The 115,194-nt window shown below is 69.4% G+C and carries 84 protein-coding genes and 2 pseudogenes; 45 read left to right on the top strand and 41 right to left on the bottom strand.

Features of this window, described 5'->3' with window-relative positions; translation table 11 throughout:
• Both GXY15_12210 and GXY15_12205 read left to right on the top strand, forming a co-directional pair.
• Nucleotides 1-721, top strand: a 721-nt coding sequence (locus GXY15_12210) for a hypothetical protein (GenBank protein ID NLV41975.1), incomplete at its 5' end; no start/stop codon positions are given.
• A 28-nt stretch (nucleotides 722-749) separates the two neighbouring features.
• Complete coding sequence (locus GXY15_12205; GenBank protein ID NLV41974.1) at nucleotides 750-4,091, top strand: PQQ-binding-like beta-propeller repeat protein; 3,342 nt, start codon at nucleotides 750-752, stop codon at nucleotides 4,089-4,091.
• Between the two features lie 107 nt (nucleotides 4,092-4,198).
• On the opposite strand, the gene GXY15_12200 is transcribed toward GXY15_12205, so the two are convergent.
• Nucleotides 4,199-5,587 carry an MATE family efflux transporter gene (locus GXY15_12200; protein ID NLV41973.1) on the bottom strand — a complete coding sequence of 463 codons (1,389 nt, stop codon included), beginning with the start codon at nucleotides 5,585-5,587 and terminating at the stop codon, nucleotides 4,199-4,201.
• Between the two features lie 152 nt (nucleotides 5,588-5,739).
• Here GXY15_12200 and GXY15_12195 point away from each other — a divergent pair, with 152 nt between their 5' ends.
• The 3 genes from GXY15_12195 to GXY15_12185 are packed head-to-tail and all read left to right on the top strand — an operon-like array spanning nucleotide 5,740 to nucleotide 8,608.
• The gene (locus GXY15_12195; protein NLV41972.1) at nucleotides 5,740-6,669 is read left to right on the top strand and encodes a glycosyltransferase; all 930 of its coding nucleotides are present in this window, start codon (nucleotides 5,740-5,742) and stop codon (nucleotides 6,667-6,669) included.
• Nucleotides 6,666-7,733 (top strand): ATP-grasp domain-containing protein, encoded by a 1,068-nt coding sequence (locus tag GXY15_12190; GenBank protein NLV41971.1) that lies wholly within the window; start codon nucleotides 6,666-6,668, stop codon nucleotides 7,731-7,733. The genes GXY15_12195 and GXY15_12190 overlap by 4 nt, the downstream gene beginning before the upstream one ends.
• Complete coding sequence (locus GXY15_12185) at nucleotides 7,730-8,608, top strand: NAD(P)-dependent oxidoreductase (protein ID NLV41970.1); 879 nt, start codon at nucleotides 7,730-7,732, stop codon at nucleotides 8,606-8,608. Before GXY15_12190 ends, GXY15_12185 begins: the two co-directional genes overlap by 4 nt.
• 105 nt (nucleotides 8,609-8,713) lie before the next feature.
• Here the strand turns inward: GXY15_12185 and GXY15_12180 are convergent, their stop codons facing one another.
• The 6 genes from GXY15_12180 to GXY15_12155 all read right to left on the bottom strand — a co-directional run bounded on the left by GXY15_12180 (nucleotide 8,714) and on the right by GXY15_12155 (nucleotide 15,809).
• Nucleotides 8,714-9,382, bottom strand: coding sequence for a DUF4272 domain-containing protein (locus GXY15_12180; GenBank protein NLV41969.1), 669 nt, complete (start codon nucleotides 9,380-9,382; stop codon nucleotides 8,714-8,716).
• A gap of 73 nt (nucleotides 9,383-9,455) precedes the next feature.
• Nucleotides 9,456-10,589 carry a hypothetical protein gene (locus GXY15_12175; protein NLV41968.1) on the bottom strand — a complete coding sequence of 378 codons (1,134 nt, stop codon included), beginning with the start codon at nucleotides 10,587-10,589 and terminating at the stop codon, nucleotides 9,456-9,458.
• A 139-nt stretch (nucleotides 10,590-10,728) separates the two neighbouring features.
• On the bottom strand, nucleotides 10,729-12,129 hold the full coding sequence (locus GXY15_12170) for an MBOAT family protein (protein NLV41967.1): 1,401 nt from the start codon (nucleotides 12,127-12,129) through the stop codon (nucleotides 10,729-10,731).
• A gap of 3 nt (nucleotides 12,130-12,132) precedes the next feature.
• Nucleotides 12,133-12,609, bottom strand: coding sequence for a hypothetical protein (locus tag GXY15_12165; protein ID NLV41966.1), 477 nt, complete (start codon nucleotides 12,607-12,609; stop codon nucleotides 12,133-12,135).
• 2 nt (nucleotides 12,610-12,611) lie between these two features.
• The gene (locus tag GXY15_12160) at nucleotides 12,612-13,685 is read right to left on the bottom strand and encodes a hypothetical protein (GenBank protein NLV41965.1); all 1,074 of its coding nucleotides are present in this window, start codon (nucleotides 13,683-13,685) and stop codon (nucleotides 12,612-12,614) included.
• 174 nt (nucleotides 13,686-13,859) lie between these two features.
• A complete protein-coding gene (locus GXY15_12155; protein ID NLV41964.1) occupies nucleotides 13,860-15,809 on the bottom strand; it encodes a hypothetical protein in 1,950 nt (649 codons plus the stop codon).
• 228 nt (nucleotides 15,810-16,037) lie between these two features.
• Here GXY15_12155 and GXY15_12150 point away from each other — a divergent pair, with 228 nt between their 5' ends.
• The 4 genes from GXY15_12150 to GXY15_12135 all read left to right on the top strand — a co-directional run bounded on the left by GXY15_12150 (nucleotide 16,038) and on the right by GXY15_12135 (nucleotide 23,021).
• On the top strand, nucleotides 16,038-17,561 hold the full coding sequence (locus tag GXY15_12150) for a Gfo/Idh/MocA family oxidoreductase (GenBank protein ID NLV41963.1): 1,524 nt from the start codon (nucleotides 16,038-16,040) through the stop codon (nucleotides 17,559-17,561).
• Nucleotides 17,562-17,644: 83 nt separating this feature from the next.
• Nucleotides 17,645-18,688 carry a Gfo/Idh/MocA family oxidoreductase gene (locus tag GXY15_12145; GenBank protein ID NLV41962.1) on the top strand — a complete coding sequence of 348 codons (1,044 nt, stop codon included), beginning with the start codon at nucleotides 17,645-17,647 and terminating at the stop codon, nucleotides 18,686-18,688.
• Nucleotides 18,689-18,963: 275 nt separating this feature from the next.
• On the top strand, nucleotides 18,964-21,381 hold the full coding sequence (locus GXY15_12140; protein ID NLV41961.1) for a hypothetical protein: 2,418 nt from the start codon (nucleotides 18,964-18,966) through the stop codon (nucleotides 21,379-21,381).
• Nucleotides 21,382-21,611: 230 nt separating this feature from the next.
• Nucleotides 21,612-23,021 (top strand): hypothetical protein, encoded by a 1,410-nt coding sequence (locus GXY15_12135; GenBank protein ID NLV41960.1) that lies wholly within the window; start codon nucleotides 21,612-21,614, stop codon nucleotides 23,019-23,021.
• 375 nt (nucleotides 23,022-23,396) lie between these two features.
• Here GXY15_12135 and GXY15_12130 read toward each other — a convergent pair whose 3' ends face one another.
• The 7 genes from GXY15_12130 to GXY15_12100 all read right to left on the bottom strand — a co-directional run bounded on the left by GXY15_12130 (nucleotide 23,397) and on the right by GXY15_12100 (nucleotide 34,561).
• Nucleotides 23,397-24,692 (bottom strand): hypothetical protein, encoded by a 1,296-nt coding sequence (locus tag GXY15_12130; protein NLV41959.1) that lies wholly within the window; start codon nucleotides 24,690-24,692, stop codon nucleotides 23,397-23,399.
• 59 nt (nucleotides 24,693-24,751) lie between these two features.
• A complete protein-coding gene (locus GXY15_12125) occupies nucleotides 24,752-25,162 on the bottom strand; it encodes a hypothetical protein (GenBank protein NLV41958.1) in 411 nt (136 codons plus the stop codon).
• A gap of 452 nt (nucleotides 25,163-25,614) precedes the next feature.
• A complete protein-coding gene (locus GXY15_12120; GenBank protein NLV41957.1) occupies nucleotides 25,615-27,933 on the bottom strand; it encodes a hypothetical protein in 2,319 nt (772 codons plus the stop codon).
• A 268-nt stretch (nucleotides 27,934-28,201) separates the two neighbouring features.
• Entirely contained in the window at nucleotides 28,202-28,903 is a 702-nt protein-coding gene (locus GXY15_12115; GenBank protein NLV41956.1) for a hypothetical protein, read from the bottom strand.
• Between the two features lie 935 nt (nucleotides 28,904-29,838).
• The gene (gene dnaN, locus GXY15_12110; GenBank protein ID NLV41955.1) at nucleotides 29,839-30,951 is read right to left on the bottom strand and encodes a DNA polymerase III subunit beta; all 1,113 of its coding nucleotides are present in this window, start codon (nucleotides 30,949-30,951) and stop codon (nucleotides 29,839-29,841) included.
• A gap of 548 nt (nucleotides 30,952-31,499) precedes the next feature.
• Nucleotides 31,500-32,561: a virulence RhuM family protein gene (locus tag GXY15_12105; protein NLV41954.1), complete on the bottom strand. Its 1,062-nt coding sequence runs from the start codon at nucleotides 32,559-32,561 to the stop codon at nucleotides 31,500-31,502.
• An 80-nt stretch (nucleotides 32,562-32,641) separates the two neighbouring features.
• Nucleotides 32,642-34,561: a type II/IV secretion system protein gene (locus tag GXY15_12100; protein ID NLV41953.1), complete on the bottom strand. Its 1,920-nt coding sequence runs from the start codon at nucleotides 34,559-34,561 to the stop codon at nucleotides 32,642-32,644.
• Between the two features lie 317 nt (nucleotides 34,562-34,878).
• On the opposite strand from GXY15_12100, the gene GXY15_12095 reads away from it, so the two are divergent.
• From GXY15_12095 to GXY15_12080, 4 genes are read left to right on the top strand one after another with little or no spacing between them, the layout of a single operon-like run.
• Entirely contained in the window at nucleotides 34,879-36,621 is a 1,743-nt protein-coding gene (locus GXY15_12095; GenBank protein NLV41952.1) for a TolC family protein, read from the top strand.
• Nucleotides 36,621-37,943 (top strand): efflux RND transporter periplasmic adaptor subunit, encoded by a 1,323-nt coding sequence (locus tag GXY15_12090; GenBank protein ID NLV41951.1) that lies wholly within the window; start codon nucleotides 36,621-36,623, stop codon nucleotides 37,941-37,943. Before GXY15_12095 ends, GXY15_12090 begins: the two co-directional genes overlap by 1 nt.
• Nucleotides 37,944-37,980: 37 nt before the next feature.
• Complete coding sequence (locus GXY15_12085; GenBank protein ID NLV41950.1) at nucleotides 37,981-38,667, top strand: ABC transporter ATP-binding protein; 687 nt, start codon at nucleotides 37,981-37,983, stop codon at nucleotides 38,665-38,667.
• A gap of 4 nt (nucleotides 38,668-38,671) precedes the next feature.
• The gene (locus GXY15_12080) at nucleotides 38,672-39,880 is read left to right on the top strand and encodes an FtsX-like permease family protein (protein NLV41949.1); all 1,209 of its coding nucleotides are present in this window, start codon (nucleotides 38,672-38,674) and stop codon (nucleotides 39,878-39,880) included.
• A gap of 108 nt (nucleotides 39,881-39,988) precedes the next feature.
• Here GXY15_12080 and GXY15_12075 read toward each other — a convergent pair whose 3' ends face one another.
• On the bottom strand, nucleotides 39,989-40,516 hold the full coding sequence (locus GXY15_12075) for a metallophosphoesterase family protein (protein ID NLV41948.1): 528 nt from the start codon (nucleotides 40,514-40,516) through the stop codon (nucleotides 39,989-39,991).
• Nucleotides 40,517-40,761: 245 nt separating this feature from the next.
• On the opposite strand from GXY15_12075, the gene GXY15_12070 reads away from it, so the two are divergent.
• On the top strand, nucleotides 40,762-41,109 hold the full coding sequence (locus GXY15_12070) for a DUF805 domain-containing protein (protein NLV41947.1): 348 nt from the start codon (nucleotides 40,762-40,764) through the stop codon (nucleotides 41,107-41,109).
• A 21-nt stretch (nucleotides 41,110-41,130) separates the two neighbouring features.
• Here the strand turns inward: GXY15_12070 and GXY15_12065 are convergent, their stop codons facing one another.
• The 12 genes and pseudogenes from GXY15_12065 to GXY15_12010 form a co-directional block, all read right to left on the bottom strand.
• Nucleotides 41,131-42,051 (bottom strand): DUF72 domain-containing protein, encoded by a 921-nt coding sequence (locus GXY15_12065; protein ID NLV41946.1) that lies wholly within the window; start codon nucleotides 42,049-42,051, stop codon nucleotides 41,131-41,133.
• A gap of 13 nt (nucleotides 42,052-42,064) precedes the next feature.
• Nucleotides 42,065-42,586: a hypothetical protein gene (locus tag GXY15_12060; protein NLV41945.1), complete on the bottom strand. Its 522-nt coding sequence runs from the start codon at nucleotides 42,584-42,586 to the stop codon at nucleotides 42,065-42,067.
• Nucleotides 42,570-44,033, bottom strand: coding sequence for a pilus assembly protein PilM (locus GXY15_12055; GenBank protein ID NLV41944.1), 1,464 nt, complete (start codon nucleotides 44,031-44,033; stop codon nucleotides 42,570-42,572). Before GXY15_12055 ends, GXY15_12060 begins: the two co-directional genes overlap by 17 nt.
• A gap of 87 nt (nucleotides 44,034-44,120) precedes the next feature.
• A complete protein-coding gene (locus tag GXY15_12050) occupies nucleotides 44,121-45,524 on the bottom strand; it encodes a general secretion pathway protein GspK (protein NLV41943.1) in 1,404 nt (467 codons plus the stop codon).
• Nucleotides 45,508-46,377 carry a prepilin-type N-terminal cleavage/methylation domain-containing protein gene (locus tag GXY15_12045; GenBank protein ID NLV41942.1) on the bottom strand — a complete coding sequence of 290 codons (870 nt, stop codon included), beginning with the start codon at nucleotides 46,375-46,377 and terminating at the stop codon, nucleotides 45,508-45,510. Before GXY15_12045 ends, GXY15_12050 begins: the two co-directional genes overlap by 17 nt.
• Nucleotides 46,374-46,955: a prepilin-type N-terminal cleavage/methylation domain-containing protein gene (locus GXY15_12040; GenBank protein NLV41941.1), complete on the bottom strand. Its 582-nt coding sequence runs from the start codon at nucleotides 46,953-46,955 to the stop codon at nucleotides 46,374-46,376. The genes GXY15_12045 and GXY15_12040 overlap by 4 nt, the downstream gene beginning before the upstream one ends.
• A 734-nt stretch (nucleotides 46,956-47,689) precedes the next feature.
• Nucleotides 47,690-47,842: pseudogene (locus GXY15_12035) on the bottom strand (prepilin-type N-terminal cleavage/methylation domain-containing protein).
• Between the two features lie 22 nt (nucleotides 47,843-47,864).
• Nucleotides 47,865-48,260 (bottom strand): prepilin-type N-terminal cleavage/methylation domain-containing protein, encoded by a 396-nt coding sequence (locus tag GXY15_12030; protein ID NLV41940.1) that lies wholly within the window; start codon nucleotides 48,258-48,260, stop codon nucleotides 47,865-47,867.
• Nucleotides 48,261-48,264: 4 nt separating this feature from the next.
• The gene (gspF, locus tag GXY15_12025; GenBank protein NLV41939.1) at nucleotides 48,265-49,530 is read right to left on the bottom strand and encodes a type II secretion system inner membrane protein GspF; all 1,266 of its coding nucleotides are present in this window, start codon (nucleotides 49,528-49,530) and stop codon (nucleotides 48,265-48,267) included.
• A 3-nt stretch (nucleotides 49,531-49,533) separates the two neighbouring features.
• Nucleotides 49,534-51,267 (bottom strand): type II secretion system ATPase GspE, encoded by a 1,734-nt coding sequence (gene gspE / locus GXY15_12020; protein ID NLV41938.1) that lies wholly within the window; start codon nucleotides 51,265-51,267, stop codon nucleotides 49,534-49,536.
• 3 nt (nucleotides 51,268-51,270) lie between these two features.
• Entirely contained in the window at nucleotides 51,271-53,973 is a 2,703-nt protein-coding gene (gspD, locus tag GXY15_12015) for a type II secretion system secretin GspD (protein NLV41937.1), read from the bottom strand.
• 42 nt (nucleotides 53,974-54,015) lie between these two features.
• A complete protein-coding gene (locus GXY15_12010) occupies nucleotides 54,016-54,951 on the bottom strand; it encodes a hypothetical protein (GenBank protein ID NLV41936.1) in 936 nt (311 codons plus the stop codon).
• A gap of 533 nt (nucleotides 54,952-55,484) precedes the next feature.
• Between GXY15_12010 and GXY15_12005 the strand changes: the two genes are divergently transcribed.
• Together GXY15_12005 and GXY15_12000 are read left to right on the top strand one after the other, a co-directional pair.
• Nucleotides 55,485-56,135: a hypothetical protein gene (locus GXY15_12005; protein ID NLV41935.1), complete on the top strand. Its 651-nt coding sequence runs from the start codon at nucleotides 55,485-55,487 to the stop codon at nucleotides 56,133-56,135.
• Complete coding sequence (locus GXY15_12000) at nucleotides 56,132-56,995, top strand: nucleotidyl transferase AbiEii/AbiGii toxin family protein (GenBank protein ID NLV41934.1); 864 nt, start codon at nucleotides 56,132-56,134, stop codon at nucleotides 56,993-56,995. The genes GXY15_12005 and GXY15_12000 overlap by 4 nt, the downstream gene beginning before the upstream one ends.
• Nucleotides 56,996-57,020: 25 nt before the next feature.
• Here the strand turns inward: GXY15_12000 and GXY15_11995 are convergent, their stop codons facing one another.
• The gene (locus GXY15_11995) at nucleotides 57,021-58,100 is read right to left on the bottom strand and encodes an exo-alpha-sialidase (protein ID NLV41933.1); all 1,080 of its coding nucleotides are present in this window, start codon (nucleotides 58,098-58,100) and stop codon (nucleotides 57,021-57,023) included.
• A gap of 327 nt (nucleotides 58,101-58,427) precedes the next feature.
• Between GXY15_11995 and GXY15_11990 the strand changes: the two genes are divergently transcribed.
• The 3 genes from GXY15_11990 to GXY15_11980 all read left to right on the top strand — a co-directional run bounded on the left by GXY15_11990 (nucleotide 58,428) and on the right by GXY15_11980 (nucleotide 60,494).
• A complete protein-coding gene (locus GXY15_11990) occupies nucleotides 58,428-58,805 on the top strand; it encodes a DUF4405 domain-containing protein (GenBank protein ID NLV41932.1) in 378 nt (125 codons plus the stop codon).
• Nucleotides 58,806-58,874: 69 nt separating this feature from the next.
• Nucleotides 58,875-59,504 carry a hypothetical protein gene (locus GXY15_11985; protein NLV41931.1) on the top strand — a complete coding sequence of 210 codons (630 nt, stop codon included), beginning with the start codon at nucleotides 58,875-58,877 and terminating at the stop codon, nucleotides 59,502-59,504.
• A 33-nt stretch (nucleotides 59,505-59,537) separates the two neighbouring features.
• Nucleotides 59,538-60,494, top strand: coding sequence for a type II secretion system protein (locus GXY15_11980; protein ID NLV41930.1), 957 nt, complete (start codon nucleotides 59,538-59,540; stop codon nucleotides 60,492-60,494).
• A gap of 45 nt (nucleotides 60,495-60,539) precedes the next feature.
• Here GXY15_11980 and GXY15_11975 read toward each other — a convergent pair whose 3' ends face one another.
• The 7 genes from GXY15_11975 to GXY15_11945 all read right to left on the bottom strand — a co-directional run bounded on the left by GXY15_11975 (nucleotide 60,540) and on the right by GXY15_11945 (nucleotide 69,683).
• Nucleotides 60,540-61,670, bottom strand: a complete 1,131-nt coding sequence (locus tag GXY15_11975) for a response regulator (protein NLV41929.1) — start codon at nucleotides 61,668-61,670, stop codon at nucleotides 60,540-60,542.
• A 321-nt stretch (nucleotides 61,671-61,991) separates the two neighbouring features.
• A complete protein-coding gene (gene dmeF / locus GXY15_11970; GenBank protein ID NLV41928.1) occupies nucleotides 61,992-62,921 on the bottom strand; it encodes a CDF family Co(II)/Ni(II) efflux transporter DmeF in 930 nt (309 codons plus the stop codon).
• Nucleotides 62,922-63,066: 145 nt separating this feature from the next.
• Complete coding sequence (locus tag GXY15_11965) at nucleotides 63,067-63,990, bottom strand: sugar phosphate isomerase/epimerase (protein ID NLV41927.1); 924 nt, start codon at nucleotides 63,988-63,990, stop codon at nucleotides 63,067-63,069.
• A complete protein-coding gene (locus tag GXY15_11960; GenBank protein ID NLV41926.1) occupies nucleotides 63,987-65,366 on the bottom strand; it encodes an alpha/beta hydrolase in 1,380 nt (459 codons plus the stop codon). The genes GXY15_11965 and GXY15_11960 overlap by 4 nt, the downstream gene beginning before the upstream one ends.
• Nucleotides 65,363-67,249 carry an excinuclease ABC subunit UvrC gene (uvrC, locus tag GXY15_11955; protein ID NLV41925.1) on the bottom strand — a complete coding sequence of 629 codons (1,887 nt, stop codon included), beginning with the start codon at nucleotides 67,247-67,249 and terminating at the stop codon, nucleotides 65,363-65,365. Before uvrC ends, GXY15_11960 begins: the two co-directional genes overlap by 4 nt.
• 35 nt (nucleotides 67,250-67,284) lie before the next feature.
• Nucleotides 67,285-68,262 (bottom strand): NAD(P)-dependent glycerol-3-phosphate dehydrogenase, encoded by a 978-nt coding sequence (locus GXY15_11950; protein NLV41924.1) that lies wholly within the window; start codon nucleotides 68,260-68,262, stop codon nucleotides 67,285-67,287.
• 248 nt (nucleotides 68,263-68,510) lie between these two features.
• Nucleotides 68,511-69,683, bottom strand: coding sequence for a hypothetical protein (locus GXY15_11945; GenBank protein ID NLV41923.1), 1,173 nt, complete (start codon nucleotides 69,681-69,683; stop codon nucleotides 68,511-68,513).
• Between the two features lie 387 nt (nucleotides 69,684-70,070).
• Between GXY15_11945 and GXY15_11940 the strand changes: the two genes are divergently transcribed.
• Both GXY15_11940 and GXY15_11935 read left to right on the top strand, forming a co-directional pair.
• Nucleotides 70,071-70,388 (top strand): HU family DNA-binding protein, encoded by a 318-nt coding sequence (locus tag GXY15_11940; protein NLV41922.1) that lies wholly within the window; start codon nucleotides 70,071-70,073, stop codon nucleotides 70,386-70,388.
• A 497-nt stretch (nucleotides 70,389-70,885) separates the two neighbouring features.
• Nucleotides 70,886-74,152, top strand: coding sequence for a DNA methyltransferase (locus GXY15_11935; protein NLV41921.1), 3,267 nt, complete (start codon nucleotides 70,886-70,888; stop codon nucleotides 74,150-74,152).
• A gap of 138 nt (nucleotides 74,153-74,290) precedes the next feature.
• Here GXY15_11935 and GXY15_11930 read toward each other — a convergent pair whose 3' ends face one another.
• Nucleotides 74,291-75,454, bottom strand: a complete 1,164-nt coding sequence (locus tag GXY15_11930) for a Gfo/Idh/MocA family oxidoreductase (GenBank protein ID NLV41920.1) — start codon at nucleotides 75,452-75,454, stop codon at nucleotides 74,291-74,293.
• Between the two features lie 100 nt (nucleotides 75,455-75,554).
• Nucleotides 75,555-76,730, bottom strand: a complete 1,176-nt coding sequence (locus GXY15_11925) for a metallophosphoesterase family protein (GenBank protein NLV41919.1) — start codon at nucleotides 76,728-76,730, stop codon at nucleotides 75,555-75,557.
• A gap of 114 nt (nucleotides 76,731-76,844) precedes the next feature.
• Between GXY15_11925 and GXY15_11920 the strand changes: the two genes are divergently transcribed.
• From GXY15_11920 to GXY15_11880, 9 genes are all read left to right on the top strand, one after another.
• Complete coding sequence (locus GXY15_11920) at nucleotides 76,845-76,994, top strand: hypothetical protein (protein NLV41918.1); 150 nt, start codon at nucleotides 76,845-76,847, stop codon at nucleotides 76,992-76,994.
• A gap of 229 nt (nucleotides 76,995-77,223) precedes the next feature.
• Nucleotides 77,224-78,399: an exo-alpha-sialidase gene (locus GXY15_11915; protein ID NLV41917.1), complete on the top strand. Its 1,176-nt coding sequence runs from the start codon at nucleotides 77,224-77,226 to the stop codon at nucleotides 78,397-78,399.
• A 239-nt stretch (nucleotides 78,400-78,638) separates the two neighbouring features.
• Nucleotides 78,639-80,465 (top strand): DUF3592 domain-containing protein, encoded by a 1,827-nt coding sequence (locus GXY15_11910; GenBank protein ID NLV41916.1) that lies wholly within the window; start codon nucleotides 78,639-78,641, stop codon nucleotides 80,463-80,465.
• A gap of 450 nt (nucleotides 80,466-80,915) precedes the next feature.
• Nucleotides 80,916-82,196: a hypothetical protein gene (locus GXY15_11905; GenBank protein ID NLV41915.1), complete on the top strand. Its 1,281-nt coding sequence runs from the start codon at nucleotides 80,916-80,918 to the stop codon at nucleotides 82,194-82,196.
• Between the two features lie 229 nt (nucleotides 82,197-82,425).
• Entirely contained in the window at nucleotides 82,426-83,487 is a 1,062-nt protein-coding gene (trpS, locus tag GXY15_11900; protein ID NLV41914.1) for a tryptophan--tRNA ligase, read from the top strand.
• Between the two features lie 39 nt (nucleotides 83,488-83,526).
• Nucleotides 83,527-84,714, top strand: a complete 1,188-nt coding sequence (locus GXY15_11895) for an MFS transporter (GenBank protein ID NLV41913.1) — start codon at nucleotides 83,527-83,529, stop codon at nucleotides 84,712-84,714.
• Between the two features lie 444 nt (nucleotides 84,715-85,158).
• Entirely contained in the window at nucleotides 85,159-85,629 is a 471-nt protein-coding gene (locus tag GXY15_11890; GenBank protein NLV41912.1) for a hypothetical protein, read from the top strand.
• A 210-nt stretch (nucleotides 85,630-85,839) separates the two neighbouring features.
• On the top strand, nucleotides 85,840-87,240 hold the full coding sequence (locus GXY15_11885) for a sugar porter family MFS transporter (protein ID NLV41911.1): 1,401 nt from the start codon (nucleotides 85,840-85,842) through the stop codon (nucleotides 87,238-87,240).
• A gap of 19 nt (nucleotides 87,241-87,259) precedes the next feature.
• Nucleotides 87,260-88,534, top strand: coding sequence for a methyltransferase (locus tag GXY15_11880; GenBank protein NLV41910.1), 1,275 nt, complete (start codon nucleotides 87,260-87,262; stop codon nucleotides 88,532-88,534).
• A 303-nt stretch (nucleotides 88,535-88,837) separates the two neighbouring features.
• Here GXY15_11880 and GXY15_11875 read toward each other — a convergent pair whose 3' ends face one another.
• Nucleotides 88,838-89,929, bottom strand: coding sequence for a deoxyhypusine synthase family protein (locus tag GXY15_11875; protein NLV41909.1), 1,092 nt, complete (start codon nucleotides 89,927-89,929; stop codon nucleotides 88,838-88,840).
• A 29-nt stretch (nucleotides 89,930-89,958) separates the two neighbouring features.
• Nucleotides 89,959-90,321: an adenosylmethionine decarboxylase gene (speD, locus tag GXY15_11870; GenBank protein ID NLV41908.1), complete on the bottom strand. Its 363-nt coding sequence runs from the start codon at nucleotides 90,319-90,321 to the stop codon at nucleotides 89,959-89,961.
• A gap of 471 nt (nucleotides 90,322-90,792) precedes the next feature.
• On the opposite strand from speD, the gene GXY15_11865 reads away from it, so the two are divergent.
• The 3 genes and pseudogenes from GXY15_11865 to GXY15_11855 all read left to right on the top strand — a co-directional run bounded on the left by GXY15_11865 (nucleotide 90,793) and on the right by GXY15_11855 (nucleotide 93,933).
• The gene (locus GXY15_11865; GenBank protein ID NLV41907.1) at nucleotides 90,793-93,201 is read left to right on the top strand and encodes a hypothetical protein; all 2,409 of its coding nucleotides are present in this window, start codon (nucleotides 90,793-90,795) and stop codon (nucleotides 93,199-93,201) included.
• Between the two features lie 42 nt (nucleotides 93,202-93,243).
• Nucleotides 93,244-93,402, top strand: a pseudogene (locus GXY15_11860) (GxxExxY protein).
• A 363-nt stretch (nucleotides 93,403-93,765) separates the two neighbouring features.
• Nucleotides 93,766-93,933, top strand: coding sequence for a GxxExxY protein (locus tag GXY15_11855; GenBank protein NLV41906.1), 168 nt, complete (start codon nucleotides 93,766-93,768; stop codon nucleotides 93,931-93,933).
• Between the two features lie 365 nt (nucleotides 93,934-94,298).
• Here GXY15_11855 and GXY15_11850 read toward each other — a convergent pair whose 3' ends face one another.
• Nucleotides 94,299-94,967, bottom strand: coding sequence for a DUF1080 domain-containing protein (locus GXY15_11850; GenBank protein ID NLV41905.1), 669 nt, complete (start codon nucleotides 94,965-94,967; stop codon nucleotides 94,299-94,301).
• 235 nt (nucleotides 94,968-95,202) lie between these two features.
• Here GXY15_11850 and GXY15_11845 point away from each other — a divergent pair, with 235 nt between their 5' ends.
• The 7 genes from GXY15_11845 (at nucleotide 95,203) to GXY15_11815 (ending at nucleotide 105,721) form a co-directional block, all read left to right on the top strand.
• Complete coding sequence (locus GXY15_11845; protein NLV41904.1) at nucleotides 95,203-95,616, top strand: MerR family transcriptional regulator; 414 nt, start codon at nucleotides 95,203-95,205, stop codon at nucleotides 95,614-95,616.
• On the top strand, nucleotides 95,603-97,954 hold the full coding sequence (locus GXY15_11840) for a VWA domain-containing protein (GenBank protein ID NLV41903.1): 2,352 nt from the start codon (nucleotides 95,603-95,605) through the stop codon (nucleotides 97,952-97,954). Before GXY15_11845 ends, GXY15_11840 begins: the two co-directional genes overlap by 14 nt.
• A 241-nt stretch (nucleotides 97,955-98,195) precedes the next feature.
• The gene (locus GXY15_11835; GenBank protein ID NLV41902.1) at nucleotides 98,196-101,357 is read left to right on the top strand and encodes an alpha-mannosidase; all 3,162 of its coding nucleotides are present in this window, start codon (nucleotides 98,196-98,198) and stop codon (nucleotides 101,355-101,357) included.
• Nucleotides 101,358-101,474: 117 nt separating this feature from the next.
• Nucleotides 101,475-103,145 (top strand): ribulokinase, encoded by a 1,671-nt coding sequence (locus GXY15_11830; GenBank protein ID NLV41901.1) that lies wholly within the window; start codon nucleotides 101,475-101,477, stop codon nucleotides 103,143-103,145.
• Nucleotides 103,146-103,184: 39 nt separating this feature from the next.
• On the top strand, nucleotides 103,185-104,108 hold the full coding sequence (gene ispH, locus GXY15_11825) for a 4-hydroxy-3-methylbut-2-enyl diphosphate reductase (protein NLV41900.1): 924 nt from the start codon (nucleotides 103,185-103,187) through the stop codon (nucleotides 104,106-104,108).
• Complete coding sequence (locus GXY15_11820) at nucleotides 104,105-105,292, top strand: hypothetical protein (protein NLV41899.1); 1,188 nt, start codon at nucleotides 104,105-104,107, stop codon at nucleotides 105,290-105,292. The genes ispH and GXY15_11820 overlap by 4 nt, the downstream gene beginning before the upstream one ends.
• 48 nt (nucleotides 105,293-105,340) lie before the next feature.
• Nucleotides 105,341-105,721 carry a GxxExxY protein gene (locus tag GXY15_11815; protein NLV41898.1) on the top strand — a complete coding sequence of 127 codons (381 nt, stop codon included), beginning with the start codon at nucleotides 105,341-105,343 and terminating at the stop codon, nucleotides 105,719-105,721.
• Nucleotides 105,722-105,784: 63 nt separating this feature from the next.
• Here the strand turns inward: GXY15_11815 and GXY15_11810 are convergent, their stop codons facing one another.
• Entirely contained in the window at nucleotides 105,785-108,055 is a 2,271-nt protein-coding gene (locus tag GXY15_11810; protein ID NLV41897.1) for a VCBS repeat-containing protein, read from the bottom strand.
• Between the two features lie 239 nt (nucleotides 108,056-108,294).
• Between GXY15_11810 and GXY15_11805 the strand changes: the two genes are divergently transcribed.
• From GXY15_11805 to efp, 5 genes are read left to right on the top strand one after another with little or no spacing between them, the layout of a single operon-like run.
• A complete protein-coding gene (locus tag GXY15_11805) occupies nucleotides 108,295-109,404 on the top strand; it encodes a glycosyltransferase (protein ID NLV41896.1) in 1,110 nt (369 codons plus the stop codon).
• Entirely contained in the window at nucleotides 109,401-110,504 is a 1,104-nt protein-coding gene (locus GXY15_11800; protein NLV41895.1) for an undecaprenyl/decaprenyl-phosphate alpha-N-acetylglucosaminyl 1-phosphate transferase, read from the top strand. The genes GXY15_11805 and GXY15_11800 overlap by 4 nt, the downstream gene beginning before the upstream one ends.
• Nucleotides 110,501-113,302 carry an O-antigen ligase family protein gene (locus GXY15_11795; protein ID NLV41894.1) on the top strand — a complete coding sequence of 934 codons (2,802 nt, stop codon included), beginning with the start codon at nucleotides 110,501-110,503 and terminating at the stop codon, nucleotides 113,300-113,302. The genes GXY15_11800 and GXY15_11795 overlap by 4 nt, the downstream gene beginning before the upstream one ends.
• A gap of 26 nt (nucleotides 113,303-113,328) precedes the next feature.
• A complete protein-coding gene (locus tag GXY15_11790) occupies nucleotides 113,329-114,405 on the top strand; it encodes an aminopeptidase P family protein (GenBank protein ID NLV41893.1) in 1,077 nt (358 codons plus the stop codon).
• Nucleotides 114,402-114,959, top strand: coding sequence for an elongation factor P (gene efp / locus GXY15_11785; protein NLV41892.1), 558 nt, complete (start codon nucleotides 114,402-114,404; stop codon nucleotides 114,957-114,959). The genes GXY15_11790 and efp overlap by 4 nt, the downstream gene beginning before the upstream one ends.
• Nucleotides 114,960-115,194 lie beyond the last annotated feature (235 nt).

The following is a 115,194-nucleotide window of genomic DNA, read 5'->3' as shown; positions in this document are numbered from 1 at the left end:
GGATCTCGCGGCGCTGGCGGCGCGGCTGGAGGCGGCGGCCGCGCCGGGCGCGCGGGCGTTCACGGCGGCCGTGGCGCTGGGCCGCGCCACGGGCGATCCGCGCTGGCCGGTGCTGGCGGACCGGTGGTTTCCCGGCCCCGCGCCGGAGGCGCAGACCGCGCTGATGTGGCATGAGTCCGCGGCGCACCCCCAGGCGATGTTTGCGCTGTCGCAGGAACTGGAGAAGCTGGGCGACGCGCTGCTGCGCCGGGCGGACAACCCCTTCGGCCTCTACGCCACGGTGGAGGACGGCGAGGCCGCCTTCTTCCCGCGCGACGGCGCGGGCAGCACGGCGCGGGTGCTGCTGGCGGCGCAAGCCATGGCGCGGGTCTACCGGCTCGTGCCCAAGCCGGAGTACCAGGAGTTCATCTACGACCAGCTCGGCTGGCTTTTCGGCGTGAACCCCGAGGGGCTGTGCCTCCTGGAGGGCATCGGCGACGCCCCCGCGCCGCTGGTGCTGCCGCCGTCGGGGAAGACGCGGGGGGACTGCGCGGGCCTGTTCCTGAACGGCTTCGCCGCGCGCACGCCGGACGATGACCGGCCCTGGCTGCCGAAGGCGGAGGCTGAGGCCCCCACCGAGGCGACCAACGGCTTCTCCCTGTCCAACTCGGCGCGGTTTGTCTCCACGCTCTCCCTCGTGAAGGCCATCCGCACCGTCATGCCCGACGAGGCGAAGAAATAGGCCGCCCCCCGGCGGCGGGAGCGACCGCATGAAACACCGTTCCGTCCTGATGGCGGGGGCGCTGCTGCTCTCCGCCGCCGCCGCCGCCGCGCCGCGCCTCCTGTGGGAGTTCGCCGCCGAGTCCACCCTCTACGCCCCGCCCCTCACGGCGGACCTGCACCCCGCGCCGGGCCTCGAAACCGTCGTGTCCGACAGCGAGGCGAAGACCCTGCGCTGCGTCGGCGCGGACGGCAAAGAACTGTGGGCCTTCGCGGGCGGCTGGAAAAAGCGGCTGGCCTCCGCCGCCGCCCTGGGCGCGGCCCTCCCCGACGGCGCGCGCCCCCTGGCCGTCGGCAACGGCGACGGTTCGCTGGTCTGCCTCGACGCCGCCACAGGCGCCGAGCGCTGGCGCGCCGACGCGGGCGCCGTGGAGTGGGGCGGCTGCGTGTGGGCGGAGCTCGACGGCGCGCCGCCGCAGGAGCTGGTCGCCGGCACGGCGGACCGCGGCGTGGCCGCCTTCTCCGCCGACGGCGCGCCGCTGTGGCGCTGGAACGGCAATGCGCGCGGGCTGCTGGCCGCCGCCGACACCGACCTCGACGGCAGGGCGGAGGTTTTCGGCGCGACGGCCTGGGGCGTGTTCTGCCTCGGCCCCGACGGCGCCCCCCGCTGGGAGCAGACCACGGGCGACGACTTCACCGGCGCGCCCTGCCTCTTCCAGAGCGGCAAGGATTGGCGCGTGGCCGTGTCCTCCGTGGACGACGACTACCTGTGGTGCCTGAACGCGGCCGACGGCGCGGTGGTCTGGCGCGCGCCGCTGCTCTCCGGCCCCGACACCTACAGCGGCGCGGGCACGGCGGTCGCCGACCTCGACGGCGACGGCGCGCCGGAAATCCTCGCGCCGGGGCTCGGGGGCCACGTCCACGCCGTCGGCGCGGACGGCGCGCTGCGCTGGGTCTTCCAGACTGAGCAGGCGACGCACATCGCCGTGTCCGCCGGGGATGTGGACGGCGACGGGCTGCCGGAGGTGCTGGCGGCGTCGGGCGACCACGCCCTCTACTGCCTCGACGCGCGCGGCCGCGAGCGCTGGCGGTGGACCGCCACCCTGCGCCTCATCGGCCCGCCCACGCTGGCCGACGTGAACGGCGACGGGCTCACGGACCTCCTCTTCGGCGGGTCCGACCGCATCCTGCGCTGCATCACCGCCGGGGGGCGTTTCCTGCCCGGCGCGATGCCCTGGCCGTCGCGCCGGGGCGACGCCGCGCAGACGGGCGTCCTCGCCGCGTCCACGGTTCCCCTGGTCACGGAGGAGCGCCCGCTGTTTTCCTTCGGCGGGTTTGAGCACGGCAAAATCCGCGACGGGCTGGCGCAGTTCGACCCCGCCAACCCGCTGGTGGACCAGGTGCTGGCGCGCCCCCGCGGCTGGCGCCAGGAGGGCACCGGCGCGGAGGCCTTCGCCGTGGTGAACGACCCGCGCGGTGGCGGCAAGAACGGCAAGAGCCTCCTGCTTCCCGTGGGTGCCGCCGCGCTGTCCGAGCATGTCCCCGTCGGGCCGGAGATCCGCGCCGTGACGGCCCGCGTGCGGATGCGCGGCCCCGAGAGCGCGACGGCGGCGCTGGTGTGGACGGGCGCGGCGGGCGCGCTCGCCGAGACGCCCCTCGCGTCCGGCGACCCGGACCTCTTCGGATGGCGCACCCTCGCGCTGGAGGCGGCCCCGCGCCCCGCGACGGCCACCCACGCCGCCCTGCGCCTGCGCGCGGGCGCGCACGCGCAGGCGCTGTGGGACGACGCCGAGCTGACCGGCACGGTCGCCGCCCCCGCGAAGGCGGAGGCGCTCGTGAACCAGGCGGGCTACGACACGGGCGCGCCCAAGGCCTTCGTCGTGCAGGCGGGCTTCGCCGCAAAGAAGGCGCGCTTCGTCGTCGTGGACGCCAACGGCGCGGCGGTGTTCGAGGGCGACCTGCCCGCCCCGGAGCGGATCACCGGCTTCTACGGCCACGACTGGGGCTTCTTCTACCAGCGCGGCGACTTCTCGTCCGTGGACGCGCCGGGGGTTTACCGCGTCCGCGTGACCCTCGACGGCGTGACCGCCGAGTCCCACCCGTTCGAGATCGGCCCGGAGCGTCTCTGGCAGGCCACGGCCCGCCCGGCCTACCGCTTCTTCTGGTACCAGCGCTGCGGCATGGAAATCCCCGGGTTCCACGGCGCGTGCCACCTCGACGACGCCTCGACCCCGGACGGCGCGTGCCCCTCCCTCGCGGGGGGCTGGCACGACGCGGGGGACTACAACAAGTACCACAACGCGCCCTATGTCTACGGGCTGGCGCGGGCCTACGGCCTGCGCGCCGCCGCCTTCGACGCCCTGCGTCCGGCGGACGAGGACGGCTTCTGGGAGGAGCTGCTCTGGGGGGCCGACCACGTGCGGCGCATGGTCGCGCCCGACGGCTCCGCCTTCGGGTCCATCACCACCGGCTACGGCTACTGGGGCCCGCCGGAACTGGAGACCGACAACCTGCCCTGCACGGGCGACGAGCGCCCCGCCGCCGGCCACGCCGGCGCCGCCGTGGACGAGCACCACGCCGCCCTCGCGCGCATGGCCGCCCTCGCCAAAGAGACCGGCCACGGCGGCGGGGAGCCCCTCGCCGAGGCCGCCGTCCGCAGCCTCGACCGCTCGCTGGCGGAGGGCCGCCGCGGCTGGCTGCAATTGTCCACCGCCGCCGACCTCTTCACCGCCACCGGCGACCCGCGCCACGCGGAAACCGCCCGCGCCCTCGCGCGGGAACTCGCCCCCGGCCCCCTCGGCGATGTGAACTCCCTGATGGCCGACACGCTGGAGCGCTGCGACCGCGCCCTCGGCGAGGACCACACCGCCGTGCTGGCGGCGGCCCTCGCGGCGAAGGCCGACAGCCTGGTTGCCCGCGCGCGGAACCCCTTCGGCGTCGTCGCCTTCGGCGACCCCGAAAAGCCCAACTACTTCAACACCCCCGCCGACAAGGGCGGCTGGCGCGTCGGCACCAACTCGCAGCTCCTCGAGGCCGCCGCCCTCGCCGCGCGCGCCCTGCGCTATCAGGAAAACCCCGTCTGGCGGAAACTCGCGCACGACCAGTTCAACTGGGTCCTCGGCGTGAACCCCTTCAACCTCAGCCTCATGGAGGGCGTCGGCAGCGCCTTCCTCCCGACCTACCACCACCGCTACGTTTTCTCCGGCGTGCCCCGGGGCGCCGTGCCCGGCAGCGTCGTCAACGGCGTCACCTGGCGCACCGTCGGCGATGACCGCCCCTACGTGGACCTCAGCGGTGCCGACGTCCCCAACTTCGCCTCCAACGAATGCTGGCTCCCCCACAACACCCACTACCTCGACGCCCTGTCCGCGCTGAGCGCCGGAAAACGCTGAAAGCATAAGACAAGGCAGGCGGGACGCCTGCGCTACGGAAGAGGGGCGACGGCCCGTAGCGCAGGCGTCCCGCCTGCCTTGTCTTCACGCCCGTCTGGGAGGGGCGCTCAGGCGCTTGGGGCGGTGAAAATCTGGATGTTGCGCCATTTCTCGCCGTGGAAGCGGAGGAAGAGGACGCCGCTGAGGGTCATGATGAAGATGGTGGCGCCGATCCAGGCGCCGTAGGTCTCGAGGCCGAGGCCGAAGGCGAAGAAGACGGAGAGGGGCAGGCTGAAGCCATAGGACATGAAGATGGTCATCCACATGATCCAGCGGGTGTCCCCGGCGCCGCGCAGGGCGCCCATGCAGGTGATGTTGACGGCGTCGAAGGCCTGGAAGAGGGCGGCGAGGATGAGGAGGCGGTGGCCGAGCCGGACGATTTCGGCGCTTTCGGGGTCAAAGACCCTGCGGATGAGGAAGCCGCCGAAGACGGCGAAGACGCAGCCCATGACCACCATGTAGCCCATGGCGAGGCGGAGGGCGGTGTAGGTGCGGGCCTTGGCGCGGGCGGGGTCGCCGCGGCCGATCCACTGGCCGACGATGGCGGCGATGCCCTGGTTCAGGCCGATGACGGGCATGAAGCAGATATGGTTGAAACTGAGGGCGACGGTGTTGGCGGCCATCTGCACGGGGCCGAAGCGGCCGATGATGAAGGAGACAAAGATCCAGGCGTTGGCCACGTCGAGGAACATGCTGAGGGCGGAGGGAATGCCGATGCCAATGAGCTCGCGCATGCGGACGATGTCGGGCCGCCAGCTGGCGCGGGTGGCATAGAGGCGGTCCATGCGCGGCGACACAAAGACGCCGAAGAGGATGAGGGTCTGCACGGCCATGCCGATGACCGTGGCGAGGGCCGCCCCCGAAATGCCCATGCGCGGAAACCCGAAATTCCCGTAAATCAACAGATAGTTCAGGCCCAGATTGACCCCGTTTCCGGCGATGGCGGCCCAGGTGGGGATGCCCGGGCGGTTCACCCCCTGGAAGAAGCCCGAAAACCCCGACATGGCGGCGACGAAATAGTACCCCAGCAGGCGAATGCGGAAATAGGAGAGTTCCAGCGCCGTCACCTCGGGGGTGTGCTTCATGAGCCCGAAGAGCGGCCCGGACAACGGGTAGAGCACGGCGCCGAAAAGCACGCCCAGCAGCGAGACATAGAGCCCCTGCCAGCAGTAGAGCGAGCACTGGCGCGGGTCGCCGCGGCCGTAGCACTGGGCGGCGAAGGTGCTGACCACGGCGGTGACGCCCATGAACAGCGTGCTCAGGGAGAACGACGCGATGTCCGCCGAGAGCACGGCGGCCAGGGCATTCTCGCCCAGCCGCCCCACCATGACGCGGTCGGCGAAGCCCATGACGGTGTACGACAGCGACCCCAGAATGATCGGTCCGGACATGCCCATGACCTCGCGGACCCCGGTCCAGCGGGGTTCGTCGGCAAGGGGGGGCAGGGTGTGGCTCATGGGGGGGAGGTCTCCGGAAGGCGGCCGCGCGCGCGGCGCGGCGCGTCAGGCTCCAATGATACCACACGCCGAATCCGGCGGTCACCGCCGACCCGGCTGTTGCACCCCCGCGGCGGCTGGCTTATACTGTGGCGCAACGCGCAGGAGAAGGTATGGACACGCCGGTTCCCGAGATTTCCGTGGTCGTCCCGGTCTACAACGAGGAGCCCTCGCTGCGGGAGCTTCATGAGCGCCTGACGGCGGTGATGGGGGGGCTGGGCCGCCCGTATGAGCTGGTGTTTGTGAACGACGGCAGCCGGGACGGGAGTCTGGCGCTGCTGCGGGAGCTGCGCCGCGGCGACCCGCGCGTCCGCGTGGCGTCGCTCATGCGCAATTTCGGCCAGAGCCCCGCCCTCTATGCGGGCTTTTCCCTCGCCCGGGGCCGCTTTCTGGTCATGCTCGACGCGGACCTCCAGGTGTACCCGGAGGACATCCCCCTGCTGGTGGAACAGTTGGAGGCGGGCGCGGACTGCGTCAGCGGCCGCCGCACCGGGCGGCAGGACCCCTTCTTCCGCCGCCTGTTTTCCCAGGCGCTGAACCGGTACATCGCCTACGAGACGGGCGTGCCCCTCACGGACTACGGCTGCCCGCTCAAGGGCTTCCGCCGCGAGGTGGTGGAGCACATGCTCACCTTCGACCACCGGTGCCGCTACCTGCCCGTGGACATGACAGCGGTCACCACGAACATCGCCGAGATCCCCGTGCGCCACGCGGAGCGCAAGGCGGGCCGCAGCAAGTACGAGCTGGCGGACCTCGTGCGGACGGCGGTGGACCTCATCACCAACATCTCCGTGCGCCCCCTGCGCATGATCGGCCTGCTCGGCATCCTCCTGGCCCTGGGCGGTTTCTTCATGTTTGTGCGCGTGCTGTATTTCCGCGTCGTCTACGGGAACCAGTTCGGCACCGAGAGCGTCATCGCGCTGTTCTTCCTGCTGTGCGGCGTCCAGCTCCTCTCCCTGGGCACCCTCTGCGAGTATGTCGGCCGCATCTACGCCGAGACGCAGAAGAAGCCCTACTTCATCATCCGCGGAGAGGAGGAATGAGCGCAGGCACGGACCGGATTCCCGTGGCCGTGCTGGCCGTCGGCGGCAATGTGAGCCAGGGCATCCTCAAGGCCCTGCGCCGGTCGGCGCTTCCCCTGCGCGTGCTGGGCACGGACGTCAGCGCCGACCAGGCCGGCCTCTACGCCGTGGACGAGGGGCATGTGGTTCCCTGGGCCTCCGACCCCGCCTTCCTCCCCGAACTCGCGCGGGTCTGCCGCGCCGCGGGGGTGCGCGTCCTCATGTCCGGCTGCGAGCCCATCATTGATTTCCTCGTGGCGCACCGGGCCGAAGTGGAGGCGGCGACCGGTGCCCTGTGCCCCGTGAACACGCCGGAGGTCCACGAGACCGGCGAGGACAAGCTGCTCACCTGCCGCTGGCTGGCGGAGCACGGGTTCGACGCGCCCCGCCACGCGCCCTCGGAGGACGCGGAGGCGGCCCGGCGGCTCGCCGGGACGGCGGGCTGGCCCCTGGTGGCCAAGCCGCGCCGGGGCGGCGGCGCGCGCGGGCTGTTCCTGGTGCATGACGCCGACGACCTCGCCTACGCCTGCCGCAAGCCGGGCTACCTGCTCCAGGAGTACCTGCGCCCCGACGACGCGGAGTACACCGTCGGCTGCTTCTGCAAGCGGGACGGCGCCCTTGCGGGGACCATTGTGATGCGGCGCGAGCTGCTGGCGGGCACCACCTACCGCGCGTGGGTGGACAACCATCCGGCGGTGCGCCGCGCCGCCGAGGCGATCACCGCCGCCCTCCGGCCCGTCGGCCCCTGCAACATCCAGCTGCGCCTCACGGAGCGGGGCCCGGTCTGCTTCGAGATCAACGCGCGTTTCTCCGGCACCACGCCGCTGCGCGCCGCCTTCGGCTTCAACGAGGCCGACGCCTTCCTGCGCCATTACCTGCTCGGCGAGGACGTGACCCTGCCGCGCGTGACGGAGGGCGTCGCCCTGCGCTACTGGAACGAACTGTACGTGCCCCCGGCGGCGTTGGATTATGTGCGCGGCCGCGGCACCACCGCCGGATACGACGGCCCCGGCGCGTTCACCGAACCCTTCGGGCCCGCCCGGTGAGGGTGCTCGTCACGGGCGCGTCCGGCCATGTCGGCGGGGCCGTGGTCCTTGCCCTGCACGCCGCCGGGATGGCGGTCCTCGCCGCGTCCCGCTCCCCATTGGCCGGATTTCCCCCCGACGTTCAGCCGGTGCGCGCCGATCTGCGCGGGCCGATTGGGGACACGCTGCGGCCCGTTCTTGCGGAATGTGACGCCGTGGTCCACTGCGCGGCGGCCCTGCCCCCCGCGCCGGACGACGAAATCGCCGCCGTGAACACCGCCGCCACGCGCGGGTTGGTGGCCCTGGCGCGGGAGTGCGGCGTCAGGCAGATGCTCTTCCTCTCCAGCATGAGCCTGCTCCGCCGGCCCCTGGAGCGGCCCATCACGGAGGCCCACCCGGTGGCCCCCGACACCGCCTATGCCCAGTCCAAATACGACGGCGAGGCGGCGGTCCTCGATGCGGACTCCGGCCTGACGGGCACCGTCTTCCGGATCACCTCCCCCGTGGGGCCGGGGCTCCGGCGCGACACCCTCTTTCCCCGCTTCGTCTGCGCCGCCGCCCAGGGCGCCCCGCTGACCCTCAACGGACGGGGCACCCGCCGCCAGGACTACGTGGACGTCCGCGACATCGCCGAAGCCGTGGTCCGGGCCCTGTCCGCCCGCGCCGGGGGCCTGTTCAATATCGCGTCCGGCGTCCCCGTGTCCAACCGGGAACTCGCCGAACGCTGTTGCGCCGTTCTCGACAGCCGTTCCGAAATCCTGTTTAGCGGGATGCCCGATCCCGACGACGAGGTCGTCTGGGAGGTCTGCATCGAGAAAGCCCGCCAGACCCTGGGGTGGACGCCCAGCCAACCCCTGGACGCGTCCATTCGGGATTTCTACAGGAGCCTTGTCTGACGGATTCAGGCGGGGAGGTGTCTGGACGGTGTCACAATGCGGGCGGCAGGGGGACATCCCGCCAGCCCTTGCCTAGCATTGGTCGCTTTCCGCTGTGCATGCCCTTCAGGTGTCAACATCCGCTTCGTCATAGCGCTCGCCGTCTTCGGCGAGGATCCAGTTGATGGCGCGAAAACGCTCCTGGATGCTGCTTTGGGTGGCGTCATACTCCTGTTCCGGCAGGAGCGAAATGCTCTCACCGCACACAGAAAGGTCGTTGTTGATGAGACGCAGTCCTTTCACGGAAAGCTCTACCGTCCGCATGCGTCCGGCGATATCCATAAGGTCGCGGTGCTTGTGTCCCGAAGCGTAGTCCCGAAACCGCCACAGGCAGGTCCTGAGCAGCCGTTGACACTCCAGCAGTTCTTCCTCGTCGCGAAGCACGGTCTTGGCGGCCGTCTCCTCCAGAAAACCCGAGGCTGCGGCGAGTTCGCAGATATCCTCGATGGACTCGTCATATTCCAGCGCGCGATGCAGTGTCAGTGTCCACGCGCACAGATAGGCACCCTCTATTGCCCAGGAGGCATTGATGGCCAGGTCACCGGTCAGGCTTTCTGGATTCTCGTTCAGGATCTCCAGTTCTTCGGCGTCCATTGCGGCGAGCAGTCCCCTGCCCTTTACCCAGGAGAGGAGACGGGCCCTTTCCCGTGTCCGCTCTGTGGCATCCTCGCAGAGGGAGATGTCGTAACAGTACCTAACGGCCAACAGGACGTGAAGACGCTCCAGAATCTCCAAGACGCTTCTCATGACGGCTCCTACATCTTGAGGAAGGCGGGCGGGTTCATCCCCCCGCCCTCTTCCGCTGTGGTCAGCCTGCGGGCGGGAGGGGGACGTCCTGCCAGCCTTCCATGCCGTAGCGGATGTCGCGCTCGGTGAATTCCCAGACGACGACCTTGGTGTTGCGGAGGAGTTCTGGTTTGCGGCTGAGCTCCTGGCGGACGAGGGTGGACGCGCCGCCGTCGTTGATGACGGAGGCCAGGGGGCGGCCGAGGGCGCGGGCGAGGTGGGCGGTGAAGCCGGCCGCGCCGGGGTCGTCGCGCTGGTAGATGCGCAGGAAGCTGTCGCCGAGGACAAGAACCTCGGACGCGGGGTCGTCGGCGTAGGGTTCGCCGGTGTCGCGGCGCATGACGCGCTCGCAGGGCACCGGCTCCGCCGGGCAGGCCGCCTCGACCAGCGGCGCGCGCATCATGCGGGGCACATCGCCCGCGCGCGGGGTGGGCGCGGGCTCCACGGCATATTCCACGCCGCCGGGCGCGGTCCAGCCGAGGGCGGTCAGGCGGTCCGCGACGCCCTGCGCGGCGAGGGCCACGCCCCGGGGCGACCAGTGGGTGTCCTGGGGGAGATACCAGGGCGGGTCGTCGCCCTGGGTCCGCCGCGCGTCGGCGTAGAGCGCTGCGAGGTCCACGGTCTCCACGCCCGCGCGCGCCAGCCGCGCCAGAATCTCCCGGGTGTTGACGTTCACCGCGCCGGACAAACCCTCCGCGCGGCGCGTGAGCCGTTCGGGATAGACCGTCTCCTTGTTGGGCGCGGGCACGACCAGCAGGCGGATGCCGCGTTCGGCGAGGCGGTCGCGGAAGGCCGTGATGGCGTCCACGGGATCGCCGGTGCGGTCAAAGCGCGGCAGGGGCCGCGTCAGGTACTGGACGCCGGGGCGGTAGAAGAACCAGCCGCCGCGGCCGAGGACCGCGTTGTCCCCCGCGTCGCCCAGGGCGAAGAAGAGCGCGGCGGTCATGAGGGGCCGGGCCTGCTGTTCAAACCACGAGCCGTCCTCCAGCCCCTTCTCATAGGCGCGCAGGGCCTGCTCCGTGGGGGGCTGCATGAACAGGTCGAAGGCGCGCGGCCGCCCGCCGCCGCGCAGGTCCAGCGCGGCCTGCACAACCCCGACGCCGAAGATCAGGGTCAGGAAGACGGCGGCGAGAAAGCGGTGTGCCTGATTCTTCACCGGTCGGATCCTCCTATGAACGCCATTGCGTCGGGTTACGACACCCAAGGCCGCCGGGACGGCGGCGCTACGTAGCGCCGGCGTCTCGCCGGCCCTGTCCGCTGTGCCGCGCAAGGAGCCACGGCCAGCGTGATCTTCGTCAGAACTGGAAATACAGGAACGGGTTGAACGACTGCTCGAACATCACCATGACGGACAGGATGAACAGCGGGACGAGGACCAGGGCGCGCGCCCAGGTGACCTTTTCCGCGAGGTCGAAGGCCTGCCGCCGCTGGAGCGCGAGGAAGGCGCAGACGCCCAGGAGCGCGATGTTGCCGGGCGTGTACAGCATCCCGCCGAGGAGCGCGGAGGCGGGGGTGGTTTCGGCGAGGCCGAACAGGGCGGCGAAGTAGTCCGCCGCCCCCGACAGGGTCTCCGACCGGAACAGTATCCAGGAGAACAGCACGAGCACGAAGGTGATCGCCACCTGGACGGCGTGGGGCAGGCGGGCGTAGACGCTCTCCTTCCCGCGCCAGCGCTCGAAGGCGAGCCACGCGCCGTGGTACGCGCCCCAGCAGACAAAGGTCCAGTTCGCGCCGTGCCACAGGCCGCCGAGGAGCATCACGATGGCGAGGTTGATGTAGGTGCGCCGCGCGCCGCGCCGGTTGCCGCCGAGGGGCACGTAGAGGTAGTCGCGCAGGAAGGTCGAGAGGGAGATGTGCCAGCGCCGCCAGAACTCCGTGATGCTGGCGGAGCGGTAGGGGGCGTCGAAGTTGCGGGGGAACTCGAAGCCGATCATGCGGCCGAGGCCGACGGCCATGTCGGAGTAGGCGGAGAAGTCGAAGTAAATCTGGAACGCGTAGGCCGCCGCGCCGAACCACGCGTCGGCGGCGCAGGGGGCGGCGGCGGCGAACACCTCGTCGGCGACGCCCCCGGCGAGGTTGGCGAGGAGTATCTTCTTGGCGAAACCCAGGACGAACAGGGCCACCCCGCTGGAGAACTTCTCCAGCGTGTGGTCGCGGCGGACAAGCTGCTCCGCCACGGTGCCGTAGCGGACGATGGGGCCGGCCACGAGCTGCGGGAACAGGGCAACGAAGCACGCGAAGTCGAAGAAGCTGCGCGCGGGCGGCGCGTCGCCCCGGTACACGTCTATGGCGTAGGTCATGCTCTGGAAGATGTAGAACGAGATGCCCACGGGCAGCGTGATCTGGAGCAGGGGCAGCGCGGACGCGCCGAAAAGGGACAGCAGGGCGTTGACGTTGCCTTCGACGAACATGGCGTACTTGAAGAAGCCGAGGGTGCTCAGGCTCACGGCCACCGAAATGGTCAGGGCGGCCTTGCGCCGTCGTTGGGACGCGCCCTCCGCGGCGATGACAAGCCCGCCCGCATAGTTCACCGCCGTGGCGAAGAGCATCAGCAGGATGAACCACGGGTTCCACCAGCCGTAGAAGACATAGCTCGCCAGCAGCAGGAAGAAGTTGCGTCCCCGGGGCAGCAGGTAATACGCGGCCAGCACTGCCGGGAGGAAGTAGAACAGGAAGATGTGGGAGGTGAAGACCATGGGTCAGGGCCGCGCCGCCGGATTGGTCCAGACGGCCCAGTAGACCGGGCCGGTCTCCTCGCCGAAGTAACGGTTGATGATGCCGCCCATGAAGATGTCGTCAATGGGGACTTCTAGGGCCATGCGGTGGACGTCGCCCGCCTTGAACGCCTGGAGCGTTCCGCCGACATCCTCCACGCGCGCGTCCTTCACGCGGTCGCGCGGCTTCTCGGGGTTGTAGTGGCCGACATAGATCGGCCCCGGCGGCACGGCGCCCCGGTGCGTCTTCAGCACGTTGTACTTCATGATGAAGGCGTAGTCATAGTCCGCCCGGTTGGCGAACTCCCCCCGGATCTCCACAAGCTCCGCCGTCACCTCCACAGTGCCCTTCGTCGTGACGAAGGCGTCCTCGCCGGTGGACGGCTTGCCGCCGCAGCCCGCCAGCAGGCACAGCGCGGCAACCGCCGCCGCGCCTCCCAGAACCAGTCCCTTGTACTGCAAGACTACTCTCCCGTCTTCGTTGCGCCGTCCCGGACAATCTCCGCATAGGTCCAGTGCGGCTCCCACACCTCGCCCAGCCGGAGGACCGGGCCGTCCTTGGTCTCCGGATGCAGCGCGCGGAGGTCGGGGCTGGGCCCGCCGATGGACGGCGCGTCCGCCATCCGCATGACGCAGAGCGCCGCGCCGTTCTTGTCCGAGCTGTTTCCGTCCCGTTTCCCGTTCGTGAAGAGGAGGTAGTTCCCGTCCGGCGACACGGCGCCGCCGTACACATGGAAGCCGTCCTCGCCGTAGAGGAGCCGCTGGTCCGCGCCGTCGCCCGAGACGGCCCAGAGCTGCGTGTAGCCGTAGCCGTTCGCGCCGGGCTGGTTCGCCGGCCGCGACGACAGGAGGATGTGCGCGCTGTCGGGAAACCACTCCGGGGTGCAGTTTTGGAAGGACCGCGCGGGGTTCACCTCCCCCGTCTCGGCGTTCATGCGGACCACGGTCCACGACTCCCCCCCGTGGTTGCCCGTGCCGCAGAACCATTTGCCGTCGGGCGACCAGAAGAGCTGCTGGTAGATGCCCTTGCGCGGGAGCTTCCGGACCACCGCCTTGTCCGCGATGGAGACAATCTCGATGCCCTTCTTGGTGAGGCAGGCGAGCTGCGTGCCGTCGGGCGACCACGACGCCCACGGGTATTCGCCCTCGCCGCCGAAAGGCGCGGCGTTCGCGCCGTCGGCGTCCGCCAGCATCAGCTCGCCCTGGAAGCCCCACTGGTCGTGGTCAATGGCCGTGCCCTTCGCCAGCCGCCGGTAGAGCAGCCGTTTGCCGTCGGGGGAGAAGCGCGGGGCGGCCTCCTCATCATCCGGGGTGTTCGTGATGTTGCGGCGGTCGGCGCCGTCCGGCCGCGCGAGAAACAGGTCCCACGACCCCGATTCGCTCCGCGCGCCGTAGACGACCCAGCCCTTGTCCGCGACCTCGGCGGCCAGCGCGGCCACCCGGGGGTCGGGGTCCGGAGCCTGCGCCCGCGCGCCCGGCGCGGCCATTGCGACGGCGGTCAGAAACAAGACAACAGTACCCAGCACGCGGCGGGACATGGCATCACCCTCCAAGGCCGGTCTTCCGGCCCGGGTAGTATACACGCGCGCGCGGCGGCGCGGCACACGAGGCGGGTGGGCAAAGACCCGGCAGGCGGGACACCTGCGCTACGGGGCGGCGGGCCTCTTCCGTAGCGCAGGCGTCCCGCCTGCCTGGTCTTTTAACCGCCGGGGTCAGGCCCCCGTTTCGCCGCGGAAGACGGCGCGCAGGGCGTCCGCGGCGGGCTTCAGGTTGCCGTCGCAGTCAATGACCGAGTTGTTGGACGGGCAGGGGAAGCAGTCGTGGCCCATCCAGATGATGAAGCCGCCGCAGCGGGGGAAGCGGCCGCGGCAGGCGGCCGCGGCGATGCGGTAGGCCTCGGCCTGGAGGCGCTGGGTGAAGGCGACGTACTTCAGGAAGGCGGCCTCGGGAGACAGGCCCGCCGTCTCCCCCTGCGCCGCCGCGCCCCACAGGGTCCACCACGCGGCCGTGTGCATCCAGTACTCGCCGCGGGGCGGCCAGAAGGCGCAGTCCCCGGCGTAGCGCCAGATCTGCGCCGCGTCCATCGCGCCGGGGTAGCCCACCTCCGAGCGGAACAGCGCGTCGTCGCCGGCCCAGTAGGCGCGCCACTTCTCCAGGTCGGGCCCGCCGCCCTGGCCCCAGGGGCCGTGGATGTCGTGGTGGATGCCCCTGCCGTAGTTCTCCGGCAGGGCGTAGTCCACCGGCCCGCTGGGCGACCCGGTCAGGAAGCGCCGGCCGGGGTCCTCCTCCGTGACGACGCGGGCGAGCATGGCGATGCAGGGGTGCTCCAGGTCCACGGGTTTCTGCGGGCCGGGGTGGTCCGGCGAGGGGCCGTAGTAGAGCTCGTTGCCGCCGCACCACAGCAGGAGCGACGGGTGGTTCGCCCGCCGCCGCGCGTAGGACACGGCGATCTTCTCCAGCCGCGCGACGGCCTCCGGGTCCGACGGCGGCGTGTTCTCGATGCCCGACGACGACAGGGGGAACTCCTGCCACACGAAGATGCCGGCGCGGTCGCAGGCCTCGTAGAACGAGCGGTCGCCGAGCCCCGCGCCGCCCCACACGCGCAGGACCGTGCAGCCCATGTCGCGGTAGCGGCCCACGAGCAGTTCGTGGTCCTCCGCCGTCGCGTCGAGATGGGCGAGGCGGGCGGGCACCCAGTTGGCGCCGCCGAGAAAGACGGGCTCGCCGTTCACCACGCACAGCCACGGCGCGGCGCCGTCGGGCGCGCCCTCGCAGGGTTTCCACTCCACGCGCCGGAAGCCCACGGTGCGTGTCTCGCGCAGGCACTCGTCGCCCGCGGCGTCCCAGGCCGTAATCTCCGCCGTGTAGGTCTTCGGGGTGCCGTGGAGGTTGGGCTGCCACGGGTCCGCCTTCAGCGCCTCCAGGCGCAGCGGGACAGTCTCCGTGGCCGCGATCTCCGTTTCACCGTCGAGCAGCCGCAGGCGCGCGCGCGCGGCGGCCTCCGCGCCGTCCAGCGAGACCTCCACGGTCCCGAGCCCCGTGTGGTGGTCATAGTCCGCGGCGACACGCCGCAGGGAGACGCGGGCCGACCCCCCCGTGAGCAGGCGCAGGGGGCCGCCCACGCCCACGGGCACCAGGCGCGGGCACCAGTCCCAACTGTAGGTGAAGCGCGGCTTGAAAAAGCGCGACTGCGAGGTGTACCCGAACTGCCCCTGCTCGCGCGGCGGCTCCTCGAAGACAATCGCCAGCCGGTGCGGCGCGCCGTCGGCCAGCGCCGCGCCCAGATCAAAGCGGTGCGGGAGCAGGGCGCCCTCGAAGCGCGCGGCCTCCCTGCCGTCCACGAGGATCCAGCCGGAATAGTCGAGGCAGTCCGCCTCCAGGACGGCGTCGAGGCCCGCGGCCACCGGCGGCGGCGTTGTTTCCAGCACCCAGTGGCGGTGCTCCACCCACTCGCAGAGGCGCGAGTTCAAGCCGACGCGCCAGTCGGGGAGGATGCCCGCTTCCAGCAGCGCCTGCTGCACCGAGCCCGGCACCCGCATCGGCACCGGCGCGATGTCCGGCGCGATGCCAAAGCCCGCCTCGCCCAGCTTCGCGGGCCGCCAGGCGTTCGGCCGCCAGCCCTCCAGCGTCCAGGAACCCGCGGAAAGATCCGTCACCGCCATGAGCGTGTCTCCTTGTCCGTTGCGCGTGAACCGTCATTTTGCCACGGCGGGGCGGAAAAAGGAAACGGTCCCCTGTTTCCCGGACCGCCGGAGAAGCGGCCGGCCGCCGCGCCCGCACCCTCTTCTTTTTGAATCGCGGGCGGGTGCGGGGGTACACTTCGGCGTTGAGCAGTCCGGGGCGCGGCCCCGGGGAACCGGTCCCTTAACCCATTGCTGGAGGTTGCAACCATGTCCATTTCCAAGAGCACGGAGCCCCGGGAGGGCGGCGCGGGCCGCGAGCCCCTGAGCCGCCGGGACTTCATCCACAAGGCGGCGGCGGTCGCGGGCGCGACGGCGGCCGTGGGCGCGGCGTCGAAGCGCGCCGACGCGTCGGTGTACAAGTCCATCCTGCCGTCGTCGGTCCTCGGCGCGAACGAGCTCATCCGCACGGGGCACATCGGCCTGGGCGGCATGGGCACGGCGGACCTGAAGTTCACCGTGATGAACGGCGGCTTCCAGCCCATCATGCTGTGCGACCTGCGCATCCCGCACGTCGAGCAGCGGGTGATGAAGATGTTCGCCAATAAGATTCCGGACGCGAAGATCGTGCCGGACTTCCGCGAGGTGATTGACAACCCGGACGTGGACGCGGTGGTCATCGCGACGCCGGACCACTGGCACTGCCTGCCCACGCTGTACGCGGCGGCGGCGAAGAAGTCCATCTACTGCGAGAAGCCCCTGAGCACCACCATCGCCGAGGCGCACGCCATGCTCCAGGCGGTGAAGGAGAGCGGCGTGGTGTTCCAGGGCGGCAACATGCAGCGCTCGGGCCAGCACTTCCGGAAGGCGGTGGAGATTGTGAAGTCCGGCGGCATCGGCAAGGTGGCCCGCGTGGAAACCTTCTCCCTGGACAACGGCCCCATCGAGGGGATCGGCATGGGCGACACGGACGCCGAGAAGTACGCCGCCAAGGGGCTCAACTGGGAGGCGCACCAGGGCTGGGTGGAGCACCGCCCCTTCAACGTGAACCGCTGGGTCTACAACTTCCGGTGGTACCTGGACTATTCGGGCGGCAAGATCACGGACTGGGGCGCCCACCTGATGGACATCGCCCTGATGGCCCTGGGCGACGACCTCCAGCCGAAGTCCGTGTCCACCGTCGGCGGCAAGTACCTGATGAAGGACAGCCGCACGACCCCGGACACCCTCGAGGTGCTCTACCGCTTCGACGACTTCATCCTCTCCTTCAACAACCGGGTGTGGAACCCCCTCACCTTCGACGGGCAGCAGCCGGACCACGGCATCGTGTTCTACGGCGAGCGCGGCGTGGTCCGCGTGGACCGCAACGGCCTGAATGTCTTCGCCTCGCCCCAGAACCAGACGGCGGACGCCAAGACCGCCACCGAGCGGATCGAGCCCGAGACGCCGGACCAGGAGGAGGCGCTGAACAAGCCGCACTGGCAGAACTTCGCCGACAGCATCCGCGGCACGGCCACGCCGAACTCGCCGATTGACGTGCTGTTCAACACCACGCGCGTCTGCCACATCGGTACCTGCGCCTATGTGGCCGGGGCGCAGTTCGCCTCCGGCGCGAAGGTCACCGGCGACAGCATCCCGGACGAGGCCCCGACCCACGGCACCGCCACCCTGGGCTGGGACGCGGAGACGCAGAAGTTCACCGGCGGCGACGCCGAGGCCGTCAAGACCGCCAACGCCTGGGCCTACCGCGAGTACCGCAACGGCTGGAGCCTGAAGCCCCCGTTCAAGGCGTGAGGGGCCCCAGGCACACGAGACAGTAAACACGCGGAGGCGGGCCCGGAAGGGTCCGCCTCCCGCCTTTTCAAGGAGGACACCCCATGAACCGGCGCGCCTTTCTCACCGCCGCCGCCGCGGGCCTGGCCGCCTCGCGGGCGCGCGCGGCGGGCCCCGTCCGCCGTGTCGCCGTCGCCGGATGCGGCGCGCGCGGCGCGGCGCTGCTGGACGCCCTCGACGCCCTGCGGCGCGCGGGGTTCCCCGTGGAGACGGCCCTCGTGTGCGACGCCGACCCCGCCCGCGCCCGCGCCGCGGCCCGCCGCCACGGCGCGCGGATCGCATCGTCCTGGGAGGCGGCCGCCGACCCGTCCCGCGCGGACGCCGTGGTGGTCGCCCTGCCCGACGCGGCGCATGCGCCAACGGCCCTTGCCGCGCTGTCGGCCAGCCTGCCGGTCTACCTCGAAACGCCCCTCTGCGCCGCCCCCGAAGACACGGAACGCCTCGCCGCCTGGGCGGCCCGACCCGGTGCCCCGGCGGTGCAGGTCGGCGCGGCGGCCCTCCTGTCGCCCGGCTGGCGGCTTGCGGCGGAGGTACTTGCCTCCGGCAGGCTCGGGCGCGTGGCCTGGTGCCAGTCCGCCGCCCGCTGCCTCCCCGCCGACGGCTGGCGCGCGCGGCGCGCCGACAGCCTCGGCCCCGCCGCGCAGGCGCACTTCGACCAGCTCGCCCCGTTGCTGGCGCTGCTGGGCCTTGGCGCGCCCGCGCGGGTCTGCTCCGCCAGCGGCATCTGGCACCTGGTCAGCGAAACACCCGACGCCCTCATGACCGCGTTCCACTTCGCCGGCGGCGTGGAAATCCACCTGGCCTCCGGGCCGTGGGTCTCCCGGAACCGGTCCGTCATGCTGCGCGGCGACCGTGCGGCGCTGGAGCTGTTCCCCGACCGGGTCCGCCTCCTCCCCCAAACCGGCGCGGAGGAGGAGCTGTCCGCGCCGCCCGCGGTGCTCTCCCCTGCGGCCCTGCTGCTGGCCGACTGGCTGGACGCCGCGGCCACGGGTCGCGCGCCGCAGTGTCCGCTCTCCACCGGCCTGGCGGCGCAGTACGCCGTGGCGGCCGCCGCCGCACCCGCCGCGCCAAGCGGCTGCGTGGTGTAGCGCGCCGTGGCAAACATCCGCAACAGGCGTCTTGGATCTTTCAACGCGTCTCCATCAGGGACAAGCCCGGGAGCGTTCGCGAACCTGATGCTCACGCGACGTCTTGGTCCCCCCTTGAGGGGGGTGGCCGCGTCTTCGCGGACGGGGGATGTTCTTCTCCTCCGCCGTGGGTGGGGAGTCCGGAACATCCCCCGGTTCGCTCCCGCGAACCACCCCCCTCAAGGGGGGACCAAGAACAGACAGCCGTCTTTACAGGCTGCCAGGGGACTCCCCGCATGACCGAGGAAAACACCTTTCCCGCCCCGGCGGCGGTGCCGCCGCCGCAGGCCGCACCCCGGCCCGATCCGGGCCATGGCCCGTGGATGCTGGTGCTCGTCCTGGCGGCGCATCTTGTCCTCGGCGTGGTCTGGCTGGGGATGGACCACCACGACCTCCGGGGCGACGAGGCGCACCACCTGCGCGTGGCGGCGGACTACTACGCGCTGCTGGGCGCGCCGCCGGAGGAGGGGCGGCTGGCAGCGCTGGCGGCCTTCCGTTCCCCCTATCCGCCCCTGCCGCACCTGCTCGGGGCGGCGGCGGCCCTCGTGTTCGGGTTCAGCCCCGACCGCCTGACCCTCGTGCCGCTGCTCCTGTTTGAAAGCATGATCCTCGGCGTGTACCTGCTGGCGCGGCGGTCGCGGCGCTCCGGCGAGGCGGCCCGCGCCGCCCTCCTGTTCAGCTGCATGCCCCTGGCCTTCGGCATGTCCCGCCTGTTCTCCCCCGACATGGCGGCGGCCGCCCTGGGCCTCTGGGCGCTCTACGCCCTCCTGCGCAGCGGGTTCCTGCTGCGCCCCGGCTGGGCGCGCGCCTTCGGCCTGCTGGCGGGGTGGGCATGGCTCTGCAAGCCCGACGCCCCGGCCTGCCTGCTGGCCCCCGCGCTGGCATGGGCCGCGTGGGGAATCCTGCGCGCGGCCTCCGGCGCGGTCCCCGGCGACCTGGCCCCCTTCGGCCTGCGGCGGCACTGCGCGCGCCTGCTGCTGGTGGCGCTGCTCGCCGCCGGCCCCTTCGCCGGATGGTCCCTCTACCACCGCGCCGACCTGCTCGCCTGGTGGGGCGCCCAGCGGGGCACGGCGGAGGGCCTGGTTCACGGCGACGCCGCCGGATGGCTCGGCCCCTTCGGCGAAACGCCCCAGCCCCCGCACCCGCCCCTCGACGACCCGGACCTCGCGCAGGACCCGCCGCCCCCGGCGCGCCGCATCCCGGAGACGGCCCCCGCCGCCGCCGTGGAACGCTTCTGGCCCGTCTACGCCGCCCACGCGGTGAACGAGGCCCTCTTCCTGCCGCTGGCGCTGCTCGCCGCCCTCGGCGTGCCCGCGCTGCTGCGCCGCCGCAACTGGAACGCGTCCTCCCTGCTCTGCCTCGTGTGGGTCGGGGGCGCGGTGCTGATGCTCGCGGGCGTGTTCACCCTGCGCAACCCCCGCTTCCTCCTGCCCATGCTGCCCGCCCTGGCGCTCCTCGCCGACCGGGGCTTTGACCTGATCCCCGGGCGCCCCCTCCGCGCCGCAGCCACCGTCCTGTTCGGCGCGGCCGCCCTGTTCCAGTGCGCCAACCTGTCCCTCCTCGGACTGGGGCCCGTGGCCGTGCCCCATGACGGCCTCCCCGCCGAAAGCCGCGCCCTGGGCAACACCGGGCTGGTTGTCTTCAAGCCCGTGGTCGCCATGGGGAACTACACGATCCACCCGCCGCAGCGGGAGGCATCGGCGGTGCTGGAGACCTTCCGGGACATCGCCCTCCAAGAGCGCCGCCGCGGCGCGGCGGAAGACCCCGGCCCCGCCACCGTCGCCCTGGTGGCCGAGCGGCCCGCCCGGCTGGGCGCGGCGCTGCACGCCCGCTTCTTCGATCCGGACCCCACCCCCCTGCGCCCCACCTTCCTCCGCGCGGGTGACGCGTCGCTCCGGCCCCTGCGCCCCGGTGCGGTGGGGGAGGCCCCGGCGGAGCTGCTGACCCCGCCCGCCGTGCCGCCGGACCATGTCCTGCTGTGGTCCCCCACCGACGGGGACCATACGGCGCGGCTGGAGACGTGGGCGGCGGAGCTGCACGCCGCCGGGTACGAATCCCTCGCGCACCGGCGGGTGCCCGGGCGGGGCGCGCTGCCGGAGGGCTGGCTGCACGCCCTGTGCCGCCGCACCCCCCGCACCCCGGAGACGGCCTCCACGCTCTTCGACGTGTACGACCTCCTGCGCGACCCCGCCGCCGCGCTGCCGGACCAGGTGCGCATCGCGCTGGAGGGGCGCTTTGCGGACCTGTTGCGGCCCTATCAGGGCACCGCGCCGCTCGGGGACGGACTGCGCCTCCTCGGCATGCACGTGACCCCGCTCTTCCCCGGTTGGGCCGCCGTGCGGATCGTGCTCCTGCCCGAAACGGCGCAGCAGGGCGATCTCGCCCTCACCGTCACCGCCACCCCCCGCCCGGAGGACCTCGGAAAACTCCCGCCCGTGCCCCGCGAACTCGGCATGTACTACTGGGACTTCTTCCCCGACCCGCCCTCCACCGCCTGGCGCGCCGGCGAGACCGTCATCCTGTCCCGGCAGGTGATGGTCGAGTCCCTCACCTACCGCATCGCCGTCACCCTCCGCGACGCCGAAACCGGCGCCCCCCTCGCCGAAACGGTGGAGGCAGGGGCTCTCGATTTCGCGGCCCTGGAGGGGAAGTAGGGGACCGGGGACCGGCAGGGGCGCGGCCCGGAAGGGTTAACATGGAAAAACAGGATGCGCGGGATTTCTTTCCCCCGTCCTGCCCATCCTGTCCATCCATGCGCGCTGTCCCCTCCCGGGCCCGGCTTTCTTCTCCGCGGGCGCGGTGCGCCCCCTTCGGGTATAATGCCCCGGCCCGCGCGGACGGCGGGCGCACCCGCCGGGCCCCGCCCCGGCGCCGAGAGGGCCTGATGGACACCAAGCGGATTCTCCGCGGCGCGGCGCGCCGCACGGCGAAATGGGGCTGCCTTTCCGTCATCGTGCTCATGCTGGTGCTCACGGCGGCGTTCTTCGCCGCCTTCGGCACGCAGCTCTACCACCGCTGGTCGCTCTACCCCCGCCAGGCCGCCGCGTGGCAGGAGCACGCCGCGAACCTCCAGCCCGTCGCCCTCCAGACCGGCTGGAACGAGTACCGCGGCGTCATGCACGCCCACTCCGAGCTGTCCCACGACTCCGAGGTCTCCTTCCCGGAGATCCTCGAGGCCATGCACGCCGCCAAGTGCGACTTCATGTTCCTGTCGGACCATGTGGACCAGGGAAAGGCCGACTACTCCCGCGGCTGGCGCGGCGTCCACGACGGCGTCCTCTTCGTCCAGGGCTACGAGATGCACGACGGCTTCATGCCCTGGGGGCTGCCGCCGGACACGGTGTTGGATAACAGCGCCGACCCGGCGGAGCAGGCGAAACAGATCCGCGCGCTGGGCGGCGTCCTCTGCGTCGGCCACAACGAGGCGCACCGCCCCTGGGAAATCCCCGAGATTGACGGCATGGAAATATACAACATCCACACCGACATGCTGGACGAGATGATTGACCGGCTTGCCCGCGTGGAGACCGTGAAGAACCTCCTGCTCAACGCCCGCGCCTTCCCCGAGCAGACCTTCCGCGGCATGTTCGACTTCGCCGTCCTCTCCATGGTCCAGCAGAAATGGGACGAGCAGAGCCGCCACCGGAAAATCACCGCCATCGCCGCCAACGACTGCCACCAGAACGTCGGCCTCCGCGGGGTCTACACCGCCGACGACACGCTGCTCCTCCTCGACACCGGCCACAGCGACCCGAAAAGGAAGATGGCCGAGTTCCGGCTCAACCTCCTCACCCGCTCCCTCCTGCGCCTGAAGTTCGGCAGCTTCCAGCCCGGCGACCAGCTCTTCCGCCTGGACCTCGACCCCTACAAGCGCTCCTCGCGCTTCGTGAACACCCACCTCCTCGCGAAGGAGCTGACCGAGCCCGCCCTCCTCGACGCCGTCCGGCAGGGCCGCGCCTTCGTCGCCTTCAACCTGCTCGCAGACGCCAAAGGCTTCGCCTTCGTTGCCGAGGGCGGCGGGAAACAGGCCACCATGGGCGACACCATCGCCCTCACCCCCGACCTCAAACTCCGCGCCGAGGCCCCGCTCCCCTGCAAGTTCACCCTCTACCGCGACACCAAACCCCTCGCAACGCAGGACGGGAAAACCTTCGAATACGCCGTGGCCCAGCCCGGCAAATACCGCGTCGAGGCCGCCATCGGCATGCCCGGCGAAATCACCTTCGCCGGCGACGACGTCGCCCGCGACATGGCCCCCTGGATCATCGCCAACCCCATCGAGGTCGTGGAGTAGGGACGGAAAGCGGCCGCAGACAAGGCCGCCGGGACGGCGGCGACGTGGACGCGGCATCCTGCCGCGTTCTTTGGGGTTGGCGAAAGTCCCGGAAGAAAGCGGCTGGAAGCCGCTTCTACGTTTGTTGCCTCCGCTACCGCGCCCCTGCGCCCTTGAACGGCCGCCCCACGCCGAGGGAATCGCGAAGCGGAGCTTCGCTGCCAAGTGCGTTCCCAAGTAGAAAAACTTGGGAACGAGGGGAAAGGGGGCACCCGGCCAATAGCGCCCCATCCGACCGATCCGTCGGATCCGTCCGATCGGTCGGATGGGGCCCTTCTTCCCTGGGAACGACAAGGTCATTTGGCGGTCCGGCGGGGGGGAGCCGCCATGCCCGGCTCAGTCGGCGAGGGCCACCACCCCGGCAACGTAGGACGCGGGGATGCCCAGCACCCGCAGGGTGCGGAACATCTCCTCGGTGATGGTCGTCCCGAGACTCTTGCGGTACTGATTGGGGCCCACGCTCTTCACCATCCCGTTCGGATACCGCTGGATCGTGTCGCGCGCCCCGAAGAGGCTTATGGCCCAAATGGTGCCCCGCTCGCCCGGCCCGTCATAGTCCGTCACCGCCGACACGTCGGACACCACGGAGAGAAAATCGTTCACCGCCTCGTTGTACTCGCCCTGGAGGTCCTGGATCGCCCGCTTCTGCGCGTTCACCGCCGCCGACTTGGCCAGCGCAGGCATCGCCAGCTCCTGGATCTTGCCCAGCGCCTCCTTCGCCTCGGTCAGCTCCGACTTCTTCCCGTCCAGCACCTCCTTCGCCAGATTCACGGCCAAGCCCGCGGGCCCCGAAACCCCGCCCGCCGCCGCAGGCTCCGGGGCGTTCTTCCGCGCCTCGCGGATGACGGAGGTGAGTTCAGCCCGGTCCTCCGGCTTGGGAAGCAGCCGCACCAAGGTCTTGTGAAGCTCCCCAGCCTTGGCGGTAAGAACCTGTTCTTCCTTCTGAAGCGCCTCCAACTTCTTTCGGGTTTCCGGCAATGCCGGGGGAAGATATGTGGTAAACGCCGTCTGAATCTTCGTGTAAAGCTTGTTGAAGGCCGGAGTGCTCTCAATATCCTCGCCGGTTCCGAAGTTCTCCCCCAGAGTTTTCCACTCGGGGGACGTGGTGACTTCCGCACCGATCTTCCCCACCGCGTCGGCGACCTCGGGAAAGCCCCCGTCCCGGGAGTTGCTCTGGATGCCTTCGAGGTTCTTCATGAAGTTTGTCTGGAATGCTGTCCAGGCGTCCTCGGATCCTTTGGCGGTGTTTGACGTCTCCATAATGGTTCTGACCTTCCCTACCACCGCCTGGAGCGTCCCCTCAATCCCTTGGATATCAACGAGCACCTCCGCGAGCCGCGCGCGCTCTGCAAGCACGTCATCTCTTGCCGCCTCGGCGTCTTCCAGCGCGTCATGTGTTCGTGTCAGGGTTGCCGCGCCCTTGTACGTCAGCCCGAAAGACTTCTGGACGTCGTTCACAACGGCGTCATGCATGCTGAACTGGGCGGACACCCGCACATCCCGCTCGGAAATGCGGATTTTCTGCGCCTTGTCCTCGTATGTTGTGTTGTTGTCAAAGCGGACATGCTTGAATGCGCAGCCTGATGCAAGCATGAACGCGATCACAATGGATGCCCCAAGATATGCTTTCATGGAAAACACTCCCTTTGTGTTCTTGCCGGTGTCTGTGTGAACGTCTGAGGTGACGCCTGCTAAACGGGAATAGACAGGTTGCGAGAGGCAATCCTCAGTGCGGCCGTCATGGTGGACCCTGGCGCCCTGACAATCATGAGCGTCCAACAGGTGGTGTTGCCTGCGTCCCACACCAGGAGGTAACGAACAGCCCCCGACGGGGCGAAGACAAGTCCGGCGGTAGCACTCGCGACCGGGTCTGGAATTGTGTGAAAGGCGGTGCTTGCCGCTTGGAACTCGGTTGCTAACCACTGCATCCAGCCTTGCTCCTTGACCGCCCGCCCCAGGGGAGGAGCGGCCACGGGGTTGTAGATGACGGTGTAGTCACCGCTGTGGTCCACGACGACTTCGGTAACATGATTGTTCTGGGTGTCCCATTGGTTCGACAGGTCAAGACAGAACTCGTTGTTTGGGGTACTGATGGTTGGCATGGCTTGCTTCCTCCTCTATTCGATTTCTCTTCGCTCTTTCGGACGCCCGCGCACATTGCGGGCATCCGGGAACGCTCACGGGACAGACCGCCCGGCACGGATGCGGCGGCCGGAAGACGGACAGCGGAACATATGTTGTATAAACAATAGTAAAATGTGACAAAAACCCTTCATGCGTGCCGACACATTTCGTCCCCAAGCACTGCTGGAAAACTCACCCGCGCGGCTGTCTGCCTGATACTGCCCCAAGAGCCGCTGCCTGCGCGTCCCGTCCCCGGAAGGCATCCTGCGTCCCACCAAAAGACAGGATGTTTCGACGTTACTTCCTAAAACGTCGGAAGGGCCGGTAAAGCCCCAAGGCCCCTCCTCACGCCACCATCAGCGCGAGGATAACACAGTTTTCGGAGAAAATCAAGAGCTATTTTTATCCGCAGTATTAGTGGCGGTTGCTGTTACTGGAGCGCCGGCGCGGGAATGGCCTCGCCCCGCCGCTGGGCCAGCCGCTCGGGTTCGGAGTAACTCCCGTAGAAGGCCGCGTTGCCGTCGATCCACAGGTAGAGCGTTCGCCACTCCTCATCGGTCAGACGCGCGCTGTCCGCGTGGTTCGCGTCGTGGAGAATTGCCGTCAGGGGACTCATGTCGGCGGGCATTTCGCCGGGCCGGGTGGTGATCTGGCTGATGCTTTCGTCGCCCCATCCATACCAGCGCACGAAGAGGCCCAGGGACGCATAGGCCTGGGTGAAGGGGCCTTCCTCCCCGCCGCCGAGGCGGGGCTTCGCGGTGCCCGGCCGGTCGTGGCACTGGACACAGTGCTTTTCCAGGATGGGCTGCACCAGGCGGGTGAAGTTCCAGGGGCGGGTGCCGTCGGGGCCGGGGGTGATTTCCGAGGGCGGCCGCGCCGCCGCCAGGGGCCGGGGATTCACGGCCCCCGCAGCGCGGCCGGTGGACTCGTGGCACCCCACGCAGCTCCGGCGCTCGCCGGGCTGGAGGTACACGGCGCTGCGCATGCCCTGCACCGCACGCCCCGCCTCGTCCACCGCCTGAAACGCCAGGGGCTTCAGGGCGGGGGCGCGGAACCGCGCCGAACCGTCAGCCTCCACGGGCACGGTGCCCAGCAGCATCCGGGCGGACTCGGCGTGGGCGAGGCCGATGCGGGGCTCGTCGACCACATGGGTCTCGCTCTTGGGGAGGAGCTGGAAAACACGCAGCTCGCGGATGCGCCGCCCCTCGGGGAAGGCGAGATGGCTCTCGTTCACGTTGGCCAGCAGGAATTCCCCCGTTTCCGCCTGGTCCGCCTCCCGGGCATCCGGGATCACCGGGGGTGCGGGACGCGGGGCCAGGGGGATGGGGTACATGCTGGAAATGCCCGGTTCACGGTACAGCAACTCCAGGTTCCCGAAGCGGTCGAACAGGTAAATCCCCGTTTCCGTGTCCTCCTGGGTCTTTGCGTTCATGCCGGGAAGGGGGTCAAAACTGAAACTGACCAGGAAGAAGTCCTCGGACAGGGGCCACGCGCTGTGATAATACGACTCCGGCCACGTGTCCGGGGCCTCGGGAAAGCAGACCTCCGGAGTCAGGGATTCCAGGGAAGAGAAGTCGTCCTCCCCCGTGGCGGGGTCCAGACGCGCCTTGGCGGGGTCCAGCAGAACCAGGGAACCGCCCACATTGGCGTGGTGCGCCCCGGCGAGGAAGGCCACCCGGGACGAGCCGGGGATGGGGTGGGGCTGATAGCAGGCGTTAATCCGCTGGGTGTAGTTGCCGAAAAGCTGGCGGGTGCCCGTCCCGTCCGGGTTCGTGATCCAAATCCCGTGGAAATGGGCCGCCGAGCGGTCCACGTAATCCCACCGGATATAGGCGATCCGCCCGTCATTCAGCACTTTCGGGTGCCACTCGCTGGTTTCATGGACGGAGAGCGCCCGCACGGCGCCGTCGGGGTCCAGCCGGTGCAGGGTGTGCGCCGGCAGGGGTTCCCAGGGGTTGTTGCACCGCGTAAACCCGCCCCGGCGGGTGGACATGAACGCGAGGCCGCCGTCCGGCAGGGGACAGGGGTCGAAATCATCGTTCTGGCCGTTCGTCAGGGCGCGCAGGTTCCCGCCCTCGGGGTCCAGGGCGTACAGATGGAAACAGCGGCGGTCCGGCGAATAAAAGTCGGGTTTCTCCCCCTCGGCCCGGGGCGCGAAGGCAAAATAGAGCGTTTTCGCGTCGTAGGCCAGGGAGAGGGTGGTGTAATTGCCCCGGGGAAGCCGCCCGGCCACAAGATCGCGCTTGGCGGGGGAGAATCCCGGCCGCTCCAGCACATAAATGCCTCCACCATCAATATCGCCGTAATCGTAATAGTACCCGAGGTACTCGTGGAGCATTTGGCAGATGAAGCGGCGGCGCTGCATGAAGACCACGGGGGTGTCGGCGAGGAGGGGGTTCTTGAGGGCCGTCTCCCGGACGAACCCCCGCAGGCGGGTGTAGAGTTCCCGCCGCTGTTCCTCCCCCAGCCCGTCCGCCGCCTCCACTTCCCGTCGGAAGCCGTCAAGACGGGTTCGGTCCTGCTTCACCTGCGGCACATGGGCCAGGGCCTCCAGCAGGCGTTCGACCCGCGCCAAAGTCGCCGCCAGACTCTCGGGTGACCCTGGGGTCTGTCCCGCGCGCGCCTCCTGGCGAAACCAGTCGGCCTCCACCTGGGCCCGGAACGTGTCAACGTCCTCCGCGGCGGCGGGGAAGAAGTTCAGGAACAGGATCATCCAAGTGGCGGTTACCGCAAGTGCTGTCTGGCGCATAGTCCGAATCTCCGGAGTTAGACGGGACTCACGGGCCTTTCCCTGCATGTGGATAGAAGGCCACTTCCCAGCCCATTGTATCTCTAATGGTGCCCAGAGTCAAGGGGAAGCCTCCACGGTTGTCAAGAAAATACGTGGGAATACAGGGGTTTTCCCGCCGACGAGGAGCGGCGGGTGGGAAATTGGGAGAAACGGGGGGGGATGGCAGGGTGTGTATAACTTGTGGATAACCTGCCGCGCGGGTGTTCCACGTGGAACACGGCGGCGGTCAAATGCGGCGTATCAGCCGAAGGGTGCCGCGCCGAAGTCCCTTTGCCGACCAGAGTCCGCTGCATTGTTCCACGTGGAACATGGCGCTGGAGAATTCGCAGACGTCCGGGTACTGGCACAAGTAGGCCACCCCTCTCGGAAGCCAGTGCGACAACGCACGCCGGAGAACCTCGGGTTTCTCGACGGCCCGCGACGTAACCACATTGGGACGGTCCTGCCCCCGCACCGCCGCCGGAAATTCGCCGTGAACCACCCGCACATCGGACAGACCCAGGACGGCGACTGCCTTGTGCAAAAACCCGATCTTCTTCTCGTTCCGTTCCACTAGGGTCATCTTGAGCTGAGGAAGGAGTATCTTTAGGGGAATGGCTGGAAATCCCCCTCCGGTGCCAATGTCCAGCAGGCGTCCCTCCGACGCGCCCAACAGCTTGATAATCCCCCCCAGGGACAACGAGTCCGCGTAGTGTTTCCCAAGATCTTGAAGGTCGGACTTCGAGACCAGTCCGGCCATGTCGTTCCACTCCCTCAGAAGTTCCGCGTGCCGGGCCAGCAACAATTCCTTTTGGGGATTCCAAGTCAACCCCTCGCCGACAAGCAGCCTCTGAACATCGGCGGAAACGAAAGGCCCTTTAACAGCCACCACTCCTGATAGTTCCTCTGTCAACGCATGCTCCTCCATGCGGTCAAAAGAAAATAACACCTCTACCCTCCATTTTATACCACAAAACCCTCACAGAAATCAACTGTTTTCTTGTCCGCTGATCACCGGACAAGATGGGTGCGGACCGGTGCCGGGACGGACACGGGATTGCGTCACTACGTTCGCAATGATGTGCGTTCCCGCGTCATTGCGAACGTAGTGACGCAATCTCGTGCCAGAATACCCCCATTGTGTCGCATCCGGTGGGTGAACCGATGTGCTCGCCATCATAGATGCATTCAGCGCGCAGTCACAAGGCGCGTTTTCGCGGCCGGGGGATGTTCTTATCGCTGGCACCATTGCCAAATCTCCGGAACATCCCCCTGTTCGCTCCCGCGAACCGCCCCCCTGAAAGGGGGACCTGCACAACGCGCAGACCTCGCACCGTTGAATATCCGTCAGTAAAGGCTTTGTGCAAAGGCTATAAAGGGTCAAAAATACTGTCGTTACGGCATTTTATGGTTGAAATGCCGTATCGAAAGGAAGACGGCGGGGACGGACTTCGAGGTGGCACGGGCTTCCAGCCCGTGTCTTGGGTCATGGCTACAGCCCAAGACACACGGGCTGGAAGCCCGTGCCACCTCGGTGCGCTTACTGGACGTCCTCCTGGAAATGCCGCATCTCAACCTGAAGTTGCTCTAGCCTTTTGCCACAAGCTCCTAATCGCTTGGATATGAACGCGCCCGCGAGGGAGGGCTTTCCGTTTGCCAAGAGGCTTCTGGGGGAACGCAAAGATGTCGTCTCTGCACCTTCTTGGGGTCTTCCACCGACGCGGCGAATGCGCTACTGTGGCGCGTTCGCCGCGCGGCACTCTCGCCGACATCGGGGTCGTGCCGTTCCCCGCGACCGGGCAATCCCCCCGACACGCCCCAGCAAAAAATCGCCCCCACCCGGAAGGTGGAGGCGGTTTTTTGCTATTACCCTGTTTAAACGCGTCAGATGCGGATCGGCATGACCACGTTCACGTAGTTGTCCACCGGCGCGTCCGTGTAGGGCTTGATGACCCCGGGACTCGCCGTGTCCTTCAGCAGCAGGCAGACCTTCTCCTGTTCGACATTGCGGAGAACATCCAGCACATAGATCGGGTTGAAGGCGATCTCCACCTCTTCCCCGCTGTACTCCACCGGGATTTCCTCGGTATACTCGCCGACTTCCGGGGTCTTGGCCACCACCTGCATGACGTCCGGCCGCATGCAGAGCCGCACGTTGCGGAACTTGTCGTTTGTCATCTTGAAGCCCAGTCGCATGACGCGCGAGAAGGCCTCCGTCCCCACCACCACCTCCTTGTCGTGTTTCTTCGGGATAACCATCTCGTAGTTGGGGAAGCTGCCCTCAATGAGCGCGGAGATGGCGGTCATGCCCTCCATGCTGAAGGCCACATGGCTGCTCTCCACGCGCACATCCACCATTGCCTCCGGATCAGACGAGAAAAGACTGGCAAGCTCCGTGACCATTTTCGCGGGAATGATCACCTTGATTTCCTGGTCCGTGTCCACCGGATCGTCCGCTGCCGCCAAACTCATGCGCCGTCCGTCCGTGGCCACCACCGTCAGCTTTCCGCCGCGCAGTTCAAACAGCAGCCCCGTCAGATTGTACCGGCCCTGCTCCGTGCAGATGGCGAACGCCGTCTTCTGAAACAGCCGCCGGAGAACGGCCTGGCTGAAAGACAGCGCCACTCCGGCCTCCACCTTCTTCACCGGCGGAAAATCATCCGCCGGCATGCTGAAGAGGCGGGTCTCCGTGTTTCCCCAGGCGAACAGAACCACACCATCCTCCTCGATGTCGAAGATGGCGTCCCCTTCCTCGTCCTCCCCGAGCAGCGAGGCCAGACGCTGGCCGTTGACCGCCAGCGTGCCCGGCCGTTCCACGGTGCAGTCCACCTTTGCGATCAGGGTGGTCTTCAGATCCGTGCCCGTCACATAGACGCAGCTGTCCCCCGTCTCCAGGAGCAAGTGCGACAGGATAGGCAGGGCGCTCTTCTCCTTGACCACGCTTTTGACCTTGTTCACCGCACTGGCCAGCTCGGTTTTCGGAACTTGGATGCGCATTGTCGTGTCTCCATGCCCCCACGGGCAAAAGTTTTCCTATCTTATAAGGACAAAGAGATGTAAAAATCAAGTCGTACCAGCAGTAGGCCGGTGGAAAACCCCGGAAACCATCCTATGGCCCTGCCGCCTCTGGACTTGGCCGGTGGAGAAATAGGGGATGACCTTCCCCCGTTTCTCCCGGTTGTCCCCAACAGCCCGACTCGGCCCCCGGGACAACCCCCGTCCCGCCCCCGCTTCTGGGGATAAGCTGTCCCCCTCTCCACCGTTCCTCCTCCGGTTCTCCCGAAAAAGAGGTTCGTACCGCGCCCTGCGAGGCACCGCCTTGCTTAACTGGCATAACCCATTGTCCTTTCATTACTTGGACACCCCGCGCTCAAAGGCAGGATTTTTTCAACAACCGGCAAATCATTTATTGGCAACATCTTACAGACTCTAATTTACCCGCGCCCGCTGGGCGGTTCTCCCTAAGTTATCCCCAATATCCTCAAGACGCCCCCCTCAGAAGTCTCAGGCAGTTCTTTATGTTGCTTGCTTAACCGTGGACACCATTAGGACTTTGGTTTCCTGACACGCTTTGAAGCCGTGTCGGGAAGCTGCTTCGCTGTCTGCTCCAAGGTATCCACGGCATCCCGTGCGCCTTCCGCTTCCAGTTGTGCGCGTCGGCGCGCGGCAAACCGCTCGTACTCTGCTTCGGCGTGGGAATGAGCCTCCGCTTTTGTTGCGCTGCCTGCACGGGTCAGGACAGCCCGCTCATTAAACTCAAGAAACGCATCGAGTCTGGCCTCCCAATCCCGAAGGAACACCTGTTTCCTCCGCCGCGCCTGATCCTCGGCGTAGTCCAGCCACATGACCACGATGCGGTTCAGTTCGGAGACTTCCGCCTCGTTCAGGTAGTTCTTCGCCGTGGTCACGTCGGCCTTGGTTACCCGTCCGCCCTTGAAGGAGGTCAGGCCCATGTTGGGAAGCGTGTGGTCGGCGCGCCGCCGGATGAGCTCCGCCGCTGTCTGGCCCGTGGCGGCAAAATGCAGCTTGTTCTGCATGACACCGAAAAACGTGGAGGTCTTCTCCCGTTTCGGGTCATAGTCGGCGGCGAGGGCGAAAATCTCCCGCACCCGCAGGTACATGCGCCGTTCGCTGGCGCGGATGTCGCGGATGCGCTCCAGCAGCTCGTCGAAATAGTCCGGCACGCCCGACCCCTCGACGGGCGGGTTCTTCAGCCGGTCATCGTCCATCGTGAACCCCTTCACGAGGTACTCACGCAGGCGCTCCGTGGCCCACTGGCGGAACTGGACGCCGCGCGGCGACCGCACGCGGTAGCCCACGGCGAGGATGGCGTCGAGGTTGTAGAACTTGACCGCTCTCTGGACCTGCCGGACGCCCTCCATCCGAACTTGTAAGAAATCCTTACAAGTTGCCCGCTCCTCGATCTCGCCTTCCGCATACAGAGTTTTCAGATGCAGGGTGATGTTTTGCGGTGTGGTTTGAAACAGCTCCGCCATGAGCGCCTGGCTCAACCAGAGGCTTTCCTCGGCGAAGCGGCATTCCACGCGGGTGCGGCCGTCCGGCGTCTGGTAGAGCACGAGTTCGCCGCCGGGCACTTCTGCTGCCATGAAAGCGTTCCTCCTGTCGTGGTTCACCGCCCGTCCGGGTGTCCCTTCCCCGCCCGGCGCGTCCATTCTGTCCGAAGCGGCTAGGCGCGCACAACCCGGAGGTATTCCTCGGCGCTGATGACGCCGTCGAGGATTTTCGCGCGGCAGCTTTCGGCCATGGGGCGCATGCCGGCGCCTTCGGCGATGGCTTCGGCGCCGGCTTCGGCGAGGATGAGGCCGCGGACTTTCGGGGTGATTTCGAGGATTTCGAAGACCCCCGTGCGGCCGTGGGTGCCGGTGTGGTGGCAGGCGGGGCAGCCGGCGCCTTTGTGGAGGCGCTTGGTGTCCCCGGGCAGCCGCAGGGCCTCCAGCAGGTCCTTCCCGGGCTTGTAGGCCTTCTTGCACTCGGGGCAGATTTTGCGGACGAGGCGCTGGCCGACGACGGCGGTGAGGGCGGCGGAGATGAGGAAGGGCGCGATGCCCATGTTGCGGAGGGTGCCGACGGCCTCGACGGCGTCGTTGGTGTGCAGGGTGCTGAAGACGAGGTGTCCGGTCATGGCGGCGCGCACGGCGATCTGGGCGGTCTCAACGTCGCGGATTTCGCCGATGAGGAGGACGTCAATGTCCTGGCGCAGGGTGGCGCGGAGCGTGGCGGCGAAGGTGAGGCCGATGTCGGTGTCCACCTGGACCTGGTTGATGCCGGGGAGCTGGTACTCCACGGGGTCCTCGATGGTGACGATGCTTTCGCTGAAAACGTCCTTCTGGTTGAGGGCGGCGTAGAGGGTGGTGGTCTTGCCGCTGCCCGTGGGCCCGGTGACGAGGATCATGCCGTAGGGCTGGCCGACGAGGCGGAGCATGGTCTTCTCGTCGGCCTTGTCCATGCCGAGGTCGCGGATGCCCGAGAGGACGGCGGCCTGGTCGAGGAGGCGCATGACGACGCGCTCGCCGAGGAAGGTGGGCAGGGTGGCCACGCGGATGTCGAGGCTGCGTCCGTTGATGAGGTCCTTGAGGTGTCCGTCCTGGGGGTGGCGGGTCTCGGTGATGTCCATGTCGGCGAGGATTTTCACGCGCGAGACGACGGCGTGGTGCTGGGCCCTGGGCAGGCTCATGACATCGTGGAGGACGCCGTCAATGCGGTAGCGGACGCGCGTTTCGGGGTCCTGCGGGTCGAGGTGGATGTCCGTGGCGCCGGCGTTCACCGCGCCCTCGAGGATGGTCGAGACCAGTTTCACCACCGGCGTGCCCTGCGCCTGCTTCGCCAGCTCGGTGAACCGGTTTCCCTCGTCCGGGCCGCGCGTTGTGTCCATGGCCTGTTCTCCTGTCCGCGCCTGCGGCGCGGGGGTGGGCTCCGTTTCCTCCGGCATGCCGTGCATGTCCTCCGCCTCCTCCAGCTCCTGGTAGCGCGAGCGGATCTCGTCGGCAAGGTTGTCGCTGGCCGTGAGCAGGGCGTGCATGCGTTTTCCGAGGAGCACGCCGACCTCCTGCACGCGCTCGCGCGCCTGCGGACTCGTGACGAGGACCGTGAGCCGGTCTCCCTCCAGGGCAACGGGGAGCATGCCGCACTTGAGGCAGAGGCCGTGGGGGACGGCGTCGAGGGCCTCGGCGGCGCTGGGGGTCTTGTCGAGGTCGGCGAACTCCATGCCGGTCTGGTCGGCGAGGGCGACGGCGATGGCGCGCCGCGTGACGAAGCCGCGCTCCAGCAGGATGCTGCCGAGGAGGCGGCCGCTGCGGCTCTGCTCGCCCAGGGCCTCCTCCAGCTGGGCGCGCGTGACGCTCTCCCGCCGCACGAGGGTCTCGCCCAGGGTGTTGTGCGCCTTGCGCGACGACGGCGAGTGGAACTCGTAGCGGAGGATGCCCTCCAGTGTCTCGAAGCCGATCTTGCGGGCCTGCACCAGCGCGCGGTACCAGGGCACGCCGCTCTGGGCGGCCGTCTCCCGGACGCGGTCCAGCTCCTCGCGTGTGATCAGCTCACGGCGCACCAGCTCCTCGCCGCCGGGGTGGTTTATTCGCTCTTCGGCCATGCTCCGGTTCCCTTTCTTCGCAGACAGACGATTATATCCCCCGCCGCCGTATTCGGCAAGGGTGGGGCGGCGGTGGCCGTCTGGGAAGATCCGACCGATCCGACCGATCCGACGGATCCGTCCGATCGGTCGGATCATCGGACGGGCCCGACAGGCATGACCAGCATCCGGCGGGCAAAATCCGCGCAGGCCCCCCGCGCCCGGGTGCGCAAAAATGGCGCGCCCGCCCCCCGGTTCCGATATTATTCGGCATTTCCCGTTTGGCACGGGGTCTGCTCTTGCAGACACGCCCCAAAACGGGGCAGGAGCTGAAGGTTATGGAAAGACACACAGAAAGACACCCCGGCCCGGGACGGCGTGCGGTGTGCGCGGGCCTGGCGGCGGTGATGCTGGCGGCGGCCTCCTGCGCGCGGCACACTCCCCGCCATACCCCGGCCTCCGTGGCCCCGCCCGCCACGCTGGCGGCCGCGGTTCTCCCCGCTGCGGCGCCGTCCCCCGCGCCCGCGCCGGTGACCGACCTGACGCTGGAGGAGCTGCTCCGCCTGGCGGTGGCGCGCAACACGTCCATCGAGGTGAGCGCCTACGACGTCCACATTGCGGCGCAGGCGGTGCCGGAGGCGCGGGCGGCCTTTGACCCGGCCCTCTCGGCCACGGTGCGCTACGGCGAGCGGAACACGCCGGGCACGGCGGGGGCCAACCGGACGGCCGCGACGACGACCGGCGCGGGCACAGGGGCCGTGACAGGGCCGGCGGGCACGGAGGGCCTGACGGCGGCGCTCACGGCGGTGCAGACGCTGGTGACGCAGATGTCGCGGGTCTACGGGGCGGTGTCGGAGCCGTCGGTGGTGGTGGACCACACGGCCTCCTCGAGCGCGGGCGTCACCATCTCCTGGCCGCAGCCCACGGGCACCATCGTGAGCGTTTCCGGCGACTATGCGGGCAGCGACAGCGACGGCGCGGCGGCGGAGCATTCGGGGTCGTGGACCGCCGCGGTGACCCAGGCGCTGCTGCGCGATTTTGGGACCGATGTGAACCTGGTCGCCCTGCGGCAGGCGCGGAACTCCGAAGCCATCGCGGGGCTGGCGTTCCGCGAGCAGGTGCTCGTCCTGCTCCATGAGACCGAGACCGCGTACTGGGAGCTGGCGCTGGCGCGGCGCACCCTGGACATCCGGCGCGCGGCCCTGAAGCTGGCGGAGGAGCAGCTCGCGCGGACGGACGCGCAGATCGCCCTTGGAAAGCTGTACGGCAAGGCCCGCGTGTCCGCGGAGGCGGAGGTGGCGGCCCAGGAGGCGGCCCTGCGCGCCGCCGAGGCGGAGGTCACGCGGCGCACGACGGACCTGTGGCTGCTGGTCGCCCCCGAAAACACGGCGGCGGACACGGCCGCCTTCGGCGCCATTGCCCTGCCCGACCCGCCGGCGGCCGACTGCGACTACGCGCGGTCGGCGGCGCTGGCGCGGGTCTTCCGTCCCGACCTGGGCCAGGCGCGGCTGGCGACGGCCAACGGCGACCTGTCGGTGCTGGCGGCGCGCAACGGGCTGCTGCCGCGGCTGGACGGGTTTGTGAGCTACGGGCTGAACAGCCAGGGGACCGGATCCGGGGCGTGGTCCTCGTCGCTGGACGACCGGACCTATGAGGCTTTCGAGGCGGGCCTGAACTTCGAGATGACGCTGGGCAACCGCGCGGAGAAGGCGCGGCTGGAGCGGGCGCGGCTTCAGGTCCGCCAGGCGGAGGCGCGGGTCCGCCACCTGGAGCGCTCCGCGGACGCGGAGGTGCAGAACGCGGTGACGGAGGCGCTGAGCCAGCACGCGCAGACGGCGGCGGCGCGGAAGGAGGCGGCGGCGCGGGAGGAGGCGCTGGCGGTGGCGGCCGAGAGTTTCCGCCTGGGCCGGTCCGACAGTCTGGACGTCCTGCAGGCGCAGCGGGACTACATTGCGGCGCGGGTGTCCGAGGCCACCGCCGTCGCGCGGAGCCTGCAGGCGCTCTCCGCCCTGCACCGGGCCGAGGGCACCCTGGCCGCGCGCCATGGGATTGTGCTGGAAACGCTTGAGGAGGACCTGTGATGAAGAAGCTTCTGGTCGTGCTGGCGCTTGCGGGCGCCGCCGCGGGCGCGGGCGTGTGGTTCCTGGGCGCGCGGCGCGCGCAGACGGCGGCGGACACCCAGGCGGCGCCGACGGCAACCGTGGTCCGCGGCGCCATCCGCGAGGAGGTGTCCTGCGACGGGTCCGTCGTGTCGAACCTCGACGTGGAGATCAAGAGCAAGGCCTCCGGCGAGATCATCGAGCTTCCCTACGACATCGGCGACTCGGTGAAGAAGGGCGACCTGCTCATGAGCATCCTCCCCGTGGACGAGGAGCGCAACGTGCGCCAGGCCGAGGTGCGCCTGGAGGCCGCCGAGGCCAAGCTCGCCCGGGCGAAGCGGGAGCTGGAGGTGTCGGAGCAGGACTTGGTGCGGTCGCGCATGGAGGCCGACGCCGCCATGAGCACCGCCGAGGCGTCCCGCCGCGACCAGGAGGAGAAGACCCGCCGCCTGCGGGCGCTGCTGGAGAAGGAGTACGCGAGCCAGGAGGAGGTGGACACGGCCGAGGCGGCCGCCGTGCAGGCGGAGAGCGGCGTGGAGAAGGCCCGCGCGGGGGTGCAGGGGGTGCGCGTGGCCGAGGCGAGGCTCGACCTGCTCCGGGAGGACATCAAGCTGGCCGCGGCCGATGTGGAGGTCTGCCAGCTGGACCTCCAGAACGCGCAGCAGCGGCTGCTGGAGACCAAGGTCTACGCGCCGGTCAGCGGCGTCATCTCCGACCGCCTCGTGCAGCAGGGCCAGATCATCTCGTCGCCCACCATGAACGTCGGCGGCGGCACGGCGCTCCTCGTCGTGTCCGACCTGTCCCGCGTTTTTGTCACGGCGCTGGTGGACGAGAGCGACATGGGCAAGGTTGCCATCGGGCAGGCGGCGGAGGTGAAGGTGGACGCGTTTCCCGACACCGTGTTCCGCGGGTCCGTCGTGCGCCTCGCCGTCACGGGGGACAAGGTGTCCAACGTGGTCACCTTCGAGGCGAAGGTGGAGGTGTTCGACGAGCGGAAGACCCTGCTGCGCCCCGAAATGACGGCGGACATCAGCATCCTCACGGGGGAAACGGCGGACGCGCTGCTGGTGCCCGGGGAGGCGGTGCTGCGCGACGCGAAGGGGGCCTATGTGAACCGTCCGGGGGGCGCGCCGGGCGCGCCGCCGGTGCGGGCGGACGTGACCACGGGGATGGACGACGGCGAGCGCACGGAGATCCTCTCGGGGCTCGGCGAGGGCGACGCGGTGCTCATGGTCCCGGCGGTGACGAAGGAGAAGGAGCGGGGGATGTTCGGCCCGCCGCCCGGGCCGCCCCCGGGCATGTGACGGGCGGACAGCCGCAACGGGTGAAAGGAGACGGACCATGGACGCGGTGATCGAGGCGAGGGACCTGGTGAAGGCCTACACGCTCGGCGGGGCGACGGTGCGCGCGCTGAACGGCGTGTCCCTCACGGTGGGGCGCGGCGAGATGGTCGCCGTGACCGGGGCCTCGGGAAGCGGCAAGTCCACGCTGATGCACATTCTGGGCTGCCTCGGCTCCCCCGACAGCGGGTCGTACCTGCTGGGGGGCGAGGACGTGTCGCTGCTCACGGGCAACCGGCTCGCGCAGATCCGCAACCGGTACATCGGCCTCGTGTTCCAGACCTTCAACCTGCTGCCGCGCCTGAGCGCGCTGGAGAACGTCGAGCTGCCGCTGCTGTACGCGGGGGCGGCGGGGGCGCGCAGGCGGGCCGCGTCGGCGCTGGAGTCGGTGGGGCTGTCCGACCGCATGCACCACGAGCCGGCCCGCATGTCCGGCGGCCAGCGCCAGCGCGTGGCCATCGCGCGGGCCATCGTGACGGACCCGATGGTGCTGTTCGCCGACGAGCCGACGGGCGCGCTGGACACGAAGACGGGCCGCGAGATCATGGAGGTCTTCGACGGCCTCCACCGGGACGGCCGGACGCTGGTCATGATCACGCACGATCCGCGCATCGCCGGCGCCTGCGGCCGCCGGATCGAGCTGGAGGACGGCCGCATCCTCAGCGACGTCCGCGACGGGAAAGGGTGACGCCATGCTGTTCTGGACCACGCTCAAGGTCGCGCTGCGCAGCCTGTGGGCCGCGAAGATGCGCTCGCTGCTCTCCATGCTCGGCATCGTCATCGGCGTCGGCGCCGTCATCGCCATGCTCGCCGTCGGCGCGGGCGCGCAGAAGCAGGTGCTCGGCCACATCACCGCCCTCGGCTCCAACCTGCTCATGGTCATGCCCGGCCAGCCCCGCACCGGCGGCGTGCGCTCGGGCGCCGTGGAGACCCTCTTGCTGGAGGACGCCGGGGCGATCGCCGCCGGGGTGGGGGAAGTGCTCTCCCTGTCGCCCGTGGTCCGCGGCACCGGCCAGTTCAAGTTCTTCGGGGCGAACAAGCAGTCCTCCGTCATGGGGGTGAACCCCGGGTACCTCGGCCTGCGCAACTTCGAGATCGCCGCGGGCCGGATGTTCACGGAGAGCGAGGTTGCCCGGCGCGCCAAGGTGGCCGTGCTCGGCGCGGACCTGGCGGCCGACCTCTTCGGCGCCGCCGACCCGGTCGGGCAGACGGTGAAGGTCAACGGCTCCGCCTTCCTCGTCGTGGGGGCGCTTCAGGCCAAGGGCACGCAGGGCCCCTTCAGCTTCGACGACCAGGCGCTGGTCCCCCACACGACCGCCATGAAGCGGCTCTTCGGGAAGGATTATCTCGACGAGATAGACGTGCAGACCACGCCCGACGCGGACCAGGCGGCGGTGCAGGCGGGCATCGAGCAGCTGCTCCGTCGGCGGCACGAAATCCGGTTCGGCCAGGGCGACGACTTCCACGTGCGGAACATGGCGGAGATGGTGGAGACGGCGACCACGGTCACGGGGATCTTCTCGCTTCTGCTCGGGTCGGTGGCGGCCATCTCGCTGTTTGTGGGCGGCATCGGCATCATGAACATCATGCTGGTCACGGTGACCGAGCGCACGCGGGAGATCGGCATCCGCAAGGCCATCGGCGCGCGCGACGCGGACATTCTGGCGCAGTTCCTTCTGGAGGCGGTGCTGATGAGCGCCCTGGGCGGCGTGACGGGGGTGGGGGTGGGCGTGGCGGTCGCCCGCCTCAGCGGCCTGGTCAGCGGCTTCGAGGCCGTCGTCCAGCCGCAGAGCGTGGCGCTGGCCTTCTCCTTCGCCGTGCTGGTGGGCGTGTTCTTCGGGTTCTACCCCGCCCGGCGCGCCGCCGCCCTCGACCCCATAGACGCCCTCAGCTACGAGTAGGGCGGCGTTCTCTTCGGAGCATCCGACCGATCCGACGGATCCGTCCGATCGGTCGGATCAACCGGACGGGTCGGACAGGTCCGACTTGTGCGAGGTCTCCGCCGCCGTTCAGGCGCGGGGTTTGGCGCCTGTGAGGGCTTTCCGGGGGAGCCCTCCGCGCAGGAGCGTTGCGCCGTCCAGCCCGCAGATGGTGCAGACCACGCGGTCGGGCCGGATGTCCACCACGGCGAAGGAGGCCGCCTGGCCCCGGTCGCGCGGGGCCTTGAGGTGGCCGGGGTTCACCCGCAGCGCGCCGCCGTCGGGGGCGATGCGCGCGGTGTGGGTGTGGCCCGAAAGGAGCAGGTGCGCGCCGGCGCTCTCCTGGGCCAGCGTGCCCTCGTCATGCGCCATGGCCACGACGAGGCCGTCCGCCGTCTCCCGGCGCGCGTTGGGGATGCGCCAGTCGTGGAAGGCGTCGCACCACAGCCCCGGCACGGCCCACACCTCCGGCGCGGCCGCCGCCAGCGCCAGCGCGTCGTCCCAGTCATCCCCCAGATGCGCCAGCACCGACGCGCCGAAACGGTCCCGTAGCAGGTCCGCCGCGCGGAACATCAGCGCCAGGTTTCCATGAGTGTCGCTCAACACGCCGAGGATCATGCCGGAGTCCCCGCCGCCGGACGCAACCGCCGCGCCCCGCGACCGGAGAGTACCTTACCACGCCCGCGCCGCGCGCTGTCACAATTACGGCGCGCCGAAAAGCGTGGTTGAACCTGAACAATTAATCCGGTACAGTACTTGAACCGCATTGCGCACCAGTTTGTGGCGTGCGCTGTGCTACCGGGGGTGGGACGGCCCCACACGCCTTCGGCCGGGGAGTTTTCTGGGGCGGAGGAAGAGGGAACATGAGCTGGTATCTTGAGGTCTGGAAAAACTACGCTGATTTCGGAGGCCGCGCGCGGAGGAAGGAATACTGGTTCTTCATCCTGTTCAACTCGCTGGCCTATTTTGCGCTCTCGATTCTAGACGTGCTGATGTTTAAAGGCCAGCCCGTGGTGTCCACGCTGTACGCGCTTGCCATTCTCGTGCCCTCGCTTTCGGTGACCTTCCGGCGGCTCCATGACACGGGCAGGAGTGCGTGGTGGATCCTGATCGGACTGATTCCCCTGATCGGCGGCATCTGGTTTCTTATCCTGCTCTGTCTGGACAGCGAGGGCGGGGCCAATCAGTACGGCCCTAACCCGAAGGTGTAGCGTTTCTCTCCACGCCTTTCCCTATCGGTGTTCATCGCTGTTCATCGGTGGTTTCCCCTCTTCCCGCGCCGCCGTGCCCCTGCGGAGGGCGCTGAGCCGGGGGTAGTGCCGGACGAGCCAGGGGGGCGGGTCCACGTGGAGGGTGTCGAGGGCGTGCTGCAGCTCGAGGGCGTTGACTACGGCCTGGCCCCGGTAGTGGTTGTTGGTGACGATGAAGAGGTCGTTCACCTTTTTCGCCATGCTCCGCGCGCGCGTCACCCACTCCGCAAGTTCGCCGCCGGCGTAGAGGTAGTTGTAGCGGTCGTCGCGGTCGGAGGTCTGGCGGAACCAGTGCTCGGCGTTGCGCCCGTGGAGGCGGATGTAGCCCGCGCGCGCGGTGACGCGGTCGGACGGGAGCAGGCACCCGCGCAGGGGCGGCTGGTCCACGGCGCACAGGGTGACGCCGCGCGCCTCCAGGCCGGTGTAGAACGCGGCGCGGTCCCAGGAGTCGTGGCGGACCTCGACGGCGAGGGGCAGGCCCTCAAAGGCGTCGGCGAGGCGCGCCAGCCGGACGCGGTTTTCCTCCGTGCGCCGGAAACTCCAGGGGAACTGCGCGAGGAGCATGCCGAGCCGTCCGGCGTCGCGCAGGGGGCGGAGGCCCTCCAGGAAGCGCGCGGCGGCCTCGGGGAAAGCGTCGAATTCGGGGTCATGGGTGAAGCCGCGCCAGAGCTTGGCGCAGAAGGCGAAGCGGGGGTTGGCGGCGACGAGTTCGGGCCAGCGCCGGGTCTGGTGCGGATCCATCAGGCGGTAGAAGGTGACGTTGATCTCGACGGTGTCGAACCATTCCGACAGCAGGGAGAGCGGGGGACGGGTGCGGGGCATGTCCTCCGGGTAGACGATCCCCCGCCAGTCGTCGTAGGCCCAGCCGGCCGGGCCGACGCGGATGCGCGCGGGGGCGCCCACAGCGCGGGGCCCGTCAGGAGGTGATGGTCATGAAGGTGACGTCGCAGTCGAGCCCCTTGCCGGAGGGCGCGGGGCGCATGGTGTCCACCTTGTAGACCGTCACGAGGGTGTCGCCGCCGTAGAGGTCGTGGAGGAGCGAGACCAGCTCCTTGAGGGGGACCTCCTGGAGGCGGAGCTGGACCATGGGCTGCTTCGGCGAGGCGTTGCGCGGCTTGTACTGTTCGAGCTGGGCCTTGGACCGGAGCCCGCGCTTGTTGAGCAGGCTGTCCACATGGGAGAAGAGGGAGAAGTCAACCCGGCGCTTGGCGAGCTGGTCCATGAGCTGTTTCTGGCGCTCGAGGCGCTCCTGGACGTCGAGGCTGGCCATCTGCTCCAGCTGGAGCTCGTCCCGGGCGGACTGGAGGTCGGCCTTCGCGCGCAGGCTGGCCTTGCGCGGTCCGGCGGGCACGTAGAGGGCCAGCATGGCCACGAGGGTCACGGCGAGGAGGCCCATGGCGAGGCCGGCCTGTTCCCGGCGGTCAAGACTGCGTTTCATCTTCAATCTCCTGGGTGGGCCGGAAGGCGCGGATGCGGAAGGTGGTCCGGTCCCCCTGCAGGCGGATGCTGGTGTCGTCGGCCACCTTGAACAGGGTGGACTTCTTCAGCTCCTCGAACATGGTGTTGAACTGCTCGGCGGCGGGGGTCTCGCCGGCGATGGTGACCCAGGCGCCGCGGGAGCCGGGCGCGGCCACCTTGATCTCCGTGACGGTCACGAGGTTCTCCGGCATGCGCGCGCCGATCTCCTTCATGATGTCCAGAAGCGGCGGGTCGCCGAAGGGCGTGATGTCCACGTCCTCGCCGAGGCCCTGGGTGGCCAGGGCGTCGGTCTCGGCGCGGATTTCGGCGGTCTTCGCGCGGAGCTGCTCCGTGAGGGCGCGGGTGGCCGAGGTGGCCTGGTGATAGTAGAAGGCCCACCCCAGCACGAGGGCCAGGGCCAGGCAGGACGAGAACAGCAGGTGCGACACCATGCCCGCCACGGTGCCCTCCCAGCCGCGCTCCGTGCGGCCCAGGTCGAAGGCGAACTCGCCGCGGGCCGCGCTGGCCCCCGCGCCGACCACGGCCTCCCACCGGTTGAACCGGGCCAGGTCGCCGTCGCGCTTGAGGACCGAGGCCCCGCCGCGCAGTTCGGCGAGGAGGAAGACGGGGGCGACGGGCAGCCCCAGGGCGGCGGAGAAGGCGTCGAGCGTCTCCGGCGCCGGGTCCACGCCCGTGAGGCCGATCTCCGCGATTTCCGCGCCGCCGCCGCGCCATCCGGCGAGGAAGGCGCGCAGTGTGTTGCGCGCCTCGCGGGCCATGCGCGCGGGGTCCTCCAGGAAATCGGCCGCGCCGATGGGGATGTGGCGGAAGAAGGCGAGGGTGCGGCCGCTGACGACGGCGAGGCAGGCGCCCTCCTCGCGGAGGTGGAGGACCGCCTCCAGCCCGGTGCGGGACCGGCGGGTGTGGTGCCACAGGGCGGTGAGGCCCGACACGTCGAGGCTGACGGACTCCACGTCCACGCCGGCGGCGTCGAGGATGGCGGTGTACTCCTCCAGGTGTTTCCGGCGGATGCCGACGGCCAGCACGTCCGTCTCGCCGCCGGACTCGCCGATGACCAGGTGGTCCACGGCGATCTCCTCCAGCGGGAAGGGCAGGTGCGGCTCCAGCTCGAAGGGGACCGACTTGGCGACGCGGGCGGCGCCCCGGAAGGGCACGCGCAGGTTGCGGACGGTGGCGCGTGCGGAGTCCACGCACAGGACGTAGGCGGCGGGCCGCTGGCGCAGGGTGTTGAGGGCCGCGTCGAGGGCGGCGGCCAGGGCGGCGGGCCGGTCGTCGGGGGTTTCGCAGGCCACGGGGGCGGCGGCGGTCTCCAGGATCTCCGGGAGCCGGCCGCCCGCGCGCACCACGGCGACGCGCACCTCGTCGCGGGCGAATTCGATGGATGCCACTTTCGCGCCAAAGGCCATGTCAGACCACTCCCCGGGGGGCGGCCAAAGGCGCCCCGCCGTGTTTGCCCCCCGGCGCGCCGGCCGGGATGCGCCACCATACCTGAATCATTGGATCACCTTCCAGTCCAGAATGCGGAAGGGTGTGAGGGGCACCGGGTTGCCCGCCTGGGCCAGGGCGCCGCCCGTGCCTGACGCGGACTGCTCGAGGCCCGACACGTCCAGCGGGGTCCGGAAGACGAAGGCCTCGACACGGGCCAGCGTTTCGCCGACCATGCCGTCGCCGTGGATGCGGAAGGTTGTGCTGTTCACGCGGAACATCCGGCTCACGGAATTCTGCTGCCGGAGCTGGTCCTGGAGCTGGGGGTTCGTCACATTGTTGAGGTCCGTTCCGGTGCCGGTGTTGGGCCGGACCACGCCGGGCGGGGTGGTGGCGGGCTTCCGGGCGGTGTTGCGGCCGCCCCCGCCCCCCCCGAAGGAGGTTTCCGGCATGATCTGCTTTTCGGCGCTCTTCATGGCGCCCGCGGCGGATTCGGGCGTCCGCTGCTTGGTTGCCCGGGTGATGGCGTCCGTCGTGGCGGGCCTGCCCGCGCCTGGGTTCTTGCCGTCGGCGCCAAGTGCGGCGTCGGCGGGCATCATGGGGCCCAGCATGCCCGTGAGGCGGTTGAGGTCCTCATAGGGCTGTGTCTGCACCTCGTCGTAGATCTGGCGGGCGACGGCGATGTCCTCGTTGCCCGTGTAGCCGCCGAGGACCGCGGCGATGACCTCCTCGCGGGCCGTGTTCACATTGACGCGGCCCTCCCAGTCGCCTTGGACGGTGAGATACTCGGAGAGGGGGAGCTGCTCCAGGGCCGGGTCGCCGAAATAGAGGTCTGCCGTGATGCCTTTGATGAGGAGCAGCTCCTCGACGGCGTCCATGGGGCCGTTCTTGCAGGGGAAGGGGTTCTCCAGCCCCATGTAATAGCTGTTTTCCGCGCCCTCGGGCTCCTCGGCGTCCATGTCGTCGTAGTCGAGCCAGTCAATGATGGCGTCCACGGGGTCGCCCTCGCTGTCGCTGCGCAGGTTGAAGAAGCTGCGCAGCGCCGTGATCAGCTCCTCGTTGCGCACGGGCTGGCCGTCGTCGCTGACGGAGATGAGGGCGTTCAGGTTGAGCTTGCCGCACTCGTCGGAGATGGAGGTGCGCATCATGGCGCCGTTGAGGGGCTCGAAGGGCAGGCCCGAGGCCCACCCGGAGGGGTCCAACAGGCTGTCCACCTCGGGCATGCCGTTCATTTCCGTCTCCAGCAGGTCGTCGAGGAGCAGCGACAGGCCGTTGGCGGCGGCCGACTTCGCGGCGAGCAGGGCCTCAAAGTCCGCCGAGCTGTTCTGGACGAGGGACGCGGTCACCTGGCTCTCGTAGAGGAAGCCGAAGACCAGGGCGGTGAGGACGGCGGTGAAGACGAGGGCGAGCAGCAGGGCCACGCCCCGCTCGCCGCCGCGTCTTTTCCGGCCCGTGTCACTTCCTCGCGCCACGTTTCGTGTCCTCCGTGAGGTTCTGGTCCGTTTCGGCCCAGTCCACCGCCCGCATGTGGTTCTTGTCGGGGAAGGGCTCCGTCAGCCCGGCGCCCGGCGCCAGGGGAATCATCACGTCCAGGTCGGCGGCCTCGAAGCCGCCGTCCCCCTGCACGGGGGGCGCCTCCTCGGCGCCGCGCGGAAAGTTCACCCGGACCCACACCGCCCAGGGCAGGCGCTGCTCCGCCAGGGAGTCCCAGTCCTCCAGCCATTCCTCCGTCATGCCGTCGAAATACTGCACGTCGAAGGAGGCCACCGGCACGGCGCGCTCCGAGACGGGCAGCTCGGCGGTGCCCGACAGGTCGCCGCCGAGGTCGTCCTGCCGCTGCACGGGGTACTCGCTGATCACCAGGGCCATGGCGGGGCGCTCGGGGTCGCCGGGGTAGCCCATGGCGGCCCAGTCCAGGTCGTTTTCGGGCACCATGGTGTACTCGACGACCTTCATTTCCCCGGGCAGGGCGAAGGCCCCCGGCATGGGCAGGGCGGCGACGAAGCGCAGGGTGTCCCCCGGGCCGAAGGCGCCGTCGCCGGTCTCGCCCAGGAAGGCGAACTCCGACATGAGGCCGGCCTGGTCCGCGTACACGGACGAGAGATTCGTTTTGAGGCTCCGGTGGAGCGCCTGGCGCACGAGCAGGCGGTCCGACTCGTCGCGGGCGGCGGCCATGGTGTCCGTCACGGAGGCAAAGGTCATGTGGACCATGATGGTGATCACCACCAGGACCAGCATGGCCACCAGCAGCTCCAGGAGCGTGAAGCCCCGGGAGGTGGCACGGGCTTCCAGCCCGTGTTGGGGGTGTGCGGCCTGGCGTCTCATTGCGAGCCCCCCGAGAACATGCCGCCCGACCGGCCCCGCGAAGAGGCCCCCCGGGAGGAGGAGGCGCCCGAACTGCGCGAGGAGCCCCGGGCGCCCATGCCCTGCATCGCGCCGGAGCCGCCCGATCCGCGGCTGGCCGCGCCGCTCTTGATGGAGGACTCGCCGGTCAGCTCGCCGCCGCCGGACGTCTCGGACTCTGTGTTGTTGAAGACGAAGAAGTCGAGCGACTGGGTGTCGTCGGGGGTGGTGAGGGTGGCGGTGACCTGGTAGAGGGGGACCATCTCGTCGGTGCCCGCGGGGACGGCCTCGAAGGACCAGGAGAAGCCCTCGTGGGCGGCGCCGAACTCGCCGCCGCCGCTGAGGGTGCCGGTCATCACGGCGACCTCGGCGCGGCCGACAGCGCTCTCCAGGAGCATGCGGCGGTCCGCCTGGTCCATGCCCTCCACCACGAGGTTCATGGCGGAGTAGTGCGCGCTGACCAGGACGAAGAGGGAGGTGGAGAGCACGCCCAGCGCCACGAGCACCTCCATGAGCGTGAAGCCGCCGTCCTTTCGCGCGCAGCGCGCCGGGGCGTGCACGGTCAGACGTCCTGCTTGCCGGTGCGCGACACGCCGCGCCCGGAGAGGGGGTCCCACCACACGGTCATGTACTCGCCGTCGGCGTTGACCACGTGGAACCCGATGCGCTGCGACAGGCCCAGGGGGGACACCTCAATCTCCACGAGCCCGCGCCCGCTCTTGCCGCCGTCAATGGAGACGCTTTCTATCTGGATGCCCTCGGGCAGCTTCCGCCGCGCGAGGATCGGGTCGCCCAGCTCCTCCTCCACCGGCTCGTCCTCCTCCAGCGTGAACTCCTGCTCGAAGAGCGGGCCCACCTCGTCGAGGAAGCCGTCGGTGTGCACCACGTTTTTCGCCCGCGTCTCCAGCAGCGTGCGGGCGAAGCGGCCGAACTTGTCGTTCATCTGCTGGTCCGCCAGCTCGGCGTCGAAGTCGTCGGGCAGCATGCCGCGGAAGCGGGGGTCGTCCGCCGCGCCGCCCGCCAGCGCGTTGCTCAGGTCGGCGGAGGACATGCCGCTGGACTTTGCGAACTCGCGCAGGAGCGCGGTCTGGTCGGGCGGGGCCTCCTCCCCGTCCTCGGCCACGGGCTCGGGGTAGACGAGCTGGACGGTGTAGTACTCCTGCCGGTCGAGGTCTATGCGGAAGAGGAGGGGGGTCTTGAAGAGGGCGGCCTCGGCCACCACGGCGGAGCCGTAGCCCGCCAGGCGGCGCGCCTCGCCGTCCACCTCGCCGAAGGAGATCAGGTCCACGAGGTACGGCGCGGAGATGCCGGCGATGACGCCGATGATGACGATGACCACGCACAGTTCCAGCAGGGTGAAGCCGCGCGCGCGCGGCCGGGGCCGGGCGCGGAGGCTTCCCGCGGACAGGACGTCGCCGGGGGCGTATGTCGTCGCGGCGGGCTCCATGGGTTTCCGGTCCGCGTCCTTTCTACTCGCTCGTGATGTCGGCGTTCACCTCGTCGCCGCCGGGGGCGCCGTCGGCGCCGTAGGACACGATCTTGAAGGCCCGGGTGCCCTCCTTGGTGTAGACGTAGGCGTTGCCCCAGGGGTCCTTGGGCACCCGGGGCGGGTCCATGAAGGGGGCGATCTCGTCGAGGGTGTTCGGGAGCTTGCGGTTGTTCTTGAGCATGTAGGCGGTGATGGCGGACTTCATGGCCTGGATCTCCGCCTTTGCCTTGGTCTGGTCGGCGTCGTCGAGGGCGCCGAAGAGGTAGACGCCCGCCGTGGTCGCCAGGATGGCGATGATGGCGACGACGACCATCAGCTCGACGAGGGTGAAGCCCGCGGTCCGGGCGCGGCGGGGTGAGGCCTGTTTCTTTTCCATGGGGTTATCCTTTCCCTACGGTTGTGCTCATCTTGAATATGGGCAGCAGGATGGCCAGAACAAGCATGCCCACGAAGAGGCCCATGACGATGATGATCAGGGGCTCGATCAGCGACACGACGGCGTCTATGGCCAGGCGGACGTCCTCGTCGAAGGTGTCCGCCACCTGGATCATCATGTCCTCCAGCTCGCCGCTGCGCTGGCCCAGCTCGATCATGTAGATCATCATGGGGGGGAACATGCCCGTCTCCTTGAGGGGCTGGGCGAGGTCGCGGCCGCGGCGCACGCCGGCCTTCACGTCGTCCATGAAGCCGAGGATGTGCGTGTTCCCGATGATGGTGTTGACCACCTCGAGGGCGGGGAGCATGGTGAGGCCGCTCTGGAGCATGGTGCCGAGGGTGCGCGCGAAGCGCGCGCAGACGATTTTCATGTGGAGCGGGCCGTAGAGGGGGAAGCCCAGCTTCCACCGGTCCCAGGTGCGGCGCCCCTCCTCGCGGGCAGTCCACATGCGCCACAGGAACAGCGCGCCGGCGGCGAGGCCGAGCAGGACGGGCCACCAGGTGCCGAAGAGGTCGCTGGCGGCGATGAGGGCCTTGGTGAGGCCGGGCAGCTCCTGGCCCTGGCGCGCGAAGAGCGTGGTGATGCGCGGCACGATGATGGCCATGAGGAAGATGATGATGCCGAAGGCGAAGGCGGCCATGAAGGCCGGGTAGGCCAGGGCGGAGATGATCTGCGCGCGGAGCTTGGCCTGGCGCTCGAGAATGTCGGCGAGGCGCAGGAGCACCTGCTCCAGCGCGCCGCTGGTCTCGCCCGCGCGCACCATGTTCACATAGAGCTGGGTAAACACCCGCGGGTGCTCCGACAGGGCGTCGCCCAGGCCGCGGCCGCTGTTGACCTTTTCGCGGACCTCGTAGATGACGGCGCGCAGGCGCATGCGGCTGGTCTGGTCAATGAGGGCGCTGAGGGCCTCGACGAGGGGCATGCCGGCGCGCAGGAGCACGGCGAGCTGGCGGGTCATGAGGGCGAGGTCGCGCCCGGAGACCCGGCCGCGGCCGCCGCGCGGGGATCCGGCGCCGGACACGGCGGACCGCGCGGCGCCCGGAGCCGGGGCGGCGGCCGCGCCGGCGCCCTTGTCCTCGCCCATCCAGGTGGGGTAGAGGTCCTGCTCGCGCAGTTTGCGGCGGGCCTGGGCGGCGTTTTCGGCGTCTACGACGCCGTGGACGGCCTTGCCCGTCCCTTTCAGGAGGGCCTTGTATTCAAACACCGCCATGGCTTAGTTGACCACCTCCTCGAGCATCTCGTCGCGCGTCACCCGGAGGATCTCCTCCATGGTGGTCTCGCCGCGGAGCATCTTCTCGGCCCCGTCCTCGCGCAGGGTGCGCATGCCCTGCCTGCGCGCCTCGCGCTTGATGGCGTTGGAGTCCGCGCCCTGCAACACCATCTCCTGGATGCGCGGCGTCATGACCAGCAGCTCGAAGATGCCCGAGCGCCCGTAGTAGCCGCGCCCGGCGCACTTGTCGCAGCCCGTGCCCCGGTACAGGACCCGGACCCGGGGGTCGTCGGGCGGCAGGCCGAGGTCGGCGAGTCCGGCGGGGTCGGGCGTGTACTCCTCCCTGCATGTCGGGCAGATGCGGCGCACGAGGCGCTGCGCCTGGATGGCGATGGTGGAGGAGGTGACGAGGAAGGGCTCGATGCCCATGTTCATGAGTCGGGTGACGGCGCCGGCGCTGTCGTTGGTGTGCAGGGTGGCGAAGACGAGGTGGCCCGTGAGCGAGGCCTGCACCGCCATCTCGGCGGTCTCCATGTCGCGGATCTCGCCGACGAGGATGATGTCGGGGTCCTGGCGCAGGATGCTGCGCAGGCCGGCGGCGAAGGTGAGCCCGATCTTCGGGCGCACCTGGATCTGGCCGATGCCGCCGATGAGGTACTCGATGGGGTCCTCCACCGTGATGATGTTCTTGTCCGGCGAGTTCACCCGCTGGAGCGCCGCGTAGAGGGTGGTGGACTTGCCGGAGCCCGTGGGCCCGGTCACCAGGATGATGCCGTGGGAGCTCAGGATCAGCTTGTCCATGAGCTGGTGGTCCCGCTTGTCCATCCCGAGCTGCTCCAGGCTGAAGAGGAAGTTCCCCTTCTCCAGGATGCGCATCACCACCCGCTCGCCGTGGGCGATGGGGATGATGGAGACGCGGATGTCAATCTCCTTGCCGCTCAGGCGGATCTTGATGCGGCCGTCCTGCGGCAGCCGGTGCTCCGCGATGTTCAGGTTGGCCATGATCTTCACGCGGGAGACCACGGCGGCCTGCTGCGTGCGCGGGATGGTGAACTTCTCGTAGAGGACGCCGTCAATGCGGTAGCGGACGCGGACGGAGTGCTCGAAGGGCTCCATGTGGATGTCCGACGCGCGCTCGCGCACGGCCCCCGAGATGATCAGGTTGATCAGCTTGATGATGGGGGCCTCGTTCGCCAGGTCGAGGAGGTCGCGCTCCGACTCGGCGCCGTCCAGCGTGTGGACCTTGCCCTCGCCCTCCTCCAGGGCCAGGTCGTCAATGAGCTCGCCCGCGTTCTCGCTCTGCTGCTCGAAGTAGAGGTCAATGATGTACTGGATGTCCGCCTTGCGGCAGAGCACCGGCGTGACCGGCGTGTCCAGGAGCAGCCGCAGGTCGTCCAGCGGGTGCAGGCTGATGGGGTCGTTCACCGCCACGAGGCAGGAGGCGCCGTTCTGCCTGTAAGGGACCATGTGGTATTCGCGGATGAAGGCGACGGGCACCTTGGTGGTGAGCGACGAGTCAATCTGGTTGCGCAGGTTGAGCTCGACGCCCATGCCGAACTGCTCGCCGAGGGCCTCCAGGAGGGCGTCCTCCTCGATGTAGCCCAGGTCAAGCAGCAGCTCGGCGAGGCGCTTGGGGCGGATCTTCTGGAGTTCGAGGGCCTCGTCCACCTGCTCCTGGTGGACGGCGCCCCGCGCCACCAGGATCTCGCCAAGTCTCAGGCTTCGGAGGGGTTCCATCACTTACCTCGGTATGTCGCCGCGCTTGAAGGGGTCGCTGGACGCCCGGCCGGTGAGCTCCTCGGAGCGGTTCAGCGTGGGCCGGTAGTTCTCCCGCAGGTCCTTCTTCCGGCTGATCTTCTTGAAGAACCCGGCCTTGAACAGCTCCTCGACGTTCGCGTCGTAGTAGTCGTTCACCTTCCGTTTTGTCAGCCGGTCGAGGTCCATGCCCTCCTTAACGATGTGGGGCGTCAAAAGGACGACCATGTTGCGCTTTTCCCTGCGGTCCGCCTTGGAGGAGAAGAGCCACCCGATCACGGGGATGTCGCCCAGGATCGGCGGCTGGGTCCGGTCGCGCTTGGAGTTGTCGCGGATGAGCCCCGCCATCACCGCCGTGGCCCCGTCCTTCACGAGCGCCTTGTTGGTGACCACCGACTTGTTGGTCGTCGGGCCGACGATGTCCACGGTGCCGATCTGCTTGGCGTCCGTGTCGGAAATCTCGATCTCCGTCTGCACGAGCACGTTGTCGCCCTCGGAAATCTGCGGGGTGACCTTGAGCTTGATGCCGACCTCCTGGCGCTCGACGCGGGTGTAGCCGCCGTACATGCCGACGTCGGCCGTCCCGTCCGTGCGGCGCGAGCTGCTGGTGCTGGTGATGAAGGGCACCTCCTGGCCGACCACGATGGTGGCCTCCTCGTTGTCCAGCGTGACCAGGCTGGGCTGCGAGAGCACCTCCACGTCGGAGATCTTCTCGATGGCCTGGAGCAGCAGGGGCACGAAGGGGATGCGGACCCGCTGCCCGTTGTAGTTCACGATCACGTCGTCGTAGATGCCCGTGGTGAGCCCGCCCTCGGTGCCCATGCCGTACAGGGCGCTTGCCAGGGCCATCCTGCGCCCGCCCACGATCTCCGTGGCCGTCGCCGCCGCCTTGTTCAGCTCGTCCAGGTTCGCCGTGTTCGTCAGGCCGAACCCGTCGTTGCCCGTCACCGACGCGGCGTCCACGGTCAGCCCGAAGTCGTTGCTGATGGTCACGTCCATGACCACCGCCTCCACGCAGACCTGGCGCTGGGGCACGTCGAGCCGCGCGATGAAGGCCTCCAGGATCTTGTAGTCCTGGGGCGCGGCCACGATGAGCAGGGAGTTTGTCTGGTCGTAGCGCGTGATCTGCACCTTCTGCTCGAAGGGCTGCACGTCGCCCGCCGCGCCGCCGCCGCCGGAGGACATGGCCGGGGCCGAGGGCGCGGGCGCGCCGCCCGCCGCGCCGCCGCCCGTCGAGCGGGAGGTGGAGGTCTTGCGCGGCGACGAGCCGACCAGCGGCTGCAGCGCCTGCTCCACGGCCTCCGCGTCCGCGTTCAAAAGCTGGTAGATGTGCAGGTTGTTCGCCTCGTAGGGCGTCGGCGTGTCCAGGCGCTTCACCAAATCGCGCACCTTGGCCATCATGCCCTCGGACGCCACCACGATCAGCGTGTTGAGCCGCTCGTCGGGCACCATGCGCAGGGTTTCGGCGTTGGAGCCGATGACCTGGGAGGCGCCGCCGCCCGCGGGGACGCCGGGGCGCGCGGCGCGGACGGGCCGCACGGGGGTCGGGGCCATGGGCTGGGGCATTCCGGGGCGCCCGGAGGGGGAGCCGCCCTCCTCCAGGAGCACCTGGTTGAGCTGGTTCATGAGCACCTCGGCGCGGGTGTACTCCAGGGTGAACAGCTCCATCTGGGTCTCGAGCCCCGGCACGTCCACCTCCTCCAGGAAGGCCATCATGCGGCGGACGCCCTCCGCCGTGTCCGTGATGATCAGGGTGTTCGTCGGGGCGTAGGTGTCCACCAGGGCGTTGCGGGTGCCCAGGATTTTCAGCACCTGCTGGATTTCCGCGCCGTCGGAGTACTTGAGCGTGACGACATGCGTCGAGAAGGCGTCGAAGCCCTCCGGCAGCTTCTCGCCGTCCTTCAGGAAGAGCGGCGTCTTGCCCGAGGTCGGCGCGTCCTGCGTGGCGACGATCTTGACCAGGTGCCCGTCGAGGCTCTCCACCAGGGAGAAGCCGCGGGTGTTCAGGATGGACTCGAGCACCTCGTAGGCCAGTTCGGGCGGAATCTTGTCATGGGTGATCAGCGTGACGGTGGTGGCCCCGATGTTGGGGTCCACGTCGAAGTTGCGCCCCGTCAGCTTGGCGATCGTCTCGATCACCTCGGCCAGGGCGGCGTCGCGGAAGTCGAAATTCACCGGCTCCGCCGCCGTCTCCCCGGTCTTTTCCTCGTTGGGTGTGGCGGCGCGCTCCGCCGCCGGCCCCGTCGTGGGGGCCTCGCCCGGCGCGACCGTCGGCGGGCGCAGGTTGGAGAAGCGCGAGGAGGCCCGGGACGGCGGCGGCTGGACGCTGGGCCGGGACATGGACCGCGGCGCGGGCGCGCCGACGCGCGCGGGGGGCATTTCAGGCATGGGGCGCAGGCGCGACGCCGGGTCAACGGGCGCCGCGGGGGGCAGTTCATCGGCCACCGCCGGCGGCGGGGGCGCGGGCATTTCCCCGGCCGCCGGAACCTCCTCCACGGCGGGCGGGGCCACGGGCATCTCCTGCCCGGCGGGCGGGGCCATTTCCTCCGCGGGCTGCGCCTCGATCTCCTCGGGGAACTCCTCGTCCTGGGCCGCGGCGAAGGGCGCCACCGCCAGCGCAAGCGCCGCCGCCAGCAGCCCCGCGGCCAGCCGTCCCCTGATGCCGGCGAAAAGTGCTTTTCTCATCATGCCTCGCTTCCGCCCGGAACGGCGCCCGCCGGGCCGGGTTGCCTATTCCAGTCGGTAGGTGATGACCTTCGGTTTGCCGTCGCGCAGAATGCCGATCCGGAGGGAGGTGGCCGTCTGGTACTTCTGCACCATCTCCATGATCTTGTCCTCGCTGTCCAGCTTCTCGTTGTTCACCGTCTGCAGGATGTCGTTCTCCTGCACGCCGAGCCGCTGGGCGAGGGGAAACTCGCCGATCCCCGCCGCCGTGATCCCCAGCACGTTCCCGTTCTCGTCCGTCGCCAGCTCCGGGCGGATGTTCACCAGGGACGCGTAGTTCTCCGCCACCTCCGCGATCATCTCGTCCCGCTTCAGCGTGATCCGCTCCGACGGCTCCGCCACCGTCTCCGGCGCGGGGGCCGCCGCCGGGGGCGCCGAAGGCCCCGCCCCGGACTCCTCCTCCTCCTCGTCCATCCGCAGCCGCTCCCGCTGGGGCGGCGTCGTCGCCCGGTTCAGCAGGATCACCTCGCGGGGAAACACCTCGTCCAGCGCCACCGAATCCGCCACCTCTTCTCCGATGAAATAGCTCTTGCCGGGGTCGTTCCCCTCCTTCTCGCCGATGAAGGCCACGGCGAAGGGGCTCTTGGGGGACAGGGCCACCGTGCCGATGAGCCGCAGGCTCAGCGTTGTCTCCGAAATGTCGTCCGCCGGCGCCACCTCCTCCACCACCGGCGCCTCCTCGGGAACCGCCCCCGGATCCCAGCGGCCCGCCTCACCAAACAGCCCCCCGCCCGCCACCCCGTCGTAAAACTCCCGGTCTGACACATGGGCCAGGGGCGCGACGGGGGCGGCGCCGCCCTCGTCCGGGGGCAGCAACGCCTCGACGGACTGCGGGGGGCGGCTCATCTCATGGGCGACCAAAGCCGCGACCCCGAGAAACAGGGCCGTCAACAGCAGGTCCACGCAGATGAATATCTGCCTGATGCGCAGTCCTCGAACCATGCATTCCTCAACGGCCCGCCGCGCAGGACGGCAGGCCTTTCGTACGTTTCACGCTCCCCGCACAAGGCATGCTGCGGAACCCGCCGGACCCCGGGACGGCACACACCGCTCCCCCGGTCCGGAGGGATAACGCCGCTGTGGACGTAAATGGTTGACAATTCTCCGGATGTCCACAGCGCCACAATATATAGTGTATGCCATTCCCCCTTCGCCGCGCAATGATCCGCGCCCTTCATATGGAAGACCGTTCTCGGACTTCTTCGAGAGGGGCGCCTTCTTTGGAGGCTGGTTGCGTTTCACCGGGTCGCCATGAGCCGCCTGCCCACGCAGGACACCAGGACGGGCGGAGAGGATCCCTCCGGGGCGAAGAACTAACGTCCGCCATGGTCTGCCCCGCGTCCATCACTTCATGCACAAAATCCCCGTTGGTGGTCAGGGGCCCGCAGGCAACCTTATCCGCAGCTATTTCCGGAAATCGTCCAGTATGTCCAATTTGTCTGGACATACTGGCGGATTTATGGTAGAATGGGGGCATGAGGACCATGATGGACATACGGCGGGGTGCCCGCTCGGACCTGATGGATTACCAGCAACTGACCGGTCTGCTGGAGGACTATGTCAAGCCGAGGGACCGCATCGGGGCGCTGACCGCACGGGGCGACCTGGTCCGGGTGCGCAAGGGGCTCTATGTATTCGGCGAACCCTGGCGGCGGCGGGCCGTGGACCGCCTCCAGTTGGCCAATCTGGTCTACGGGCCGTCGTATGTGAGTCTGGATTCGGCCCTCGCCCTGCACGGCCTGATCCCGGAGCGGGTCGAGGAGGTCACCTCCGTGACCACCGGTGTCCGGCGGCGTTTCGACACCCCGTTCGGGGTGTTTTCCTACACCCCCCTGCCGCCGCACCGCTACACCCCCGGCATGGCCTGGCGGGACGGGGAAGGCGGCCCGGTTCTGGCGGCCACCCCGGAGAAGGCGTTGGCCGACAAGGTGTGGACGGACAAGCGCTTCTATCCGGGACGGCTGGGGGACTTCGACGCCTATCTGTTCGATGACCTGCGGGTGGACCCGGAGCGCCTCGGCGCGCTGGACTTGGAACGGCTGAACGCGATTGCGCGGGCCTACGGGTCCAAGAAGGTCACGCTGCTGGCGCGGTGGCTGGCGCGCCGCGCGGAGGGGGGCGCATGAACGAGGCCGTGGAGCAGATGCTGGCGCGGTTTCCCCGGGAGACGGCGGAGGACCATGCGAACGCCCTCCGGGAGGTGCTCCAGCAGATCGCCCTGCTGGGCCTGTGGCGCGCGAAGTTCTTCGAGCACGCCGCCTTCTACGGCGACACGGCGCTCCGCGTGCTGCACGGGCTCGACCGCTACTCCGAGGACCTGGACTTTTCGCTCCTTGCGCCCGATCCGGCATTCCCCCTCGGCGGTTACGGCGACGCCCTCCGCCGCGAGCTGGCCTCGTTCGGGTTTGAGGTGGACTTCGAGGCGCGGCCGCGGCGGGAGGACTCCGCCATCGCCTCCGCCTTCCTGCGGGCCAACACCCTCCGCCAGATGATCGTCATCCGTCCGGGGGAGGGGGCCGTGGGCGGGATCCACGCGCGGGAACTCCTGAAGATCACGCTGGAGGTGGACACGGACCCGCCCCCGGGCTTCGCCACCGAGAGCCGGACCGTGCTGCTGCCGGTGCCCTTCGCCGTGCGCGTCTACACCCTCCCCGACCTCTTTGCGGGCAAGATGCACGCCCTGCTGTGCCGGAAGTGGGGCGGGCGCGTCAAGGGCAGGGACTGGTACGATTTCGTGTGGTGCGCCGCGCGGCACCCGGGCCTGCGTCTTTCCCACTTGGAGGCCCGCATGCGCTCTTCCGGCCACTGGACCGGCGATGCCCTCACCCCGGACGCCTTTCACGGCCTGTTCCGCGGCGCCGTGGGCGCCCTCAACGTGAAACAGGCCCGGGACGAGGTCCGGCCCTTCGTCCGCGACCCGGACGCCCTGGCCCTGTGGTCCCGGGAGTTCTTCCTGGAGACCGCCGGGAGAATCGTGCTCGTGTGACGTTGGGGAGGGCGGTTGGGGCCGCTTAGGGCTGGGGGGCCGCCTCGGCGACGGGCCGCCAGTGCGTGCCCTGGATGCAGGGGGGCTCGCCTGCTTTCTCGGACTGGTAGTAGACGGTCCACACGGAGCCGTCGTCCAGTTCCACGGAGGCGGGGTAGCCCATGTCCCCGTCGGGGGCCGTGCTGAGGCGGGTCTCCTGCGCCGCGTCCCAGGTGCGGCCGCCGTCTCGGCTGAGGCAGGCGTAGACGCCCATCTCGCCCCAGCGCTTCGCGTAGGACAGCAGCAGCGCGCCGCCGCGCAGGCGCAGGACGTGCGGCGGCAGGCCGCACACGGGGGTTGCATGCGGCGCGCCCCACGTGCGCCCGCCGTCCGCGCTCTCCGACTGCCGCAGGAAGTGCTCCCCGTTGCAGTCGCGGAAGAGGGCGACCAGCCGCCCGTCCCCCGTGTCCGCGAGATGGGGCTCGTCATAGCTGAGCATCTGGGCGTCCGCGGGCACGGGGAAGACGGCGAGGTCGGCCCAGGTGCGGCCGTCGTCCTTTGACTCCTGCAGGGCGACCGCATAGGGCGATTCTGCCGGGGGGCCGTTCCAGTCCTTCGGCTCGCCGTGGGAGCAGTGCGGGCGCTGGCCGAGGTAAAGGAGGCGGCCGTCGTCCAGCTGGACGGGGCCGTGGGGCGTGGTGACGGCGGTGCGGACGGGCGCGTTCCAGGTGCGGCCGCTGTCCTCCGACCGGATGACCCAGTGGCCCTGCCACTCGCCGCCGTAGGGGCCCGTGAACCAGCTCACGACCATCGCGCCGGTCTTCGTGCGCAGGATGCCGGAGTCGCGGTCGTCTATGGGCGTGTCGAACACCGTCACCGGCGGCTCCCAGGTCTTCCCGCCGTCCGCGCTGCGGACCATCCGCACCTTGCCGTCGTTCGACAGGTGGCCGCTCCGGTCGCCGGAGTAGACCACCAGCAGGTCGCCGTTCGGCGCCTGGGCGATGCTCGGCCAGCCGCAGAAGCGGCCCGGCTCGCGGGCGACGATCACGGACACCGGCGCGGCGGAAATGGTCCCGCACGCCAGAAAGAGTGCGGCGGCAAGCGGAAAGAGCACGGAGCGGGGCATGTGGGGAACCTCCCATGGGTGTGGGGGACAGTATAGGGCAGGGGGGCGGGCGGTGTGAAAATCCTGCAAGGGGGCCCTGGGGGGTGCGCAAGAATTTCCCAAAACGGACGGGGGATACTGGGACGGGTTCCTGTTTGCGGCCCCGCGTCTTTGTTTTGAAGACTTTTTAACGCAAAGGCGCGGAGACGCCAGGGCGCAGAGGGAAAGCCCGTGTCCCCGGCATCGCCGTGACGGGGGGGCGCGGGTCGGCGCATTGGCGCGGGGCTTGCTACAATGTCCGCATCAGGAGCGCCGCGCAAGACCGGCGCGCACCAAGGAGTACACGCCATGAACAACGAAACGAACACCGGATGGCTGCGGAAATCCTGGATCAGCCCCCTGCTGACGGGCTGTTTTGTCGCCACGGCGGGCACGGGGGTTCTCATGCTGCTGCATGTCCGGGGGCTGATGCCGGTGGTCAAGCCGCTGCACGAGGGGATCAGCATCCTCTTTCTGGTCGCCGGACTCCTGCATGTGCTGGTGAACTGGCGTCTGCTGCTCCGGTATTTCCAGGAGCGGCGCGAGGCGTGGGTGGCCCTGGGAATCGCCTGTGTGGTGGCCGTTGTCCTGGCCGTGATGGGCGCGCTGCACGGCGGCACCCGGCCGCACGGCCCCGGATTCCCGGACGGCCCGCCGCCCCGGCACCAGGCACCCCCCGCCGAGTAGGCCGGAAGACGCATGCCCTTTCCGGGGGGCGACGCGCGCTTTCCGCCGCAACTGACAGGAGAGACGGACATGTCCGAGAAGAAACGCCCGTGGTGGCAGTACCTGCTGGCCGTAGTGGGCGCGGGATACCTCGTGGCCGGGGCGGCGTGGGGGGTGCATGCCTTGGCGAAGCGTCCGGCGGGGCCGCGGGGGCCGTCGGAGATCGCCGCGCACCCGGAGCGGGCGGGGGAGATTATGGCGCGCGAGCGCGCGGAGGAAATGAAGCAGCGCCTGGGCCTCAGCGACGAACAGACGGCGAAGATCGCCGAACTGCTGAAGGCCGACGCGGACGGCCCTCCGGGGCCGGCGAGCATGCGCGCCGTGATGGAAAAAATCCGGGAAGTGCTTACCCCCGAACAGCGCGAGAAGATGGGCGGGGGCCCCGGCGCCCTCGGCCCGCCCCCGGGCATGCGGGGCGGCCCCGGCCAGCGCGTCACCCCGGAGCGGATGGAGGCGCTGAAGGAGCACATGACGCCCGAACAGCGGCAGAAGTTTGACGCGGGGATGAAACGGATGCAGGAGCGGCGCGGCGCCATGCGCGGCCGATTTGGCGGCGGTCCCGGCGGGATGCCGCCCGGCCCTCCTCCCGGCCCTCCTCCCGGCGGGATGCCGCCCGGCCCGCCGCCCGGCGAGGGCCCGCCCCCGCCGCCCATGCCCTGACTGGAAAAAGACGCTTTCCAAGGAGAGGCTGAGATGAAATCCCGAGGATTCACCCTGATCGAGCTGCTGGTCGTCATCGCCATCATCGGCATTCTGGCGTCCATCCTGCTGCCCGCGCTGGCGCGGGCGCGCGAGGCGGCCCGCCGCGCGTCCTGCCAGAACAACCTCAAGCAAATGGGCCTGATCTTCGCCATGTACACCAACGAGGCGCCCGGGGGAGCGTTTCCCCCGCTCCAGCTGGAGCCCGGCTGCGGGCACCGGCCCTGCTTCGCCTGGGCCGCGCGGATGAGCGCGGTTTACCCCGAGTACCTGACCGATCCGGCGATTCTCTTCTGCCCCTCCGATGCCGAGGACCGGCTGGAGGACCACGTCACCGCCGACGGCCGGCTCACGCTGGTGAACAAGGTGCCCGGCGGGCGGCAGGAGGGCGTGGAGGCGGCCGACGCCAGCTACACCTATGTCCCCTGGGTGCTCGACCGCGTGGCGGACACGGACCCCCTCGACCTTGACATGCACCTGATGACGCGCCTGCTGGAGGTCGCCGAGGTCATCGGCATCTCCGACGAGGACGTGGTGAACCTTTCCGAGGCGCCCCAGCAGATCATGGAGACCATGCGCGACCTGTTCTTCTCCGCCATGCCCCTGCGCGACGACCCGGAGGGGCTCCTGAAGGAGGTGGACGCCGACCGGTCCGTGTCCCCCGGCAACGGCAACGGCGGCGGCGACACGGTGCGCCGCCTCCGCCAGGGGATTGAGCGCTTCCTCATCACGGACATCAACGACCCCCACGCCGCCGCGGGCGCGGCCAGCGAAGTCTTTGTCCTCTTCGACAACATCGGCATCGCGGCGGCCCAGTTCAACCACGTTCCCGGCGGGTGCAACGTCCTGTACATGGACGGCCACGTTGAGTACGTCCGCTACCCTGGAAAGCCCCCGGTGAACGCCAAGATGTCCGCCGTCATGCGCGTCTTCGACCTGCCGCATCCCTGAGGGGGGGCCGGCGGCCTGTGTCTTCCCGGAGGCGGAGCGCGGGGCCTAGAAGATCCTCTCGCGGCGCGTGGTGGAGCCTGGGCCCGTCCGGCGGGAGTATTCCTCGTAGGTCATCTCGAACTCCCCCTCCGCATCCAGGAAGGCGGCCACCACCGCGGGGTCAAAGTCGGTGCCCGCGCCCGCGCGGATCATGCCGGCCACCTCATCATGGGGCATGGCCTGCTTGTAGGGGCGGCGGCTGCGCAGAGCGTCGTACACGTCCGAAACGGCCATGATCCGCGCGCTCAGGGGGATGCGTTCCCCCTTGAGCCCGTCGGGGTAGCCGCCGCCGTTCCAGCGCTCGTGGTGCGACCGCGCGATGGCGGCCCCCACGCTGAGGAAGGCGTTGCGGGGGTCCTGGCGGCGGGCGGCCTCCAGCGTCTGCGCGCCGATGTGGGCGTGGTTCTTGACCGCCTCGTACTCATGCGGCGTGAGGCGGCCCGGCTTCATGAGAATCTTGTCCGGAATGGCCACCTTGCCCACGTCGTGCAGGACCGACGCGCCGCACACGTTCCGGACGAAGTCCTCGGTCATGCCGTCGCGGTGGCGGGACGACCGGATCAGGTGTTCGCAGAGGATTCTGCAGAAGGCCTGCGTCCGTTCCACATGGTAGCCCGACTCGTCGTCCCGCGACTCCGCCAGTTTGGAGAGGGCGGTGATCGTGCCAAGTTGCGAGTCGGACAGCTCGCGCACCTTCTCCCGCACGATCCGCTCCAGGTCCCGGCGGTGCTCGTCCAGCTCCCGGATGGTCCTGCGGAGCAGCAGGTGCGTTTTCACCCGGGCGGTCACCTCCTCCATCTGGAACGGCTTCGTCACATAGTCCACGCCGCCCGCCTCGAAGGCCCTGACCTTGCTCTTCACATCGGAGAGGGCGCTGAGGAAAAGCACCGGCACGTCGTGCAGCGCCTCCTCCGCCCGCATCCTGCGGCACACCTCATACCCGTCCATTTCCGGCATGAGGATGTCCAGCAGCACCAGGTCGGGCGGATCCTTTTCGGCGGCCCTGAGCATCATGGCCCCGGAGGAGAACAGGCGCACCTCATGGTGCCCGCCCTCCAGAATGCCGTCAAGAAGCTTCAGGTTCTCCGCCGTGTCATCCACGACCATGACCAAGGGCCTGTCGCTCCGGGCAGACATGTCCGCACCCCCCTGCTGTCAGTCTCATGGGCTGCGCCCCGCCGGAAACCTCTCCCGACGGGACATCAAACAGGCCGCATGCTCCTCTGAACAGCCGCTGTTTCCAAAGGGTTCACTTCCCGCGCCCTGTGTCCGGAAAGGGGGAAGACGCCCGAGACCGCCGCGCTGCCCGCGTCACCCCCGTGCCTGCGGACCCCGCCGGACTCCATCCTCCACCGCCGGACCCAGTACCCCATTTTTGCATTTTCGCACCGTATTGTCAAGGCTCTTCGCCGCCCCGGGCCGGAATGGCGCGCCCACGTCCGAACCATGAAGAGGGGGTTACCCCCCTGCGGCATCCACCTCGATGGTCGCATGGACGATGCCCAGTCCCGGCGGAATGAGCGCGTGGTAATGCGACGCCGCCCGGGGAACGGCGGCGGCAAGGGATGCCATGGCGGCATGCCTGCCCGGGCCGACCTCCCACACATGCAGGTCGGTGACCCGGGTGTCCGGGTCCGCCTCCAGATGTTCCCGCAGCCGGTCCAGCAGTTCGTCGGAGACGCGCATGTCAAGCAGCACCCGCGCGGTCGCCAGGAGCAGCCCCCGGGACCACACGGCCACCATGACCGCCCCGATGACCCCCATGACAGGGTCCATCCAGCTCCATCCCAGATACTTTCCCGACAGCAGCGCCAGAATGGCGAAGACCGAGGTTAGGGCGTCCGCCAGCACGTGCAGGTAGGCGGAGCGGAGGTTGTGGTCGTGATGATGGTGGTGATGGTCATGTTCATGTTCATGGGGGTGGCCGTGGGAGTGCCCGTCGCCGCGGCCCAGAATGACCACGGACACGCCGTTGACCAGGAGCCCGACGACCGCCACCAGGATGGCCTTGTCGAAGGCGATGGAAACGGGGAACAGCAGGCGCTTGGCGCTTTCCCAGGCCATGAGCAGGGCGAAGAGCGCGAGCAGCACGGCGCCGGTGAAGCCGCCCAGGGCGTTCACCTTGCCCGTGCCGAAATTGAACCGGGGGTCGCGGGCGTGCCGCCGCGCGTAGACGTAGGCAAAGACGGCGATGCCCAGGGCCGCCGCGTGGGACCCCATGTGGAGCCCGTCGGCCAGCAGGGCCATGGACCCGAAGGCCAGCCCGGCGGCGATCTCGACGGCCATCGTCAGCGTCGTGATCGCCGCCACCACCACGGTCCGGCGCTCGCCGGGAAGCCGGCGGTCCTGGCCGAAATCGTGGGAATGCCGCGGGGAGGGGGATGTCATGGGCGGTCTCCTTTTCCCCGTGAACCGCCGGACAAGCAACGGCCTTTGTGTCCGCTCCGGAGCGCATTCCACAACGCCGGTCTCCCGAATCGCCGACGACGACGCGGCGGGAACCGGGGCCGCGCATGGAGCGGAAAGGACTCCGTCACGCCGGGTAGCCGGCCTCCTTCAGGATGCCGCGCAGGATGGGCACGGTGGCGCGGATTTCCTCCACCATGCCGTCCTTGCCGCCGCCCTTGGGCCTGTACTCGATGTGGATGGAGACGGGGCCGGAAAACCCGCCCAGGGTCCGCAGGATGCGGTACATGTCAACGTTCTTGACCACGCCCTGCCCCAGGCGCACCCATTCGGGCTCGGCGCCCTTCCACACGAAGTCCTTCGCGGAGGACATCTTCACATAGGGGGCCAGGAGCCGCGTGTTCACCTGCCACACGCCGAAGGCGCCCTCGGCGGCGGTGTGGGCCGTGTCGAAGTTCGACCCGAAATGCGGGCTGTTGACGGCCGCGCAGGCCTGGTGCAGGTCCCACAGCGGGCCGCCGAAATTGTTCCATCCCGAATGGTTGTGGTAGCCCAGGGTGAGGCCGGACTCCGCGGCCAGCTTCGCGAGGGCGGCGAGGTCCTCCGTGAACTTCGCGGCCTGCGGCGCGATGGGGCCGTCGTCATCGTAGCGGCGGACGCCGACGCGCACGAAGGGGATGCCGAGGGCGGCGGCGCGCGCGAACACGCCGGTCACGTTCGGCCCCTCCAGGTCGTAATAGTTGGTGCTGATCATGGGCACCGACAGGCCCTCGGCGCGGATCGCCTCCACGGCGGCGGTCAGGTCGCGGTCCACGTTTTCCGGCAGCACATGGCCGCCCGGGCGCACGGTGAGGTCCACGCCGTCCAGCCCGATCTCGCGGCAGGTGCGCGCGAGGGTCTTGTAGTCCATGAACTGGAGGTATTTCGAGAAGATCACCACCTGCGGGGTTGCGGGCGCGTCCTGCGCCACCGCCATGCGTCCGGCCAGCATCCCCACGGCGGCCGCGGCGCCGCCGCGCGCGAGAAACGCTCTGCGGTTCATCGGGCTCATTCCTGCTCTCCTTCTTCGGTCTTTTCGGCTTCGCCGTCCGTTGGGTTCTGTGCCGGGGCGGCCTTGCGGCGCGGGGCGGCCTTTCGTTTTGCGGGGGCCTTCTTCACCGGCTCCCCGGCATCTTCCTCTTCCGGGGCGGCGGACGCTTCCGGTTTTGCGGCAGGTGCCGCGTCGGACGCCGGGGCCGCCTCGGGGGCCGGCGCCGCCTCGGGGAGTTCGTCTTCGGGGGCCGGCTCCGGCGCCGCCTCCGGTTCGGGGGCGGGCTCTTCCTCCGGGAGGTCGGCGAAGGCCGGACGCGGCGTGATGGGGTGCGCGGCGATCCACTCGGCGACGGGGCCGAAGACCTCCGCGGCGGCGTTCACGCCGAAGGCGAGGTCGCAGTGGCTGTAGTCAATGAGGCACCCGGCGTCGCGGCCGCAGAGCAGCAGCTTCTTGTCCTCCATTTCAATGCGGTCAAAGAGGGCGCGCCCCTCCTCGCCGTTGATGAAGGGGTCGAGGGGGGCGAAGGCCGCCAGCAGCGGGGTGTTCAGTTTCGGCAGCCGCTCCGAGAGCCGCAGCTTCCCCTTGTGCATCACCACCTCGCCCGCCTCGGCCCAGCTGAAGACCTGGCGGTGGACGCCGCGCGAGGGGTCGTCGAGCATGGTGTAGAAGTCCCGGAGGTCCATGTCCTTGGGGAGGTTGGCCGGGTTGACGGGCAGAAACTGGACGAAGCGGCTGAACCTGCGGGCGAAGGGAAGGGCCAGCCGGAGCAGCTCGCCGGAGGTCCACGGCGCGACCTCCACCAGCCGTTTGAGGGGCGGCGGCACCAGGTCGTTCGCCTTGGCGAAGTCCACGGGGGAGCCCAGGGTGACGGCCGAGGCGAGGCGCCTGCCGCCGGTGTGCAGGTCGTAGGCGTAGAGGAGGAACCCGCCGAGGGAGTGGCCCACATAGTGGACCCTGTCCCACCCCGTCACGCGGCAGATGTGCTCCAGCACCGCCGGGATGTCGTAGGCGGCGTAGTCGTCCACCGTGGCGTCGTGGACCGACCTGCCCGGCGCGGGCTGGGCCGTGTGCGTCGTGCGCAGGTCCACGGTCCAGCAGTCGTAGCCGCGCGCGGCGAGGAAATCCACGAGGTTGCCGTTGGCCCCCGCGGGGTTCAGGAAGTTGTTCTGGTTCGCGTTGAGCCCGTGGACGAAGAGGACGGGCTCGCCGCGGCTGCCGGGCTTCCGGAACCGGCACACGCGCAGCTTCCACAGGTCCGGCGTGGTGACGTGGCATATTTCGTTCGACCGGACGACCTCCGGGCACGCGCCCGCGAGGAGGACGGAGTAGGCAGCCCCGGCCAGCAGCAGCAGGAGCGCCGCCGCCAGCAGCCACACGAACGCGGAAAGGATCATGACGGGTCTCCCTTTTCCGGGGCGTCCGCGCGGGGGACGCCGCCGACACCCGTTTGTTGTAGCCATTCCCAGACCTGCCGCGCAAGTTTCTCGTTGAGGCCGGGCACGGCGGCGAGCTGTTCGGGCGAGGCTGCGCGCACGCCGGAGAGGGATCCGAGCGCGGCCAGCAGCGCCCGCAGGCGTTTGGGGCCGATGCCGGGAATCCGCAGCAGCTCCCCGGTGAGGGCCTCCTTCTTCCGCCGCGCGCGGTGGTGGGTGATGGCGATGCGGTGGGCCTCGTCGCGCAGGCGGGCCAGGGTGCGCACCACGGGGCCGTTTTGCGGCGGCACGACGGGGTTGCTCCGGTTGGGCAGGAAGAAGCGCTCGGGCGACCGCGCGCCGTCCTCCGGGCGCGACTTGGCGATGGAGGCGCAGGGCAGGTCGGGCAGGCCGAGGTCGTCGAGGACGGTCTTGGCCACGGCGAGCTGGCCGCGCCCGCCGTCAATGAGCACGAGGTCCGGCAGGTCGTCCTCCGCGAGGGCGCGCGTGTAGCGCCGCGTGAGCACCTCGCGCAGGGCGCCGAAATCGTCCTGCCCCTCCACGGTGCGCACGATGAAGCGCCTGCGGCGCGCGGGCGCGGGCGCGGCGTCCTCAAACACCGCCATGGACCCCACGGTCTTGTCGCCCTGGTGCGTCGAGATGTCGAAGCACTCGATGCGGCGCGGGGCGCGGGGGAGATGGAGGGTGTCGCGGATGAGCTCCAGCGTGTCCCGGGCGGCGCTCTCGGCCAGCCGCTTCTCCTCGAAGCTCTGGCGCGCGTTGCGCGACGCCAGGTCCACCAGCGCCGCCTTGTCGCCCCGCTGCGGCCTCAGCACGCGCACGGCGCCGCCGCGGCGCTCCGCCAGCAGCTCCGCCAGCGCGCCCGCCCCCTCCAGCGGCAGCGGCACCAGCACCTCGCGGGGGATCACCGGCGCGGTGGCGTAATACTGCCAGAGAAAGGACCCGAGCAGCCCGTCCAGGGGCAGGTCGTGCCGCTCGAAGGACCACGCCTTCCCGCCCAGCAGCCGCCCCCCGCGGTAGAACAGGGCGTAGACTTCCGCGAAGCGGTCGCGCGCGTGCACGCCGAACACGTCGCGGTCGTCGTCGCCGCCGACGGCGCGCTGCTTCTCCAGCGTCCCGCGCAGTCCGGCGAGGCGGTCGCGCAGCGCGGCGGCCTCCTCGAAGCGGAGCTCCGCCGCGAGGCGGCGGATGTCGGCCAGCAGGCGGCGCTCCAGCTCCGCGCCGCGCCCCTCCAGCGCGAGGACGGCCTGGGCCGCGAGTTCCGCGTAGGCCTCCGGGGCGATGAGGCCCGTGCAGGGGGCGGCGCAGCGGCCCATGTCGTGGTAGATGCAGGGCCGCGCCCGGTTCTCCAGCACATGGTCCGAGCAGGTGCGCAGGGGGAAGATGCGCCCGAGCTGGCGGAGCATCTGCCGCGCCGCCTTTGAGTCGTGGTAGGGGCCGAAATACCGGGCGCCGTCGCGGCGCACCTTTCTCACCACGGTGATGCGGGGGAACCTCTCGCGCGGGTCCAGGCGCAGGCTCAGGAAGGTCTTGTCGTCCTTCAGCCGGATGTTGTACTTCGGCCTGTGCGCCTTGACCAGGCTGTCCTCCAGCAGCAGCGCCTCCTTCTCCGACGCGGTCACCATGAACTCCACCGCCGCGAGGCGGCGCAGGAGAAAGCGCACGGTGGGCCGCCCGTCCGTCTCGTTGAAATAGCCGCGCAGGCGCGCGCGCAGGCTCTTTGCCTTGCCCACGTAGATCACGCGGCCCGCCGCGTCCTTCATCAGGTAGCAGCCCGGCTGCGCGGGCACGGCGGCGGCGTCATACACAAAGCCGCCGGCCTCTTTGTCCTGTTCCCGGGTCATGGCCAGAGGATAACACAGGCCCCGGCGGCCCGCGCCTACCGGATCTCGGGCTTGGGGCCGCGCGTGAGCAGGTCGAGGATGACCGCGCCGACCTCGGCCCCCCCGAAGAGCAGGTCGTGGACGGCGGCGGTGATGGGGGTGTCCACGCCGAGGCGCCGGGCGAGGGCGCGGGCGGACTTCGTGGTGCGGACGCCCTCGGCGACCATGGGCGACCCGCCGAGGATGTCGTCGAGGCGGCGGCCTTTGGCCAGCTCCTCGCCCACGCGGCGGTTGCGCGAGTGGCGGCTGGCGCAGGTGACGATGAGGTCGCCCATGCCGCTGAGCCCCGCGAAGGTGGCCGCCTGCGCGCCGCAGGCCGTGCCCAGCCGCGTGATCTCGGCGAGCCCGCGCGTCATGAGCGCGGCCTTCGCGTTGTCGCCCAGGGCCAGCCCGTCGCACACCCCGGCGGCGAGGGCGATGACGTTCTTCAGCGCGCCGCCCAGCTCCACGCCCGCGACGTCGTCGCTGGTGTACACGCGGAACACCGGCGCGAAGAAGGCCGCCTGCACCTTCTCCGCCGCCGCCGGGTCGGCGCTCGCCGCCACCAGTGACGCGGGCAGGTCGCGGCCCACCTCCTCGGCGTGGCTCGGCCCGCTGAGCGCGGCCACGGGCCCGCCCGGCGCGGCCTGTTCGATCACCTCGTTCATCCGCAGGAGCGTTTCGTTCTCGATGCCCTTGGCCACGCTGACGCGGACCGTTTCCGGGGAGAAGGGCATGGCGGCGGCCACGGCGCGCATGACGTGCGACGGCACGGCGAGCACGGCCATCTCGGCTTCGGGGTCCGTGTCCCGCGCCACCTCGACGCTTTCCGGCAGGAGCACGCCGGGGAGCAGCCGGGGGTCCTCCCGGGTGGCGCGCAGCCGGTCCGGGTCGTCCTCCCCGCGGCACCACAGGCGCACCGCGTGGCCGTTCAATGCCAGCCGCCGCGCCAGGGCCAAACCCCAGCCGCCCGCGCCGACCACCTGTATGTTCATGGCAAGAGCCTCCATGCCGCGTGTCTGTCCCCTCCGTCAAGGGGACCATTTTCCCACAAACGGCCCCTCCGGCTGTCATTCCCGCGAAAGCGGGAACCCATCTTGGGTCAGCGTGTCACGACGCACGCTGAAGGCATGGGCCCCCGCTTTCGCGGGGGTGACGGACGGAGCGGGCGGAAAGCGGGGACAGGCACGTCTTCGCTTCGCCGCGCTTGTGCAAGTCCCCGTTTTCCGCCGCGTGTCGTTTCCTAGCGCCCGGGCATCTGGTCGGGGCCGACGCTGAAGTTGATGGGCGTCAGCTTGTTCAGCAGGGACCCCGCGAAGCCGTGGGAGAAGCCGAGGGCGAAGAGGTTGAACATCTGGTAGAAGAACAGGGTGCCGAAGATGCCGCCGGAGAAGGTGAACACCATGAGCCAGACGTTGGGCAGGTGCACCAGGCTGAACGCCGTCGCGGAGCAGAGGCACGCCTTGGCCAGGTCGCGGCGCGACCGCTCGACGGGGAAGGCGCGCCCGAAGAGCACGCCGAAGTAGCTGGCGAAGATGAGCTGCTGCACCCAGCCCCAGGTGACGTAGCCGGACCACTGGCCGCCGATGGCGGGCAGGTCGGCGAGCGCGCCGATGCGGTCGCGCGCGAGCGCGCCGCGCAGGCGCAGGAAGTGGTTGGGCTCCAGCACGCCGCGCAGGGGGTCCAGCACGAACTGGAAGAACAGGTTGAACAGGACCACAAAGACCAGGGACGCCGTGAGGAAGGCGAGGATGAAGCGCAGGCTCCGGGCGAAGTTGTCCAGCCGCACCATGAAGGGGATGAGCACGAAGAACCACCCCGCGAGGAGGCCGGCCAGCAGCAGGGCGATGAACTGCGGCTTGCCGCCGCAGGCGGTGATCTTCGCCGCGTACCGGGCGTCAATCTCCGCCGAGAAAGTCCACGCGGCGGAGAGGTACAGCACCGTCATGGCCGCCATCACCGCGGCGACGCAGCGCCAGTGTTTCACCACCAGCGGCGGCTCGCCGTCCTTCCCGACGTAGTACCGCAGCGGGTTGCCCAGGCCGCGGAACTCCCAGAAGTAGAGCCCCATCCCGCGCCGCTGCTGGTGCGGCAGGAGGAAGATGTCCTTCTCGAAGCGGTAATGGACCAGCGGCGACAGGACGAACATCCACAGCATCGTCGGCAGGGCGATGAGTGTGCGCGCGGTCTTCGTGGCGTCCTTGTCCAGCCAGTACGCGCACCAGACCACCGCCATGACCAGCGCGAAGACGCCCCACGCCTCCAGGAAATTCCACCGGCGGATCTTGCGCAGATACGCCGGGCTCACCGCATCCGTGCGGGCGATGAGCCCGCAGTCGCGCGGCAGCTCCACGCGGGTGAAACAGCGCCTGAACAGGTTCCAGGACAGGATTTTCTCCGGGGGAAATGACGTCATGGGTCGGGGCCTCCTTGGGAGGAACGATTATAGCCGCTGGCCGCCGCCGGGGACGAACCGCGCCGGGGCGGGCCGCCGCGCGCGCATAACTGGCTGAAAAAACAGGGGATAGGCGGCGCGCGCGCGCAATACCCTTGTCCGGCGCGGCCGGACGCGGCATGACGGCCCGCCAATGCAAAAAAAACCGTTGAAAAATAAGGCTTGACAAATGCCCGCGCGTTGGGTAATAAATGAAGCTGTTCTTGGAGGCGGCGGCGCGGCGCGCATGGGCAACCAGGGGTTTGCGCGGCGTCTTCGCGGAACAGGAAACGACGCGCGCGTGTGTGGCGCGCGCGGGCGAACGGCTAAGTTTGGGGCTGTGTTCAACAAGACAAGGAGAAACGTAGGATGGCCATCAAGAAAGCGAAGAAGGGCGACAAGGCGCTGACCAAGACCGCGATCATCGGCTGCATGGCCGAGGAGACCGGCCTGACCAAGAAGGACGTGACGAAGGTTCTCGACACCCTCACCGCGCTCATCTATGCGCAGGCTCCCGCGGGCTTCACGGTCCCCGGGCTGGGCAAGGTGAAGCTGGTCGAGCGTCCCGAGCGCATGGGCCGCAACCCGCGCACCGGCGAGCCGGTCAAGATCCCGAAGAAGACCGTGCTGAAGTTCAGCTTCGCCAAGGCCGCCAAGGACGCCATCGTCCCGCCGAAGAAGAAGTAACCCCCGAGCGGAAACGCAGGGCCCGGAACCGCCGCAACGGCGTTCCGGGCCCTGCTTGCTTTGGGCGTTCCAAGGCTGGTGGAAAGATGCCGGGATGCCGCGACGAGGTGGCACGGGCCCGGCGTTCTCCCAAGACACCCCATTCCCTGATCGCCGGACAAGAAACGATCGCGGATGTGTTCGAGGTGGGGCGCGCCTTGTGGGTTCGCGCTGACAGCATCGGCGCCGTCAAAGGCGCTCACTCGCCCATGAGATGCGGAGAGCTTTGGGGCTTTCCGACAAGAGGTTGCCGCGTCGGCCGGGGCGGCCTCCTCGCAATGACCGCGGAAATGCGCGTCATTGCGAAGGCGCGCAGCGCCTGAAGCAACCTCGTTCTCGCCTCGGCTTCGGTTTTCACAACATCTGATCCGGCGATTAGGGCCATTTGGCGCGATTGAAAACGGGGCGCGGATGCTTCATACTGGGGGCCGGTTCCCGTTCCCAGGAGGAGGCATCCCATGAACCCGGTCAGGGCGTATCTGCGCGAAATTGAGCGGCAGCTCGCCACCGGCATGGCCACCGAGCACACCCACCGCGCCGCCCTCCAGGCCCTCGTCGAGTCGTTCAAGAAGGGCCTCACCGCCACCAACGAGCCCACCCGCGCCGCCTGCGGCGCCCCCGACTACATTGTCACCGAGGGGCACGGCGCCGTCGGCTACATCGAGGCCAAGGACATCGGCAAAAACCTCGACGAGGTCGAGCGCTCCGAACAGCTCAAGCGCTACCTTGAGGGCCTCCCCAACCTCATCCTCACCGACTACCTTGAGTTCCGCCTCTACCAGGCCGGGGAGTATGTGATGGACGCGAGGCTGGCCCGTCCGGGCGATAACGGAAAGCTGCGGGTTAACCAAGCCGGAGAATCGCTTCTCGCCAACCTTATGGACGCCTTCCTGACGGCGTCGTTTCCCGGTGTGGCGACGCCGGACGATCTGGCGCGGCGGATGGCGGCGACGGCGCGGATTCTGCGACAGGTGATCGGGGCGGCGTTCACGCAGGAGGGCCGCAGCGACACGCTGCACGGCCAGTTGGAGGCCTTCCGCCAGGTGCTGCTGCACGACCTGGAGCCCGCGCAGTTCGCCGACATGTACGCCCAGACCATCTGCTACGGCCTCTTCGCCGCCCGCTGCAACCACAGGGCGGAGCGGGGCGCCTTCACCCGCGAGGCCGCCGCCTTCGAGCTGCCCGAGACCAACCCCTTCCTCCGCCAGATGTTCGGCCACATCGCCGGGCCGGGGCTCGACGTCCGCCTCGCCTGGGCCGTGGACCACCTGGCCCAGCTCCTCGACCGCGCCGACATGGGCGCCGTGCTCAAGGATTTCGGGCGGCGCACCCGGCAGGAGGACCCGGTCGTCCACTTCTACGAGACCTTCCTCGCCGCCTACGACGCGGCCCTGCGCGAGGCCCGCGGCGTCTACTACACGCCCGAGCCCGTCGTCTCCTACATCGTCCGCTCCGTGGACGCCATCCTCCGCCGCGACTTCGGCGTCGCCGACGGCCTCGCCTCCACCGACAAGGTTCCCGTCCACGAGCACCACATCCCCAACGGGGGCGCCCAGGTCCAGCGCAAAAAGGTGGGCGACATCCACCGCGTCCTCATTCTCGACCCCGCCGCGGGCACCGGCACCTTTCTCCACGGCGTGGTGGACCTCATCCACGGCGCCGTCTGCCGCAAGGGCGGCGACGGCCTCTGGAACGGCTACGTCAAGGACCACCTCCTCCCCCGCCTCTTCGGCTTCGAGCTGCTCATGGCCCCCTACGCCGTCGCCCACATGAAGCTCGGCCTCCAGCTCGCCGAGTCCGGCTACACCTTCCAGTCCGGCGAGCGCCTCCGCGTCTACCTCACCAACACCCTCGAGGAGGCCTTCTCCCTCGGCGACCTCCCCCTCTTCGCCAACCTCATCGCCGAGGAGGCCAACGCCGCCGGACAGGTCAAAACCCGCCACCCCGTCATGGTCGTCCTCGGAAACCCCCCGTATTCCGGGCATTCGGTCAACAAGGGCGAATGGATCACACGGCTTATGGGGGAATACAAGGACGGGTATCCGGACCTGAAGAAGCCCGGCCAGGCGAAATGGCTCAGCGATGACTACGTGAAGTTTTTCCGCTTTGCCCAATCGCGCATCGAACAGACCGGATACGGCGTGCTGGCCTTCATCAGCAACCACGGCTATCTGGATAACCCCACCTTCCACGGCATGCGCCGCAGCCTCATGAAGACCTTCGATGACATCTTCGTCCTGGACCTGCATGGAAGCGTCAAGAAGAAGGAAAAGGCGCCGGACGGATCAAAGGACGAGAATGTCTTCGACATCCAGCAGGGCGTTTCCATCGGCCTCTTCGTGAAGCGGAAGAACGGCACGGATTCCAAACCCGCGAAGATTCATCATGCCGAGGTGTGGGGGCCGCGCGAAATTTGGGAAACCGACGCGAAGGGCAACCGGAATCTCATTGGGGGCAAGTACCGCTACCTTTACGACCACGATGTCCGCACAACCAAATGGACAAGGGTAAAACCCAGGGACCCCTTCCAGCTCTTCGTACCGCAGAATGCGAGCGTTCTTGCGGAATACGAGTCGGGATGGTCTCTGGCAGACATCTTCAGTCCATCCGGTGATCCAGCCCCCGGCATGGTCACCACCCACGATGAGTTCGCCATTTCGTGGACTGCCGAGGAATCCGCGGAGAAGATCCGCCGGTTTCTCAAGACCACGTCAGAGGAAGATGCCCGCGCGATTTTTCGGCTTTGTTCACAGAGTCAGTGGGATTACGCCCGGGCAAAGAACGAATTGAAAGACGGCGCATGGAAGGAAAAGGTTACGCCTGTTCTGTACCGACCGTTTGATGTGCGGTGGACAGTGTACGACCCGAATGTGGCCGTTCACCGGCGCGTGCGCGTGTCTCGCCACATGCTTGCGGGGGAGAATCTTGGTCTTGGCACCACGCGTTCGGTGGAGATTGGCCGGGGGTGGGAGCATGTTTTTTGCACGCGTTACCTGATCCAGCACCACACGGTTTCGATCAAGGAGGTCAATTACCTTTTCCCCCTGTACCTGTATGTGGACCACGGGGACGCGGCGGAGGACCTGGAGGAGATGGCGGCGCGGGAGGAGGCGCGGGCCTACGGCATCCGGCGGCGGGCGAACCTGTCGGCGGGGTTTGTGGAGGAGGTGGCGGGGCGGGTGAAGCTGGCGTTTGTGGGGGACGGGACCGGGGACCTGAAGAAGACCTTCGGGCCGGAGGATGTGTTTGACTACCTGTACGCGGTGCTGCATTCGCCGGCGTACCGGGCGCGGTATGCGCCGTTTTTGCGGATGGATTTCCCCCGGGTGCCGGTGACGTCGGACCGGAAACTCTTTGCGGCGCTGGTGGGGCTGGGGCGGCGGCTGCGGGGCCTGCACCTGCTGGAGACGGCGGCGGAGGGCGGGGCGTCGTTCCCCGTGGCGGGGGACAACACGGTGGCGGCGGTGCGCTACACGGAGGCGCTGGGGCGGGTCCACATCAACGACGCGCAGTATTTCGAGGGCGTTTCCCCGGCGGTGTGGAACTTCCACGTCGGGGGCTACCAGGTGTGCGAGAAATGGCTGAAGGACCGGCGGCGGCGCGCGCTGGACTACGATGAGATCACGCGGTACCTTCAGATCGTGGCGGCCCTGGGCGCCACGCTGGCGCTGACAAGCCAGATTGACACCGTCATCGCCGCCCACGGCGGCTGGCCCCTGGGCTGACGGCGCACGGAGAAGAGAACGGGCGCCCCCCCCACCGTAACCGTAGACGCGGCATCTTGCCGCGTTCTTTCGGGCCTTTCGTTCACCCCAAAGAACGCGGCAAGATGCCGCGTCTACGGTATTCGCGCTTCGGGCCGGCTACAGGCTGTACTGCGGGATTTTCATCCACTCGCCGTCCTTGAGGGCGGAGCTGTGGGCGATGATGCCGGCGACGGTCATGTTGAGGGCGAGGGCGATGTCCACCAGCGGCTTGCGGTCCTGGAGGATGGCCGTGACGAACTCGTTGCAGAGGTTGCCGTGGGAGCCGCCGTGGCCGCCGCCGTCCATGCCGGGGGGCAGGGCGGGCTTTTTGATGTCTATCTTGGAGACGTCGGCGACGCCGTCGTAGACCACGCCGCTGACGGACCCCTTGCTGCCGCGGACGCGGCCCATCTCGCCGTGGTGGCCGGGGGTGTCCCAGCTGACGGCCATGCGGGCGGTGCCGCCGTCGCTGGTCTTGAAGAGGGCGATCTCGGTGCCGAAGGGGTTCTGGTAGCGGTTGTTCTCCGGCTGGAAGTCCTTGATGGCGCTTTTTGTGCCGACGCAGGAGACCCCGGTGAACCGGCCGCCGGCGATGCAGGAGTAGAAGCCGTTGGAGTGGGTGGGGTACCACTGGGGCGGCAGGCCGATCCGCCAGCCCTTGTAGGAGTCAATGGGCGTGTCCATGTAGTGGTAGTACTCGCCCTCGGTGTAGAGGATGTCGCCCAGGGCGCCCGCGGCGTAAAGCGCGCGCATGGCGTGGCACTCGTCGCGGTAGGCGGTGGTCTCGAACATCATGTACTTGAGGCCGGTGGACTTCACGGTCTCCAGCACGGCCTCGCCCTCCTCAATGGAGCCGAAACAGGCGGGGACGGCGGTGGCGGCGTGCTTGCCGTGCTTCATGGCCTCGATGCAGTGGCGCGCGTGGCTCGGCGCGTCCGTGGCGATGAAGACGGCCTCCAGTTTCGGGTCCTTCACCATCTCCTCCAGGGAGGGGTAGGTGACGGGGCAGCGGCAGATCTTCGCCAGCTCGCCGCAGCGCTCGGGGATGAGGTCGGTGACGGCGGCCACCTCCACGTTGGGGTGGTCCTGGAACCCGAAGGCGGCGCCGAACTGGCACACGCCGTAGCCCGCGATGCCGACGCGCAGTTTGCGGTCGGACACGGGCGTCCACACCGCGCTGTCGGCGCGGGCGCCGCCGGTGTCCTCAAAGCCCTGGATGGGCGCGCCGTCCGCGGCGAACGCGCCGCGCGCCATGGCCGCGCCGGCCGCCCAGGCGGACATCTTCAGAAACGATCTGCGGGAAAACCCTGCGCTCATGGCACTGCTCCTTGGTTTAAAGAATCCGATTGCGGGCGCATCCGGGCGCGCACGGGCGCCCGGACTACCGCCGTTTGTTCTTGCTGAGCTCCACCTGGTCGAAGATGCGGTCCTGGAGGTCGCGGGCCTCAATGCGCAGCGTGGGGCCGTGGACCGACACGAGGCAGTAGTGGTGGCCACTGTAGACCTTGGCGGAGAAGGGAAGCCGCCACGGGGCGAACTGCTCCAGCCCGCCGCCGCCGCCGCCGGTGATCATGTAGAGGATGCCGCCCTCGAGGACCGGCTTTCCCCCCTTCAGCGGGTGGGTGCGCTCGTAGGAGTGGATGTGGCCGCCCCAGACGATGTCCACGCCGTGCTTCTCGAAGAGCGGCAGGATGCGGCGCAGGCCCAGGTCGCCGCCCGGAGTGCGCACCTTGTCCGTGGCGCCGTAGTCGTTGAAGTCGGAGGAGTAGGGCACCTTGTGGAAGCACACGATCTTCCAGTCGGCCCTGGACGCCTTCAGCGCGCCCTCCACCCACGCATACTGCTCGGAGTCCGCCCGCATGGGCCGCTGCGAGTCAAGCAGGAACAGTTCCAGGTTCCCGTAGCGGAAGCTGTAGCAGTACTCCGGGTCCGGCAGGGCGAAATACTCGTAGTAGTACGGCGAGTCCTTGTCATGGTTGCCGAAGGTGGGGATGAGGGCCGCCCGGCTGATGAGCGGGTGCATGTTCGCGAAAAAGTGGCCGGTCCACTGCTCCTTCACCGTGCCGTCGCTCACATGGTCGCCGCCAAGCAGCACGAAATGCGGCCGCTGCGCCCACGCCAGGTTCGCCAGCGTGGACAGCTCGTTCGGGTTTGACTGCGTGTCGCACATCACGATGAAGGAGAAGGGCGACTCGTCGCCCACGGCGGTCTGGAAGGTCAGCACCTCGCTCTTGACCACCGTGCCGTCCGCCGCCGTCGAGCGCACCTGGTAGAAATAGCACTGGTCGGTCTCCAGGCCCTTGAACGTGGCCTGGTGCACCGTGGCGTCGCCCGTGGCGGGCGCCCACTCCAGCTTCGCCGCGGAGGCGCCGCACGCGGCCTCCGACGCCGCCGGCTGGTCCGTCTCCCAGCAGACCGTGATGGCCGTCTGCGTGGGGTACTGGAGGTACGGCTGGACGATGATCTCCAGCGCCGCAGCCGTCGGCGCGCACAGCGCGGCCGCCGCCAGAACCGAAAGAAGGAGTCCCGCGCCCAGGGAGTGTCGTGTCATGCGCATGGCATCTTCCTCATTTTGTGTTCGCCGCGTCCTTCCCGGCGGCGGCGCCTGCCGACCCTTGCCCCTCTACTTTGAACCCCTCCCCCCCACCGATGCAACCCCGCCGGAAAAGACATGGCGAGAAACGAGGCGATACCGGGAACGAGGTTGCTTCAGGCGCTGCGCGCCTTCGCAATGACGCGCATTTCCGCAGTCATTGCCATGACGAGCATTTTCGCGGTCATTGCCATGACGAGCATTTTCGCGGTCATTGCGAGCCCCTGACCGTCCGGAGTCGGGAACTCTGCCAATGAAGTGAGCGCTGCGGGAGGGCCGGGCACGTAGACGCGGCATCTTGCCGCGTTCTTTGGGTCAACGGAAGGTCCCAAGAACGCGGCAAGATGCCGCGTCTACGTGCCCGCCAGAGCTCCGGCCAACGCGGCAATCCGCCCCTACCGCCGCTTGCCGCGCGCCCATGCGGGGGGACACAATGGGGGAAACGCGGAGAACGGCCATGATGCGGAGCTGGATGCTGGTTGCGGGTGCGGTGCTTGCGGGGGCGGCGTGCGCGGCGGCGCAGGGGGTCACGGTGCGGGAAACGGTCGTTTTTGACGGCCGCGCGGGCTGGACGCATGGCGGGGTCACCTACCGGCTGGCCTGCGGCGCGAGCCTCTGCGAGGCGGCCAACGGCGACCTGCTCTGCTGGTGGCTTTCGGGGACTGACAACGAGCCGTCGCGGGACAACAATGTGCTGGCGGCGCGCTCGACGGACCGAGGCCAAACCTGGGGCGCGCCGTGGATCCTTGTGGAGGCGGGCGCGGAGGCCGCCGCTGTGACGTCCATGCAGGCCCTGCCCGACGGGCGGCTGGTCGCCCTGGGCGCGGGCTGGCCCTCGGAACTCCAGTACACCGTGTGGCACTACTTCCGCATGGAGTCGAAGGACCACGGCGCAACGTGGTCCGCGCGGGAGCCTTTCCGGCTTCGCCCGGAGGAGAACGTCATGCTCGGCCGCCCCGTGCGGCTGGCCAACGGCGAATGGCTCTTCCCCGCGTCCTTCTTCGAGCGGCGGCCCGTCCCGCTGACCGCGCCCATTGAGGCGCTCGCGCGCGCGCAAAGCGAGGCGGAGGCCCTCGCCCTGCCCCCCGCGCCCGACGCCCGCCCGGACAAGTTCTGCACCCACCTCCACGGGGCCTCGGCCGTCACCACCGCCGACTCCGAGCTGCGCGGCCTGACGGAGCACGCGGGCATCCGCAACCGCCCCCTCGGCCTGCTTGAGGGCACCGCGGTCCAGCTCCGCGACGGGCGCGTCGTGATGCTCATGCGCGCCGAATACGGCGGGTTCCTCTGGCGCGCCGACAGCCGCGACAACGGCCGCACCTGGACCGGTGCCCGGCAGACCGACATCCCCAATCCCACGTCGCTCCCCGCGCTTCTGCGCCTGCCCGACGGGCGCATCGCCCTCATCCACAACGCCACCGGCGGCGTCGTGGGCCGGGGCGCCGTCCGCGACCCGCTCTCGATCTGGCTCAGCAATGACGAGATGGAGACCTGGTCCGTCCGGGCCGATGTGATCACCGGCGGCCAGCTCGCCTACCCCTGCCCGCTGATCGTGGACGGCCGCCTCGTCTTCGCCTACGACCGCGACCGCCGCGAGACCCGCTTCGTCGAGGTCGCCCTGCCCCCGCGCTGACGCGGCGAACGCGAGTCTCCCGCAAGGACCGAAGACAAGGCAGGCGGGACGCCTGCGCTACGGAAGGGCGCGCCGCCGGGAATCCCCGTAGCGCAGGCGTCCCGCCTGCCGTGTCTTGCTCTCTTCCGTAGCGCAGGCGTCCCGCCTGCCTTGTCTTCAGACATGAAACCACGACGCCCCTCCGCGCGTTCTGGTAAGATTTCCCGGCTGGCGGGGCGGGCCCGCGGGGAGTTGCGCGCATGGGTGTGAGCAAGAAGGCTTCGGGCGGAGCGGGGTGCCTGGTGCTGTTTGCGCTGCCGTTTGCGGCGGTGGGCGTGGGGGCGCTGGGGATGTTCGCGTGGACCGTCTCTTCGTGGGTGTCCATGCAGTCGTGGCGGGAGGTGCCCGCGCGGATTGACTGCGTGGGGCTGGTGGAGAGCCGTTCCGACGACAGCACCACCTACCGCGTGGAGGCGGAGTACGCCTACGAGTGGGAGGGGCGGGAGTACCGGGGCGACCGGGTCTCCGTCCACACGGGGAGCGACAACGTCGGGTCGTTCCACCGGCGCGCGGCGGCGGAACTGGAGGAGCACCGGGACAGCGGCCGCCCGTTTCCCTGCTTTGTGAACCCCGACGACCCGTCGCAGGCGGTGCTCTACCGGAACCCGCGCATCGAGATGCTGGGGTTCATGCTGATTTTCGGGCTCGTGTTCGGCGGGGCGGGCTTTGGCATCCTGGGGGCGGCGTTCTTCGGCGGGCGGGCAGCCCGCGAGACGGCGGCGCTGCGGGAGCGGCATCCCGACGCCCCCTGGCGCTGGAAGAAGGAGTGGGACGCGGGGGTGATCTCGGCCCACAGCAAGGGAAAGATGTTCGGCGCGTTTGCCTTCGCCGCGCTGTGGAATCTGGTCTCGTCGCCCGTGCTTTTTTTCGTGCCCGGCGAGGTGCAGGGGGGCAACACGGCGGCGCTGATCGGGCTGCTCTTCCCGCTGGTGGGGCTGGGGGCCATCGCCGTGGCGGTCTACTTCGCCCTGCAGTGGCGGCGCTACGGCAACACGGTGTTTGAGATGGACGCCGTGCCCGGCGTGGTGGGCGGGATGCTCTCCGGGCGGGTGCGCATCCCCACGGTGGTGCTGCCGGAGAAGGACGCGGTGACGGTGCTGGAATGCGTCCGCCGCGTCACCACGGGCTCGGGGAAGAACCGCCACACCTCGGAGGACATCCTCTGGCAGGAGGAAAGCTCCGTGCCGCGCCGCGCCCTGGTGCAGGAGAGCCGCGCCACCCTCATCCCGGTGCGCTTCCTCATCCCGCCGGAGCAGCCCCCCACGGACGAGGAGGACCCGGACAACCAGCTCCTCTGGCGGCTGCGCGCGCGGATGGCCGTGCCGGGGGTGGATTTCTCGGCCGCGTTCCAGGTGCCCGTGTTCCGCACGGCCGACAGCCCCGCCCCGGGCGCGGCGGCGGCGGCGGACGACGGCACGGTGGTCATGGCGCTGGACGAGGCGGGCAACGCGATCCCCGACCCCGCCGCGCCGGACCCGGCGAAGACGGGGGAAACCCTGCGGCGCGCAGGCGTGCTGACGGTGCCCGCCCCCGGCGGCGGCATGGCGCTCGCGTTTCCCATGTTCCGCCAGCCGGGCATGGCGCTGGGCTCCCTCGTGTTCACGGGCATCTGGGGCGGCGTGGTCGCGCTGCTGTTCAAACTGCACGCCCCGTTCCTCTTTCCGGCGGTCTTCGGCCTTTTCCTGCTGATCCTGGTGTGGGCCTCGCTGGACCTCTACTTCGGCAGCAGCCGGGTGGAGGTGAACCGCGACGGGCTCCGCGCGCGCGGCGGCCTCTTCGGCCTCGGCCGCGAGCGGCGGGTCGCCTTCAGCGACATCGCCGGACTGGACGCCAGGAAGACCATGCAGGCGGGAAACACGCTCTACTACTCCGTGGCCGTCCTGAAACACGGCGGCGGCAAAATCCACGTCGCCAGCCGCCTGCGGCAGGACGCCGCCCGCGCGGTCGTCCACGCCCTCGAGACGGCCGTCCGGGAATACGGCGGACCGCCGCCTTCTCTCGAGGGTGTTCGCGCCAGGGGTTGTTAACATGGATGGGCAGGATGGACAGGATGAGGCAAGAAATCCTGCATATCCTGCCCATCCATGTCAGGGCATCTTGGGGTTGAGAGGAGGCGTTTTCAAGAGGATGTCGTGCACGGGCACCGAGGTGGCACGGGTTTCCAGCCCGTGGTTTTGAGTCATGGATGCGGCCCAAGAACCACGGACTGGAAGCCCGTGCCGCCTCGGTGCGCGTTTCCGGCGTCTTTCTTCAGATACAGCATTCAACCTTGAAATGCGCCAGCCCTTCCGGGGGGCGGTCATGCCGCTCTTCGGAGCTTCCTGCGGGACACTTTTTGCCGTTGCCCGGCGGAAAAAGGCCTTGTCAATTCCGGGTGGCCGTGCTATTATTGGGAGTGTTGCGGCGCGCGCCGCAATGTCGGGGTTTTCTGCGAGGGGCAGCGCGTTCCGGCGCGCCCCGGAGAAAGGAGGGTCCGCATGTTTCGCAAGAGTTCGTCACATCTGTTTGTTTTCCTGGTGGTGCTGGCCTGCCTGGGGGGATGCGGCGCGGCGCACGCCACCGCCTTCGGCTATGTGCGGACAACCATTCAGCCCCCTGAGGCCGCGGCGGCGGGGGCCCAATGGCGGGTGGACGACGGTGCCTGGCAGGATTCCGGCGCCACGGTGGAGGTTTCCTCAGCAACACACACCGTGTCCTTCAGCCCGGCGCCCAATTGGCGCACCCCGCCCGCCCAGTCCGTCGGCGTGCCCAATATGGACACCATCACCGTCACCGGCACCTACAGCCCCTACGCGCTGTGCGACGGCGCCGGCGCGTGCAACCGGTTCTGGATAACCCCCGCTCTTCCCCCGGCCCTCTCGCCCTGGTTTGTCCAGGAGGCGGTGAGCCATGACGGCCACAACGCCCTGCAAAGCGGTGCGGTGGCCGCCGACGAGGCGTCGAACATGGCGACATTCGTCACGGGCCCATGCGTTGTCAGTTTCTGGTGGAGAGCCTCCTGCACCCCCGGAGGGGGGCAGTATTACTATGAAGTGGACGGCCTCCGCAATATTACGCTTACCGGGGAAACAGACTGGATTCTGGAAACGGTGCCCCTGGGGCCGGGGGGGCACCAGATTGCCTGGTTCTTCTCCCGCGGACCGGGGGATCCCGGCGCCGGTGCAAACTGCGGCTGGCTGGACCAGTTCGTCGTGCAGGAGAGCGTTCCGCCCACGGGTTCCGTCCTGGTGGAGGGCGGCGCGGCCCGCACGAACAACCCGAACGTCCTGCTTGACCTGACGTGGGACGACGGTGACGGGGCCGGGGTCGGCGGCATGCGCTTCAGCAACAACGGCGCGACGTGGTCCGCGTGGCAGAAACCCGCCCCCACCAAAGCGTGGGCGCTGGACCCCGGCGACGGCGTGAAGACCGTGCGGGCGCAGTTCCGCGACAAGGCGGGCAACGTGTCCGTCCGGTACACCGACACCATCCTGCTCGACCAGACGCCGCCCGACGGCGCCATCGTGATCAACAACGGGGCACCCACCACGGACACGCTGGACGTCGTTCTGAATCTGTTCTGGGTGGACCACGGTTCCGGCGTGTCCCGGATGCGCCTCAGCGGCAACGGGTACACCTGGACGCCGTGGGAGGCCGCTGTGTCCTCCAAGGCGTGGACCCTGCCCGGCTGGGGCTACCGCACGGTGCGCGTGCAATATCTGGACCGCGCGGGCAACGTCTCCCCCGTGTTCCGGTGGACCACTAAAGCCGTGGAGTGACCCGTTTCGGAAGCCTTTTGCCGCCCCGTCTCCCCGCACGGTAGACGCGGCATCTTGCCGCGTTCTTGGGGTCTTCGTTGGCCCAAAGAACGCGGCAAGATGCCGCGTCTACGTTTCCAGCCGTCCCGCAAACGTCCCGGCCCTCTCCCCCCATTTGACCGCCCCGGTGGGTTGGGGGTATGCTTTGGGCACCGCCCCCTCCGGGGCCAACCCACAGGAACCCTCCCCCATGTCCGCCAAGCGTGAGACCATACTCTCCGGCATCCGCCCGACGGGCCGGCTGCATTACGGGAACTATTTCGGCGCGGTGCGCCACTTCCTCCGGCTGCAGGAGGAGGACAGGGCGACCTGCTACTACTTCATCGCGGACTACCACGCCCTCACGACGGTGACGGACCGCCAGGACCTCTACGGCAACACGCTGGAGATGCTGCGGACCTATGTGGCCTGCGGCCTGGACCCGCGCAAGTCGGTGATCTACCGCCAGAGCGACCTGCCCTGCACCGCCGAGCTGAGCCTGCTGCTGGGCATGATCACGAACATCGGCCTGTTGGAGCGCGGCACGACGTACAAGGACAAGCTGTCGAAACTGCGCGAGGACCCGAAGGCCGAGGGCAACCCCCTCTCCTACGGGCTGCTCGGCTATCCCGTGCTCATGGCGGCCGACATCCTCATCGTGAAGGCGGACATCGTGCCCGTGGGCGAGGACCAGCGGCAGCACCTGGAGATGGCCATTGACCTGGCCACGCGCTTCAACAGCCGCTTCGGCGAGACCTTCCACGTGCCCCGGCCCATCAGCCGCGACGCCCTGCGCCTGCCCGGCCTCGACGGCGCGGCGAAGATGGGCAAGAGCGACCACAACACCCTCGACCTGCTGGACGACCCGGCCACGGTGCTGAAGAAGATCAAGGCGGTGCCCACCACCACCGAGCCCGCGCCGCTGGACACGGACAGCACCGACGCGGACACCGTGATCCCGAAGATGCCCGCCGGCGTGGGCGTGCTCTACCGGCTTCTCGACCTGCTCGCCCCGCGCGAGGTCTTCCTGGAGTTCCTGGAGGAGTACCGGAAGGGCGGCAAGTTTTACGGAAACCTCAAGAAGGCCGCGGCGGAGCACTGCTCCAAGTTCAACGACCCCATCATCGCGCGGTACAACGACCCGGCGAACAGCGCCGCGGCCGTGGAGGAGTTCCTCCGCGAGAACGCCCGGCGCGTGACCCCCGTGGCCCTGGAGACCGTCGAGGCGGTCCGCGCGGCCATGGGCATCGGCCATTCCCTCTACCGGGCCTGAGCCCGGCCCGCCCGCACATCCCCGGAGGCGTCCGGCGCCATGAGCGCACGCGCGCGACAGCTTGCCTTCTATTGTCTGGCCGTGGCCTGCATGGCGGCGGCGGCGGGCGGCTATGACTCCGTGATGAACAACTACCTCTCCTCGGCCTACGGGATCTCCGAGGTCGTGCGCGGGCGGCTGGAGTTCCCGCGCGAGCTGCCCGGTCTCCTGGTCGTGGCCATGACCGGGCTCCTGTGCATGCTGCCCCTCACCCACGTGGGCGCGCTGGCCGCCGCCGTCTTCTGCGCGGGCCTCGTCGGCATGGCCGTCTTCAGCGGCCACTTCGGCGCGACCGTCGCCATGATGGTCCTCGCCAGCGCGGGGCAGCACCTCATGATGCCCATGGCCGACTCGCTGACCGTGGCGCTCGCCAAACCGGGCCAGCTCGGCAGGCTGCTGGGGCGCGTGGGCGCCGTGGCCACCGCGGGGAGCATAGCCGGGGCCGGGGCCATCTACTGGCTGCTGGACCGGGAGAACCCGCAGTTTCAGGCGGTCTTCCAGGCCATGGCCGTCGTGGCCGCCGCCGCCGCCGGGCTCTATGTCTTCATGCGCATGCCCCACGTGCACCAGCGCCGCGAGCGCCTGGTCTTCCGCCGCAAGTTCCGCCTGTACTACCTGCTGGAGCTGCTCAACGGCGCGCGCAAGCAGATATTCCTCACCTTCGGGCCGTGGGTCCTCATCCAGGTCTACGGCCGCCCGGCCAACACCATCGCCGGGCTGCTCGTCATCGCCTCCGTGCTCGGGCTGGCGTTCAAGCCCGCCGTCGGCCGCGCCATAGACCGCTTCGGCGAGCGAGCCGTTATGACGGCCGAGGGGATTTCCATCGCGCTGGTCTGCATCGGCTACGGCTACGCTCTGCCCATCGCCGGGGGCGACCCCGCCCGCGCCCTGAACGTGGCCTGCGCCTGCTACATCCTCGACAACCTCCTCTTCACCATGGGCACCAGCCGGGTCGTCTACATGTCCCGCCTCGCGGACTCCCCCTCCGAGATCACCGGCACCCTCTCCATGGGCGTCTCCGTGAACCACCTTGCCTCCATGACCATCCCCATCCTCGCGGGGACCATCTGGGCGCTGCTGGGCTATGAGCGCCTCTTCCTCGCCGCCGCCGGCCTCGGCCTCGTCATCGCGGCGGTCTCCCGCTGGGTGCCCGCCCCCGCCGCCTGGGCCGCCCCCCGGCAGGACTGACCTGCCGGTCCGTCCATATCTTGTGCAACCTCCCCTGTGGAAAACTCGCCCTCCTTGGGGATAACTCCGGGGAAAACACAGGTAGAGACCGTGCATAACCGGTGGATAACTCTGTCAGACTCCTGACATCCGCCCAAGACCACCCATGCAACCCGAACATTTGCAGGGAGATGCGCCGGTGCTGGGGGGATGTGTTCCAAAACGGGGTTTCGGGGAAAACCGGGGCATAACCGCCCGGCGGCCTGTGGATAACTTGGGGATAACCCCCAAAATCACCCCCCCACAAGATATGGGAACCCCCGCGCCTGGTGGCCATTCCCATGCCCGCCAGCGGAGACCAAAACACCCCGTTCCGGACTGACAACGTACAAAAGGCATGGAGACGGGCTGGCGTCCTGTCGGCGCCCCCTCCTTCTGCGGTGCCTGATTCTTTCGGGAGCAGGAATGAAACTGGCGGGACAGGCACTATTTCGCGTAGTCCTTCCAAGTATCGCCTTCTACGCGCTGGTTAGCTGCGCCCTGTCAGGCCAGATCCTGTTTTCCATGGCGGTACCCAGGCTCACCACCGGGGTGTGGTTGATCTTCTGGGTTGTGGCGGTCATGGATGCGCTGGCATTTGCCGCGTTTCCTGTTTGCATGACAGGCATTTGCCTCCACAGCCGGGGTGGGGCGCTGGCCCCGTTGAGGGGGAAGGAACGGCTGTTTCTGGCCGGGGGTGTGATGCTGACCTGGGCGGTGTGCGCCCCTGTTGGGCTGTTGCTTGTCGAGTCATGCTGCATTGGCGGGAGGGGAGACATTCTGTTGGGCCTCCTGTCCCCCGTGAGACGCTATCTCATGCCGCTCGCCCTGGCGGTGCAAGTCTCGCTGGTGCTGATGAAATCCAGAAGTCTGCGGAATCCGGAGGGGCTGAAATAAGGGCCTGTTACCGTCTGGGAATTCGCCCGCGCCGCCGCGTTTCCCGTCCAGCAGAAAGAGGCCAGGCTGGAGCCTGGCGCTCCCAGGGGGCGGGACCGGACATCTTTTCTGCGAACCCTCGGTCGGCGACAAAGTTGCAGGCGTGGGCCGTCGTTGGGCAGAGTCTTGACGGTCTTTGCGCCCCGGACGGGCGCGCACAAGGAGGCGGTCATGGCACATCCCGGAGCGGCGGCGCCGCGCGCGGACGGCGGAAGTCTGGCGTATGTGTATCTCCTTTCGGGGGTTGCCGCGCTGGGCGGACTGCTGTTCGGCTATGACACGGGGGTGATCTCGGGGGCCATCGGTTTTCTGAAGGAGCGCTTCGCGCTGGACGCCGTCATGGAGGGGTGGGCGGTGTCGAGCGCCCTCGTCGGGTGCGTGGCGGGCGCGTTGTGCGCGGGGGTGCTCAGCGACGCCTTCGGCCGCCGCAACATCCTGCTGCTGGCCGCCGTGCTGTTCACCGTGTCCGCCGTCGGGTCGGCCGTCCCGCGCAACCTGGCGGAGTTCGCCGTGGCCCGGATCATCGGCGGGGTGGGCGTGGGCATGGCGTCCATGCTGTCGCCGCTGTACATCGCCGAAATCTCGCCGGCCCCCGTGCGCGGGCGCATGGTCTCCCTCAACCAGTTTGCCATCATCTCCGGCTTCCTGGTGGTGTATTTTGTGAACGCCCTCATCGCGTGGCTGGGCGAGTCGGGCGCGGGCCGCGCATGGAACGTGCAGTGGGGCTGGCGCGCCATGATGGGCTCGGAGGTGGTCCCCTGCGCCCTGTTCCTGGGCATGCTGCTGCTGGTGCCCGAGAGCCCCCGCTGGCTGGTCAAGCGCGGGCGCGCCGCCGAGGCCCTGCGCGTGCTGACGCGCACCGTGGGCGCGGCCGCCGCCCGGGCCGAGGTGGACGCCATCACGGAGGCCCTCGCGCGGGAGGAGAAGCCCTCCGTCGGCGCGCTCTTCGCGCCGGGGATGCGCATGGCGCTGGCCGTGGGCGTCGTGCTGGCGGTCCTCCAGCAGGTGACGGGCATCAACGTGGTGCTGTACTACGCGCCGAAGATATTCGAGAGCGCGGGCTTCGGCGCGACGGCCGCCATCGTGCAGACCGTCGGCGTGGGCGCGGTGAACCTCGGGTTCACGCTCGTGGCGATCTATGTGGTGGACCGCGTCGGGCGGAAACCGCTCCTGTTGGCGGCGGCGGCGGGCATGGGGCTGTCGCTCTTCGCCCTGGGCACCGCCTTCGTCACCGGGTCCCTCGGCGGGCCGCTGGTGCTCCTGTGCGTGCTGGCCTATGTGGCCTTTTTCGCCGTCGCCATGGGCCCCGTGGTGTGGGTGGTCCTCTCGGAGATCTACCCCACCCGCCTGCGCGGCACGGCCATGTCCGTGGCCACGCTGTGCCTGTGGTGCGCGAACTTTGTGGTGACCCAGACCTTCCCGAAACTGCTGGAGCTGTTCGCCGGCAGGTCGTTCTTTGTCTACGGGGTCCTGTGCGTCGTGGCGCTGGTGTTCATCGCGCGCTTCGTCCCCGAGACCAAGGGGAGGCCCCTGGAGGAGGTCGAGGAACTGTGGACAGCACGGCGGCCTTGACGCCGCGGGAGGACACGACATGACATCACGCGAGCGCGTGGAGCTGGCCCTGAACCACCGCGAGGCGGACCGCGTGCCGCTGGACCTCGGCGCGAGCTCCGTCACGGGGATGCACGTCTCCTCCGTGTACGCCCTGCGCCAGCGCCTCGGCCTCGACCCGCCCGGCACGCCGGTCAGGGTCGTCGAGCCGTACCAGATGCTCGGCGAGATCGCCCCGGACCTCATGGACGCCCTCGGCGTGGACGTGGTCGGCCTCGGCGCGCCCACGAACATGTTCGGCTTCCGCAACGAGGGGTGGAAGGCCTGGACCTTCTTCGACGGCACGCCCGTCCTCGTGCCGGAGGCGTTCACCACGGACCCCGAGCCCAACGGCGACATCCTCATGTACCCCGAGGGCGACACCTCCGCGCCCCCCAGCGGCCGCCTGCCCAAGGGCGGCTTCTACTTCGACACCATCGTGCGCCAGGACCCGCTGGACGACGACGCGCTGCGCGCGGAGGACAACCTCCAGGAGTTCGAGCCCGTGTCCGACGAGGTCGTGGAGCATTTCCGCGCCGGGGCCGAGCGCCTCGCCGCCACGGGCCGCGCCATCCTGGCGAACTTCGGCGGCACCGCCTTCGGCGACATCGCCCTCGTGCCCGCGCCCTGGCTCAAGCACCCGCGCGGCATCCGCGACATCGCCGAGTGGTACATGAGCACCACCGCGCGCTTTGATCTGGTCCAGGAAATCTTCGACCGCCAGTGCGGCATTGCCCTGGCCAACTGGGAGAAGCTCCACCGGGCCGTCGGCGACAGGGTCACGGCGGTCTTCGTCACGGGCACCGACTTCGGCACCCAGCACGGCCCCTTCATCTCCCCCCAGGCCTACCGCGACCTCTTCAAGCCCTTCCACAGGCGGGTCAACGACTGGGTCCACACCCGCACCAACTGGAAGACCTTCATCCACTCCTGCGGGGCCGTGTCCGCCTTCCTCGACGACTTCGTGGACGCGGGCTTCGACATCCTCAACCCCGTCCAGTGCTCCGCCGCCGGCATGGACCCCGAAACCCTCAAGGCGACCTACGGCGACCGCATCACTTTTTGGGGCGGCGGTGTGGACACCCAGGGCGCGCTCCCCTTCGGCACCCCCGACGACGTGCGCCGCCAGGTCCGCGAGCGCATCCGCATCTTCGGCCCCGGCGGCGGCTTCATCTTCAACCCCACCCACAACGTCCAGGCCCAGATCCCCGTCGAAAACCTCGCCGCCATGTACGAGACCCTGGCGGAGTGCCGGGAGTATTCGCATGCGGACTGAGCGTGTGGTTCGCCCGGGCGCAAGAAGAAGAAGACACGGCTTTTCCTGTGTGTGCACATCTTCCCTCCCCGGAGGGGAAGAATAGGAACAGGCGGAGGTGGCCGAAGGGAACCTCCGGACAGAAGCGCGCGGACCCGCGCACCGGAGGTTCCCTTCGGTCACCTCCGGCTTCCCACATTTGTCCCCTTCAGGGACATTACCCCCAAAAGCGCCCTGCGGACGGACGTCGAACCCTTGCCCCCTCAAGAGACAGTTCCGCCGCCGAAGACATGAACGTGGGGCCTCTCCGACGCCCGACCGGGGCTACTTCTCCCCGTCGAGGACTTCGAAGGCGGCCTTCATGAGGAGGGGCCAGACGACGGTGGCGTCGCTGAGGACCTCGGCGTGGCGGCCGCCCTGGGCGGGGGCGATGAACTTGCCCCAGCTCACGCCCTCGCTGTAGGTGCAGCCGGAGAGGCCGCCCCACTGCACGGGCTCGGGGCAGATGCGCAGGCCGTACTTGAAGCGCGGCTCGGGCAGCCCGATGCCGAGGCGGTCGGCGGTGATGTCGAAGTAGGGGGCCACCTGCTGGGCCCAGTTGCGGGGGACGCCGCCGCCGATGGTGAAGATGCCCAGGGTTTCGGCCCTGCCGATGAACCGGGCGTACTCCTGGAGGTCGAGGAAGGGGTTGTAGGGCGGGATGGCCACGAAGACCTCGTCGGGGTCGAGGGCCTTGCCGGAGTCCAGCAGCCCCTTCGCCCGCAGGGCGGCGGACATGGCCCAGGTGGAGAAGTCCAGCCCCATCTCGCTGTCCGTGAAGGCGGGGATGAACACGGGCACCCCGGCGCGGTACGCGCTGCGGAGAATGCCGGGGCCCTGGTCGAGCCGGTCCAGCTCCTCGCCGACGGCGCGGCAGAAGCGGCCGGAGGACCACACGCCGTCCTCGGGCTGGTAGGTGGCGAGCACCCCGGCGACGAGCTCGCACACGCCGTTGAGGTTCGACTCCATCTCCAGGGTGTCGTAGATGCGGTTGTAGCCCTTCTCGAAGAGCTCCGCGTCGTCGGCGTCCGGGCTGACGGCGTAGTGGGTGAGGCCGATGGACTCCGTGAGGCCGTGGGCCATGAGGGCGCCCGTGGCCACGACGGCGTGCACCAGCCCGCGGTCAATGAGCTCGCAGATGATGCGGCCCTGCTTGGCCACGGTCATGGCGCCGGACAGGGTGAGCACGACGCGGCACCCGGGGTCGCGGGCCATGGCGAGAAACACGTCAAGGGCATCGCCGAGCTGGCGCCCGCCAAAGGCCGTCTTGGCCATGGCGCGCACCAGCCCGGCGAAGGAATTCACGCGGGCCAAATCGAGGCTCTCCAACGGCATGAGGCCGTCTTCGCGCCCGTCATGGAGGTTGCGGGTGGACATTCAGAGGGTGCTCCGGTTGGGGCGGCGGCTCACGAAACCAGGACGGCTTCGGGCTCGTACGCCGGGGCGGTTTCCGCCTCGTGCGTCAGGAACCGGCCACACTCCTTGATGGTGACATCGCCGAGATTGAGCTCCTCGCGGATGTAGCGCAGGACATCCCTGGGCTCGGTGGAGCCGCAGGTGAAGACGTCCAGCGCGATCAGCCCGAGGTCCGCGTAGGTGTGCGCGGAGACATGGCTCTCGTCGAGCATGACGACGGCGGTGAAACCAGGGGGGGAGTCTTGGCCGAATTTGTACCGGATCTGGGAGACCACGGTGGCCCCGGCCCGCTCGGCCGCACGCGCCATCGCGTTCATCATGCCTTTGTCATCGAGACAAACGGCGCGGGCCACGTTACGACAGTCGATCAGTAGATGTTTACCCTTCTGCAACTCATAAACCCTCCTATGATTTGTTGCCGCAGACTAACCGCGCAGGTACGCCGCCTGAGCCGCAGACGACGGATGACCCCGCACGGCGGGGGTTTACCCACCCGCTCCTTTGGACACACCTCCGGTTTGGGAGGGCGAATGATAAAGTAATTACGCCCGGAAATCAAGCATTTGCCCGCACTTTTTTCTCTTTTGCATAACCCGCTGGGAAATCAGGACTTATATGCGGTTTTTCGGGCGCAAACACCCGTCCGGAGGTCAAGAATATATCCCCCGTGCCCCCCGGGGCCGCATGCGCGCGCAGGTTTTTCAACTTTCGCCATTCCCCCGCATTTCGGGTTTCGGGTATACTGCGCCCGCGCCGCGCCCATCCCGCACGGCCCGACAGGCCCCGGTTACCAGGAACCCGCGTTCCGCACAGGAGGAATCCCCATGACCCCGTCCGCCCTGCTCGTTGTCCTGCTGGGAGGCCTTTCCCTCGCCGCCCCGGCGGAGCCCGCCGCCTTCCTCGCCGCCGTTCCCGTCTGGGCCGAGGGCCGCGAAACGGAGATCAACCTGCAAATGGGCTTCCGGGCCGTGCTGGACCTGTCCGCCGAACAGGCGCAGGCGGCGGACCTCTCCCTGCGCGCCACAGGCAGCACGCTGTACCGCTGCTTCGTCAACGGCGAGTTTCTGGGCTATGGCCCCGCGCGGGCGGGACGCGGCCAGTACCGCGTGGACGCGTGGCCCCTGGCGGGCCGCGTGCGCGCGGGCCGCAACGTGGTGGCCGTGGAGGTCGCCGGGTACAACACCAACAGCTATTACGTCCTCGACCAGCCGTCGTTCCTCCAGGCCGAGGTGGTGGCCGGGGAGAAGGCGCTCGCGTGGACCGGCGCCGACGGCGCGGGCGGATTCCCCGGCACGGTCATCAAGGAGCGCGCGCAGAAGGTCCAGCGGTACAGTTTCCAGCGGCCCCAGATCGAGGTGTGGCGCCTGGCCCCCGAAACCTTCGCCTGGCGCGCCGACCCGGACGCGGCCTTCGCCCCGGCGAAATGCGCCGCCCTGGCCCCGCGGCCCCTGCTGCCCCGGGGCGTGCCCTATCCCCAGTTCGCCGTCCACCCGGCGGGGAAGGTCTGCGCGCGGGGCGTCATGGGGCCCGACGAGCCGAAGCAGTACTGGAAGGACCGGAGCCTGGTGAACATCGGCCCGGAGCTCAGGGGATACCCGGAGAAGGAGCTGGAAACCGTCCCCTCCATGGACCTCCAGCGGCTGAAGACGGGCAAGATCGAGCCGAAGGACGAGGCGGGCGCGGTGATCCGGCTGGACGCCGGGAGCTTCGCCATCGCCGACCTGGGCGTCAACCTGAGCGGGTTCCCCCGCATGAAGGTGCGCTGCGCCCGGCCGGCGCGGCTGTATGTGCTGTTCGACGAGGCCCTGACCAACGGCGATGTGGACTGGAAGCGGCTGGGCTGCGTGAACGCCCTGACCTTTGACCTGCAGCCGGGCGACCACGCGCTGGAGGGCTTCGAGGCGCACACCATGCGCTATATGAAGTTCTACTCTCCCGACGGCGGCATGGAGATCGGCGACTACGGCCTGCGGCTCTACCAGAACGACGACACGGCCCGCGCCTCCTTCCTGGCCTCCGACCCGCGGCTCAACGAGCTGTTCGCGGCGGCCCGCACAACTTTCGCCCAGAACGCCGTGGACGTGTTCATGGACTGCCCCCACCGCGAGCGCGCCGGGTGGCTGTGCGACTCCTTCTTCACGTCGCGGACGGCCCTGATGCTCAGCGGTGACACGCGGGTGGAGAGGGTCTTCCTGGAGAACTACCTGCTCGCCGACTCCTTCCCCCACCTGCCCCAGGGCATGCTGCCCATGTGCTACCCCGCCGACCACAACGACGGCGTGTTCATCCCCAACTGGGCCATGTGGTTCGTCATGGAGCTCGGGGAATACCTCGACCGCAGCGGCGACCGCGCGCTGGTGGACGCCCTCCAGCCGCGCGTGATGGCGCTGCTGGACTACTTCAAGCCCTTTGAGAACACCGACGGCCTGCTGGAGAAGCTGGAAAGCTGGGTCTTTGTCGAATGGTCCGCGGCGAACAACTTTGTGCAGGACGTCAACTACCCGAGCAACATGCTCTACGCGGGGATGCTGGACACGGCGGCGCGGCTCTACGGCCGCGACGACCTGCGGGACAAGGCCGCCGCCCTCCGCGAGACCATCCGAAAACAGTCCTGCAAGGGCGGGCTGTTCTACTCCGACAACGCCCTCCGCAAGGACGGCGCGCTCACGGTGACGGACAACACGACGGAGGTCTGCCAGTACTTCGCCTTCTACTTCGGCGTGGCCACGCCGGAGCGCGACGCGGAGCTGTGGCGCGCGCTGCTCGACGAATTCGGCCCCGACCGCGTGAAGCAGGGCGGGCATCCGTCCGTGCCCCCGGCCAACTCCTTCATCGGCAACATGCTCCGCATGGAGCTGCTGTCCCGCGCCGGGCGCCCGCGGCAGATCATGGACGAGTCCATCGGCTACCTCAAGTACATGGCCGACCGCACGGGGACCCTCTGGGAGAACGTGCAGGACAGCGCCAGCCTCAACCACGGCTTCGCGTCCCACGCGGCCGTCACCTTCTACCGCGACGTCCTCGGCCTGCGCCGCGTGGACGCCGTGAACAAGACCGTGGACATCCTCATCCCCGACGTGCCCCTGGAGCACTGCGCGGGCGCGGTGCCCGTGGGCCCGGACATCGTCCAGCTCGCCTGGGTCCGGAACGGGAAGAAGATCCATCACACCGTCAATGCGCCCGCCGGGTGGACCGTGAACCTGGTGCTGGCGGAGGGACTGGAGGAGGAGTGATCCGCAGATCGCGCGGATGGGAAAGGCAAAAGGGATCCGCAGATGACGCAGATTTGCGCAGATGGGAACGAGCAGCGGGATCCGGAGACCTATGCCATTATTGGCGCGGCGATGGCGGTCCATTCCGAGCTGGGGTGCGGGTTTCTGGAGGCGGTGTACCAGGAGGCGCTCCAACGGGAGTTCGCGGCGCGCGGCATTCCCAAGCGCTGAAAGCGCGCCACAGAATAGCCCGGGGCGTGAGCCCCGGGAAACCGCCCCCCCCTCCCCGGAGCCCCGAAGGGGCGGCACAAAGGCCTTCCGCGCATATGCCGCGCCTTCGGCGCTCTGTGGGAGATGATCGTTTCCCCCTTCCCGGGGCTCACGCCCCGGGCTATCTTGTGCCGCGCCTTCGGCGCTTTGGAAGCCGGCAACAGCGGCGGTTTCTCCGGCAATGGGGGAGACACCTCTCGGCCCCTTCGCGCGCGGAGCGATCCACTCCCCCCCACTCTGCGCAAATCTGCGTCCGCTGCGGACATAAAAAAGAAAGGGCGGCGGCGGAGGGCCTGGAGGAAGAGTGATCCGCAGATGACGCAGATTTGCGCAGATGGGAAAGAGCAGCGGGATCCGGAAACCTATGCCATTATTGGCGTGGCGATGGCGGTCCATTCGGAGCTGGGCTGCGGGTTTCTGGAGGCGGTGTGCCAGGAGGCACTCCAACGGGAGTTCGCGGCGCGCGGCATTCCCAAGCGCTGAAAGCGCGCCACAAAATAGCCCGGGGCGTGAGCCCCGGGAAACCGCCCCCCCCCTCCCCGGAGCCCCGAAGGGGCGGCACAAAGGCCTTCCGCGCATGTGCCGCGCCTTCGGCGCTCTGTGGGAGATGATCGTTTCCCCCTTCCCGGGGCTCACGCCCCGGGCTATCTTGTGCCGCGCCTTCGGCGCTTTGGAAACCGGCAACAGCGGCGGTTTCTCCGGCAATGGGGGAGACACCTCTCGGCCCCTTCGCGCGCGGAGCGATCCACTCCCCCCCTCTGCGCAAATCTGCGTCCTCTGCGGACAAAAAAAGGAAAGGGCGCGGCCCCGGTATCGGAGCCGCGCCCTGAATTGCTTTCGTCTGCGGATCAGAGGACCAGCAGGCGCATCTTGCGGACGCTGAGTTTCATGTCCTTGAACTCGTCGCCGGGGTGGATCTGGAAGCCGATCCGGCCCTTGGCGATGGCGGTGTCCTCCACGTCGCCGACCTTCACGCCGTTCAGCTCCACTTCGAGGTGGCCGCCCTTGGCCGTGATCTTCATCGTGTTCCAGTCGTCCTTCTTCTCCAGCTTCGGGTCCAGGTTGCGCGACAAGAACAGGCGGCCGGGGCAGTAGATGGTGCCCGAATACGCCTCGGGGTCCTTGTACTCCAGCATGTCCGCCTGGTAGGACGTCTCCGGGTTCTGGTAGCGGAACCACACCCCGCTGTTGGCGGGCCACTGCAGTTTGTACTCCACCACCAGCCGGAAGTCCGCGAACTCCTCGACGGTGAAGAGGTCGCCCGGGGCGTTGCCCGGACCCTGGGTGCCGATCAGCACGCCGTCCTCCACCTTCCACGCGGCCTTGCCCTCGGGCGTCCAGCCCGTCAGGTCCTTCCCGTTGAACAGCTCCTTCCAGTCCTTCTTCTTGCCGTCCTTGCCCTTCGGCTTGTCCTTCGGCTTCTTCTCGTCCTGGGCGTGGGCCGCCATCATGGCCGCCGGCGTCACCGCCGCCAAGCCGCCCAGAAACATCCTGCGGGTCATCTCACGGTCTGTCATCGTCCGGGTCTCCCTGGTGTTGTGCCTCTTCGGCGGTTCCCCCCCATCATGGCCCCGCCCCCCCCCGGAATGTCAAGAAGCGGCCGCCGCCGCCGGAGAACACCCCCCGTCCGACAAGTCCGACAAGTCTGACAGGTCCGACCTGTCCGACACGTCCGACCGAAACCGGGCCGCGCCTAAACTTGACACTGTCGCATTTTGGCGGTATAATCCCTCCGGCACAAGGAGCCGACCCATGGCGAAGCAACAGGAAATGCGGCTGGCGGAACTGGCGGAGCGTTCGGGGGTTCCGGCGCGGACGATCCGGCTGTACATCAGCGAGGGGCTGCTGCCGGGGCCGCTGCGGGCGGGCCGCAACGCGGCGTATGGTCCGGAGCATCTGCGGCGTCTGGGGGAGATCCGGGCGCTGCAGCGGCGGGGGCTGACGCTTTCGCAGGCCCGGCGCGTGCTGGAGGGCGCGGGGGCGGAGCCATCCCCGGCCCCGGAGGGGGCGGTGTGGCGCGAGCTGGACATCGCGCCGGGGGTGCGGGTGTCGGTGAAAGAGGGTTTTGGTCCGCGGCGCCTGCGCGCGCTGCGGCGTGCGATAGAGGAGTTCAGCCGGCAGGTGAACGCCGGCGCACAGGAGGATTCAGACGATGACCAGGCATGACGGGGGTGAAATCAGCGGGTTCGGGGTGTACGCGAAGGGCGGCGCGGTGAAACTGGGCATGCAGGACCTGCTGCTGACGGGGACGGTGCTGCCGGTGGGGGCGCGGCTGGTGGTGCGCCATGTGTTCCGGTCGGAGGAGAAGAAGCCGCTGGAGATGATTTACGCCTTCGCGCTGCCGCGCGACGCGGCGCTGCGGCGGTTCCGCATCACGGGGGACGGGTTTGAGGCGGAGTCGGAGCTGCGGCCGACGGCGAAGGCGCGGGAGACCTACGAGCGCGGGATCGAGCGGGGCAGCCTGTCGGCCCTGGCGCAGACCTACCAGGACGGCGTGACCAACCTGAACGTGGGGAACATCCGCCCGGGCGAGACGGTGACGGTGTTCCTGGAGATCGCGGCGGGGGTCGAGTTCCACGACGACGGGTTTCGGTTCCGCTTCCCCTTCACCCTGGCGCCGGGCTACCACGCGAAGGCCGTCTGCGGCATCGCCGACGACGGCACGGGGGAGATGTCCCTGCCGGAGGAGCTGTTCGGCGACGTGGTGCTGCCCCGCTGGAAGGCCGACGCCAAGGGCCTGCACCGTGTGGCCTTCGACCTGAACGTGGCCGCGCCCGACGGCGCGGAGCTGGTCTGCCCCTCGCACCCCGTGTCGGTGGGGGCGGGCGCGGACGGCGGGCTGCGGGTGCGTCTGGCGACGGCGGGCGACCTGCCCAACCGCGACGTGGTGCTGGAGACGCGGGGGGCGGCCGCCGACCGGCCGTCGGTCTTCGCGGGGGTGGACGGTGCGGGGCGGGGCCGCATTGCCGCGGTCGTGCCCTCGGCCTGTTTCGGCCGCCCGGAGCGGACGGAGAAGCGGGTGGTCTTTCTGCTGGACCACTCGGGGTCCATGGAGGGGGTCCGGCTGGAGCAGGCCAAGGCGGCGGTCTGCGCGTGTCTTGAGACCCTGCGTCCGGAAGACCGGTTCGGCATTGTGCTGTTCGAGAGCCGGGTGAGGCCGTTCCGCCCGGAGCTGCTTCCGGCCACGCCGAAGAACCTGTCGGCGGCGCGGGCCTTTGTGGGGGCCGTGGAGGCGGCGGGGGGCACCGAGCTGGCCGCGGGCGTGGGGGCCGCCGCGAAGATGATCGGAAAGGACGGCGACCTGCTGCTGGTCACGGACGGCGAGGTCTTCGGCGGCGACGACCTGCTGGCGCGGGTCCGCGCGTGCGGCGCGCGGGTCCACTGTCTCGGCATCGGCAGCGCCAGCCAGGACCGCATGCTGGCGCTGCTGGCCCGCGAGAGCGGCGGAGTGGGGCGTTTCCTCGGCCCCCGCGAGGACGTGGCGGCGGGCGTGCTGTCCCTGTTCCGGGGCGTTGGCGCGGTGCTCGCGGCCAACGTCCGGTGCGCGGCAAAGGGGCTGAAGAAGGCCGAATGGCTCCCCGAGCCCGCCGACGCGGCCCGCGAGGGCCAGCCGTGGGTGCTGTTCGGCGCGTGCGACGGGCCGGGGGACGGAACGCTGTCCGTCACCTGGGACGGCGGCGGTTTCGACCTCCCCGTCCAGGTGGGGGAGTCCCCCCTGGGCGAGGCCCTCAAGCTGGTGCAGGGCGCGCGGCTGGTGACGGACACGGACGCCCTCTTCGGGGACGCGGACACGGATTCGCGGAAGTCCCAGCGCCTCACGCGGCGGCTGGAGGCGCTCGGTGGGGAATACGGCCTCGCCAGCCGCGCCCTGTCTCTCGTGTCCGTCGTGAAGCGCGCGGACGACCGGCCGGGGGTCCTACCCGAGACCCGCGCCGTCGTCACCGGCATGCCCGAGGACAGCGACCCCGGCGCCTACTTCTCCGTGGACCGCTGCATCCCCGCGCCGATGATGATGGAGTCCTTTGCCCCGCCCCGCATTTTCATGGAGAGGCTGCCCATGCCGGACGCAAACGGGATATTCGGGAGCGTGCCCACGTTCCTCCGCCGCAGGAAGGCCGCGCCGCCGGAAGCGGCGCCCGAAGCGCCCACCGCCCGCCAGGTGCTCCTGGGCCTGGCCGAGCTGGTGGTCCTGTTCGCCGAGATCGGGGAGGACGGGGCGCGGCACCCCCGGTTCCCGCGTCTGCTGCCGCTCCTTGCGTTCCTGAAGGAGCATGAGGCCCTCTGGCCCGCCGGGATTCCGGCGGACGCCGTCGAACGGTTCCTTGGGAGCGTGGGCCGGTGCGAGCTGGACGCCCCCTTTGCCCGGGTGGACACAACCCCGCTGGCCGCCCTGATGGACGGCGAAGAGCCCCGTGCGGGAATGTCGGACGATGCGCTCCTCGCCGCGCTGGTGGATTTTTTCACCGCCGCGGCGGCGGCGGACCCCAGGCCGGCCACGGGCTGACCGCCCGGGCGCCGGGCTTCCATCGGACCGATCGGTCGGATCCGTCGGATCGGTCCGATGGGCCGCGCCGGTCTGACGGGTCGGACAGGTCTGACGGGTCGGACAGGTCGGACAGGTCGGACTTGGGCTGGCTTGCCGTGCGCTTTTCCCCCGCGTTGGTTTCCCGCGCGGGGGTTTCTTATAATCTGCGCGGCCCCGGTTCCGGGGCGTTTCCTTCCTTAACACGAAAGGCGTGCGGCTCATGGCGGTGTTTCACGGCGACTGGGAAACGGAGCGGCTTCAGGTGCGGGCGCGGCTGGAGGAGTTGTGGGGCGGCGTGTTCGCGGCCCGGCGGCCTGTCGGCGAGCTGTGGTGCTGTGTGACGGGGATGGACCTGGGTCCGGACCGGGTGCCGGAGAAGGGCTGGCGCGCGTTCCAGGTGATGGAGCGCTGGGGCGGGCTGGACCAGACGACGTGGTTCCGCATGACGGCGGTGGTGCCGCCGGAATTCGCGGGACGGCGGGTGGTGGCGCTGCTGAACCCGTGCGCGTACACGGACATCCCCGGCCTCCCGGGCCATGAGGAGTCGGGCGAGGCGCTGGCGTATGTGAACGGCAAACCGCACCAGGGCATTGACCGGCACCATCCGTTCATGGTCCTCGCGGAGAAGGCGCAGGCGGGGGCGCGCTACGAGATTCTGCTGGAGGCGTGCCCGAGCACGCGCTTCGACGCGACGCATGTCTTCGCGCAGGCGGACCTCGCGGTGATGGACAGGGCGGTGTGGGATTTCCACTGGGACGCGCGGGTCTGCCTGGACCTGCTGGAGGAGCTGCCCGCGGACTCGACGGTGTGGAAGCGCATGATGCGGCTCCTCACGGAGACGGTGCACGCGGTGGACCTCCAGCGCCGCGACGGCCCGGAGTTCGCGGCGTCGCTGGCGGCGGCGCGCGCGCGGCTGCAAAAGGGGCTGAAGGAGTTCCCCGCCGCGCCGCACGCGGGCCGGCTGACGCTCATCGGCCACTCGCACATTGACACGGCGTGGCTGTGGCCCCTGCGCGAGACGCGGCGCAAGGTGGGGCGCACCTTCTCCACGGTGCTGCGGCTCATGGAGCAGTATCCGGAATACCATTTCTCGGCGAGCCAGCCCGCGCTCTACCAGTTCGTGAAGGAAAACTTCCCCGACCTTTGGCGGGGGATCAAGCGGCGGGTGAAGGAGGGGCGCTGGGAGCTGTGCGGCGCGCCGTGGGTGGAGCAGGACAGCCAGATGCCGTGCGGCGAGGCGCTCGTGCGCCAGTTTGTCTACGGCAACCGCTTCTTCGAGCGGGAGTTCGGCAAGCGCACGCACATTGCGTGGCTGCCCGACGCCTTTGGGTTTCCGTGGTCCCTGCCGCAGATCCTCTGCAAGGCGCAGATGGACACCTTCCACACCATCAAGCTCGGCTGGAACCGCTACACGCGCTTCCCCCACGGCTGCTTCCTCTGGCAGGGGCCCGACGGGTCGCGCATTCGCGCTGTGGTGCCGCCGCTGAACTACAACGGCGACCCCGTGCCGGGGCAGCTCCGCGACCAGTGGGAGCAGTTCCCGCAGAAGGACCTGTTGGACGAGGCGCCGTTCTCCTTCGGCTGGGGCGACGGAGGCGGCGGGCCGTCGCCGCGCATGCTGGAGTACGGGCGGCGGCTGAAGAACATCACCGGCGTGCCGCGCTGCGATTTCGGGCGCACCGACGACTGCTTCGACCGGATGCGGGCCTCCGCGCCCGACGCGGCGCTGCCCGTGTGGAACGGCGAGCTGTACCTGGAGCTGCACCGGGGCTGCCAGACGACCCAGGGCCGCACGAAGCGGAACAACCGGAAATGCGAGGGGCTGCTGCACCGCGCGGAGCTGCTCTCCGCGTGGGCGCTGCTCCACGGCGGCGAATACGAGCAGGAGACCCTGCTGGCCGCGTGGCGCATCCTCCTGACGCACCAGTTCCACGACATCCTGCCGGGGTCGTCCATCGGCGAGGTCTACTTCGACGCCGGGCTGAACTACAAGGAGCTGCGCGGCCTGGCCGAGGGCGTGCTCCAGCGCGCCGCGTCCTTCCTCGCCGCGCGCATGGATCCCGGTACGCCGCCCGCGGGCGCGCTGACGCTGGCCGTGTGGAACCCCGCGCCCGTGCCCGGGTGCGACCTGGTGACGGTGCGGGCGCTGCTGCCGGAGGGGCCGTGCCATCTGGAGGACGCGGCGGGCCGCGACCTGGGGCCCGTCCAGCGCACGGGGGAGAACGAGGCGGTGTTCCTTCCGGACGGCCTGCCGCCCCTGGGCCACGCGGTGTTCCATGTCGCGCCGGGCGCGTCGAAGGCGAAACCCGCCGACCGCGTGAAGGCCACGCCGCGCCTGCTGGAGAACGGCCTGGTGCGCGTGCGGCTGGACGCCCGCGGGCGTTTCACCAGCGTCTATGATAAGGTGGCGGGGCGCGAGGCGCTGGCCCCCGGGCAGAAGGGCAACGTGCTCCAACTTTTCGACGACCGCCCCGGCGCGAACGACGCGTGGGATATCGAGTACAACTTCGAGCGGACCATGTGGGAGCCGGGCCCGGCGGAGTCTGTCGAGGTGGTGGAGAACGGGCCGCTGCGCGCGGCGGTGCGCGTGGTGCGGCGCACGGCGCACAGCCGCTTCGAGCAGGAGATCCGCCTGCGCGCGGGGTCCGCGCGCGTGGACGTGGTCAACCGCGTGGACTGGCACGAGAAGCGCGCCCTGCTCAAGGCCGCGTTCCCCGTGGACATCCTCACCCCTCGCGCGACGTTCGACATCCAGTTTGCCGCCGTCGAGCGGCCCACGCACGAGAACACCGACGCCGACCGCGCGCGCTTCGAGGTGACGGCCCACCACTGGGCCGACCTGTCCGAGGCGGGCTACGGCGTCAGCCTGCTCAACGACTGCAAGTACGGCCACGACGTGCGCGGCAATGTGCTGCGGCTGTCGCTCCTGCGCGCCCCCGTGGACCCCGACCCCCACGCCGACGAGGGCTACCACGAGTTCACCTACGCGCTGCTGCCCCACACGGGCGACTGGCGCGGCGCGACACAGGCCGAGGGCCTGCTGCTCAACCGGCCCGCCTTCGCACTGCCCCTTCCGGCGCGGTCCGGCGCTGTCAAGCCCGCGCTGCCCGCCGCGGCGTCCTTCGTCGCCGCCGCGCAGGCGAACATCGTCGTGGACACGGTGAAGAAGGCCGAGGACGGCAACGCGGTCATCGTGCGGTTCCACGAAGCCCACGGCGCGCGCGGCCCCGCCGACCTCCGCTTCTGCCGCACGCCGAAGACCGCCCACGAATGCGACCTCATGGAGGAGAACGACACCCCCGTGCCCGTCGCCCCCGACGGGACCGTCCGGCTGCAGGTGACCCCCTTCGAGATCCGGACGCTCAAGGTGACGTTCAAATAGGGGGCACTGGACGGGCTGCGGTTGTTCACCGCACGCGTGCCGTTTCGGTTTTGGGTATAATGGGCGCGCTTTTCGCGGCGCGGCGGAGCGCGGCGGCAACCGAAGGGAAGAGACACCATGAGCGAGCGGTACACCATCGGGCTGGATTTCGGGACGAACTCGGTGCGGGCGCTGCTGGTGGCCGCGGCCACGGGCGAGGAGGTCGCCACCAGCGTGTTCGACTACCCCACGGGGGACCGGGGCGTGATTCTGGACGACCGGAACCCCGACCTGGCGCGGCAGCACCCGAAGGACTATCTGGACGGCACGGTGGCGGTGGTGCGCGACGTGCTCGCGCAGGCCGCGGAGCGCGGGGACTTCTCCCCGGAGCAGGTGATCGGCATCGGCGTGGACACGACGGGCTCGACGCCCCTGCCCGTGGACGCGCAGGGCGTGCCGCTGGCGTTCCAGCCGGAGTTTGAGGACAACCCCGCCGCGATGGCCTGGCTCTGGAAGGACCACACGGGCCACGCGGAGGCGGCGGAGATCACGGCGCTGGCGGCGGAGACGCGCCCGCAGTACCTGCTGAAGTGCGGCGGGGCCTACTCCTCCGAGTGGTTCTGGTCCAAGCTGCTCAAGATGAAGCGGGCGGCCCCGGAGGTCTTCCAGGCCGCGCACTCCTGGGTGGAGCACGCCGACTGGATGACGGGCCTCCTCACCGGGACGGACAACCCGGCCCAGCTCAAGCGCTGCGTCTGCGCGGCGGGGCACAAGGCCATGTTCAACCCGTCGTGGGGCGGCTATCCGGACGCGGAGTTCGTCGGGGCGCTGGACCCCGCGCTGGCCCGCATCCGCAAGACCCTGCCCGACACGGCGTATGACGTGGGCGACCGCGCGGGCCTGCTGACGGTGGGCTGGGCGCAGCGCCTCGGCCTGCACGCGGACATCCCGGTGGCCATGGGCGCCTTCGACGCGCACCTGGGCGCGGTCGGCTCGGGCATCCGCCCCGGCGTGCTGGTGAAGATCATCGGCACCTCCTGCTGCGACATGATGGTCGCCCCCATGACGAAGGACATCCCCGGCCTCTGCGGCATCGTGCCCGGGTCCATCCTGCCCGGATGCTTCGGCCTCGAGGCGGGCCAGTCCGCCGTGGGCGACATCTTCAACTGGTTTGTCGGCGGCATGCGCCCGGAGGGCGACTCCCACGAGACCCTCACGGCGAAGGCGAGGGCCATGAAGCCCGGCGCGTCGGGCCTGCTCGCCCTCGATTGGCACAACGGCAACCGCACCGTGCTGGTGGACCAGCGGCTCACGGGCGGCCTCGTCGGCATGACCCTTCACACGAAGCCCGAGGAGGTCTACCGCGCGCTCATCGAGGCCACCGCCTTCGGCGCGCGCGTCATCATGGAGCGCTTCATCGAGTACGGCGTCGCCGTGGACCGCGTGGTCAACTGCGGCGGCATCTCGGGCAAGAACGCCCTGCTCATGCAGATTTACGCCGACGTCCTCAACCGGCCCCTGGAGGTCTCCGCCAGCAGCCAGACCTGCGCCCTCGGCGCGGCCATGGCCGGCGCGGTCGTCGCCGGACCGGTTGCGGGCGGCCACGCGGACTTTGAGGCGGCGGCGGACGCCATGGTCCGGATGGACGACAAGGTCTACACCCCCATCCCGGAGAACGCCGCCGTCTACGACCGGCTCTTCGGCCTGTACCGGCGCCTGCATGACAGCTTCGGCGTGCGCGGCCACCAGGACAGCCTCTTCGACGTCATGAAGGGGCTGCTGGCCCTGCGCGACGAAGCGCGGGCCTGACCGGCCGGAGCGGGATTCCGCAAACCCCGGGAGAAGCGCATGAAGATAGTCGTTGCGAGGCCGCGCGGGTTCTGCGCGGGCGTGGACCGCGCCATCCGCAGCGTGGAGCAGGCCCTGGAGCGCCACGGCGCGCCGGTGCACGTGCTCAACCACATCGTCCACAACGCGCACGTGGTGGAGGAGCTGCGGGGCAAGGGCGCGGTCTTCGTGCGCGACCTGGACGAGGTGCCCGAGGGCGGGCTGGTGCTCTTCAGCGCCCACGGCGTCGGCCCCGACCGCTGGGCCCACGCGAAACGCCGCGGCCTGAACGTCATTGACGCCACCTGCCCCCTCGTGGAAAAGGTCCACAACGAGGCGCGCCGCTTCTCGGAAAAGGGCCGCACCGTCATCCTCGTGGGCGAGGCGGGCCACGACGAGACCGTGGGCACCATGGGCTGGGCGCCGGGCCACATCCTCCTCGTGCAGACGCTGGAGGAGGCCGGGCGCGTCGCCGTGCCCGACCCCGCCAACACCGCCTACATCACCCAGACCACGCTCAGCGTGGAGGACTGCCGCGCCATCGTGGAGGTCCTCAAACGCCGCTTCCCGGAGATCCAGGCCCCGCCGCGCGAGGACATCTGCTACGCCACGTCCAACCGCCAGGCCGCCGTGGTCGCCCTCTCGCCGGAGGCCGACCTCGTGCTGGTCGTCGGCGACGCCGAAAGCGCCAACTCCAAGCGCCTGCGCGACATCGCCCGCGGCATGGGCAAGCCCGCCCACCTCATCCCGGACGCGGGCGCCATCCGGCCGGAGTGGCTGGACGGCGTGGAGAGCCTGCTGCTGACCTCGGGCGCGTCCGTGCCCGAGCGGCTGGTCGCCGAGGTCATCGAGTATGCGCGCGCGCTGGGCCCCTGCGAGGTCGAGGAGCGCACGCTGGTCGAGGAGGACGTTGAATTCCGACTGCCCAAGGAGCTGCTCAAATGAAGAACGCCATTAACTGGTCCGTCCTGATGCTTGCGGGCGCCTGCGCCCTGTCCGCCCAGGCCTACGAGGTCGCCGCCTACTACTTCCCCAGCTACCATCCGAACCCCGTGTACAGCGAACGCTACGGGAGGGACTGGACCGAGTGGAACCTGGCGAAGGCGGCCACGCCGCGCTTCCCCGGCCACGACCAGCCCAAGGTGCCCGCCTGGGGCTACGAGGACGAGTCGGACCCCGCCGTCATGGCGCGGAAGATAGACGCCGCCGCCGACAGCGGCGTGGACGTGTTCCTCTACGACTGGTACTGGCACGACACCGGGCTCTTCATCGGCGACGGGCTGGAGAAGGGGCTTCTCAAGGCGCCCAACCGCGACCGGATCAAGTTCGCCCTCATGTGGGCCAACCACGACTGGATCGAGATTTTTCCCGCGAAGGCCGGCGTGAAGCCCGAGACCCTGCACCCCGGCCCGGTCACGCGGGAGACCTTCGTGAAGGCCACGGATCACATCATCCAGACCTACTTCTCCCAGCCCAACTACTGGCGCGTTGACGGCAAGCCCTACTTCTCCGTCTACGAGCTGATGACGCTCATCCAGGGGCTCGGCGGCGTGGAGGCGACCCGCGCCGCGCTCGACGACTTCCGCGACCGCGCCCGGAAGGCCGGCGTCGGCGAGCTCCACCTGAACGCCGTCATGTGGGGGGTGCAGGTGCTGCCGAACGAGCGGACGGTGAAGAACCCCGAGGAGCTGCTCGGCAAACTCGGCATGGACTCCGTCACCTCCTACTGCTGGATCCACCACGTGGTGCCCGAGGGCTTCCCGGCGGCGGAGTACGCGCCGTGGATGGAGAAGTCCGCCGCCCTCTGGCCCGACTTCGTCAAGCGGTGGCCCGTGCCCTACTACCCCAACGTGAGCATGGGCTGGGACTCGTCGCCGCGCACCACCCAGTCCGACGTCTTCGAGAACCGCGGCTACCCCTACACCCCCGTGGTTGTGGGGAACACCCCGGCGGCGTTCAAGGAGGCCCTCATCCGCGCCCGCGCCTTCCTCGACACCCAGCCCGCCGACCGCCGCATCCTCACCATCAACGCCTGGAACGAGTGGACCGAGGGCAGCTACCTGGAGCCCGACACCAAGAACGGCACCGGCTACCTCGACGCCCTCCGCGAGGTCTTCGGCGGGAAATAAGATTCAACGCAGAGACGCAGAGAGCGCAAAGACCGCGGAGGGGAAGGCATGCGGGAGAATGAGGTTTCCGAGCGCGTCATTGGTGCGGCGATTGAGGTTCATCGCGCGCTGGGGCCGGGACTGCTTGAAGGGGTTTATGAGGAGGCGCTGTGCCATGAGTTGCACCTACGCGGCATGGCATTTGAACGCCAGAAAGCGGTTCCCATTGCCTACAAGGGCGTGAAACTCTCCACCGATCTGAGGCTGGACCTGATTGTCGAAGGTCTTGTGATTGTTGATGTGAAGGCGAAGGAGGAGATGACCAAGAAGGACCACGCCAAGACGCTCACGTATCTGCGGCTCACAGGAGTCCGGCTGGGGCTGAATATCAACTTCCACGAACCCCTGCTGGTGGACGGCGTCAAGCGCATCGTGAACAGCCTGATCTGACTCTCCGCGCCCTCCGCGTTCTCCGCGTCTCTGCGTTGAAAATCTTCCGCAGGGATGCGGGACCTACCGCTGGCCGAGGAGCACGGAGAGGTCCGAGGTGCCGCGGTTGAGGGTGATGAAATCGGGGATCTGGTCGCCGTTCACGTCCTGGTAGAAGCTCACCAGCGCGGTGTCGCCGGTGAGGAAGTGGCGGGACGCGTCGTAGCGGCCTGCGCCGCGGCTGATCCGCACCACGGCGTAGCCCGCGGCGTGGGTGGTGAGGATGTCCGCCTTGCCGTCGGCGTTCACGTCGGGCAGGAGCACGGCGACGGGGAGGTCGCCGACGCCGAGCTTCTCGCCCTTGGCCAGGCGGCCGCCCTGGGCGCCCGCGGCGATGTAGACGCCGTCGCTGCCGGGGTGCGCGGTCACGGCGTCGGTCCGCCCGTCGCCGTTGGGGTCGCCGAGGGCCAGGTCCGCCGGATAGGAACCCGTGGCCACGCGGAGCATGCTTTCCGTGTTGAAGGTGCCGTCGCCGATGCCCAGCAGCCGGACAATGCGCGGCTCCGCCTGGTCCGACGACTGCTCCGGGTCGCGCGAGCTGGTGGCGATGATGTCGGGGGTGCCGTCGCGGTCGAGGTCGGCCAGACCCGCGCGGAGGGGGTAGCTGATGTTGCGCATCTCCGCCGGGGCGGCGAAGGTGCCGTCGCCGCGGCCCAGGGCCACGCTGACACTGTCGGCCCCGCTGTTCGCCGAGAGCAGGTCCGGCCGCCCGTCGTTGTTCACGTCGCCCAGGGTGAGCGAATACGAGATGGGCAGGTACGCCGACCCGTCGGGCAGCAGGTTGACCGCGGGCCCCGCGACAAACTGCCCCGTTTCGGAGCCGAGCAGGAGCAGGGCGGTCTTCTGCCCCTTGAGGGACACCACCACGTCGGGCGCGTCGTCGTCGTTGAGGTCCGCGGCGGCCAGGGCGATGGGGATGCCGCCCACGGGCACGGGCGCGGGCTGCGCGGTGAAACGGCCCGCGCCGTCGCCCGCCATGAACACCAGCGACCCGCCGCCGGCGTTCGCCACCAGCACGTCGGTGTGGCCGTCGCCGTTGAAGTCGCCCGTCACGCCCGCCGAGGGGACCACGCCCGTGGCGAAGCGCCGGTCGCTCTCGAAGGTGCCGTCGCCGCGCCCGCGAAGCAGCGCCACGGCCTTCATGGAGGTGTCCGCCGTGACGAGGTCCGGGGCGCCGTCCAGGTCCATGTCGGCGGCGCACAGGCCGAAGGACTGCCAGCCCGACCCGAAGAAGAGCGGCGCGGCGAAGCCGCCCGCGCCGTCGCCCAACAGCACCGCCACCACGCCCAGCGACCCGGTGTCGGCCGAGTCGAAGAGCAGCGCGGCGGCGTCCAGGCGGCCGTCGCGGTCGAAATCGCCCAGGGAAAGGCGCGTCGGCGGCTTGCCAAGGGCCACGCGGCGTTCCGCCGCGAAGGCGCCCCCGCCCTGTCCCAGCAGCACCGAGAGGTCGTTGGTGCCCGTGTTCGACACCACCAGGTCCGGCAGCCCGTCGCCGTTCAGGTCGCCCGCCGCCGCCATGCGCGGCGCCAGGCCGCACCGCAGGGACACCGCGTTGTTCAGGTTGGCCCCCGACCGCATAAAGAGCGAGAGGTCGTTGGAGTCGCGGTTGACGCTGAGGACGTCCGTCTGGCCGTCCCCGGTCAGGTCCGCGGCGATCACCCAGCGGGGGCCGGTTCCCGCGGGGAAGGAGCGCGCCGCCTCAAACCCGCCCTCCGCCGTCCCCAGCAGCACCGAAACTGAGTTCAGGCCGGCGTTCGCCGTGACAATGTCCGGCAGCCCGTCGCCGTTGACGTCCGCCACCGCCAGACCGCGCGGCGTCGCGCCCGCGGGCAGCTCCCACAGCGCCGGCTCGTTGAACTCGCCGTCGCCCCGCGACGTGAGCACGGTCACCTGGCCAAAGGTCTCGTTGCAGACCAGGATGTCCGGGCGCCCGTCGCCGTTGGTGTCGCCCACGGCCAGGGCGCTCGGCGTGTCCCCCAGGTCGTAGTCCTTGGCCTTCACATACTTCGTTGCCCCCTCCGACAGGAGCACTGACACGTTCTGCTGGTCGTTGTTGATCGCCGCCAGGTCCGGGATGTTGTCGCCGTTGAAGTCCGCCGCCGCCACGTCCGTGGCCTCGCCGGACACGCCGTACACATAGCGGCTCTGGAACAGGCGGAGGTCCGAGTTGCTCAGGGGGCCGTAGGCGGTGCCCGTCGGGCACCCGGTCAGCAGCGCGGCGGCCAGACAGGCCGCCCCCGCCGTGAGGACGGAGAACCGTCCCCGGAAACTGCGGAGACGCGTTTCCTGGTTCATCGGGCATTCTCCCATGTTCTGCCCGGCTGGAGACGCGCCGCGTCCCCTGCCCGGCCTGCATCCCGCCATTATACCCCCATTTCCCAGATTGTAAACAGTTTCCCCTAGGAACGCGCGCTCCGGGCCGTTCTGTCCACATCGTCCATCTCGTCCATGCGGTCCATGGGCGTCTTGCCATGGCGGGGGCGGTTCTGCGACACTGGTCCGGCCCGCGCGGGGCTGCGGGCCGGACGGAACAGGTGAAGATTCTCCACGTCTACAAGGATTTCGACCCGCCGGTGCGCGGGGGCATTGAACGGCACATGGCGCTCATGTGCCGTTTTCAGCGCGCGTGGGCGGAGGTGGAGGCGCTGACGTGCAGCGGGGGGCCGCGCTCGCGGATGGTGGACCGCGACGGCACGCGGGTGACGGAGGCGGGGGAGTGGGGCCGGGTGCAGGGCGCGCCGGCGGCGCCCAGTTTCCCCTGGCGCATCCGCCAAAGCGGCGCGGACGTGGTGGTGGTGCATGTGCCGAACCCGACGGCGGAGCTGTCGTGCCTCATCGCGCCGCCGCGCGGGGTCATCGTGGCGCGGTACCACAGCGACGTGGTGCGGCAGGCGTCGGCGATGCGCTTTTACCGCCCCGCGCTGATGCGGTTTCTGCGGCGGGCGGCGGTGGTGCTTCCGACGTCGCAGCGGTATCTGGAGACGTCGCCGGTCCTTCGGGAGATTCCGGAGCGGTGCCGGGTGGTGCCGCTGGGCATCCTGCCGGAGGAGTTTGACGCGCCGGACCCGGCGCGGGTGGCGGCGCTGCGCGCGGAACACGGCGGCGACTTTGTGCTGTTCTCGGGCAGGCACCGGTACTACAAGGGCCTGCCCGTGCTGCTGGAGGCGGCGAAGGCCATCCGCGCGCGGGTGGTGGTCGCGGGGGACGGGCCGGAGCGGGAGGCGGCGCGGGCGCAGGCGGCGCAGCTCGGCGTGGACGCCGTGTTTCCCGGGCCGCTGGGGCACGACGATCTCGTGGCGCACCTGCACGCGTGCGCCGTGTTCGCGTTTCCCTCGGTGGAGCGGAGCGAGGCCTTCGGCATTTCCATCCTGGAGGCGCACGCCTGCGGGCGGCCCGTGGTGGCCACAAAACTCGGAACGGGTGTAGAGTATGCGAACCTCGACGGGGAAACGGGCGTGAACGTGCCCCCCCGCGACCCGGCGGCGCTGGCGGAGGCGGTGAACGCCCTGCTGGCGGATCCCGCGCGGCGGGAGGCGCTGGGCGCCTTCGCGCGGGAGCGGGTCCGCCGCGAGTTTGACGCGCGCAACGTGGCGCGCGCGGAGTACGAGGAGTACCTGCGCGCCCTGGAGAGCACCCGGACGTGACGGTGAACGAATACCTGCTGCACGGCTATTTCCTGGCGCTGTCGCTGGCGCTGTCGCTGGCGCTGACGGCGGTGGCGCGGCGGCTGGCCCTGCGCTGGGACCTGCTGGACCACCCGGCGGGCCGCAAGATCCACGTGGAGCCGATGCCCCTGATGGGCGGCGCGGCCATCGTGCTGACCTTCTACCTCGTCGTGCTGGGGCACCTGGCGGCGGTGTATTTGTCGCACCGCTTCGGGCGGGGCTATGTGGAGCGCGAGCTGTTTGGCTTCCTCGGCGAGGACGGCGGCTGGAAGATGGCGGGGATTCTCACGGGCGGGGTGATGATCTTCGTGCTGGGCGTGATAGACGACCTGCACGTGCTCTCGCCGAAGATGAAGCTGCTGGGCCAGATCGCGGTGGGGCTGGTCCTCGTCGGGTCGGGCATGCGGATCGAGCTGTTCTTCTTCACCGACCCCTTCACCTCCTCCGCGGTCACGCTGTTCTGGGTGGTGCTGGTGATCAACAGCATGAACCTCCTGGACAACATGGACGGCCTGAGCGGGGGGGTGGCGGTGATTTCCGCGGCCACCTTCTACCTGTGCATCCAGCCCTTCGCGGACGAGCGCATGGCGCGCATCCTCCTGGTGGTGTTCATGGGCGCCGTGGGCGGGTTCCTGTGGCACAACCTGCCGCCGGCCCGCATCTTCATGGGCGACTGCGGCGCCATGTTCAACGGCTACTTCCTGGCGACCATCTCCGTGGTGGGCACCTTCCACGTGGAGGGGGCCGGGTCGCGGGTGGCCGTGGCCGCGCCGCTGCTGGCGCTCAGCGTGCCGCTGTTCGACACCTTCAGCGTAATCTGGATCCGCTGGCGCTGCGGCGATTCGATTTTCCTGGGCGACAAGCGGCACTTCTCGCACCGTCTCGTGAAGGCGGGCATGAGCAAGTCCTCCGCCGTGTGGTTCATCTATTTTGTGGCCGCCGTGGTCGGGCTGGGCGGCGCGCTGCTGCCCCGTCTGGACACCCACGGCACCTTCATCATCCTCGCCCAGTCGGCGGGGGTGTTCATGCTCATCGTGCTGCTGATGAAGGCGGGCGACAACGGGAGGGGGGACCTATGACCCAGAAGACGGCCCCCGCGCCGGGCGCGGCAAAGACCTCCGGCGCGGTGTGGAACTGGCGGGCGGAATGGCCGGAGGACTTCGCCTCCCCCCACACGGCGGCGGTGATGGCGGGGTGCGTGGTCTCCCTGGGCCTCCTGCTCTTCGTGGCCGCCGCCTTCAACCTGCTCGGCCCCGTCAGGACCATGCTGGCCGGATGGGTCGGCGTCTACAATCCCCAGATGATTCCCCCCGGCGATTTCGGCCTCGCCGCGGTGGTCTGGGGGCTCGGCGCCGTGGTCATGGCGGGCATCGTCCACCCCTCGGCGGGCCTCGCCCTGCTGCTCCTGTTCCGCCCGTGGATTGACGGCTACACCTACCCCGTGGCCAACCTGTATTTCATCGCCGGCATCTTCACCGTGGCCGCGTTCTGGCTCGTGCGCTCGGCCCTCCGCGGGGGGGCGTGGCGGGGGGCGGCGGCCGCCGCGCCGCTGGCGGGCTTTGTCGCCGTGGCGGCCCTGGGGCTGTGGACCACCTGGCAGGTGGACAACACGGCGCGCCAGCTCCTGCTCTGGCTGAGTTACCTGCTGCTCTTCCTGCTGTCGGCGAACTGCGCGGGGAGCCCCGCCGCGCGGCGGCTGGTGGTCGGCGCGCTGCTGGCGGCGGTCTTTCTGGAGGCGTGGTACGCCATCCTGCATTTCCACTATCTCCTGCCCGAGGCGCGCAAGGCCGTGCTGAACCCCGAGGTGCTCCGGCAGTACTTCAACACCGACACCATCACGCCGGAGCTCGCCCGCCGCCTCAACCGGAGCCGCGCCTTCGGCACCCTGCTCTTCCCCAACAGCCTGGCGGGCTTCCTGCTCCTCGGCATTCCCCTGATGGTTTCCGGGTGGGCGGACGCGTGGCGCCGCCGGCGCGACACCGGGCCGGGCGCGGGGCGGTGGATGGCTCTGGGTGCGGCCCTGGCAGTCTGGGCCGCCGTGGCGGGCCAGGCCCTGTTCACGCTCCACTTCCGCTCCGTCTTCGTTCCCTCCCCCGCCTGGTACGCGACCCTGCCGGTTTTCGCGGTGATGGCCGCCCTGGCGGGGGCCGGGCCCGGGGTGCTGGTCCACCGCGCGGCATTGCGCGGCGGCCTGTTCCACGCCCTGCGGCGGGCCGCCCTGTGGGCGCTGCCCGTGCTGCTGGCCGTTTCGCTGACCGCCCTCTGGATGACCTACACCCGCGGGGCGATGGTCGCCCTGGCCGCCGCGGGGCTGGCCACCGCCGCGCTGATGTTCGCGCAGCGCCGCGGGCTTCGCCCGGGGATGCGCCGGGCCGCGCGGGCGGCGGCGGGGATTGTGGCGGTGGGCGGGGCGGCCTGGCTGCTCGCGGGACCGGGAATCCAGGCCCAGGAAACGGCGGCGCCGGCGTCTCCCTCCATCGTGAACGAGGGGGTTTCCCTGGGGGTGGAGGACCTGCGGGACACCTCGTCCTTCAAAATCCGGCTCACGTATTGGAATGTGGCGGCGAAAATCTTCGCGGCCAACCCGCTCCTGGGCGTGGGGCTGGGCAACTTCCATGCCGCCTACCCGCAGTACCAGTATCTCGGGGCGGGAGACGTGCGCGAGGCGCACAACGCCTTCCTCCAGCCCTTTGTCGAGACGGGCGTGGCGGGGGGGCTGCTCTTTCTCGCCTTTATGGCCGTGCTGGCCGTGTTCGCCGTGCGGCGGGTGGTTCGTGCGCCGGACGCGGCGGAACGGGGGCTGGCCCTGGGCCTCCTGGCGGCGGCGGCGGCCTTCTGCCTCCACGCGGGCATTGACATCCATTTCTCCAACGCCTCCCTCGCCATGCCCTTTTTCGTGGTGGCGGGAATGCTCTTTGCCGGCCCCGGCGCGGCGGGCGCCCTGTCCCTTCCGGCCGGGGTCCGCCGGGCTGCGGCCGTCGCGCTGCTGGTGGTCATGGCGGGGGCGCTGGGGGTCGCGTCGCGCGTCTACCTTCAGGAGCTGAGCCTCGGGCGCATGAGCTTCGTGAATGTGGGCGACGACAAGGAGCTGATGCGGATGTACCAGACGGCGGGGCGCTGCCTGGCGGAAGTGGGGGGGGTGATAGACGCGATTATCACGGACAAGCCGTACGAAAAGAAGCCGGTGCAGATGCGGCTGGTGGACGCCCTGACCCTGAACCCCGACATCCGCGCGTGGGCGGAGACGGGGGACTTCTACGGGCCCGTGCCCGGGGTGCAGGGGTCCTACCGGCGGCTGCCGCCGGACGAGGTGCCCGGCCTGGACGCGGTGCTGCTGATGGACCGGTATTTCAGGGCGAGGGTCTGCGGGCTGAAGGGGATGCTGGCGCAGATCGCCTGGCTGGAGGCGGAGGCCGCGCGCTGGCCCCACAACCAGCAGCTGGCCTACCACCTGCTCCGGTGCTACGGCCTGGTCGTGCGGACTCCGCACCTGGGCAAGGACTGGCTCCCCCAGCGCCCCGACTGGCTGGTGCGCTACCGGCACTGGGCGGACCGTGTCACGGAACTGGCCCCCCACAGCGCCGAAATGGCCCGCGCCCGCGCCGAGGCGCTCTTCCACCTCGCCATGAACGACGACGCCACGCCGCGGCTGGAGACGGTGCTGGAGGTGCTCGCGGAACACGGGCGGGCCCGCCGCCTGAGTCCGATCATCCCCCAGTACGGGCATGGACTCGCCTGGGCCCTGCGCGAGTCCGCAACGCTTCTGCGCGCCGCCGGACGCGACGCCGAGGCCGCCGAGAACGAGGCCCGGGCGGAGACCGTCCAACGCGAAACCAAGGAGCTGGAGCAGCGGCGGTGGGGACAGGGGCTGCCCTGAACCCCAACAAGACAACGGGAGACGCCATGAAACACCGCATCGCGGCCCTGCGCGGGCTCGTCGCCCAGCGGCGCGCCGACGGTTTCGTCAGCCTGGACCCGCCGGTGAACGAATACCTCACGGGCTTCCACGGGAGCGCCTCCGCCGTCGTGGTGACACCGCGCGCGGCCGTGCTCCTCTGCGACTTCCGCTACACCGAGCAGGCAAAGACGCAGGCGAAGGGGTGCCGCGTGCGCGAGGTCACCGGCGGCCTCGAAACCGCCGCCGGCGCCCTGCTCGCGGAGGCGGGCTGCGCGTCGGCCCTCTTCGAGCCGGACCGGATCAGCGTCTCCACCCACGGGCGCCTGCGGAAAGCCTTCGCCGGGGGGCGGCTCCGCGCCGCCCCCGGGCTTCTGGACCCCCTGCGCGCCGTCAAGGACGCCGACGAGGTCGCCCGGATGCGCCGGGCCACCGACATCGCCGAGGCCGCGCTGGCCACGGCCTTCCGCCGACTGCGGGAGGGCGTCACCGAGGGGGCCGTCGCCGCGCTGCTGGAGCATGAGTTCCGCAAACGGGGCGCGCAGAAGGCCTCCTTCGACACCACGGTCCTCTTCGGCGCGCGCAGCTCGCTGCCCCACGGAAAGCCCGGCGACACCCCCCTGAAACGGGGGGACATCGTGCTGGTGGACTGCGGCTGCATCGTGGACGGATACTGCTCCGACTTGACTCGCACCGCCGTTTTCGGTAATATTCCCGGCGCGTGGTTCGAGGACATCTACGCCCGCGTGCTGGAGGCGCAGCTCGCCGGACTGGCCGCGGTGCGGCCCGGCGCGGGCGCCGCGGCGGTGGACCGGGCCTGCCGGGACGTCATCGAACGGGCCGGGTACGGTGCCCGGTTCGGGCATGGCACCGGGCACGGCGTCGGCCTCGAAATCCATGAATTTCCCCGGCTGAACCAGCATTCGACCACTGTGCTCGCCCCCGGCATGGCCGTGACGGTGGAGCCCGGCATCTATCTGCCCGGCCGGGGCGGCGTGCGCATTGAAGACCTCGTGGTCGTCACCCCGCAGGGGTGCGACGTGTTGAACAAACTGCCCAAGGAGCTACAGGTAATCCGCCCATGATCTCAACAGCCGACTTCAGAAACGGACTGGTCGTCGAAATGGACAACGACCTCATGGAAATCGTCGAGTTCCAGCACGTCAAGCCCGGCAAGGGCGGGGCCTTCGTCCGCACCCGGTTCAAGAACGTCCTGACGGGGCGCGTGCTCGAGCGCACCTTCCGCTCCGGCGAGAAGTTCGACGAGGCCCGCCTCGAGGAGCAGCCCTGGCAGTTCCTCTACAACGACGGCGACCTGTTCCACTTCATGGACAACGACACCTTCGAGCAGCTCGCGGTGAATCCGGGCGTCGTGGGCGACATCGCGAAGTGGATGAAGGAAAACACCAACGCCACGCTCATGTTCCACCGCGAGAAGGTCATCTCGGTGAAGGTTCCCTCCCACGTGGTGCTCACCATCACCAAGTCCGACCCCGGGGTCCAGGGCGACCGGTCCTCCGGCGCCACCAAGCCCGCCACCCTCGAGACCGGCGCGGTCGTCCAAGTGCCCCTCTTCATCAACGAGGGCGACACCATCAAGGTGGACACCCGCACCGGCGCCTACGTCGAGCGCGTCTGAGCCTGGCCGCCGGACAAGCGGGGGCCTTCGTGTGCGCTCAGGGCGCGGCAAGCAGCGCCCCTACAGGGGAATGGCCGGGGCTTCCGCAAGCGTCCAGAGCGTGGAGCCGTAGGGGCGCCGCTTGCTGCGCCCTCCTCCCGCGCCTTGGCGTCTTTGCGTCTTGGCGTTAAAGAGGCTTTAACGCAAAGGCGCAACGGCGCAAAGGAAAGGCAAGGTAGGCACCAGCCCTCCCCAT

The sequence above is a fragment of the Candidatus Hydrogenedentota bacterium genome (genome assembly GCA_012730045.1).
GTDB lineage: Bacteria > Hydrogenedentota > Hydrogenedentia > Hydrogenedentales > CAITNO01 > JAAYBR01.
The sequence above is the reverse complement of the archived record's forward strand: the minus strand, read 5'-3'. Positions and strand labels throughout refer to the sequence as shown.

Excerpts from the sequence above, each read along its gene's own strand:
- GXY15_12205 (NLV41974.1), top strand. The coding sequence starts at position 750 with ATGAAACACCGTTCCGTCCTGATGGCGGGGGCGCTGCTGCTCTCCGCC.
- GXY15_12200 (NLV41973.1), bottom strand. The coding sequence starts at position 5,587 with ATGAGCCACACCCTGCCCCCCCTTGCCGACGAACCCCGCTGGACCGGG.
- GXY15_12195 (NLV41972.1), top strand. The coding sequence starts at position 5,740 with ATGGACACGCCGGTTCCCGAGATTTCCGTGGTCGTCCCGGTCTACAAC.
- GXY15_12190 (NLV41971.1), top strand. The coding sequence starts at position 6,666 with ATGAGCGCAGGCACGGACCGGATTCCCGTGGCCGTGCTGGCCGTCGGC.
- GXY15_12170 (NLV41967.1), bottom strand. The coding sequence starts at position 12,129 with ATGGTCTTCACCTCCCACATCTTCCTGTTCTACTTCCTCCCGGCAGTG.
- GXY15_12160 (NLV41965.1), bottom strand. The coding sequence starts at position 13,685 with ATGTCCCGCCGCGTGCTGGGTACTGTTGTCTTGTTTCTGACCGCCGTC.
- GXY15_12155 (NLV41964.1), bottom strand. The coding sequence starts at position 15,809 with ATGGCGGTGACGGATCTTTCCGCGGGTTCCTGGACGCTGGAGGGCTGG.
- GXY15_12150 (NLV41963.1), top strand. The coding sequence starts at position 16,038 with ATGTCCATTTCCAAGAGCACGGAGCCCCGGGAGGGCGGCGCGGGCCGC.
- GXY15_12145 (NLV41962.1), top strand. The coding sequence starts at position 17,645 with ATGAACCGGCGCGCCTTTCTCACCGCCGCCGCCGCGGGCCTGGCCGCC.
- GXY15_12140 (NLV41961.1), top strand. The coding sequence starts at position 18,964 with ATGACCGAGGAAAACACCTTTCCCGCCCCGGCGGCGGTGCCGCCGCCG.
- GXY15_12135 (NLV41960.1), top strand. The coding sequence starts at position 21,612 with ATGGACACCAAGCGGATTCTCCGCGGCGCGGCGCGCCGCACGGCGAAA.
- GXY15_12130 (NLV41959.1), bottom strand. The coding sequence starts at position 24,692 with ATGAAAGCATATCTTGGGGCATCCATTGTGATCGCGTTCATGCTTGCA.
- GXY15_12125 (NLV41958.1), bottom strand. The coding sequence starts at position 25,162 with ATGCCAACCATCAGTACCCCAAACAACGAGTTCTGTCTTGACCTGTCG.
- GXY15_12120 (NLV41957.1), bottom strand. The coding sequence starts at position 27,933 with ATGCGCCAGACAGCACTTGCGGTAACCGCCACTTGGATGATCCTGTTC.
- dnaN (NLV41955.1), bottom strand. The coding sequence starts at position 30,951 with ATGCGCATCCAAGTTCCGAAAACCGAGCTGGCCAGTGCGGTGAACAAG.
- GXY15_12105 (NLV41954.1), bottom strand. The coding sequence starts at position 32,561 with ATGGCAGCAGAAGTGCCCGGCGGCGAACTCGTGCTCTACCAGACGCCG.
- GXY15_12100 (NLV41953.1), bottom strand. The coding sequence starts at position 34,561 with ATGGCCGAAGAGCGAATAAACCACCCCGGCGGCGAGGAGCTGGTGCGC.
- GXY15_12095 (NLV41952.1), top strand. The coding sequence starts at position 34,879 with ATGGAAAGACACACAGAAAGACACCCCGGCCCGGGACGGCGTGCGGTG.
- GXY15_12090 (NLV41951.1), top strand. The coding sequence starts at position 36,621 with ATGAAGAAGCTTCTGGTCGTGCTGGCGCTTGCGGGCGCCGCCGCGGGC.
- GXY15_12085 (NLV41950.1), top strand. The coding sequence starts at position 37,981 with ATGGACGCGGTGATCGAGGCGAGGGACCTGGTGAAGGCCTACACGCTC.
- GXY15_12080 (NLV41949.1), top strand. The coding sequence starts at position 38,672 with ATGCTGTTCTGGACCACGCTCAAGGTCGCGCTGCGCAGCCTGTGGGCC.
- GXY15_12075 (NLV41948.1), bottom strand. The coding sequence starts at position 40,516 with ATGATCCTCGGCGTGTTGAGCGACACTCATGGAAACCTGGCGCTGATG.
- GXY15_12070 (NLV41947.1), top strand. The coding sequence starts at position 40,762 with ATGAGCTGGTATCTTGAGGTCTGGAAAAACTACGCTGATTTCGGAGGC.
- GXY15_12060 (NLV41945.1), bottom strand. The coding sequence starts at position 42,586 with ATGAAACGCAGTCTTGACCGCCGGGAACAGGCCGGCCTCGCCATGGGC.
- GXY15_12055 (NLV41944.1), bottom strand. The coding sequence starts at position 44,033 with ATGGCCTTTGGCGCGAAAGTGGCATCCATCGAATTCGCCCGCGACGAG.
- GXY15_12045 (NLV41942.1), bottom strand. The coding sequence starts at position 46,377 with ATGAGACGCCAGGCCGCACACCCCCAACACGGGCTGGAAGCCCGTGCC.
- GXY15_12030 (NLV41940.1), bottom strand. The coding sequence starts at position 48,260 with ATGGAAAAGAAACAGGCCTCACCCCGCCGCGCCCGGACCGCGGGCTTC.
- gspF (NLV41939.1), bottom strand. The coding sequence starts at position 49,530 with ATGGCGGTGTTTGAATACAAGGCCCTCCTGAAAGGGACGGGCAAGGCC.
- gspE (NLV41938.1), bottom strand. The coding sequence starts at position 51,267 with ATGGAACCCCTCCGAAGCCTGAGACTTGGCGAGATCCTGGTGGCGCGG.
- gspD (NLV41937.1), bottom strand. The coding sequence starts at position 53,973 with ATGATGAGAAAAGCACTTTTCGCCGGCATCAGGGGACGGCTGGCCGCG.
- GXY15_12010 (NLV41936.1), bottom strand. The coding sequence starts at position 54,951 with ATGGTTCGAGGACTGCGCATCAGGCAGATATTCATCTGCGTGGACCTG.
- GXY15_12005 (NLV41935.1), top strand. The coding sequence starts at position 55,485 with ATGAGGACCATGATGGACATACGGCGGGGTGCCCGCTCGGACCTGATG.
- GXY15_12000 (NLV41934.1), top strand. The coding sequence starts at position 56,132 with ATGAACGAGGCCGTGGAGCAGATGCTGGCGCGGTTTCCCCGGGAGACG.
- GXY15_11995 (NLV41933.1), bottom strand. The coding sequence starts at position 58,100 with ATGCCCCGCTCCGTGCTCTTTCCGCTTGCCGCCGCACTCTTTCTGGCG.
- GXY15_11990 (NLV41932.1), top strand. The coding sequence starts at position 58,428 with ATGAACAACGAAACGAACACCGGATGGCTGCGGAAATCCTGGATCAGC.
- GXY15_11985 (NLV41931.1), top strand. The coding sequence starts at position 58,875 with ATGTCCGAGAAGAAACGCCCGTGGTGGCAGTACCTGCTGGCCGTAGTG.
- GXY15_11980 (NLV41930.1), top strand. The coding sequence starts at position 59,538 with ATGAAATCCCGAGGATTCACCCTGATCGAGCTGCTGGTCGTCATCGCC.
- GXY15_11975 (NLV41929.1), bottom strand. The coding sequence starts at position 61,670 with ATGTCTGCCCGGAGCGACAGGCCCTTGGTCATGGTCGTGGATGACACG.
- dmeF (NLV41928.1), bottom strand. The coding sequence starts at position 62,921 with ATGACATCCCCCTCCCCGCGGCATTCCCACGATTTCGGCCAGGACCGC.
- GXY15_11965 (NLV41927.1), bottom strand. The coding sequence starts at position 63,990 with ATGAGCCCGATGAACCGCAGAGCGTTTCTCGCGCGCGGCGGCGCCGCG.
- GXY15_11960 (NLV41926.1), bottom strand. The coding sequence starts at position 65,366 with ATGATCCTTTCCGCGTTCGTGTGGCTGCTGGCGGCGGCGCTCCTGCTG.
- uvrC (NLV41925.1), bottom strand. The coding sequence starts at position 67,249 with ATGACCCGGGAACAGGACAAAGAGGCCGGCGGCTTTGTGTATGACGCC.
- GXY15_11950 (NLV41924.1), bottom strand. The coding sequence starts at position 68,262 with ATGAACATACAGGTGGTCGGCGCGGGCGGCTGGGGTTTGGCCCTGGCG.
- GXY15_11945 (NLV41923.1), bottom strand. The coding sequence starts at position 69,683 with ATGACGTCATTTCCCCCGGAGAAAATCCTGTCCTGGAACCTGTTCAGG.
- GXY15_11940 (NLV41922.1), top strand. The coding sequence starts at position 70,071 with ATGGCCATCAAGAAAGCGAAGAAGGGCGACAAGGCGCTGACCAAGACC.
- GXY15_11935 (NLV41921.1), top strand. The coding sequence starts at position 70,886 with ATGAACCCGGTCAGGGCGTATCTGCGCGAAATTGAGCGGCAGCTCGCC.
- GXY15_11930 (NLV41920.1), bottom strand. The coding sequence starts at position 75,454 with ATGTCCGCCTGGGCGGCCGGCGCGGCCATGGCGCGCGGCGCGTTCGCC.
- GXY15_11925 (NLV41919.1), bottom strand. The coding sequence starts at position 76,730 with ATGCGCATGACACGACACTCCCTGGGCGCGGGACTCCTTCTTTCGGTT.
- GXY15_11920 (NLV41918.1), top strand. The coding sequence starts at position 76,845 with ATGGCGAGAAACGAGGCGATACCGGGAACGAGGTTGCTTCAGGCGCTG.
- GXY15_11915 (NLV41917.1), top strand. The coding sequence starts at position 77,224 with ATGATGCGGAGCTGGATGCTGGTTGCGGGTGCGGTGCTTGCGGGGGCG.
- GXY15_11910 (NLV41916.1), top strand. The coding sequence starts at position 78,639 with ATGGGTGTGAGCAAGAAGGCTTCGGGCGGAGCGGGGTGCCTGGTGCTG.
- GXY15_11905 (NLV41915.1), top strand. The coding sequence starts at position 80,916 with ATGTTTCGCAAGAGTTCGTCACATCTGTTTGTTTTCCTGGTGGTGCTG.
- trpS (NLV41914.1), top strand. The coding sequence starts at position 82,426 with ATGTCCGCCAAGCGTGAGACCATACTCTCCGGCATCCGCCCGACGGGC.
- GXY15_11895 (NLV41913.1), top strand. The coding sequence starts at position 83,527 with ATGAGCGCACGCGCGCGACAGCTTGCCTTCTATTGTCTGGCCGTGGCC.
- GXY15_11890 (NLV41912.1), top strand. The coding sequence starts at position 85,159 with ATGAAACTGGCGGGACAGGCACTATTTCGCGTAGTCCTTCCAAGTATC.
- GXY15_11885 (NLV41911.1), top strand. The coding sequence starts at position 85,840 with ATGGCACATCCCGGAGCGGCGGCGCCGCGCGCGGACGGCGGAAGTCTG.
- GXY15_11880 (NLV41910.1), top strand. The coding sequence starts at position 87,260 with ATGACATCACGCGAGCGCGTGGAGCTGGCCCTGAACCACCGCGAGGCG.
- GXY15_11875 (NLV41909.1), bottom strand. The coding sequence starts at position 89,929 with ATGTCCACCCGCAACCTCCATGACGGGCGCGAAGACGGCCTCATGCCG.
- GXY15_11865 (NLV41907.1), top strand. The coding sequence starts at position 90,793 with ATGACCCCGTCCGCCCTGCTCGTTGTCCTGCTGGGAGGCCTTTCCCTC.
- GXY15_11855 (NLV41906.1), top strand. The coding sequence starts at position 93,766 with ATGACGCAGATTTGCGCAGATGGGAAAGAGCAGCGGGATCCGGAAACC.
- GXY15_11850 (NLV41905.1), bottom strand. The coding sequence starts at position 94,967 with ATGACAGACCGTGAGATGACCCGCAGGATGTTTCTGGGCGGCTTGGCG.
- GXY15_11845 (NLV41904.1), top strand. The coding sequence starts at position 95,203 with ATGGCGAAGCAACAGGAAATGCGGCTGGCGGAACTGGCGGAGCGTTCG.
- GXY15_11840 (NLV41903.1), top strand. The coding sequence starts at position 95,603 with ATGACCAGGCATGACGGGGGTGAAATCAGCGGGTTCGGGGTGTACGCG.
- GXY15_11835 (NLV41902.1), top strand. The coding sequence starts at position 98,196 with ATGGCGGTGTTTCACGGCGACTGGGAAACGGAGCGGCTTCAGGTGCGG.
- GXY15_11830 (NLV41901.1), top strand. The coding sequence starts at position 101,475 with ATGAGCGAGCGGTACACCATCGGGCTGGATTTCGGGACGAACTCGGTG.
- ispH (NLV41900.1), top strand. The coding sequence starts at position 103,185 with ATGAAGATAGTCGTTGCGAGGCCGCGCGGGTTCTGCGCGGGCGTGGAC.
- GXY15_11820 (NLV41899.1), top strand. The coding sequence starts at position 104,105 with ATGAAGAACGCCATTAACTGGTCCGTCCTGATGCTTGCGGGCGCCTGC.
- GXY15_11815 (NLV41898.1), top strand. The coding sequence starts at position 105,341 with ATGCGGGAGAATGAGGTTTCCGAGCGCGTCATTGGTGCGGCGATTGAG.
- GXY15_11810 (NLV41897.1), bottom strand. The coding sequence starts at position 108,055 with ATGAACCAGGAAACGCGTCTCCGCAGTTTCCGGGGACGGTTCTCCGTC.
- GXY15_11795 (NLV41894.1), top strand. The coding sequence starts at position 110,501 with ATGACCCAGAAGACGGCCCCCGCGCCGGGCGCGGCAAAGACCTCCGGC.
- GXY15_11790 (NLV41893.1), top strand. The coding sequence starts at position 113,329 with ATGAAACACCGCATCGCGGCCCTGCGCGGGCTCGTCGCCCAGCGGCGC.
- efp (NLV41892.1), top strand. The coding sequence starts at position 114,402 with ATGATCTCAACAGCCGACTTCAGAAACGGACTGGTCGTCGAAATGGAC.